We start from the raw sequence: 115,343 nt of genomic DNA, 5'->3' as shown, positions 1-115,343 counted from the left end.
GCAGATTTTTAAGTGAAAACAAACTTACATGCGTTGTTACACCTAGCTTTAATAGGAACAATGATGCGAGAGATGAGGTGTTTGAATATTTAAATTCTGTAGATGAATTATTATTCGTATTGAATGCGGATTCACCTTTTACTGACAAAGAACGTGACATTCTATTGAGTATCCAAGAACATACACCAAATCTACAAGTTCATTTTTTATTAAATAAAATTGATAACATTTACAATGAAGCAGAAGCAAAAAGAGTTATACAAGATACGCAAGTGAGAATTAACACATATTTCCCTAATGCAAGAGTTTTCCCTTATTCTTCGTTATATACAAATAGTAAACAACTAAACGATTTAACTGAGTTTATTCATTTTAACTTTAACCATAAAAATATTGATGCAGAACGTACTGAAAGGCTATTGTTTTTCATTCGAAAAACAATTACATATCTTTTGGATAAACGCGTCGAGAGGGAAAAAGATTTAGTGGATTCTATTAATTGGAATGAAGATATGTTAGTTAAACTTAATGGTTGTATTAATAACCTTACTGCTTTTGAGAAGGAAAAAATTCATTTAATTACAGAATCATATCGTACGATGAAAAGCGAAATTACTAATGATCTTAAAGAACATATTCCGAAACTATTGCAGAGTTGTTCCGATTTAATTAGTGAAGAAAGCGATTTTAGTCACATTGATATTGAACTAAACACAGCGATGAATGGAAGAGTGCAACAATATCTAGAACAAACTGTATTACCTAATCTTGCTCGCTCTATGCAGAATTGGATTGCGACTTCTAATAACGAGCTCCTTCAAAGTCAATTGTACTTAGCAGAAACCAGTGAAGGACTTAATTCTTTATTTGGAGAAAATCGAATACAGTTAGAATGTGACTTTAAAGTAATTGATGATTGGCGCAGAGATACTGATAGAATGACAACTAGAATACAAATGGAAGAAGTAAATATTTTACGCCGATTTACACCGGCGCAATTTTTACTGAAAAGTGCCGGTAAATTATTTGGAGTTCTTCCTAAAAATAAAGCTATGCTATATAACAAATACAAACAGTATTTAGAAAATGAAGATTATACCGATGTAACGACTTCTATTATGAAGAAGTTTTTCTTGCAATTTGAGCTGTTTGAAAACACACAAGAGCGGGATATTAATATGTTCTTTAGAAATCCATTTGGTGCGTTGGAACAAGCTATAGAAAACACTCATTTAGAAATAAAAGAAAAACAAGATAAATTGCATAAAATGAAATCAAACCCTGAAGTTTACCATGATCCTATAAAGCTCTTTGAATTGAGATTACGTCAATGTGAAGTAATCTTGAATATAGGTGAGGTTAATTCCTATACAGATGTAACTTTAGAAACAAGCGTAGAATAAAAGTAAAATATATCAGGTTTTTTATATAAAATTGCACCATGTGTTATAAGAAAGTAAAAAGGGAGCAACTTTTAATAAGTTGCTCCTTTGCCATATAGATTATTTTTCAGTTTCTTTAATTTTAGTTTTTACTTCTCCAGTTTTAATTTTATTACTTTCTGAGAAACGTAATAAATCGCCTTCAATAATTTTGTCAGACATTCGTAATTCATTTTGTGCACGGTTAATCATTTCTTGAGCTTCTTTTTTTGGTAAATCTACAACCTCACCTGTTTCTCGATTATAAAAAGTATGATTTGTATATGCATACTTGTCTGTAATAAAGCTACCATCACGTAAAACAACAAAACCGGTATATTCATCTGAAAACATATCATGGCCAAAACGGATATCGTTAGTAGTATCAATCCCTAATAAATTTAGAATAGTAGGTTTCATATCGATTTGTCCCGTAGGCTTTGAAATAGTTTGACCTTCTGTTTGGCCAGGGATATGAATATATAAAGGTGTGCGTTGTAAATTTAAAGTATCAAATTCTGTTATTTGATCTTTTTCTAAAAACTGTGCCATTGCGCGATTATGTTTTTCAGAAATGCCGTAATGATCACCGTATAACACAATAATAGAATCATCATACATTCCCTCGGCTTTCAAACGCTCAATAAATTTTTTAATTGATTCGTCTAAGTAACGTGCTGTTACGATGTAACGATCAAATACGCCATTACCAGAGTTGTATGGTTCAATGAATTTTGTATCTTCATCATACGTAAATGGATAATGGTTTGTTAAAGTAAGGAAACGAGCGTAAAATGGTTGATCAACAGTTTTTAATATATCTACTGATTGATCAAAGTATTCGATATCTTTTAATCCCCAATTTAAATTTGTTTCGGGCGTAATTTTGTAATCAAGTTCATTATAGTAACGATCATAACCAAGAGCGGAGTACATAATATTACGATTCCAGAATGTTGCGTTATTCGCATGGAATACAGAAGTGAAATAGCCTTGCTGACGTAAAATTTCTGGAGTCGCAGTATAATCGTTGTTACCGTGCGTGAAGAATACAGCACCTCGATTTAATGGATACAACGATGTATCTATTAGAAATTCAGAATCCGATGTTTTTCCTTGACCAGTTTGGTGGAAAAAGTTATCGAAATAATAGCTTTCATTTATGAATTCATTTAAGAATGGCGTAACTTCTTGACCGTTAACTGATGCACCTATTAAAAAGGTTTGCAAAGATTCAAGAGTAACGACAATTACGTTTTTTCCTTTCGCTGCACCAAACATATTAGGATTTGGTTCACTTTGGTTTGATTTTACGTAGTTTTCAGTTTCTTGTAATTTACTACTATCTGCAAGTGCCTTTTGGGATCCAGCTTTTACTTGTAGTGTTAAATCATATACTTGATGAGTGTATAGTCCTAAATTTTTTACAAGCATTACGCGGTCGAAGGATCTCGTTAATAATTCAGGTCGTTCTTTTTCTGCAAGCTGTAGATTTGCAAAAAATACACCAATTGTTAAAAGAAAATATAATAAGCGTGCAGAATGAGTTACACGTTCTGTTTTAAAGACTATTGCTTTCTTTTTTAATAAAATAAAGAAGAAAATAATGTCTACGAATGCGAGTATAATTTTGTAGTTCAATATTTCTATAATACTGCCGCCTAACTGTGTAAAGTTAGATGTTTGTCCAAGTACTGGCAACGTAACAAAATCACTATAAAAATCATAGAACATTACATTTCCAACGAGAACTATAGTTAATAAGACATTAATACATAGCGCTATATAATTTCTCTTTTCACCAGTTGCAAATAATGCTAATCCAACAAATGCTAACGATGCAGCGAGAGGGCTAATAAACAAAATAAGTTCTTGTGTAGAAGACTCAATTTTTAAATCAAAACTGAATCGCGTAATAAGGTATGTTTTTAACCATACTGCTAAAGCAATTATTATAACAAAGCTTATATTTTGCATTTGTAAATTTATTTTATTCTTCATTTTTACACCTTCTTTATATGGATTATTTAACCAATGTTATATATTATATTTTTATAACTATTAGAGTGTGGTGAACCATTTAGATTATATTTTCCTAAAGGTAATAATTTGAAGTATTCATATACATATAATGGAGAATTTTAAAGCGAAGTAACATAAATCCAATTTTTTTAGAAACGGAGCAGAAAAAGTCATAGTTGTAGTAAAAAATACTTATAGACATCCTAACATATTAAACACTACGGCGATGTTACAAAATATCGAACAAATAAAAGTGAAAATGAATAGAGACTTGTAAAACTATTGACATTCAATTTGTTAGAATTGAATGTCAATAGTTTTACATACATGGTTATATTAAATATGTATCTTGTAAAATCCCGATTCTTTGTGGGTTAATCAGTAGCACGGGAAGGATTTCATTCATGCTATTACTACATAATAAAGTACTGGTGAAACTCAAAATGTTTGATTGGTATCTAAATTATAGCAATTAAATGTCAGACAAGTATTTTCCAACATACAGGCCACTTGCAGCTGCTTGAGATAATGAATGAGTGACGCCTGAACAATCTCCAATTAAAAATAGCCCATTCATACTTGTTTCAAAATGGTTATTGATTTTTATTGTAGGAGCGTAGAACTTGCCATCAATTCCATATAATAAAGTATCTTGATCGATAGGTTCTTGGATAAATTGTTCTAAACGTAATAAAAATTTTTTGAGTCCTTCAATATATAGTGAAGGAATTTCTTTATTCAAGTCTCCATAATCTCCGTGTAGTGTAGGCTGTATACGATTATGTTTCATGTTGTTCTCCGCTGTAGGTTGTTTCTTTATTAAGTCCTCTAAACGCTGTATAACAATCCGATCTCGTCCTTGGTTAATGTTTTTAATAATTGAACTTGCGTATACATTTGCTTCTTTGAGAGTTGGAAAATAGCGCGGGATAAATAAAGTGAAATTTAAGTTAGAAGTGCCAGTTTCTTGCTCTCGGAAATTTTGACCGTCAGGCATAATCAAGCCGTCTTCGTACTTTCGAATAATGCGTCCTTTTGGATTCATACAGTAAGTAGTAGCCGTGAAAAGTTCATGCTCATAAGAAAGTTTCGTCTCAAATGTATTTTTTAATATAGAACGTAATTGGTGTTCTTTCATCTCTACTCTAATACCTAAATCTACACGAGTTTGCTCTTGAGAAATATTTAGAGAAGTGCACATTTCTTTTAACCAATCCGCCCCGGAACGTCCTGTTGCAAATACGAGTTGCTTAGATTGAACTATTCCTTGATTGGTATCTATTTTAAAATGATCTTTCTGCCTTATGATATGTTCTACATCTATATGGAATCGGATATTTATTTTCGTAAGTAAAAATTCGTAGAGCTGCTGAAAAATATTACTTGAAAGTGTAGTGCCAAGATGCCTTACTTCTGTTGTGAGCATTTGTAAACCACACGTTTCAGCTCTCTTATTAAGGGTTGGATTTTCTGTAGAATATTTTGAAACAGAATTTCCTCCGAACTGACATAGAATCTCATCTACTTCAGCCATAAGTTGTAAAAAGCCTTCTTTACCGACTTTTTGCTCAAGTTCTCCGCCAAATCCGTTTGTATAATTAAATTTCCCTTCAGATTTTCCTAAACCACCAAACCCGAAATATTTATCACATGTAGTACAATTACACACTTTTCCTTGGTCTAAAGGACAATGGCGATCTTCTAGCGCTTTACCTTTATCAAGAATTAAAACCTTTTTATTATTTTTAGCTAGTGAATAAGCCATAAAAATGCTACTCACTCCAGCTCCGATAATTGTAACATCATACATATTCTTTCACCTGCTAACGAATAGTTTGTTTTTTATTTTCTTAGTGTATAACACTTTTATGAAGTTAAGAAATAGCTTTTATTAATAAAGTCATAGTTGTGGATTTGATACTTTCTCAATTACTCTAAATGATGAATGAGATACAACAGTTTTTTATTTGAAAAGAGAGATACTTTTAAACAATCATTTTATCATATGGTTAATAAAAAGCTTAAATATAAAAAGAACAGACCTTTTAAGTAAAGAGGTCTGTTAATCATTTGAAATAGTTGTTAAGTGTATAAATTTGAAGGGAATTATAGTTTTATTTAGCGAAGACGTGGTTACCGATTACTGCTACTGTTTGACGTGTCGTAATCCATTTGTCTGTTGATGTTTTTGGGTTGTAGAAATAAAGCCAATCAGAATGTATTCCACTTGTGGAGATAGCCTCTTCTACAGCCATTTTTGCTTCAGCGCTTGCAGGCTGATTAATTCTACCATCGGTAACAGGAGTAAATGCATATCCGCGTTTAATAGGTTCATAAATAACACCTGTTATTGTATTTGGAAATCCTTTTGCATTTACTCGATTTAGGATAACTTTTGCTACAGCTACTTTTCCTTTATATGATTCGCCACCTGCCTCCGCGGTAACTAAGCGTGCCATTAAGTCTTTTTCTTTTTCGGAAATACTGGAATTAATTTTCAAATGTTGTCCTGTATAAAGCTTGTTACCGACTGTGTTGTTAATTTGTTTTATAGATTGAACGGTTACGTTGTAGCGCTTTGCTATCGTTTCTAATGAATCTCCCGGTTGTACTTGGTAAATAATTTGTCCAGAAGTGTTCGTAGTTTTTTCGTTTTGATGAACTGTAACCTCATTTGATTTCATAGATTCTGGAATATGTAACTGTTCTCCAATAAAAGCTTGATCGTTTCCTTTATTATTCGCTTGTTTAATGGCCTGTATGGAAACGCCATATTGCTTACTGATGCCCCAAAGTGTATCATTCTTTTTTACTGTATGTATGGTGGAAGCTTCAGCTGTACTTTGATTACATACGAATGTAAGTGCTACTGCAGATAAAGGAATTATATGTTTTATTTTTAATAATTTCATTGTAAATCCTCCTAATAAAAAATTAAGTTTTAGCTATTGAATAATGTAGTTCAGAGTATATAAGGTACGTATTTATATTTTAATATAAGTATATTAGCACGTATGGAATAAATAATCATCATAAGTTTTTTATTTATATCATGTAGGACCCAAATATGAAATATTGCATATGAAAGCCCATTGAAGTTTATGTTGTTGATTACTATAATTTATCTAGTAGAAAGGGACTTTAAATTTTCCTAATACATTGAGAATATGTGAATGTTTTTTTATTAACTACCCTATATTACATTCAATAAGTTTGATATAAAAACAGAAAAAGAGAGGAATAATAATGAGCAATAAGAAATTTTTTTTGAAATTATTCATATGTAGTACTATATTTAGTACATTTGTATTTGCTTTAAATGATAAGCAAGTAGTTGCAGCTAGCTCTATTAATGAACTTGAAAATTGGTCAAAATGGATGCAACCTATACCCGATAACGTACCGTTAGCACGAATTTCAATTCCAGGAACACATGATAGTGGAACGTTCAAGTTGCAAAATCCGATAAAGCAAGTATGGGGAATGACGCAAGAATATAATTTTCGTTACCAAATGGATCACGGATCTAGAATTTTTGATATTAGAGGGCGTTTAACAGATGATAATACGATAGTTCTTCATCATGGGCCATTATATCTTTATGTAACATTGCATGAATTTATAAATGAAGCGAAACAATTTTTAAAAGATAATCCAAGTGAAACGATTATTATGTCTTTAAAAAAAGAGTATGAGGATATGAAAGGGGCGGAAAACTCATTTAGTAGTACATTTGAGAAAAATTATTTTCGTGATCCAATCTTTTTAAAAACAGAAGGGAATATAAAGCTTGGAGATGCTCGTGGGAAAATTGTATTACTAAAAAGATATAGTGGTAGTAATGAATCTGGGGGATATAATAATTTCTATTGGCCAGACAATGAGACGTTTACCTCAACTATAAATCAAAATGTAAATGTAACAGTACAAGATCAATATAAAGTGAGTTATGATGAGAAAGTAAACGCTATTAAAGATACAATAAATGAGACGATTAACAATAGTGAAGATGTTAATCATCTATATATTAATTTTACAAGCTTGTCTTCTGGTGGTACAGCATGGAATAGTCCATATTATTATGCCTCTTATATAAATCCCGAAATTGCGGCATATATTAAACAAGAGGATCCAAAAAGAGTTGGTTGGGTTATCCAAGATTATGTTAGTGATAAGTGGTCCCCGATTCTCTATCAAGAAGTTATAAGAACTAATAAGTCACTTTAATTTTTACCATAATTTCATAAAAACAATGTAACTCTATTAAAAGTCTTGTGGAATTCCTATAAGACTTTTTAGTATTTGATACGATGAGAATCAAAGTTCTTTGAATAGATTTATATAGTTTATATAATAATTTAATGTGTTTATAAGATTGATTTGAAATAAATGTCGATAAATGTCGATAATTATTGTAATATAAAACATATAAACATAATATATAGATGAGATGAATTTATTGTCTTTTATTAAAAATAGTAAAATTGGAACGAAATTAAATGTGTTAGTCATTATATCGAGTTTGGCTTGTATCATGTTATCTTCACTGGGATTTTTAGGGCTTCAAAAAGGTGAAAATACATCTTCTAGTATGTATGACGAAAGGCTATTACCAATTCAATGGATAGGAAGTGTAGAATCAAATTTTTACCATGCTAATATGAATTTTATGGAGATTATGATATCGAAAGATGAAAAAAGAATGAAAGAACTAATATCTGAAATAGATAAGACTAGGAAAGAAAGTGATGAGTTATTAAAACAATTTGAAACTAGAATTAGTTCTCATAAAGAAAAGGACTTGTATAATGCATTTCAAAGTCAATTCAAAGATTTAAGAATACAAATGAAGAAAGCACAGGACTTGGGATTGACTAATAATGAAGAAGCGTATAGCTATTATTTAAAAGAAATTGAACCTAATATGAGAAAAACAATTCAGTCTATTCGTGAACTTATTTTATATAATAATACCGCGGCTGAACAACTACAAAAAGAGAATATTAATAGTGTGAAAAATACAATAATAACATTTGTAATTATTTCATTTGTTGGAATCATAATAATCATTTTTATTGGTTTTATAATAAAAAATGTTATAAAAAAACCAATTGTATTATTACAAAAAGATATGGAACGAGTATCTGCTGGAGATTTAACAATTCGAACTTCTTATAAATCAGAGAACGAATTAGGCCGTATTGTACAATCCTTTAATAGTATGTTAGATAACTTGCAACAATTAGTCGGTCAGGTGAAGGTTACAGCGAAAGAAGTGATTATTTCAACTGAAAATATGCTACAAGAGACAAAAACGGCAGCACATATATCAAACGAGGTTGTTCGAACTACTTCTGAAGTAAATAAAGAAATAGAGGGACAAGTGACTAGTATTCAAGAAAGTTCAACTTCGATGGAAGAAATTGCAACTGGAGTTCAAACAGTAGCTGAATCTTCAGCGATGGTTGCGGAAGTTGCTGTTGCAACAATAGATCAAGCAAATTCTGGTAGTGAAGTTATAAAACAATCTATTCGTCAAATGAATAGTGTGAATGAAGTTGTCGAAGAAACTTCTAAGGTCATTGATAGACTTGTTACGCGTACACAACAAATTGAAGAAGCACTAGATATTATTACTAATATTGCGGAACAAACGAATTTACTTGCCTTAAATGCAGCAATTGAGGCAGCACGCGCCGGAGAAAATGGAAAAGGATTTGCAGTAGTTGCAGCTGAAGTAAGAGGTCTGGCTGAGAAATCTAAAACATCTGTAAATGATATAAATAATTTAATACGTTTTATACATCAAGATACACAGGATACAGTTCATGTAATGAAAAAAGGTCAACAACAGGCTAGCGGTGGTAAAGAAGCAGCACATAAGGCAGAACTCGCATTTTCATCTATTATGCAAGATATTAATAGAATAACGTCCCAAATTCAAGAAGTGTCTGCTGCCACAGAAGAAATGTCTGCTGGGACAGAAGAAGTGAATGCCTCTTTATCAATAGTTTCTGAAACTGCAACACAAGTCGCACAAGAAACGAATCGAACGGTACAATCAATTCAAGCACAAGCCACATTGATTCAAGAAATAACGACGAAATCTAATGAAATGAAAAAGAAAGTCGAAAATTTAGAAATGCTAATTTCACAATTCATTATTGAAGAATAAGTCTGTTAACATTTATCATTAGTATAAACTTTAAGATACTTAATATAGTGCTGCGTTGCACAATGTGAAAAAGGACCTTCATAGGTTCTTTTTTTTTATGGTGTGAATGCTATGTTTAAGTATAGTGAAAAGCAGAAACTTATTATATGATAAATTTTTAGATTTGTACCTATAAATTTTATATGTGATAATGAATTTGATTTATTCTAATGAAATGGAGGTATATACTATGAAGTTTCCACATGATTTTTTATTCGGAGCTGCTTCAGCTTCTTATCAAGTAGAAGGTGCATGGAATGAGGATGGAAAAGGTGTTACGAATTGGGATGAGTTTTCAAAAATTCCTGGCAAAACATACGATGGAACAAATGGTGATGTAGCGGTTGATCATTATCATCGATACAAGGAAGATGTTCGTTTAATGGCTGAGATGGGATTGGAATCGTATCGTTTTTCGATTTCTTGGGCGAGAATATTGCCGACTGGAGATGGAGAGGTAAATGAAAAAGGAATTGAATTTTATAACAATTTAATTGATGAATGTTTAAAGTACGGGATTGTACCGTTTGCCACTTTATATCATTGGGATCTACCATTACCGTTAGAAAAAGATGGTGGGTGGACGAATAAACGAACAGCAGAGGCTTTTGTAAAGTATGCAGAAATTTGCTTTAAGGCATTTGGTGATAGAGTGAAACATTGGATTACTTTCAATGAAACAGTAATGTTTTGTGGATTAGGCTATTTAAAAGGTGCACATCCACCAGGAATACAAAATGATGTTCCAAAGTATTTTCAAGCGACTCATTATGTATTTTATGCGCATGCGAAAACAGTTGCGGTGTACAAGCAGCTGAAACAGTATGGGGAGATTGGGATTACACATGTTTTCTTACCTGCTTATAGCGTGGATGATCAAAAAGAAAATATACTAGCAGCAACTCATGCGAATGAATATGAAACGTATTGGTACTACGATCCAGTTTTAAAAGGTGAGTATCCGTCTTATGTTGTACAACAATTAAAGGAAAATGGGTGGACTCCTAATTGGACGGTTGAAGAATTAGAAATCATTAAACAAAATGCCGAAAAAAATGATTTTATCGGCTTGAATTATTATCAGCCAATACGAGTAAAAAGATATGATATGGATATAAAGAGCGAGGAGCATTCTCGAGAAAACTCAACACTTGCTCCAGGTAATCCTTCTTTTGATGGTTTTTATCGAACAGTAAAAATGGATGATAAAACATATACCAAATGGGGTTGGGAAATATCTCCCGAAGGTTTCTTAGATGGATTGCATATGTTGAAAGCGCGTTACGGTGACATAAAGATGTATGTAACGGAAAATGGACTTGGTGATGAAGATCCAATCATTGACGGAGAAATTGTAGATGTTCCGCGAATTAAATTTATTGAAGAGCATTTAAAAGTAATGAAGCGTGCAATTCAAGAGGGAATTAATTTAAAAGGTTATTATGCATGGTCAGTTATTGATTTGTTAAGTTGGTTAAATGGATATAAAAAGCAATATGGCTTTATTTTTGTCGATCATAATGATAACTTAAAACGTAAGAAGAAACTTTCTTTTCATTGGTATAAACATGTGATCGAAACGAGAGGAGAAGAGTTATAACAGATAAAAGAGTATTTTAGGAGAAAGTGTATGAGTGCAAAGTATAAACAAATTGCAGATGTGTTAGAGCAAAACATTCGAGATGGGCTTTTTAATGAAACGAAAAAATTACCTACAGAAGAAGCGTTGATGAATCGATTTGAAGTAAGCCGTAATACGATACGTAAAGTAATTAGTCAACTTGTGAATAGAGGTTATATTTTTCAAGTGCAAGGTAGTGGTATGTTTTTACGTGAAACTTCTGTAACAGATTACATTAATTTAGGAAGTTTACGTGGATTAACGAAAAATCTCGTTTCACAAAATATTGAAACGAAAGTGCTAGAGATTGAAGTAATAGAGGCAAATGAAGAGATAGTAGAACGGATGCAATGTGAGATTGGAACTAGGCTATATTTTTTGAAGCGCTTAAGAATTGTAGATGGTAAGCCATTCTCTATTGAAGTAAGTTATTTCAAAAAAGATATCATCCCATATTTGAATGAAGAAATAGCATTAAGTTCTGTATACAGTTATTTCATTGAGGATTTACGATTAAATATTGGCTTTGCCGATAAAGTTATTAGTTGTGAAAAAATAAATAAAGAAAATGCAAAGCTTTTAGAACTAAATGAAGGTGATCCAGCGCTTCTTATTGAAAATACAGTTTATCTTGTAAATGGAACAATTTTCGAGCTATCTCAATCAATGTTTCATTATGAAAAGACTAAACTTTTAAATCGGATTAATTTTAATTGAAAATGAATATAAGTAGCCTTGTAAAAAAGCAACTGGTCCTAAGTGAGCAGTTGCTTTTTATTTTTAAAGTGGATGAGCAAAAAAACACAAAAGTGGTTGGTCCGTTTTTTATAAACTTCTATTATGATAAGAGAAGAAAGGTAGTATTTTATTCATGCTTTAAAATAGACTGGCCTTAGCGAGGTGGAAGACAATGAGTTTTGCGATTTCACTAGTTGTTATTATTGTAGTTGTATCACTGTTTGGGACCGTACTAGTCGCACGAAATGCAGAGGAGAATTACGGTAAGTCTACAAAGAGGAATGTGAAAAACTTATCCGCTATCTATATCATTCTTCTTTTAGTGCTTCTTGTAGGAGTTACTTGGTATGCGGTCGTTATTTTATAAAGTTTGTATATGATGAAGGAGTTAATATATTGATGAAAAATGAGCGCCACGTTTTAGTTGTTTTCCCGCATCCGGATGATGAGTCGTATTGCGTGGCTGGAACAATTTTGGCTTATACTGAGCAGAAAGTCCCTCTTACCTATGTTTGCTTAACGTTAGGTGAAATGGGGAGAGCGATGGGAAATCCTCCTTTTGCAACACGTGAATCCTTATATGCTATAAGAGAGAAAGAACTAAAGAGCGCTACTAATATTTTAGGGATTAAAGATTTATGTATGATGGGATATCGTGATAAAACGCTTGAATTTGAAACTCCTGGAGAATTAAGAAGTGTAATACAAAAATATGTGGAAGAATTGAATCCTTCGTTAGTCATTTCTTTTTATCCGGGATATGCAGTGCATCCAGATCATGATGCAACAGGAGAAGCGGTAGCCGGGGCGTTAGCTAATATTCCAGAAAATAAAAGGCCAACATTTTATGCTGTAGCTTTTTCAAATAATCATGAAGCAGAAATAGGACCTCCAAGTTTTAAAAATGAAGTAAAAGAATATGTTCCAAAAAAGCTCGAGGCATTGCAAGCACATGCATCACAATTTGCGACTAAGGTAACGGAACTGAAAAGAGAGTATGAAGATGGTGTTCCAGAAACAGTTGAGTGGTTAGAAAGAGAACCGTTTTGGATATATTCATTCAAAGATAAAAATATGTGATGCTACATCTGAAGGTGATGAATATGTATTTTGAATATAAGAATCGAAAGATTTTTTACAATATAGAAGGATCGGGTCCTGTCATATTGTTTTTACACGGTCTTGGAGGAAATTCGAATAATTGGTTATATCAAAGAAAATACTTCAAGAAGACATGGACCGTAATCTCACTCGATTTACCTGGACATGGGAAATCCGAAGGGATGGAAATTAGTTTTAAAGAATATTCAAATGTTTTATATGAGTTATGTAATCATTTAAAGCTAAAATCAGTAACAATTTGTGGTCTTTCAAAAGGAGCTAGAGTGGGTATCGATTTTGCTATTCAATATCCACGTTTTGTTTCTAGCTTAATTGTTGTAAATGCATTTCCCTATTTAGAACCGGCAGATCGTAAAGAACGACTTGAAGTATATGATCTACTTAGCTTGCAGGATAAAGGGAAAACTTGGGCTGATACGTTATTGAGAGCAATGGGAGTAGAAGATAATGATGCAATTGTCCGAGGATTTCATCAATCCCTACAAACGATTCATCCGATTCATATTCAAAGGTTATTTGCTGAATTAGTTGATTACGATCAAAGACCATACCTCTCTAACATTGCATGTCCTGCATTAATAATACGAGGAGAGAATGATTATTTTGTTCCGGAAAAGTATGTGAGAGAATTTGAAAAACACCTGAGAAACGTGACTTTCGTTGAGTTGAAAAATAGTGGGCACTTGCCTTATTTAGAACAGCCTACTAGCTTTAATGTGACGGTAGAGGCATTTTTAAATTATGCGCTTGATTAATACCATTTTTGCAGTGAATACTGTTATTAATGAGTTCAGGACACCAGCTTGGAGAGGAGGGAACTAAATGGAATGGCAACCGAATCGTGAAGATAAGATACCAGTTTATAAACAAATTGCTGATTACATTGAAAGAGGCATTTCTACCGGTGAATTCCCTTCTGATAGAAAATTACCTTCCGAGCGTATGCTAGCACAGAAGTTACAAGTGAACCGGAGTACAGTAGTAGCTGCTTATGAGGAATTAAAATCACTTGGGGTAGTAGACCGGCAAAAAGGAAGCGGCACCCGCGTGAATACAGACATATGGGGTGTGTCACATAAACGAATACCGAACTGGGGTAGGTACGTTGAGGATGGATCGTTCTTACCTAATGTACCACTTGTTCAACAAATTCGAACGGAAACACAAAAAGATGATTTAATCAATTTAGCGAGTGGTGAATTGTCATCAGATTTAATTCCGAGTGATAGATTTCGAACAATTTTGTCGGAGAAAACATTTATGGGAAATCTCGGTTATGACCATCCGCTTGGAAATGAAATGTTGCGAAAAACCATTGCGGCACATGTCGAGCAATATAAACAAATAGAAGCAGATTCAAGCTCTATTCTTATTACATCTGGAGCTCAGCAAGCACTTAATCTTATCGTTCAATGTTTGTTAAAGCCTGGAGATGCGATTGCAATTGAGGATCCCTCCTATTGTTATTCACTTCCGATGTTTAAATCAGCAGGTTTAAAAATATTCCGTTTACCAGTTGATCAGCATGGTATGAATCCAGATGACTTAATCGATTTGCACAAAAAGCATCGCATTCGTATGGTGTTTTTAAATCCGGATTATCAAAATCCAACTGGAACGGTACTTTCATTGGCAAGACGTAAAAAGGTTTTAGAACTATCTTCTGAATTTGGTATACCGATTGTAGAAGATGATCCGTATAGTTTGACTTCTTTTAATGGAGAAGTGAATCCGACATTGAAATCGATGGATCAAAATGAGAATGTTCTTTATGTGAGCTCATTATCAAAAATTGTTGCATCAGGATTACGTATTGGTTGGGTAATTGGCCCCAAGCGCGTAATTGAGAGATTGGCAGATGCGAAGCAGCAAGTTGATTTCGGTCATAGTGTATTTACACAGTGGGTAGCAAACCAATTTTTAGAATCTGAGGATTTTCATACGCATATTACGATGCTTCGTGGACAACTGAAACAAAGAAGAGATGAGTTAATTGGAAAGCTTGAAGAAATATTAGGGGACCAGATTGAATTTTTCGTTCCTGAGGGCGGAATACATTTATGGTGCAAAGTGCAAGGAACGTTTGATGAATATCATTTACTAGGTGAATCTATACAAAATGGTGTAGCATTTGTCCCAGGAAGCGTCCTAGGTTCGAAAAGTGAATATATCCGATTTACTTTTGGCAGAGCGAATGTAGAACAAATTCAGCTTGGAGTTACAAGGTTTGCGGAAACATTAAATGAGATTTCATAATAGTGAAGCGTAATATGGAAATGAGGGAAAGAAATGAAGTACGTGACGCTTTTACTTCAAGTAGGCGTGCTATATGTGTTTAGCTTAGCTGGTACGTGGATTCAAGGAGTATTCCATCTGTCGATGCCAGGAAGTTTAATAGGGATGTTAATATTGTTTCTACTCCTTTCTACTCGTGTTTTTCCATTAAAGTGGTTTGAGGTAGGGGCAGAAAAGTTAATAGTATTTTTACCGTTATTTCTAATTCCTTCGACAACAGGATTAATGGAATATGGATCTTTTCTTTTAAGTAAGGGGAGTGTTATATTCCTTTTAGTAGTTGCAAGTACGGTAGTAACATTGATTGTTTCAGGGTATGTAAGTCAATTATTAGTAACATCAAAAAAATAAAATCGACAAGGTGCACGATTCAAATGGTCTTAATTATTATTACTGTAGTAATTTATTTATTGGCGACAAAGTTATATAAAAAATTTACGTTTCCATTTACGTTACCGGTATTAACAGTTACAGCAATTATGATTTGCTTATTTTTGATATTTGGTATTTCTCATCATGAGTATAAGGAAAATGGGGGAGACATTCTTTCAGGTTTTTTGAGTCCTGCAATTGTAGCGTTAGCCATACCTCTATTTAAAGAGCGAAAGATACTTATGAAAAACTTTTTAGCGATACTAATCGGCGTAGTGATAGGTATAGTGGCTTTAACGAGTATGAATGTAGTGATTGGTAAAGTTGTTAATATAGATAAGGAACTTATATTAACAACTTTACCACAATTAGCGACAATGCCTATTGCCATTTCATTAGCGGATCAAATTGGTGGCATTCCATCTATGACTTCTAGTTTTGTAGTTGTTGCAGGAATAACAGGTGCTATTATCGGACCGACAGTACTTAAGTTTTTCCGTATAACAAGTACGATTGGAAAAGGAGTGGGGATGGGCTGCGCATCACATATTATTGGTGTGAGCCGTCTAGTGAAAGAAGGAGAGAAAGAGGCAACTATCGGTTCGGTAACGATGATTGTAACAGGGATACTTATTAGTATATTAGTACCTTATGGAGTGAAATTTTTATTTTGAAAATCAATGAATCGTAATAAGGAGCATAACACTACTCATTTTAGAGCGTAATGGAGATGATTAAAATGACAACATGGTTTATAGTTACATTATGTATTTTTGGTGCTCTTAAAGTACTAGTTTCTAGTATGCCAACTTCTGTTGTAGAATCAATTATTAGTAGATTTGAGTTACACCAAAAACTTGATGAGGAAAATACTACTGTAACGGTAGATGGGGAAAGTATAGAAGGAGAAATGAAACTTCAAGTTATTCATGAATTTAACGAGGCTTTATTTTTAGATAAACATTATTTTCCGCCGCAAGGGAATGGTACACCGATAGTCATGGAGACGAAGAAAGGAAAAAGAGAGATTAGATTTTCTATATATAGCTACGAGGAACACGTTGATGTGGTAAAGCAATATAAGAAGAAAGTAGTTGCATATCGTTTGCGATCAAAAAGCCTTCAAAGTCGTTCAGTAGCAGTAACTGAAGATTATGCTTAAGGAGAGGCCATTGTAAAAACGGTCTCTTTATTATAGGTAGGATGTATATAATTAATTATTCATATCGTAGTCCATTGGAAAGTTCTTCAATAGCTTTCCAATGGACTACGATAATTTGTTTGTTATTTTTATGAATTATATCGTTAGCTATTAGTTTTTCAATGACTCGATTAAGATGACGGGTAGTAGTCCCGATTAATGAGGCGATTTCATGATGATCTTTAGTATGAATTTCTCGCCCAAATAAATTAGAAGGATTTCGGGCTGTACATAAATAACTAGCAAAGCGTGTCTCCACAGAAGCCAGTAAATTGATACGTGAAGCTGTTGTGCAAGTTTGGAGTTTATAAGTGACATGATGAATTAGCTCTTGAAGAAAGACTACATCGTGTAATAAGTAACTTGTTACATAATTTTTATCGATAAAAAGAAAATCAGACTGTTGTTCGGAAATTACATGAGATTGTATGTCTACGGATTGAATTAATTCAATATCCCCCATGATAGAAACTGCAGAACAAAATCGTAGTAATAATGCTTTACCTGTAATTACACTTGAAGTTATTTTTGTACGTCCTGACATTTGAATGTAGAGGCCGTCGATAGCTGCACCTTCTTGTAGTATAGTTTCTTTTGCTGCATATCTGCGAATCTCAAATGGATGATTGAATTGTTGGAATAGCTTCTTTATGTACTCATTATTTAAGTAGCTTAATAATAAGGTATTATCTGCAATCTTTTGCATAATGTTTCTCCTTTTGGGACATCTGTCCTATCTATTATAAAATAATTCATATACATTAAAAAGAAAGGAGTGATGTATATGAAATTTATTTTTGATATTGATGGTACTATTTGTTTTAAAGGAAACGCAGTAACGAAAGAGATTATTCAAGCGCTAGACGTTTGTCATAGTATAGGACATGAGATTATATTTGCATCTGCTAGACCAATTAGAGATTTATTACCTGTTCTACCAACTCATATGCATCATTATTCAATGATTGGTGGAAATGGTGCTTTTATCGCAAAGGATAGAGAAATTGTTGAAGTTATACGTTTTGACATTGAAACAGTAAGTGCTATGCGTTCAATCATAGAAAAGTATAGTCTTTCCTATTTGTTAGATAGTCAATGGAACTATGCTTATACAGGAAGTGAGAGTCACCCTATCTACAAAAACATAGACCCTAATCAATTGGCTATTAATATGAATATTGATGAAATTGGTGAAGTAGTAAAAGTGGTTTTATTTCCTGATAATATAAAAAAAGAATTAATCATAAATGCGTTGGAAGAACTTCCTATAAGAATATATGAGCACGATAAAGAGGGGATTATTGATATAAGTCCGCCACATATTGATAAATGGGAAGGTTTAAAACGATTAGGTATAAAAGAGGGAGAATTCGTAGTGTTTGGTAATGATTCGAACGACTTATCAATGTTTATACATGCTAAGGAAAGTATTTGTGTTGGGAGTCATGAAGTATTAATAAATCATGCGTCCGTATGTTTAAAGGTTGACGAGCAAAGTATTGTTGATAAAATTATTGAGTTAGCAGAGTCATATGCATAAAAATGTGTATGTGAAACATAATAAAAACGGGTACTAAAAGGATTGTTAGCCTTTTAGTACCCGTTTTTATTAATGATTGACTGATAGACTTTCCATATGAAAAATAAAAACAACATATATCCAAACAAAGAATAACTATGCTGCCAATCCGTACTATGTACAAATAAGCCTAGCCTCTCAGCAACTTGTTCAAAAATACTAGCACAAAGCCCTATTAAAATAATAAATAGAGTTCTAGAAACTGCAGATAATGTTTTTGAAATTTGTATGAAAATGATTGTTAAAATTGGTAGCACAAACAACGTAAAGCCTATGTTAACTGAAAATATAGATGAGAAAGGTCTAACTGGAAAGGAATATATTTGTGTATGCACAAAGAAAGCATCTAAGCAAGTTCCAATAATAGAAAAAAGTAAGACTGTAACTAATAATGCTAAAAAATCATTCTTCTTCTCGAAGGAGGACATTTTTCTTCGCGAGAATTGCGAGTTCAATTTTTTCGAGTGTTTTGCAGTAGTCTTCTGTAATTTGTCCATTTATATTTTCCTCCTTATCAACTAAATAATTTACAACTTGCCAATCGTTAAACCAATCTTCATTTTCAACTTCTTCATGTTTCATATCCCGCCATGCATAGATGAGTGCAGGGCTGTATATACGATACGCGTCACTACGTAACTGGCATTTCTTTATTCGGCGTTTATAAAACTCACGCGAAAAAGATTCATTTACACTAGAAAATAAATGAGGCCAGTAATCTTTTCTTGAGCCTGTATGTGGATGGTGATCGACCCAGTTTATTATTTGAGATAAAATATGTGTATCCCGAAATAACAATGAATACAAACGTTTTCCAAGTGAAATTCGTTCATGCAAAGAAGTGAAATGTTTCATTGTATCACCAAATAGTAATACTTTTTGCTTTTTATCATTTTCGTAAAATGGGAAAAGGATATGATTGAACTGAAAAAAATCAAAGAGTTTAAATCCAATACTATTTAATACAGTCTTTTTAAAGTGTGCATTTTGAATAACTCTTTTTTCTAAGTAGTTTTGTTCATTAACAATAGTTGCGATCGCTAATGTTTTTTTGTTACCTGTTTTCCAAAAATCGTTCCACATTGTTTCCATAAATGTAGAAACATTTAAGTGAGTGAGAAGGTGAAATAGCTTTTTTGATTTTTTTACACTTTGCTCATATAGTAAAAATTGAGGATATACATCTTGGAAAATGAGCCAATTCCCTCTTTCTAAAAAAGAGAAAAATGTAATTTGATCTTTCTCGGATAAAAGCCTCGTATATAAATCTCCCTTTAAATCTGTCATATTCCAGCCACCGTTACGTGATACGATATGCCCAAGTAGTGCCCAATGTATTTCTGGATATTGAATGTAAAATTGGTAGTATGCACGTGTTCTTGTGACGTTATTTTTATTTAGTTCTTTTGTCTGAGCTTTAATTTTATCGATGATAAGTTGCTCTTCTTTCGTTAATTTATATATGGTAACAGAAGAGATGAGATCGCTTTTTTGTTGTAACTCGTTTTTCACGTCGAATAGGGAGAGAGGGAGTGCTTTTGAGAATTCCTTAGATGTATTGTTTGAATTGCTTTGGTACATTCCATTACCTCCCTTTGCTATGAGTTTAAATGTGGTATTGGTTATGAATCATTCCATTTATCCCGCTATTAACGAGCAGTAAGACTCCCATCTCAAAAGTCGGCTAAAGCAAAGAAGTTAGGTGAGGGTGGGGCTGCTCGTAAAAGCCCGATTGATTCAACTAATAATCAGTGGGGGATGGACAAAATCCCCACTAATTAAAGTTTCACTTTATTTTATTACGAGTATAAGAAATAAATGAGCGGTGTTTTTTAAATCAGTAATATAGTGATCATTCAAACAGTATAAAGAAAATCTAATTGCTAAGAAGTGAAATGAAAAACAGAAACTATTAAAAAATAGTTTCTGTTTTTTTATTTTGTCAATTAAATGTAACAAACGACGATTATGATTTGAATCAATTGAAAATAATTCAATAACCTTAATAAATACAATTTGAATTGAAATGTATGGTAGGAGGAAAAGGAATGCTTAATAAAATAATTTTAATTACTGGTGGTACAGGTTCGTGGGGACATGAACTTATAAAACAACTATTAGAAAAATCACCGAAAGAAATTAGAGTTTTTTCAAGGAATGAAACGGTTCAGTTTGAAATGCAGCAACAGTTTATAAATGAAGAGAGATTAAAATTTATTATTGGAGATATTCGTGATAAAGAGCAACTAGTATATGCTTGCCAAGGTGTACATTATGTATTTCATCTTGCAGCTTTAAAGCATGTTCCAGTATGTGAATATTATCCTTATGAAGCTATAAAAACAAATATACATGGTACGCAAAATGTAATTGAAGCATCTATCCAGAATCAAGTTGAGAAAGTTATATATGTTTCAACTGATAAAGCGGCCGATCCATCAAATACGTATGGGATGACAAAAGCAATTGGTGAAAAATTAATGGTTCATGCGAATGTGCAAACGAAGAAAACAAAATTCATTTGTGTTCGTGGCGGAAATGTTTTAGGAACGAGTGGAAGTGTGGTACCGCTTTTTAAAAAGCAAATTAAGCAATCTTCAAAAGTAGGGATTACCGATGCAAATATGACTAGATTTTTCTTAACCATTGAAGATGCTGTTGGATTGTTATTTAAAGCAGCATCTGAAGGAAGAGGAGGAGAAATCTTTGTTATGAAAATGCCAGCATGTAAAATAACGGATTTAGCGAAAGTATTGATTGAAGATTCAAAAAAAGAAAGCGTGAAGATAAAAGAGGTAGGAATAAGACCTGGTGAAAAATTAAGTGAAATGCTTTTATCTGAGGTAGAGAGTAAAACAAGTATTAGTTTTGATCAAAATTATTTTGTGGTACTACCGACTATTCCTATAGAAGGACTTCAAGAATATTATGCTAGTTATCCGCTTGTGGATGTGAATAGTTTTAGTTCTCAACAAGACTTACTTACAAAATACGAGGTGAAACAAATGTTAGAAAAAGGAGGGTTTTTACGATGAAAAAAAATGCGAGCCTTTTAATAACTGGTGCAAATGGCTTCACAGGACGTCATGCTTACCAATATTTTTTAGAGCAGGGCTTTCATGTAATTCCTATGTTTCAAAATCGTTCACATAGAGAAAAAATCGAAAATGGTATTACTTGTGATTTAACAAATAAGAGTGAAGTAATGAAGGTAATTAAACAAATAAAACCAGACTATGTATTGCATTTAGCAGGAAGAAACTCAGTTAATGAGTCTTGGACAGCTTCTCTGGAATATATAGAGATTAACGTAATAGGGACTTTATATTTATTAGAAGCCATTAAGCAGGAAGCCTCGCATTGTAAAACATTAGTTATAGGATCTGCATTGCAAGCAGATAGTATGAAAAACATAAAAGTTTCAAATCCATATAGTTTAAGTAAAACTATGCAAGTCATTATTGCAGAGGCTTGGGGCGGATTAATGGATTCAAATATTATCATTGCAAAGCCCTCAAATTTAATTGGTCCAGGAGTATCGAATGGCATTTGTTCTATTCTTGCAAAAAAAATGATAGATATACAGTTGGGGAAAAGTGAACCAATTATTGAAATAAACAGTTTGAAAGATAGTAGGGACTTTCTGGATGTACGTGATGCAGTTAAAGCGTATCATGTGTTATTACGTGATGGTATAAATGGAAAACAATATAATATTGGATCAGGAGTAAAACGCTCTTTATTAGATGTATTGGAGCAATTTAAAGGATTAACACAGCTGAATTTTACTATAAAAGAAAAAGAGAATAGTGGGAGCAGCTCAAATGAAAATTTATTATTAGAGGATATAAAAAAATTAGGATGGATCCCAGAAATTCAATTTCAGCAATCATTAAAAGATGTACTTGAATATGCGAAGTGTAGTGAAATCTGCATTCAATAAAAATATAAAAGGATGTAACAAATATATGAATTGTTATGAAGCGATAGATAATCAAAGTACGCTATTTCTTTCGATTGTGGATACGTTGGATTGGAAAGATGAAGAAGAACATGTTTTGCGCATCTATGAGGCGATAAATACATGTCGAGCATATGTGGAAAAGGTTAATCGAAACCCCAAAACAATATATACAGGAACTAGGCCTGTAATCCAAGTCTTTACTCAGTATGAATGTAGTGAGTATGGAAATGATTTTTATGAACTCATTAAAGATCTTTTGCAAGACATAGGTCTGGAGTTAAAGATTTATATAAATCATAGTAAGTTAATGTACATTTGAAAGATTACTATAAAGCTAGACTTTTAATGATAAAGGTGGATATAAGTTATGAATAAAAAGATTCTCTTTACTGGGGGCGGTACAGCCGGACACGTAATGATTAATATGGTATTGATTCCTAAATTTATAGAAAAAGGATGGGGAGTTGAGTATATTGGATCTCAAAATGGAATTGAAAAATTATTAGTTCAGAATGTTAAGTATAATAGTGTTTCAACAGGAAAACTTAGGAGATATTGGGATTGGGAGAACTTTAAAGATCCTTTTAAAATTATAAACGGTTGTTTACAAAGTTATAAATTAATTAAGAAAATGAAGCCTGACGTTATCTTTTCGGCAGGAGGATTTGTTTCAGTTCCTGTAGTTATAGGGGCATGGTTAAATCGTGTACCTATAATAATACGTGAACCAGATAGTACGTTAGGGTTGGCAAATAAAATAGCATTACCTTTTTCTAAAAAACTATGCACAACATTTCCTCAAACAGGGGGTAATGTAAGTACTGAGAAGAAGGTTTATGTAGGGCCAATTGTAAGGGAAGAAATTGAGAGAGGCAACGTATTACGAGGAAGAAGCTATTGTAAATTTCAGCAAGATAAACCGGTATTGTTAATAATGGGTGGGAGTCAAGGTGCTAAGTGGATAAATGATATGGTAAGGAAAAGTTTAGATACATTATTATTAAATTTTAATATTGTTCATATGTGTGGTAAAGGGAAGGTGGATCCTTCTATCGGAATGGAAGGTTATATACAATTTGAATATATAGGGGAAGAGTTGCCACATATACTGAATATGGCAAGTGTTGTAGTTTCCAGGGCTGGTTCTACTGCTATTTCTGAATTGTTATTTTTGAAGAAACCGATGTTGCTTATTCCGTTAACTAATGGTTCCAGTAGAGGGGATCAAGTTTTAAATGCTGACCATTTTGCACGACAAGGATATGCGGAAGTTTTACTTCAAGATAGAGTAAACAGTAGTACATTTACACATGCAGTAAATAAGTTGTATACAAATAAGGAGAGATATATTCAAAACATGAATGGATATAAGAAAACAAATGATGAGGGGATTAATCAATTAATAGATATAATAAATGAAGTGGTGAAGTAATAGAAATTTAAATAGAAATACAAAAGGAAAGAAGGTATCTTCTTTCCTTTTTACTATAGTTGCTCAAATTCATTATTACTTATACCGATTAGCTATGTACTATTGGTGAATACCGATTTCTAATAGCTCAGTAAATGCATTAGTATGAATAGGTTTACTGTAATAGTAACCTTGAATAAACTGACATTTATTTTTTTGAAGGAAATTTACGTGTTCTTTCGTTTCTACGCCTTCAGCAATGACAGACATTCCTAATGTATTTGCTAATGTGATGATTGTTTTAATGATTTCCATTCCATCTTCACACGTTTCAGACATTGTAATAAATTCTCTTGGGATTTTTAACGTATCGATTGGATATAAAGGTAAGTAGGCTAGGGAAGAATAGCCTGTACCAAAGTCGTCGATTGAAATGTGAATCCCTAAACTTTTTAGTGTACGCAGTTTTATCAATGTTTCTCTCTCATCCATCATTGCAATTCGTTCTGTTAATTCTAGATCAAGGGAACTTGCTGGTAAGCCTGTAGTTGCTAAAGTAGAAGAAATAGATTTTACAAAGCCGTCTTGTTCAAATTCTTTAGCAGATAAATTTACCCCTATTTTTAAATGCGAATATCCGAGTGCGTGCCAACGTTTCATTTGCTCACAAGCCTGCTGTAATGTCCATTTTCCTATTGGAATAATTTGTAGTGTTTCTTCTGCAATCGGAATAAACTCGTATGGAGAAATAACACCTAATTCAGGATGATTCCACCTGATTAAAGCTTCTGCACCGATAATTTTATTAGATTCACTATCAACTTGAGGTTGATACAAAAGGAACAATTCTTCATTTTGTATTGCGTTTGGTAAATCTTTTTCTAATCGTAATCGTCTTTCGATTTTTTTAGCGATTACATCGTCATAAATAGAGACAGAGTTGAGCTCTTTTGCCTTTGCATCATACATTGCAACATTAGCGTTTTTCAGAAGTGTAGCGGTATCGATTCCGGAATGTGGATAAATGGAGATACCGATACTCAGTGATAAAGTTAATTTATGCTCATGTATGACAAACGGCTTTTCCATGCTTTCAAATAATTGGTTACATAACTCGAATAAGGAATCTTCGTCAGTATAGTTTTCAATTAAGATTGTAAACTCATCACCACCGATTCTTGACAGATGAGTATGTGATGGAAGACATGATTGGAAACGTTTTGCTACTTCTTCTAATATGTAATCACCTGACGAATGTCCAAGTGTATCGTTAATTACTTTAAAGCGATCTAAATCTAAATATAATAATGCAAACTCACTTTGTGTTGTTTGAGCATTTTTTATAAATTTTCTTAGCTTCCTATGGAAAAAGGATCGATTCCCAATTTTCGTTACAGTATCGTGGAATGCTAAATATTTTATTTCTTCTTGTTGTTTTTTTAGTGCGGTAATATCCTTTACCATAATATAGCTTCCTGAAATTTGTCCATCTATCATAATAGGAACGATGGTAACGTATAAAAAATAAGTAAAGCCATCTTTATATTGAGAACTAAGTTGTAAGGATGCTGATTCTTGTTGTTTAACTTTTTCTAATGCAGATATCAGTTTATGTTTATCTGCATCTAAAATAATAGAAAAACATGTCTCACCAAGTAACTCGTTCGTTGGTGCTCCAAGTAGTATGCTTCCTGCTTTATTTACATTTAAGAATATTCCATTTAAATCAATCGTAAAAATGGGATCAGGATGATATTCATATAATGATTTGAATTTTTGTTGTTTCTGAGATAGGGCCTCTGATTTATGGACTAAATCAGAAGTTCTTAAAGTAACTTTTTCTTCTAGTTGAGCATTAAATACTTGTAAACGTTTTGTTAGGGTGTCGTTTTGCATACGCACAATAGAATGGCGAATAAGTACGAAAACAAAAGCGATACAATTTCCTGTAATGAGAGTTGAAGATGATGTTTGTTCTTTTAACGTAAACCCGATTAGTATTGCAACAGCAAGATAGGGAAATACGACTAAAACTTTCTTTCCTAGTATAGGGTTTACAATGAAATAATTTTTATGGCTATTATCATCTTCTGAAATAGACCCAGCTATTGCGATAAGCAATATAGGTATTCTATATAAAAGACGTAAAAATGTTATAGTGTCAGTTGATAAATGGGTATTTAAGTAAAAATAAATATAGTTAAAAGTTGCAGAACTAATTAATACAAAAATAAAGATATAAATTTTCCGCTTGGACTTAAAAATTGTTGGGCGGAAAAAGAGACTAACACCTAGTAGAAGAAATAATAGATCTGCAATTGGATATAGAAATGAAAGGAAAATATCTGCGAGTGAAAGTGAGAATATATTTAAATTTGGCTGATTAAATAAATACCATTCTAATGTGAATATGGAAGTAAGTACTATACATATATCACAAATAAAGAAAGCTTTTTCCCATTTATTGCATTCTTTTAAGATCTTATAGCAAAAAGCGATAAGGCAGAAGAATAGAAAAAACATGTAAAATACATCAGAAATAGTAAAATGATGTATTGGAAGTTCGAAAAAGGTATCTTGATACGTATATACTACTTTTCCTAATAAAAAACTACCAATTGCAATTGTAATACATATCCAAAAAGGATTTGAACTAACTTTTTTAGAGTATATAGAGTAAATTAGCGATATAAATGTAATGACTTCAACGATGAGTGAAGCGAAGCGTACATTGAAATTTGAAAAATTAGTAGGGAATAGAAAGAAAAACATAAAATAGATTGAATAGCATATTAATGTTGTGATTAATATACATAGCTGTAAATTTTTATTTAATTTCAAAAAAATCACCTTCTTTAAGTATGTACTATATTCGTAATATCTATACATAATAATATTACTTAAGGATTGTATCAGATTTCCTTATAAAAAGCATGCTTATAAGGAAAAAATGAAGAATGTAATACTTCTTAAAATTGAAAAAGTATTGAGTTCAATGATTTTTCAATTTATAAGGAATGCAGATAGAATTTGTATATTTAGTCATCCTTTAGATTTTAAAGGTTTTTTAGTGATTTGCAAGCGGAGATGTAAAATTGCATATAAAGTGATGGGAACTTCTCTCTAGATGAGGGGAGTTTTTCGTTATTAAAGTGTATTAAGTAAGACCTTTGTATGTACCTATTCTCATACTAATGAGGGATTAAAGAAACGTGTTGATTATATACAATAATATGTAATACAGTAATTGATTTTTAATATGGAGGGAAAATCACGATGAAATGGGTGAAGTTTAGAATAGCACGTCCAACTGATAAATTTGAAGAGGTTATTGCATTCTATGAAGAAGGATTAGGTTTAAAACGTATAGGTGAGTTTTATGATCATGATGGTTATGATGGAGTCATGTTTGGTCTACCGGATGAAGAATATCATTTAGAATTTACAAGACATATAGATGGAAGCCCATGTCCTGCTCCAACAAAAGATAATTTACTTGTATTTTACATGCGAGAAGATAGTGAAATGAAAAAAGTGAGTAAAAGGCTGCATGCAATGGGATACGATGAAGTAGAACCAGAAAATCCATATTGGAAAGAAAAGGGGATTACTATAGAGGACCCAGATGGTTGGAGAATTGTATTGATGCAAATAGAAGAATGAGGCTAGAGAAATTTCGAATTTTGATAGAGTATAAGAAAATATAAAAAAGTTTCCTTGGAGGAGATACACTCATAGGGAAGCTTTTTGTATTTGTAATCTGAAAATTAAGATTTGAAATTAACTTCTGAAAAGATGTAAAATGAGAACGTGTATTCTTTTGAGTTTGAGCGGGTTGTTTTTAAAGGTGAATATAAAAATAGGGAGGTTTTTTTATGATATGCCGGATTAGGGATGCAGAAGTATACTATGAAATCATTGGAGAAGGAAAGCCAGTACTTATCATACATGGGTGTTCCCCTGACCATAGATTAATGAAGAAATGTATGGAAACAGTGTTTCAGAAGTCTGTAGGATATCAACGAATTTATATTGATTTACCTGGAATGGGGAAATCGAATGCCCCAGATTGGATAAATAGTTCAGATTGTATATTAGAACTGTTAACTGCATTTATTGAGAAAATCATCCCAACTAAAGATTTTTTACTAGTAGGAGAGTCTTACGGGGGATATTTAGCTAGCGGGATACTTTCAAAGATGTTTGATAGAGTTAATGGATTATTGTTAGTATGTCCTGTTGTTGTAGCGCAACGAGAAAAAAGGCTTCTCCCAGATAAACAGGTAATTGTAAGAGAGGAAGAATTTTTAAATACGCTTACTTCAACCGAAAGGGAAGAATTTTGTGAGTTAGCAGTGGTTGCGAATGAGTATACATATAAGCGTTTCAAAGAAGAAATTAAGCCTGGGCTAGATATTGCTAATGATGGGTTTATTGAAAGATTACAAAAGAATTACTCTCTTACTTTGGACTTCCAGCATAAAAAATATGAGAAACCTGTTCTTTTATTAGCTGGAAGACAAGATATATCGGTAGGTTATCAAGATATTGTAGGAATCATTGAAGATTATCCAAGAGCGACATTAGCGGTATTAGATATGGCGGGACATAATTTACAAATTGAACAGCCTGAATTATTTGAGAATTTAGTTTGGGAGTGGGTTAGACGAACTGCTCAGCAAAGTTCATAAAAAAAGAATAAATTAATATTTTGATTGTATTCAAGTTTTGATACGGAAAAGATTAAAGTAAGTAATTAACTTATAAATATTTTCAAGGAGGAATTATGAATACATATATCTATATGGTTAGGCATGGTGAATCACCAAAATTAGAAGGAGATGAAAGAACACGTGGATTAACTGAGAAGGGAACTTTAGATGCCCATAAAGTAACTGAGATATTAAAAACAGAGGGGATTGATACTTTCATTTCAAGTCCGTATAAGAGGGCAATGTTAACAATAGAAAAGTTAGCTAATTCCCATGAAAAAGAAATAGTAGTATATGAAAATCTCAAAGAGTGTAGATTTTTAAGTGAGGATAAGATTATATCAGATAAGGAAGTGTATCCACTCGTAAAGAAGATGTTCTCTAATCCAGATTTCACACTAACTGGAGGAGAGTCGTATGTGGATTGTCAGAGAAGAGTAGTGAAAATATTAAAAGAAATATTAATAGATTTTCAAGGACATAAAATTGTAGTTGGTACACATGGGCTTGTAATGACATTGATGATGAACTATTTTGATAACCAATATGGGCTTGAATTTTTAATGAATACATCAAAGCCAGACGTATATAAGCTGGAATTTAAAGACGAGCAATTAATAAATGTAGAGAGATTATGGAGAGAAGAATGAAATGGGATATATGGAGTGTGTGTTAAAAGTTACTTTTAACACACACTCTTTTTTTGAAGAGAAAGCATCTTTATCAACTATTTTTAGAATGTTAAATCAATAAATAATTATTCAGTTTTTGAATAGTTTATTGAGAAATTGGTTTAGGGAAACAATTTTAAATGTGACAAAACTCCAAACGCTGGATTTATATTCAATAGGAGAAAAAAATGTAGAATTTTGTCTTACTGTACACGTTTACTTTTCATTTCTTAACATATAGGCTTTGTGGTGTAAGGGGGGACATCGCCTTTACACTAAAATTATAAGGAGGTCATTGTGATGAAAAAAATGAAAAAATTTGCAGGAGTAGCTCTAGCGGGTTCAATTGGATTAAGTGGATTACTTTTTTTAGAACCAAGTGTAAGCGCTGCAGAAACAATGCAAGTGAAAGAGGAGAAGTTCAATACTATTAATGTAGCGATGAATCAAAGTGAATCTTATTTATTGAGTGGTAGAAGTATTGATATTCTTTCAGGAGATAAAGAAGCGGTACAATTAAGTAATTATACAGTTCAGTTCAATAAACCGGGTAAGTATGTTATTAGAGTAAATGGTTGTATTTATAATGATGTATATACTTTTATTGTGAATGAGTAGTATATGCTCTTGATGTTTAATTAAATATATATTATCGGATGAAAAAAGAAACACCCTATTTGCGGTGGGAATCGTAAATAGGGTGAATTATTTGTAAGAAAGTTAATGAAAAGAGTAATTGGTATTAAGTTATGTTTTATATATTTTCATTAATTTGCTCTTTGTTTTTGCTATGTAAAGTATGTAAGAGTGCTTGAAATACCTTAAATGAATGCTGGAATATTGGACTTTGAATAAAAGTGTATAGAAAAGTTACGATAAAAATAGGACCTCCTAGCATGTATCCAATGACTAGTACAAAGCATTCTACAATGATTCGAGCACGACTAATAGATAACCCAGTTTTGTCAGAAATAGTAAGCATGAATCCATCGCGAGGTCCAGCACCAATCCCAGCCGCAACGTACATACCGCCCCCAATTCCTGTAATTGCGATACCAGAAAATAAAATGAGTAAGTTTATCCATAAATAATCACTAGCGTTTGGAAGGATGTTTGATCGTAAGAAAAAGTCCATAATAGGACCGATAAGTAGTGCATTTAAAAATGTACCTACGTTTATATATTTTGGATCTACTAATAAAGAGATAAGAACGAGGCATAACCCACATATGACACTCCAAGTACCAAGTGTCCATCCGAATCGTTCATAGAGAGCCATATTTAATACTTCCCAAGGATGTAAACCGAGGAATTTAACTTTGACTGCGAGAGCATTTCCAAGTCCAAAAAAAATTAATCCTAGGAAAAAAAGAAAATAGCGAAAGAGAGTTAGCCTCATCTTTAAAACCTCCCAATATATAATGATGTATATTACATGTTTGAATTTTAATGTACAAATATTATGTCTTTTTATGATTTATTAAAAATGTAAATGGATATATATTTTCACAGTCAAAAAAGTTAAAATATTTCGTTTTAAGGATTATAATGGAGAAAGAAACAGAAAAGGGAGTGAACGAACTTGAAACAAGAACTTATTGAAAGATTTACGAGATATGTAAAAATTGATACCCAATCAAATGAAGAAAGTCATACAGTACCAACAACACCTGGACAAATTGAATTTGGTAAGTTATTAGTGGAAGAGTTAAAAGAGATTGGATTATCAGAAGTGACGATGGATGATAATGGTTACGTAATGGCAACATTACCTGCAAATACAGATAAAGATGTTCCTGTAATCGGCTTTTTAGCGCATTTAGACACAGCAACAGATTTTACAGGGAAAAACGTAAACCCACAAATTCATGAAAATTTTGATGGTAATGCGATTACGTTAAATGAAGAATTAAATGTTGTGTTAACACCTGAACAGTTCCCGGAATTACCATCATATAAAGGACATACAATTATTACAACTGATGGTACAACACTTCTTGGAGCAGATGATAAAGCTGGTCTTACAGAAATCATGGTAGCAATGAACTATTTAATACATAATCCGCAAATTAAGCATGGGAAAATAAGAGTAGCATTTACACCGGATGAAGAAATTGGTCGTGGACCAGCGCATTTTGATGTAGAAGCGTTTGGTGCATCGTTGGCTTATACGATGGACGGAGGTCCATTAGGTGGTTTAGAATATGAGAGTTTTAACGCCGCAAGCGCTAAATTAACTTTTAAAGGGACAAATACACATCCTGGAACAGCGAAAAACAAAATGCGTAACGCAAGTAAACTCGCTATGGAATTCGATAGACAGTTGCCAGTAGAAGAGGCGCCAGAATATACTGAAGGGTATGAAGGTTTCTATCATTTACTCTCTTTAAATGGTGATGTCGAGCAAAGTAAGGCTTACTATATTATTCGAGATTTTGATCGTACTCATTTTGAAGCGCGTAAAAATAACATTAAAGATATTGTGAAAAACATGCAAGAGAAGTACGGTGAAAATGCGATTGTTTTAGAGATGAATGATCAGTACTATAACATGCTTGAAAAAATTGAACCAGTGCGAGAAATTGTTGATATTGCATATGAAGCGATGAAAAGTTTAAATATCGAACCGAACATCCATCCAATTCGTGGTGGAACAGATGGATCACAATTATCGTATATGGGATTACCAACGCCAAATATTTTCACTGGTGGTGAAAACTATCACGGTAAATTTGAGTATGTTTCGGTAGATACTATGGAAAAAGCTGTTCAAGTAATTGTAGAAATTGCAAGACGATTTGAAGAACAAGCTTAAAAAGAGAACCAAGTAGTAATGAAGTGCTACTTGGTTCTTTTCTATAGTAAAAAATACAAAGTGAAACTTGTTACAAGACGTTTGTAAAAGGGGGAAATGTTATGAGTGAAAATCAGTTTCATGGTTATATAGGGACATATACAAAAGCAGAGAGTAAGGGGATTTATAAATTTATACTTGATACGAACATCGGAGAACTTAAAGGGATTGAATTAGCAGCTCATATAGGAAGTCCGACATATGTAACGATTAGTCATAACAACGAGTACCTTTATTCTGTTGCGAAAGATAATGGGTTAGGTGGAATTGCTAGTTTTTCCATTCATAATAAATCCGGTAATCTAAATTCGATTAACATGCAAGTTTTAGAAGGGGTATCGCCGTGCTATGTAAGTGTGAATCGGGAGAATAGTATAGTAGTAGCAGCGAATTATCATAAAGGAACAGTTGAATCTTATATAGTGAAAAAGGGTAGTGGAAGTATAAATACTGCTACGACAATTGTAGAACATAAAGGTTCAGGACTGAATAAGGAAAGACAAGAAAAGGCGCATGCTCATTATGCGAATTTTACTCCTGATGAAAAATATGTAGTAGCAGTTGATTTAGGAATAGACAAGGTGATTACATATAAAGAAAGTGACGGAGGATTAATGGAAGCTGCTTGTTTATCTGTTAAACCTGGTAGCGGTCCGAGACATCTTGTATTCCATCCCAATAAACATCTTGCATACGTTATGACGGAACTAAGTTCGGAGATTATTGTACTGCAATATGATGCACATAGTGGTAGTTTTAAAGAAAAACAATATATCTCTACATTACCTGAAGATTATAGTGAAGAAAGTTATGGAAGTGCAATTTATATCTCTTCAGATGGCAAATTTGTTTACGCAGCAAATAGAGGGCATAATAGTATCGCAGTTTTTCGAGTAAATGAGCATAATGGAGAGCTAACTTTTATTGAAACAGTATCGACAGAAGGAGATTGGCCACGGGACTTTTCTTTAGATCCGACAGAAAGATTTTTAATTGCTGCGAATGAAAAATCTAATACATTGACTTTATTCTCTAGAAATGAATTAACGGGGAAATTAGTGCTCTTACAGGATGGAATAAGTGCGCCAGAACCGGTATGTGTGAAGTTTTTGCATGTGAAAAAGTAGATAGGAGAACATTTATGAATTTCAAAGATTATAAGGTCTGTCATATATATGGACAACAAATGTGGCATGATCAAGCTATTATTATTGGAAATAAAGAAGGGTTAGAGCAATTAAGGGATATGATTGATTTGGCAATAAATGAAAATCAAAGTGAAGAAGTTTTCTTTCCAGTTGATTTCGAAGGATATACTTTAAAAGTCATGTGTGTAGAAGACGATGAGAAGTTAGAACACTTATCTTTACCATATCATGATGAAAACTATTATACAAAAAGCGATGATGAAATATCACCTGAAAATATATTAAAAAAAAGCACTTAAAAATGCTTTTTTTTAATATAGAACACGCCACAAATAAAAAGTCGCGTAAGACTCCCAATGTATCCAATTTACTTCAAATTCTTTTATTTCATTTTTAGTCGGTTTCTTTTCGGAACCTGTTATAAATTTAATTGCATTATGCAAACCAACATCATCAATTGGAAAAGCTGAAGGGAATCGTAAACAACGCATCAAAACATAGTGAGCTGTCCATGGCCCTATACCGCGAATGCTAGTTAATTGTTTTTCAGCTTGCTTCACATCTTGTATTTGTAATAGAGATTCTTTTGATAATTTACCTTCTGTAATGAGCTGCGCGACGTCAATTAAGTATTCGCACTTTCTTGTAGTCATTTTTAACATTGCGAGATCTTCTACACGTAGATTTGCTATTACTTCAGGTGAGGGGAATATCCAATGTTTTCTATCGTTCCAATCTACATAATCGCCAAAATTTTCGACTAATCTTCTTTTTAGAGTATAGGCATATGTGAGGTTGATTTGTTGACCTAGAATCCCCCAGCATAGTGCTTCAAATAAATCCGGAATTCCCAAAGTACGAAGACCGTAAAATTCTTTAATGGGTTTTTGAAGGAGTGGGTCGTGTTTAGCTAATTTATAGAAGGGAGCTAAATCAGTAGTTAAATCAAACCACTCTTTTACATAGTTAGATACGGCATCGTGTGCCCATTTTTCAGAGACATATGATTCTCCTAAAAAACGTATTTGAATATTACTATCGGCATTCAAACCAATTTCAACTAATGGATTTATGTTTTGAACAGGAATGACTTTATAGATTTTATTGTTTTCAATATGAAACATACATTCATTTTTAGAACGCGATAGATAGCGTAAGTTTTCTTGAAAACTAAATTCTTTTGGAACGACTAAAGACAATATTTCATTACAGCCCTCTGTCATATTTACTCCTCCCGAAGCGCTTCTAATTTGAGCAATTCTTTTTTCATTTCTAAACCACCTCTAAAACCGGTAAGTTTACCATTTTTCCCAATAACGCGGTGACAAGGAATAGTGATAAGCAGAGGATTTGCCCCAACGGCAGTCCCAACTGCACGTACAGCGTTAGGTTTTTGAATTCTTTCCGCAATCTCTGAATAAGAATGTGCCTCCCCATAAGGAATTTCACGTACTGTATTCCAAACAGCTAATTGAAATGCAGTTCCGTAAACATCGATAGGAATTGTAAAGGTTTCTAGTTTGGTTTCCAAATACTCGATAAGTTCTTTTGTATATGTTTGCAGATGATCTGGATTTTGGATGAATGTATGTTGTGGCAGTTTTTTGCTAGCCCACGTATTTAGTTCTTCAAAAGTTTCATTTTGCGATCCGATGAAGCATAATCCATTTGAAGTAGCTGCAATATGCATACGCCAATGTTTATGAATAAGCAATGTCCAATATATAGTTTTATTTTCATATGGTTTCATTATTTCATACCTCTCTTATTCCGTTCTTTTTTCGATATTCAGTAGGGGTAAATCCTGTCTTCTTTTTAAATAAAGTCGCGAAATACTCCGGATTTTCTATCCCGACATCAGTACTAATTTCCATAATGGATTGATTTGTATGTGAAAGGTATTCTGTCGCTTTTTTAATTCTGAATTGCTGTATATATTCTATTGGACTAATCCCTACAATTTTCTTGAAAGTGCGTTGTAGATGATAAGGGCTACCATGGCATATTTCTGCGAGTAAGTCGAGGGTTAACACGTCACAATAATGTTTTTGGATATATTCTTTAATTTGCTCTACCCATTCTTCATTAGGTAAAGTTAGCCCGTTTGGTTTACAACGTTTACACGGACGAAAATTTTCATGTAATGCTTGCTCTGCCTTAAGAAAAATACGTACATTGTTTTTATTCGGCATTCTCGATTTACATGATGGTCGGCAAAAAATACCGGTTGATTTTACAGCGTAAAAGAATTTGTCATCATATGTGGAGTCATTATGAATAATTGCTTGCCAATACTCATTTGTTACTGTGAACTCTTCATTATGCACAGAACATCACCTCTGGCATTAGTATAACCTGAATAAAGTACGTATGTACGTATTTACGAATGTAAGAGCAAGATTACAAAGATGAAACTATGATAGGGTATCTATTTTGTGTTAGCATGAAAATTGAAAATGCACATCAAGAGGAGGAACATAGATGAAGTTGATTTCATGGAATGTAAATGGTTTGCGAGCAGTTATTGCAAAAGGTGGATTTCTAGAATACCTAGAAGAATCTAATGCAGATATATTTTGTTTACAGGAAATTAAATTACAAAGTGGACAAATTGATTTAAATCCCGAGGGATATTATACATATTGGAATTATGCTGTGAAAAAAGGCTACTCAGGAACGGCTATTTTCACGAAAAAAGAACCGATTTCTGTTACATATGGTTTAGGGATTGAAGAGCATGATCAAGAAGGACGAGTTATTACGTTAGAATTTGATGATTTTTATATGATAACGCTGTATACACCAAATTCTAAACGAGGATTAGAACGTTTAGATTACAGAATGGAATGGGAAGATGATTTCAGGGCGTATATTAAGCGGTTAGATGAGAAGAAACCAGTTGTTTTTTGCGGTGATTTAAACGTTTCTCATAAAGAAATCGATTTAAAAAATCCGAAAAGTAATCGGAAAAATCCTGGTTTTTCGGATGAAGAAAGAGAGAAATTCACATGTGTTTTAGAGGCGGGATTCATTGATACGTATCGCTATCTTTATCCTGATCAAGAAGGAGCGTACTCATGGTGGTCATATCGTATGGGTGCAAGAGCGAAAAATATCGGTTGGCGTTTAGACTACTTTGTGATTTCTGAAAGGCTAAAACATAAAATTACCGATGCGAAAATTAATAGTGAAGTGATGGGATCGGACCATTGTCCAGTTGAATTACATATAGATTTCTAAAAAAAGAAGTATCTTCCTGAAAAAAGGAGATACTTCTTTTTTGTTCAATTTGTTAAAATTTTTCAAATCATTCTTGAAATAATCTGATATTAAATATATACTTAATAACGATAATCATTATCACTGTTAGTGATTATCGTGGGATGAGGGTTGTAAAGAATTTAATACTAGGGGAAGTGAACGAGAATGGCTCTCCATTTTACGTAGATTTATTAATGATGTGAAATATAGATGAGGATTATGTTTCATATAATTAAGTTTCATTGTTGAAATAATATATTTGAAGATTTCGAGAGGAGATATATAAAGATGAACAAGAAGTTATTTACATTAGGGATGGTTACAGTTTTAAGTGTTGGTTTAGCAGCATGTAATAGTGCAGACAAAACTTCTGGGGAACAAAAACAACAGACAAAGGCTACGGAAACGAAAAAAGACGAAAAGCGAAAGATTACATATTTAGGTAAAGAATATACAGTACCAGCAAAAGTAGATAAAATTGCGACAGCTAGTTTAGAGTCAATGGAAGATGCGGCAGTACTTGGAATTAAACCGGTAGGTGCAATTACGGTTGGTGGGAAATTACCAGGGAACGTTGCAAAAGATTTAGAAGGTGCGAAATCTGTCGGTGAGAAAATGGAACCCAACTTTGAAACATTACTTCAATTAAAACCTGATGTTATTACATCAAGTACGAAATTCCCAGCAGAAGCGGCTGAGAAATTTATGAAGGTAGCTCCAACAATCCCAATATCACATGTTTCTACAGATTGGGAAGAAAACTTAAAATTAATGGGAGAACTATCTGGTAAAAAAGACAAAGCAGAAAAAATTATTAAGGATTATAAAGCAGACGCTGAAAAAGCGAAAGCAAAAATTGGAGATAAGTTAAAAGATAAAAAGGTACTTGTAATAAGATTAAGAGCGAATACATTATTCGTTTATCCAGAAGGAGTATACTTCAACCCTGTAATTTATAAAGACCTTGGATTAACTGCTCCAGAACAACTTAAAAATGTAAAAGCGCAAGAGAAACTCTCTTTAGAACAACTGGCTCAAATAAATCCAGATTACGTATTTTTACAATATGAAGCAAGTGAAAATAATAAACCGAAAGTGCTAGAAGAAATAGAAAGTAATCCAATTTGGCAAAGTGTAAATGCTGTAAAAGAGAAGAAAGTATTTGTAAATACTGTAGATCCTATTGCACAAGGTGGTACTGCTTGGAGTAAAACAGTATTTTTAAAAGAAGCAGTGAAAAATTTGACTAAATAATAAAATTAGTAAGGTGCGTTGAATGATATGCGGAAAATAAATTCACTTCCAATGATAATTTTATGCTTAGCACCCATATGTATTTTACTTACTGTTATTTTATCTATCTTATATGGGACAAAAAATATCGATTTTGAAACGACGTGGAATGCATTGTTTCATTTTGATTCGAGTAATGTAAATCATAATATTATTGTTACATCTCGTTTACCAAGGGTAATTGGAGCTCTTTTAGTTGGAGCTTTTCTAGCCATATCAGGAGCACTTATGCAGGGGATGACAAGGAATTATCTTGCATCCCCTTCTATTATGGGTGTGACGGATGGTTCTGCTTTTGTTATTACAATGTGTATGGTATTCCTTCCGGGAATGTCTTCAGTCAACATGATTTTATGTTCTATGCTGGGTTCAGCATTAGGTGCGGGAATTGTTTTTGGATTTGGTTCACTGCTTAGAAACGGATTGTCACCTGTAAGATTAGCAATTATAGGAACCGTGATAGGGACATTCTTAAGTAGTCTTTCTGCCGCAATTGCTTCTTATTTTCAAGTCTCTCAAAATATTAGTTTTTGGTACAACGCGAAATTAGATCAAGTAGATCCCAATATACTTAAATTAGCAATTCCTTTTGGTATAGTTGGTATTATTTTAGCACTTCTCATTTCAAAATCTATTACAATCCTTTCACTGGGAGAAGAAGTGTCTATTAATTTAGGGCAGCGTACGAAAATTATAAAAGTGACTGCAATTTTATCTGTTGTATTTCTGACTGGTACAGCAGTTGCTTTAGTAGGGAAAATAGGTTTTGTAGGACTAATTATTCCTCATATTACCCGCTTTTTAATCGGTGTAGATTATAAATGGATTGTGCCTTGTGCTGGAGTAATTGGTGGTGTGTTTCTTGCTTTATGTGATGTGTTAAGCAGATTTGTAAACTATCCATTTGAAACACCAATAGGCGTTGTTACGTCTCTAATTGGAATTCCTTTCTTCCTTTATTTAATTCGTACAAGAGGGGGAGAGAGACATGCTTAAAGGCTCAAATCAGCGTTTTGTAATGACTATGGGGACTATTATACTTTTAATTTTATGTACCATTTATATTAGCTTAACGAATGGTACATTTGATATTACAATTATGGACGTCTTTCGAACAATTTTTCGGATTGATCCAGTCCCAGAACATGATTTAGTTATATTTGATTTTAGACTGCCGCGAATCATAATTGCTGGCCTAGTAGGATTAGGTCTAGGGATAGCTGGCGCTGTTATTCAAGGGATTACGAGAAATGGTTTAGCAGATCCGGGTATTTTAGGAGTAAATGCTGGTGCAGGAACTGCAATTGTAATTTTTATGTTCTTTTTCCAAGGACAAATAAAGAGTACGGATTGGATTTCTATAATGATGATGCCGATGTTTGGCTTAGTTGGAGGGTTAGGCGCGGCTATATTAATTTATATATTTTCTTGGCGAAATGGAAAGTTAGATTCACAGCGTCTGTTACTAACAGGGATCGCAATAGGGTCAGGTTTCGGAGCGCTTTCTATGTATTTATCATTGAAAATGAAAGCAACTGACTTTGAAATGGCAGCTGTCTGGGTTTCAGGTAGCATATATAATGCAAACTGGAAATACATTATTGCAATGTTGCCATGGCTTATTATATTAATTCCAATTATAAAAAAGAAAGCTTATTTGCTAGATTTATTTCAATTGGAAGAAACGAGTATTACAAGTCTAGGTGTTTCAGTAGAAAGAGAGAAGTCTATTCTATTATTAAGCAGTATTGGACTTGTAAGTGCATGTGTTGCTGTTTCAGGAAGTATTGGATTTATTGGTCTAATGGCGCCACATATAGCCAAAAGACTTGTTGGCATTCAACATAAATATGTAATTCCTACATGCGGAGTAATTGGGATGCTACTTGTAATTGCTTCAGATTTTATCGCAAAAACAATTTTTATGCCTGCAGAACTGCCTGTAGGGATTGTTATTGCTATTGTCGGTGTACCGTATTTCTTATATTTACTTTATAAGGCGAAAGCGTAAGAGGAGGAAACATAAGTGAATATTTTAAGTGCAAAAAACTTGGAAGCAAATTATGAAAAACTTACAGTGTTTCGCGATTTAAATGTGGAAATACAAAAGGGAAAAGTAACGACAATTATAGGTCCAAATGGATGCGGAAAATCGACATTATTAAAAACGATGGGAAGAATTTTAAAACAAAAAAGCGGTAAAGTATATTTACAAGGACAAGATTTAAATACGATTTCAACGAAAGAAATCGCGAAACAGTTAGCTTTGCTTCCGCAAAATCCGATTGCCCCAGGAGAGATTAAGGTAGAAGAGTTGGTTTCTTATGGGCGTTATCCACATCGTAATAACGTGAATAAGTTAACTTCAAAAGATAAAGAAATGATTGATTGGGCATTAGATATTACCAAAACATCAGCGTTTCGAACGAGACAAATTGCGAATTTATCAGGTGGACAAAGACAAAAAGTATGGCTAGCAATGGCCTTAGCGCAAGAGACGGAAGTTTTATTATTAGATGAGCCAACGACATACCTTGATATGTCACACCAATTAGATGTACTGCAAATCGTTGAGAAACTGAATAAAGAACATAATTGTACGGTCGTAATGGTATTACATGATATTAACCACGCAGCTAGATTTTCAGATAAAATTATCGCAATGAAAGAAGGAAACATTATTACAACTGGTAGTCCTATAGAAATTATTACAAACGAGGTGCTAAAAGAGGTATTTCATATCGATGCGCGTGTCATGATAGATCCATATAACGGAGCTCCCGTTTGCTTCGGTTATGATAGTGTATTTCAAGAGGAAAAAGTAGAGATGTATGTAACGAGTTAAGGGGGGATGTGCATAATGAATACTGCTATTGAAAAACAACAAATTATTGTATCTAATACCGAACAGTGGAAAATGTATTCGACATTAGAGAATCGTGAGTATCAAATTCATATTTCAAAACCGAAGCAGCCAGCACCGGATTCTGGTTATCCTATTATATATGTATTAGATGGGAACGCCTTTTTCCAAACGTTCCATGAAGCTATTAAAATACAATCGGTAAGAGCAGAAAAAACAGGTGTGTCACCAGCAATTATAGTAGGTATTGGTTATCCAATTGAAGGCGCATTTTCAGGAGAAGAAAGATGTTATGATCTTACACCTGTCGTAATTTCAAAAGATGCCCCGTTAAAACCGGACGGTAAACCGTGGCCTAAAACAGGGGGAGCACATAACTTCTTTACTTTTATTGAAGAAGAATTGAAACCACAAATTGAAAAGGAATTTGAGATTGATAAAGGAAAGCAAACGTTATTTGGACATTCTTTAGGTGGTCTATTTGCTTTACATATACTATTCACAAGCGTAAATGCCTTTCAAAATTATTTTATAAGTAGTCCATCTATTTGGTGGAATAACCAATCCGTGCTTGAAAAAGAAAAGAATCTTATAAATGAATTAAACAATGCTAAGGTTGAAACGGGAGTATTCCTTACAGTTGGGTCATTGGAACGAGAGCATATGGTTGTAGGTGCAAACGAATTATCAGAGCGCCTTCTCCAAGTAAAACACGATCAGTTTAGATTTATGTTTTATGAAGCTGAAGGGGAGAATCATGCATCTGTTGTGCCGACTTCTTTAAGTAAAGGATTGAGATTTATTAGTCAAGTGTAGAAGATGTATATGAAAAAAGGTAAGCAATTGCTTACCTTTTTTCATTATTGTTTTATTGCTACGTATCCATCAATTAAAAGGCTTGTGAAAAAGCGATTGATTTGAGTAAATCCACATTCCTCCATGATAGCTAGTAGATTCGTTTCGGAAATAGGAAATATTTCTGTTTCAAAAGAATTTTCAAATCGGTTCCAATCTTCTAATGGAATTTGATTTTGCATCATGTGGTTGCGCCAAGCATTCAATTGTGCAGAAAACATACTTGTATGGGGTACACCATTTATTGTAGAGAGAAAGAATGGAGCACCAGGTTTTAAGCGACTACTGATTTCATTAAGAAGCTCTTTTTTCTCCTTAATAGTTGGTATGAAATGAAGAACAAGCATACAAGTAGCAGAGTCAAATAATGGATTGGTTAATAATGAATGGACAGTTCCATGTACAAAGTGAATTTGATTTTGTATGCCTTCGCTTTCAATTCTTTTTTTAGCTAGCTGTAGCATGCTTTCAGATGGATCAACACCTGTAAAAGATAAGTTGCCATTTTGTTTGCCTATTGAAAGAATTTCTTGTCCGCCACCAGCACCTATAACTAGTAAATTTGGATTCATATTTTCTTTAGGGAGTGTAGTAAACAAGAAATGATTCATCATTTCATATAGGTTGTAGTAGCCTGGGATTTTACATGGAATTCTTTGTTCATATGAATTTACGGTAGTATCATTCCAATTCATTTTTAACCTCCTAAGTATGTGTATTATAGGTTTATTATGGAATGAAATTATGAAGGGAAACAATCCCGTAAATCTGGGGGGAAGAGGATGTATGAAAAAATAACGAAAGAAATTACAATGGTAGCGAATCGTATAAGTTCTATAAGGACATTTCAAGAGTCATTTCTCCACTTAATACGTAAAGTCATTGATTTTGACGCCGCTTGTTTTACAGCTATAGACCCAATTTCTTTTTTATCTACTGGGGCATTTACGGATGAAAGTGTTGAAAAGATTCATCCACAATTGTTTATGAATGAATTTCTAGAAGATGATTTTAATAAATTTAAATATTTATCAGAACACTATCCTCATGTTGCTTCTCTTAGTATGGTGACAAATGGTGAACAAAAGAAAAGCTCTAGATACCGAAATATTTTAAAACCAGTAAGTTTTGGAGATGAATTAAGAGGCGTTTGTATGAGTAAAGGGAACTGTTTTGGGCATCTTAGTTTATTTCGAGGGAGTACAAGTCCCGCTTTTCATATAGATGATTGTAAGTATTTGGAAATGATAGTCCCGATTGCTGGAGAGGCTTTAAAAAAGGCATTTCCTAAACCTTTTTCAGAAGATAAGGTAATAGGGACAGGCACGATTATATTAAATGAGGATTTTAATTTATTATATTGGAATCAAGATGGCAGCGATTGGCTTTCAAATCTTAGAAAGTATGAACAGTTAAATATAAAAGAAATACCAAGGCCAATACGTGCGGTTTGTTCGAAAGTAAAGGCTAACGAATATAATGTAGGTTGTATGAATAGAGAAGAAAAAGTTTGTATACCTTTAGCCTATGGACATTTTTTAATCATTCGGGCCAGTAAGTTAGAACGTACAAGTAGTTTTCAGGGTGGTTATGTTGTTCTATTCGAAAGAGCAAGACCGGAAGAAATCTTTCCGCTTATTACGGAAGTGTATAGTTTTACAACACGTGAGAAGCAAGTAATACGTAAAATTCTTACAGGTATGTCGACAAAGGAATTAGCCCATGAACTTTGTATATCTATATACACGGTACAAGATCATTTAAAATCCATTTTTGAAAAGACTGGGGTAAGTAGTAGAAATGAACTCGTGTGGGAAGTTTTTTCAAGATTTTGTTTTGATGTCGATGAATAAAAATAAAATAACTCTACAAAAATCACATGAAGTACGGTGGATGAGTTGTAGAATAGGGCTGAAAAAAGGTTATGGATGAAACATTCCATAACCTTTTTTTTATAAGTAGAATTGTCCTTTTTGAAAGTTTTGTTTCAACTTTTCGTCTAAATAGACAAAAAGTTGTCACAATTCGGTCACAATTAGCATAAACATAAAATAGACGAAATGAACTTATTTCCAAAAAGGCTTGATTCATTCCATTCATGATTAATAGAGCTGAAAAAGCATGGATTAAAAGTTCACTATATTCTCAAGGAGGTAGATCGTATGAAAACTATTCTTGCTATCGCTGGGCTTATTTGGGTTTTATCACATGGTATTCCAATTTATGAAGGAGAACAAATTCGCAGTGCTCTGAATAAAAATTTTAATGACTATCATATCATTGATCGGCAAGATAATGTTGTGACAGTTCGTGTAAATGACTGTTTTCATACGGTAACCGTTGAAGGAACTTCAGTAGTGAATGATACAAAAGTATGTGATCAGCAATAATTATATATAGGAAGAAAAAAGTCTCAATTTACACGTGTGAAAATTGAGACTTTTATATTTGTGGATGAATAATAAGCGGGGATGGACAATCCCTGCTTATTATTGTTTTTTTGAAAAAAAGAAAGGGTATCATATTAATTGAGACTGAGAAGCTAATGATGTGTTAAGAATAATCATAAAGCGAAAATATACTCATATGGGGTATCCTACATAGATATTTGATGATATAATTGGTATACTCATAAAAGCAATTGTTTTATTGGATGAAGAGAAACTTTAAGAAGGTGATAATATGGATCATAAGGACCATGAATCAGTAACACATAGATCAGAAAAAGAAAAAGAACAAATTATAAATAGATTAAAGAGAATTGAAGGCCAAGTCCGTGGTATTCAAAATATGATTGAAAATGATCGTTATTGCGTGGATATTTTAGTTCAAATTTCTGCGATTAATGCAGCGATGAAAAAAGTAGGAATGGGTGTCTTAAAAAATCATACGAGTCATTGTGTTTCAGGAGCTATTAAAAATGGTAATGGTGACGAAGCAATTGAAGAATTAATGACAGTATTTGAACGTTTTTCAAAAGCATAAAAGCCAAGCTAGTATTTGACTAGCTTGGCTTTTGTTTATATAGGAGAGGGTATATAAATTCATAATTGGAGCAAAAAAATAAAGATTTTAGAAAAGAATTAAAATCATGATACAAAACCATTGATTACCTTAGGGGGGTATGGCAAAATGTAGTTGTGATTAACAAACAATGAAGAAACAAGAGGAGGATTTTAAATGGAACAGTTAACATTACAAGTTGAAGGTATGTCTTGTGGACATTGTGTAAATTCTATCGAAGGCAGCGTGAAAGAACTAAACGGTGTTGAACAAGTGAAAGTTCAATTATCAGAAGGAACTGTTGAAGTTACTATCGACTCATCAGTTGTAACGTTAAAAGATATTGTTGCTGTAATTGAAGATCAAGGATACGATGTTCAATAATTATTTTTAGATACGGAAATAAATCGTACTTTAAACGAAGTACGATTTATTTTGCTAATAATTATACCTTATAAGGGTATATAGAGGTGAGAGACATGAATGAACAAAAAGAGGCCAATCTTCAAATATCAGGAATGACATGTGCAGCATGTGCAAATAGAATTGAAAAAGGCCTGAAAAAAGTAGAAGGTGTTCAAGATGCAAATGTAAATTTTGCACTTGAAAAAACAAAAATTATATACGATCCAACTAAAACTAATCCGCAACAATTTAAAGAAAAAGTTGAATCGTTAGGATATGGAATTGTAAGTGATAAAGCTGAGTTTACTGTTTCGGGAATGACATGTGCAGCATGTGCGAATAGAGTAGAAAAACGTTTGAATAAGCTAGAAGGTGTGAATAAAGCAACAGTAAATTTTGCTTTAGAATCGGCTACAGTTGACTTTAATCCTGATGAAATTAATGTGAATGAAATGAAGAGCGCGATTACAAAGTTAGGATATAAATTAGAAGTAAAATCAGATGAGCAAGATTCATCAACAGATCACCGCTTAAAAGAAATTGAGCGACAAAAGAAGAAGTTTATTTTTTCGTTTATTTTATCATTTCCGTTATTGTGGGCAATGGTGAGTCATTTTTCATTTACATCTTTTATTTATTTACCTGATATGCTTATGAACCCTTGGGTGCAGCTAGCTCTTGCAACTCCAGTTCAGTTTATCATTGGTGGGCAGTTTTATGTTGGAGCTTATAAAGCGTTACGTAATAAAAGCGCCAATATGGATGTTCTCGTGGCACTTGGAACGTCTGCAGCATATTTCTACAGTGTGTATTTAAGTATTAGGTCGATTGGTTCTTCGGAACATATGACAGACTTGTATTTTGAAACGAGCGCAGTACTTATTACATTAATTATTTTAGGTAAATTATTTGAGGCGAAAGCAAAAGGACGCTCGTCAGAAGCAATTAAAAAATTAATGGGACTACAGGCGAAAACCGCTACTGTTGTACGAGATGGAACAGAAATAAAAATTTTAATCGAAGAAGTGGTAGCCGGTGATATCGTTTATGTGAAACCAGGGGAAAAAATCCCGGTAGACGGGGAAATTGTAGAAGGAAAGTCAGCAATAGATGAATCGATGTTAACAGGCGAGAGTATTCCGGTTGATAAAACAATTGGGGATGTAGTAATCGGTTCTACAATAAATAAAAATGGCTTTTTAAAAGTGAAAGCAACTAAGGTAGGAAGAGATACTGCATTAGCTCAAATTATTAAAGTAGTAGAAGAGGCTCAAGGTTCAAAAGCTCCTATTCAAAGGGTAGCAGATCAAATTTCAGGTATTTTCGTACCGGTTGTAGTTGTGATTGCTATTATCACATTTGCAGTGTGGATGCTATTTGTTACACCTGGTGATTTTGGCGGAGCACTTGAGAAAATGATAGCAGTACTTGTTATCGCTTGTCCGTGTGCTTTAGGTCTTGCGACACCTACATCTATTATGGCTGGATCAGGAAGATCAGCTGAATACGGTATTTTATTTAAAGGTGGAGAGCATTTAGAAGCAACGCATCGATTAGATACGATTATTTTAGATAAAACGGGTACAGTGACAAATGGAAAGCCGGTATTAACGGATATAATTGTAGCAGATGGATTTGAAGAGAAGGAAATATTAAAATTAGTCGGTGCAGCAGAAAAAAATTCTGAACACCCACTTGCAGAAGCGATTGTAGAAGGAATTAAAGAAAAGAAAATTGTTATCCCAAGTTCAGAAACATTTGAAGCGATTCCGGGATTCGGCATCGAATCAGTTGTAGAAGGGAAACAATTATTAATTGGTACACGTCGATTAATGAAGAAATTCGATATTGATATTGAAGAAGTTTCTAAATCGATGGAAGCGCTAGAACGAGAAGGAAAAACAGCAATGCTTATTGCGATTAATAAAGAATATGCTGGTATAGTGGCTGTTGCGGATACTGTAAAAGATACTTCAAAAGCAGCTATCGCAAGACTTAAGAAAATGGGTCTAGACGTTGTTATGATTACAGGAGATAATACACAAACTGCTCAGGCAATCGCTAAGCAAGTTGGTATTGATCACGTAATTGCAGAAGTATTACCAGAAGGAAAAGCAGAAGAAGTGAAAAAACTGCAAGCGCAAGGTAAGAAAGTAGCAATGGTTGGAGATGGAATAAATGATGCTCCTGCACTGGCTACGGCGGATATCGGTATGGCAATTGGAACCGGAACGGATGTAGCAATGGAAGCGGCAGATATTACGTTAATCCGTGGCGATTTAAATAGTATTGCAGATGCAATTTTTATGAGTAAAATGACGATTAGAAATATTAAGCAAAATCTATTCTGGGCGTTAGCTTATAACGGCCTAGGAATTCCAATTGCGGCGCTCGGTTTCTTAGCTCCTTGGGTTGCAGGTGCAGCAATGGCATTTAGCTCTGTATCAGTCGTATTAAATGCATTAAGATTACAAAGAGTTAAATTGAAATCTTAAACACTTCCAGCTATAAAGCGAATTTAATATGCTTTTTACAATAAACAATACTTTGTATAAGTATTGTTTATTGTTCGTTTAGAAAGAAAAGTCGATATAATATAGAAAGAGCAGAAGTAGAATCATATATAGTGGTAGAAACTGTTTCGAAAATAAACACGAAATAATTATCGGAATAACCGAAATAAAAGAGTTAGTTTGATAAGGAGTTTTACATATGTTTAAAGATATTAAAATTAGAACATTCCAGAAAGAGGATTTAGAGCAAGTATTACAATTGTTCTATGAAACGGTTCATACGGTGAATGCAAAAGATTATAACGAGTTACAGCTACAGGCGTGGGCCCCAGAGCGATTAGATAGAGAGAGATGGCTACAGTCTTTAGAAAAGAATATTTGTTACGTTGCTGATTATAAAGGTGTGATAGTGGGATTTGGGGATTATAATGATGATCATTACGTAGATCGCTTATTTACGCATAAAGATTATCAAGGAAAAAGGATAGCATCATACATACTACAGAAGTTAGAAAAAGAAGCAGTGAACTTGCAGCATAGGGATATATATACAGAGGCGAGTATTACAGCAAAACCTTTCTTTGAAAGCAAAGGTTTTATTTGCATAAAGGAACAAAATAAGCAGCATAATGGTCAAATTTTTATTAATTATGTCATGAAAAAAATAGCCTTCTCATAAATGAGAAGGCTATTTTTCATTATTTTACAGCTTCTTTTAGTTCTTTACCAGCTTTAAAAGCAGGTACTTTAGAAGCTGCGATTTGCATTTCTTCACCCGTTTGTGGGTTACGGCCTGTACGAGCAGCTCTTTCACGAACTTCGAATGTACCGAATCCGATAAGTTGTACTTTTTCGCCAGCAGCTAAAGAGTTAGTGATTGATTCTACTACAGTTTGTAAAACTACAGTAGCTTCTTTTTGAGAAATCTCAGCGTTTTGTGCTACGTTTTTGATTAATTCTGTTTTATTCATGTTTTCACCTCATATGTAAATAATGCTATTTAAGTTGTTATTATAACGTATAAAACATTCGAGAACAAGTGTACGCACATATATTCGTAAAAAAAATGAAATTTGTAATATTTTTTAGGACCAATTTATAGACATTCAATTTAAGCGGATACAGATTTTTTCTTTAATGCAGTTTGCTCTTTATTGGAAGGTAGTTTCTTATTATAAGATATGAAATAAGGTAATGCTACAAATAACATACCCCCTACTAAGTTTCCGAAGAAAACAAAAATGAAGTTTGGAAAATATTTAACCCAAGTTAAATGACCAGAAAAAATTGCAGCTGGGATGACAAACATATTGGCTACAACGTGTTGAAATCCAATCGTAACAAAAGTCATAACAGGGAACCAAATACCGACAATCTTTCCGATAAATTCTTTACTTCCCATACTGAGCCAAACAGCTAAACAAACGAGCCAATTACACCCGATTGCAGAAATGAAGGCTTGCAGTGGTGTATCTTGTAGTTTAGCTTGTGCAATAGAAACTGTTTTTGCTAAAAAAGCTCCCTCCGTTAAGCCGACGATATGACCAAAAAAATAAGCGACGAATATAGCACCTATGAAGTTGCTAAACGTAACAATAACTAAATTTCGTATGAAGTGAAATAAGTCGATTTTTTTGTGAAGCCATGCCATTGAAACGGTCATCATGTTGCCAGTTACTAATTCACCGCCTGCAAGGATAACGAGTATAAGACCGATAGGGAATACGGCAGCACCTAAAAAGCTAGTAAATGATCCCCAAGATTTTGGCATTGTTCCGATAACATGGATATCAAGTAAATATCCTAATGCTATGAAAGCACCACCAAAAAAACCGAGAATTAGCATAGGGAGCAATGATAAATGAGCTTTTTTTCTTCCAGAATTAGCAGCAAGTTCCGTAATTTCTTCTGGTGTAAATACAGACATGAATAACCTCTCCTCAATAGAATGATGGAATGAATAGAAGAAACATTTTAAAGAATCTATGTATGATAAAAATATGATATGACTTCTGTATAAATTTGTCAAAGTGAGTGGGGATGAAATTGGATATAACGAACATTGTTCATGTTGTCACATTAATGTAACAATAAGGATTTAAAGTGATTTTAGAGGTGAAAACATGAATACGCATCATGTAAAAAAAGAACGAAAAAAATCAATCGTAAAGATATTTATTATTAGTTTCATAAGTATATTAATGATACCAGTAAGTTTGTATTTCTATGCGACTGAAATAGAAAGAAGACTAGTAACAGTTACGTGGAATGAAATAGAAGCTCCTACAATTCCTAAAGAGTTTAATAATAAAAAAATATTGCAGTTCTCAGATGTACATTTAGGACCAGATTTTACATTGAAACAACTAGAAAATTTGGTGGAGAAGATGAATGAATTACATCCAGATATAGTAGTTTTTACAGGAGATTTAATAGATAAGTTTGGATCCTATAGTGCGGAAAGAGAAGAAGCAAAGGTTATTTTGCAGAAAATTAAAGCTCCCCTAGGAAAATATGCTGTGTTTGGGAATCATGATAGAGGTGGGGGCGGTAGTTTATTTTACAAAAAGTATATGGAGGAAGCTGGTTTTTCTGTGTTAGTAAATGAAGTGCAGAAAATTAAAGCGGAAAACGGCAAGTATATTACAATATCAGGTTTGGATGATTTTTTATTAGGGAAGCCACAAATAGACTCGACTTTAAAAAACTTAAGACAGCAAGATTTCAATATGCTATTAATACATGAGCCGGATGTTGTAGATAAAGTATCTCGTTATCCAGTCGATTTTCAAATGTCAGGACATAGTCACGGAGGACAAGTTCAAATTCCTTTTGTAGGTCCTTTAATTACTACAAAACTAGCTGAGATTCATGTTGAAGGTATGTATGAATTAGAAGGAACGAGTAAGCCGTTACATTTATATGTAAATCGAGGTATTGGAACGACTCGAATGCCTGTTAGATTTTTGAGTGTACCGGAACTTTCACTATTTGTATTGAAGCAAAGTAGTGACTGAAGTAGAACGTTTAATATTTTGAAGAATTAAGAGTACTTTTAAAGAAAGTTCTCTTTTTTTATTGATTAAATACAGAATATTATGTATTTTTTATTTAAACTGTTAAAAAGAAAGGGGAATTTCTATGATAGAAACATGGCATAAAGAATTGGAAAGTTTATATAATCAAATGGTTTCGTGGCGAAGAGATTTTCATCAATACCCAGAGCTATCATTTCAAGAAATAGAAACACCGAAAAAAATAGCTGGAATTTTAAAAAGTTTTCATATTGATGTGAAAACAGATGTCGGGGGAAGAGGGGTAATCGGCGTAATTGAAGGTGGAATACCTGGGAAGACGATGGCGCTACGTGCTGATTTTGATGCACTACCTATTCAAGATGAAAAGAAAGTTTCATATAAATCAAAGGTTCCTGGTGTAATGCACGCTTGTGGCCATGATGGACATACAGCAACACTTTTAGGAGTTGCAAAAATATTAAGTGATAACAGAGACCAACTTTCAGGGAAAATAGTCCTTATTCATCAACATGCAGAAGAGAAAGAGCCTGGCGGAGCAATTGCCATGATTGAGGATGGTTGTTTAGAAGGAGTAGATGTTGTTTTTGGTACACATTTATCTTCTCAGATGCCTTTAGGAATTGTTGGAACGAAAGCTGGAGCAATGATGGCGGCAGCTGATACTTTTGAAGTGAAGATTCAAGGGCGAGGCGGTCACGGCGGTATGCCACATCATACTGTAGATGCTATTATCGTTGCAACACAAGTTATTAATCAGTTGCAACTTTTAGTGAGTAGAAAAGTCGATCCACTTCAATCAGCAGTTTTAACAGTTGGTACATTCCATGCCGGGCAAGCCGATAATATTATTGCGGATACTGCTACGTTTACAGGAACCATTCGAACGTTAGATCCTGAAGTGAGAGAATATATGGAGAAGGAATTTAGACGAGTTGTTGAGGGGATTTGTCAGTCCCTTCATGCTGAAGTTAATATTCAATATAAACGAGGCTATCCAATATTAATAAATCATGTAGCTGAAACACGTCATTTTATGACGGTCGCGGAACACGATCTTGGCAAAGAAAGGGTCATGGAAGTACCACCTATTATGGGCGGAGAAGATTTTGCATACTACTTAGAACATGTTCCAGGAGCATTTTTCTTCACAGGTGCCGGTAATGAAGAAATAGGGGCAACATATCCACACCATCATCCTCAATTCGATTTTGATGAACGTGCGATGTTGGTTGGTGGGAAGTTGCTTTTAAGTCTTGTGAATAGTTATTCAAGAGATGGAAAAGAATTTCTTCATCATGTAGAAGTGAAAAAGTAATTTACATAAATAAAAAACAACAATAGGTCATATAAAACCTATTGTTGTTTTTTATTATTTTTGCAAGGAAAGACTATCAAAATATGTTCTATAGTTATTAGAGAATTCAAAGTTGTTTTTTGCATCCCAATTAATAGACCAAGACATTAGGCCACGGAATGCAGGATAGCCACTCTGACTTGAAAGTTTATACTTTCCTCCGAAAGGAATTCCTTTAATGATATAATCTAAAGCTTTTTTCATTTCAGTTGGAGAAATATATCCGCCACTTGGAGCGGCCGCTGGTGCTGCAGGAAGTCCTATCATGACTTGATCCGAACGAAGAGGCGGGAAAATGTTATTTGCATTACCACCTACAGGAAAACCATGTAAGAGCATATCTGCCATAGCGACTTCGTAGTCTGCAGTACCTTGATTGTAGTTATTACCGTCCATTCCAATCCCGCTACCAGCGTTGTAGTGTTGAACGTGAATGTATGTTAATTTGTCTTTCACTCCGTAAATAATCGGTAAATATGCACCCCAGATGCTTCCATATGCGCTATAGCCGCCTTGAACATAAGCTGTTTCAGGAGCCATGCTTAATAGAAAATTTGGACCATAATGATCTGAGATTGTCCGAATAGCCGAAATAAGATTTACGATTTGAGGAGTCGTTGGGTTTTTGAAATTAGTGTCATTACCGTTTAAGTAAATTCCTGATTCAAGGTCAATATCTATTCCATCAAAACCGTATTTATCAATTAGAGATTGTATAGAATTAATAAAACGTTGCTTAGCGGCATTATCAGGAAGTAAAACGACCCCATTTTGTCCACCTATTGAAAGAACTACTTTCTTTCCTTTACTTTTTAAATAAGCAATATCTGATTTGAATTCTGCATCTGTACCATACACAGGAGAAAATTCAACAGTGGAACGATCACCACCAGTTTCACCGAAAGATACATTGAGTACATCCCATTTTGGTGAAACGTCTCTTAATTTAATAATGCCAGTACCGTTATCAAAGTTATGCCAGTATCCAACGAGTAATTTTGATCCTAAATTGTTTGCTGCTTGTGCTTGAAAGGGAGCTAGCGGTAGCAGTAAGAAAATTACTAAAGTACAACAAATGAATTTGAACTTGTTTAACATATCAACACTCCTATACAAAAAGTTGTCTAGATGTATAATCTTGTTTATTTAATGATATCTGAAAATTCATTCTCTTGTAAGGTGACTATAATTTTCTCAACAATTGTGTATGGGAAATTATTAAACCTAATGAAATAATTTTTGAAGGAGGTCGAATTGCGATTGTTAAATTCAGAATATTTTGATATATTTTAAAGTATAGGATAAGATTTTTCACATAATACTCTTACATAAATTTCAAAATTAAGTTTGGAAGGGGATGTACAAGAGTTGGATAAAAATCTTAAGAAAGACCTCAAAATACGCCACATTACAATGATTTCCATTGGTGGCGTAATAGGAGCTGGTTTGTTTGTTGGAAGTGGTGCGGTTGTGCATTCAGCGGGTCCAGGTTCTATCGTTTCATATGCATTAGCAGGACTTCTAGTTATTTTCGTTATGAGAATGCTAGGAGAAATGGCAGCTATTAATCCGACAAGTGGTTCATTTGCAACATATGCAAGAGAGGCAATTGGTCCATGGGCAGGTTATACAATTGGGTGGCTATATTGGTTTTTCTGGGTAATTGTTATTGCAATAGAAGCTACAGCAGGTGCTGGTATTATTCAATACTGGATTCCAGAAATCCCACTCTGGTTATTAAGCTTAATATTAACGATTTTATTAACGTTGACGAATGTTTTCTCGGTGAAATCATTTGGAGAATTTGAATATTGGTTTTCATTTATTAAAGTAATAAGTATTGTTTTGTTCCTTTGTCTTGGACTAGCTGTTATTTTAGGATTTGTACCAGGAACGGAAGCACCTGGCACTTCGAATTTGGTAGGTCAAGGAGGATTTATGCCAAATGGTATAAGTTCGGTGTTACTTGGAATCACCGTCGTTATATTTTCATTTATGGGATCTGAGATTGTTGCAGTGGCCGCTGGAGAGTCTGCCGAACCTGTAAAGGCAGTCAAAACAGCAACAAATAGTGTAATTTGGCGTATTCTCGTATTTTTCATTGGATCGATTGCTGTAGTTGTTACACTCCTTCCGTGGAATTCGGCGAACATACTAAAAAGCCCATTTGTGGCGGTACTGGAACATATAGGGATACCAGCGGCAGCGCAAATTATGAATTTTATCGTTTTAACAGCTGTACTTTCTTGTTTAAATTCGGGTTTATATACGAACTCAAGAATGCTTTTTTCAATGGCAGAAAGAGGAGATGCGCCAAAGGCATTTTTGAAATTGAATAGTAGTGGTGTTCCAGTTCGGGCGGTTTTATTTGGAACCTTCTTTGCTTACATTGGAGTTGTTTTTAGTTACATATCTCCAGATAAAGTATTTTTATTTTTAGTGAATGCATCTGGCGGGATTGCGTTACTCGTTTATCTCGTTATAGCAGTTTCACATTTCAAGATACGTAAAAAAATGGGGAATGCGGAACAACAAAATTTGAAAGTGAAAATGTGGCTTTTTCCATATGTAACATATGTTACAATTGCTGCGATTATAGCAGTTTTAGTTGCCATGCTCGCAATTGAATCTTTACGTTCACAAGCGCTTTTAACAATGCTTGTTACTGTTCTTATAATAATTTCTTATTTTATTTTTAATAGAAATAAAAATAGTACATTGTTGAATCCTAAAAGTAAGAATGAGGAAGCTGTTCGATTCTAATTTCTTGTTTTAGAAGAGAGTTACACCCAATCATTGCTATAAAAGAATCATATATAATCATAGAAACAAGTAGTTACTATTGTCATAGTGAATATAAACTTTTTTCTTGACTTTTTATATGAAGGCGAGCAAAATGGTAAAAAAGGAAGGGGGGATGACGATGGAAGAGTACGTATTAGAGCTGTATAACTTTTTATATACGACAGAATGGCAAGATATTGTTTCATTTCTAGGAATAATGTTTTGTATGAAAATTGTAATTGTATATATGGAAGAGCAAGGTATGTTCTATTCCTTCTCATCTCCGTTCGATGTGCAGCGCGAGCCGTTGCCAAACTATGCCAAGGTAAATTACGAACAATTTCCTTTTGTGATTTTCTTTATGATTCGATTTATAACAGCAATTGTAAAGAAAAAGGAAAGTGACGATGAAGAGTGCCACCCAACTTGTAATATAGCGACTGCTTTTTAAGCTAAATACAAGGAGGAGATTTATATGTGGTTTCGATTTCTTATGATTGGTTTCTTTTCATTAACGGCAATTTCATTAATGGGATATCAAGTGTCTGAAATATATCAAGCGTATAGCAGTACGTTTTTTAACAAAAACTAATCGCATTGCTATTTGAATAATAAAGCGATAAAATCCTTCTTAAGAAGTATTGTTAAGAAGGATTTTTTCTTTGCCCTGTCTTACTGTGTCAAACTATTGTCACATTTACACCGTGAATAATATGTTAAAATAGTGAGGTTAATTATACATATTTGAAAGAAGAGGAGTGACCAATTTGGTGGATCAATCAACGAATCAGAAAAGCTATGCTCCTATTGTGATAACGCTTTCTGTAATTGTAAATGCGATTATTTTGTTTTTGTTCTTTGGACCTGTTGGCTATGAAGGGGAAGTACATTTTGATGTAACTATCTTACCAATGTTAAACGCAATTTTTAATAGTTTTACGTTTGTATTTTTATTAGCAGCTTTATACTCTATTATTAAAAAGAATGTAAAGATGCACCGTGGTTTTATTCTTGCAGCATTTACAACGACTTTATTATTTTGTGTGTCATATTTATCGTACCATTACTTGGCACCGGCAACACATTTCGGTGGAGAAGGATTCATTAAATATGTGTATTTCATCATTTTAATTACACATATTATCCTTGCGGCGATTATTGTACCCCTTGCATTGTTCGCACTTGTATTTGGTTTTACGAATCAATTAACACGTCACCGTAAAATTGTACGTTGGACGATGCCGATTTGGTTATATGTAAGTTTATCTGGTGTTATTGTTTACTTAATGATCTCACCTTATTATCAATAAAAAAATCTCAGCCTGTAGGCTGAGATTTTTTATTAGGCAAATATTTTTGTGAAATGAAAAAATTGTGGTATACCAAAGTATAGTTGCTTTTTATATAGAAGGGATGGTAAAGGTATATGCAAAATTTTGTATTTCGTAATCCGACAAAACTTATTTTTGGTAAAGGACAGTTAGAGCAGTTAAAAACGGAAATTCCACAGTTCGGTAAAAAAGTTCTTCTCGTGTATGGAGGAGGCAGCATTAAAAGAAATGGTATTTATGATAATGTAATTTCTATTTTAAAGGATATAAATGCGGAAGTATTTGAATTGACAGGTGTTGAACCAAATCCACGTGTATCAACTGTAAAGAAAGGGATTCAAATTTGTAAAGATAATGGTATTGAATTTATTTTAGCAGTTGGTGGGGGAAGTGTAATTGACTGTACGAAAGCAATTGCAGCTGGTAGTAAGTACGATGGAGATGTGTGGGATATTGTAACGAAAAAAGCATTTGCTAGCGAGGCGTTACCATTTGGTACTGTGCTTACGCTTGCAGCAACAGGATCTGAAATGAATGCAGGATCTGTAATTACAAACTGGGAAACGAATGAAAAGTACGGCTGGGGCAGTCCAGTTACATTCCCTCAGTTTTCAATTTTAGATCCACTACATACTTCGTCTGTGCCGAGAGATCAAACGATTTATGGTATGGTCGATATTATGTCGCACGTATTAGAGCAATATTTCCATCACGGCATGAATACAGAATTACAAGATCGTTATTGTGAATCTGTTTTAAGAACAGTAATTGAAACAGCTCCTAAGCTTTTAAGTGATCTAGAAAATTATGAGCATAGGGAAACAATTTTATATTGCGGTACTATGGCGTTAAACGGCATTTTAGCGATGGGAGTAAAAGGAGACTGGGCAACTCATAATATTGAGCATGCAGTTTCTGCTGTTCATGACATACCGCATGGGGGCGGACTCGCGATTCTATTCCCGAATTGGATGAAGCATGTTATAGATGAAAACGTGAGTCGCTTTAAACAGTTCGCTATTCGTGTATTCGATGTAGAAACAGATGGGAAGACAGATAAAGAGGTTGCATTAGAGGGAATTGAGGTGTTACGTCAATTTTGGACTTCAATTGAAGCTCCAGTAACATTAGCTGATTACGCTATTAGAGAAAGTGAAATTGACTTAATGGCGGATAAAGCGATGGCTTATGGTGAATTCGGTAACTTTAAAAAATTAAATAAAGACGATGTTTTAAGTATATATAAAGCTTCTTTATAAGTGAATCGAAAAAAGAAACCCATTTGATATAACAATCAAATGGGTTTCTTTTTTGTTGTCTATAACCGTTTGTGCCTGGTTTTGATTATTTATGAATGTTTATGGTTGATTTTTGTGATCGTTTTCATTATACTGTAATCAAAGAAGAGGTGAATAAAATGTTAACTCCTGAACGTCATCAAATGATATTGCAACTTGTAAAAGAGCAGAAGGTTGTTAAATTACAGCAATTAGTGGAAAGAACAGAAAGCTCTGAATCAACAATTCGTCGTGATTTAGCGCAATTGGAAAAGCAAAGGTTATTAAAAAGAGTTCATGGTGGTGCCTCTGTTTTAACAGGAAAAGGACAAGAGCCAACGATGGTTGAAAAATCATCCAAAAACATTCAAATAAAACAACAAATTGCCAAGTATGCGGCTAGTATTGTTGAACAAGGGGATTGCGTTTATTTAGATGCAGGAAGTACAACATTTGAAATGATTCCATTTTTAATAAACAAAGATGTTACTGTCGTAACGAATGGACTTATGCATATTGAAGCTTTAGTTGAAAATAATATTCGTGCGTATTTACTAGGCGGGATGATGAAGAGTAGGACGAAAGCTTTAATTGGTGCTATGGCACAGGAAAGTATGCAGAAGTATCGCTTCGATAAATCTTTTTTAGGAGCGAATGGTGTACACGAACAGCTTGGTTTTACAACACCAGATCCAGAAGAAGCGCTCTTGAAGCAACTGGCATTAACATTAGCAAATGAAGGATATTTCTTAATTGATGAAAGTAAGTTTTCAGAAGTTGCATTTGCAAAAATTGCAAATGTTGAAGATGCAAGTATTATTACAAACCATTTAGAAATTGATTTAGAAAAATATAGAAGACAAACAAATGTGATTGAGGCTGATAAACAATGATCTATACAGTTACTTTAAACCCATCTATTGATTATGTAGTACAAGTTAATTCTTTCGATTTAGGAACAGTAAATCGAGCAGAGAAAGATATGAAGTTTCCTGGAGGGAAAGGGATTAATGTTTCTCGCGTTCTTCATCGTTTAGGTGTCGAAAATGTAGCGCTTGGATTTACGGGTGGATTTACCGGTCAATTTATTAAAGGTGTATTACATGATGAAGGTGTAACAACAAACTTCGTCCAAGTAGGTGGAGATTCTCGAATTAATGTGAAAATAAAAGGGCAAGAAGAAACGGAGTTAAATGGACAGGGTCCTATTGTGACAAATGAGCAATTTGAACAATTGATGAAAAAAATCGAAAGTATGCAATCTGGAGATTGTGTTGTACTAGCTGGAAGTGTACCAGCTTCTATTCCAAATACCTTTTATGAATCAATCGCAGCGTTTGGAGCCGAAAAAGGTATTCGTGTAGTAGTAGATGCAAGTGGAAGTGCACTGCAGCATGTAACTAAAAATAAGCCATTTTTAATAAAGCCAAATCATCATGAACTTGGTGAGTTATTCGGAGTGGAGCTTTCAACAGTAGAAGACATTTTACCGTATGGAAGAAAATTAATCGAACAAGGTGTAGAGCACGTTATCGTATCAATGGCAGGAGATGGAGCTTTATTATTTACGGCAGAAGGTATATATGAAGCAACTGTTCCAAAAGGTGTTGTTATTAATTCGGTTGGGGCAGGAGATTCTCTCGTTGCTGGATTTGTAGGTAAATATGAACAGACAAAAGATATTGAAAAAGCATTTCAATATGGTGTTGCAACAGGAAGTGCAACAGCATTCTCGGCGGATTTATGTACAAAGGAAAAAGTAGAAGAATTATTGTCGCAAGTAATTGTAGCTAAGCGATAGGGGGAAGCAACATATGAAAATTACAGAACTATTAAAAAGGGATACAGTCATTATGAATTTGACAGCTTCAAATAAAGAAGCTGTCATAGATGAATTAGTTGAAAAGTTAAGCGGGGCAAATCGTTTAAATAGTAAAGCTGAATTTAAAGAAGCTATTTTAAAGCGAGAGTCACAAAGTACAACAGGCATTGGTGAAGGTATTGCTATACCTCATGCGAAGACGAATGCCGTTAAGCAACCGGCGATTTGTTTTGGTAGAAGTGTAAGCGGTATCAACTATGAATCACTTGACGGACAGCCTGCACATTTATTCTTTATGATTGCTGCAAGTGAAGGGGCGAATAATACTCATTTAGAAACGTTGTCTCGTCTATCTACATTATTAATGGATGAAGGTTTTCGTAAACAATTATTAGAAGCAAAGGATGAAGAGGAACTTCTTCGTTTATTTGATGAAAAAGAGAGTGAAAAAGAAGAAGAAGTTGAAGTAGTAAAGCCGGAAGGGAATGAGCCATACGTATTAGCTGTTACAGCTTGTCCAACTGGTATCGCTCACACATATATGGCTGCGGATAGTTTAAAAGCAAAAGCAGCAGAGTTAGGAATAGCGATTAAAGTTGAAACGAATGGATCAACAGGTGTTAAAAACGATTTAACGAAAGAGGACATTGAACGCGCAACGGCTATTATTGTAGCTGCAGATAAACAAGTAGAAATGAATCGTTTTGCTGGGAAGCATGTCATTCAAGTACCAGTCGCCGACGGGATTAGAAAAACTGAAATCCTTCTTAATCGAGCTATAAAACAAGATGCACCAATCTTTAAAGGTGTAAAAGAGGATGGGAAGGCAGAAAATGTAGAGAAAGAAAAAGGGCTAGGAATTTATAAGCATTTAATGAGCGGTGTAAGTAATATGCTTCCGTTCGTTGTTGGTGGTGGAATTTTAATTGCACTAGCATTTATGTTCGGTGGAATTAAGGCGGAAGGTCCTATTGCTGAAATGTTAATGAATATTGGCGGTGGAGAAAAAGGAGCCTTTTTATTCCTTGTACCTATTTTAGCTGGATTTATTGCAAGTTCTATTGCTGATCGTCCTGGTTTTATGCCTGGTGTTGTCGGTGGATTTTTAGCAGCACATGCGAATGCTGGATTTTTAGGTGGATTAATTGCTGGTTTCTTAGCTGGATATGTTGTTTTAGGATTGAAAAGATTATTTTCAGGATTACCAGTACAGTTAGAAGGAATTAAACCTGTTTTGTTATATCCAGTCTTTGGATTATTGATTACAGGAGTTGTAATGCAAAAAGTAGTAAACCCGCCTGTAGTAGCATTAAATGAAATGTTAACAGGATGGTTAAATGGTTTGAGTGGTACGAATGCTATATTATTAGGACTTATTTTAGGCGGTATGATGGCAATTGATATGGGTGGTCCAATTAATAAAGCGGCATTTACATTTGGTATTGCTGCAATAGAAGCACAGAATTTTGGAGTGCACTCAGCAGTTATGGCTGGTGGTATGGTACCGCCACTTGCGATTGCATTCGCAACCACATTCTTTAAAACAAAATTTACAGAAGCAGAACGTAAATCTGGTTTAACAAATTATATTATGGGAGCATCGTTTATTACAGAAGGTGCGATTCCATTTGCAGCTGCCGATCCGGTTCGAGTAATAGTAAGTTGTGTTGTTGGTTCAAGTATCGCGGGTGCCTTATCTATGTTATTCCAAATTACGTTGCCGGCACCGCATGGTGGATTGTTTGTTATCGCATTAGTGAATAAACCGTTGCTATACATTTTCTCTATATTAATTGGGACGATTGTTTCAGCTATTATGATAGGTGTTTGGAAGAAGAAAGTTAAATAAAAGATAAAAAGGGACAGCTAATAGGAGTTGTTCCTTTTTTGTTACAAAAAGTAATTTAATAATTGGATTATGATGGATTTTGGTAAAAGATGTAATGGAAAGTGGTTTTTTTGTAACAAAAAAGTAATACTGTAATTTTTTCTGGAAAAAAATTCTTATACTAATTTGTGAGAAATATATGAAAACTATTGCTAATTTTGGTAGAAATACAATTCTTTAATATGGAAATTTATGTTACAAATCATTAATCGTTTATTACGAATGCTTTGTAATTGTGTGATTTTCGAAATTCTACAAAAAACTGTTGCTATAATGAGAACACGAAAACAAAGCAAATGGAGGCTATTCATGAAAAAATTATTAGGTATAGCAACAGCAGCAGTTTTTGGTCTTGGGATTTTTGCAGGTTCTGCTAAAGCGGAAACGATTGTAACAACAGATGTATTAAACGTTAGAGAAAACCCAACTGTAGAATCAAAACTTGTAGGTAAAATGTTAAGTGGAAATAAATTAGATGTTATAAATACAGAAAACGGATGGTCCAAAATTAAATTAGATGGTAAAGAAGCTTTTGTAAGTGCCGAGTTTACGAAAAGTTCTTATTATGTAACAGCAAACGTATTAAACATTCGTGCTGGAGCGAATACTGATTCAGAAATTCTTGGCACGCTTAAAAAAGATGACTTGATTGAAACGACAAATCAAGTACAAAACGAATGGTTACAATTCGAATATGGCGGGAAAGCGGCGTATGTTCACATACCATTTTTAACAGGTACAGCACCTGTTATTGAAAGAAAAGAAGTTCCAGCTCAAGATGAAGCGCCAACTAAGGTGAAAACGGCGGTTAAAAATGATACATCAGTTAAGGAGAAAGCGCCGGCTAAAAATGATACGGCAGTTAATGGAAAAGAATCAGTTAAAAGTGGAGCATCAAGTAAACCAGTAGCGCAAGCGAATCCGGCAACTAAGCCAGTGGCGAAATCTACTGAAACAAGTGAACCTGCTGGTCGTGAAATAACAGTAGAAGCGACAGCTTACACAGCTCACGCGAGTGAAAATGGCACATATGGTGGTCGTGTGTTAACAGCGATGGGGCATGATTTAACAGCGAATCCAAATATGAAAGTTATTGCTGTTGATCCGAAAGTAATTCCTCTCGGATCAAAAGTGTGGGTGGAAGGATATGGAGAAGCGATTGCTGGAGATACTGGTGGCGCGATTAAAGGAAACCGTATTGATGTTTTAGTTGGTTCAGATAGCACTGCTGATAGTTGGGGTCGTAAATCCGTTAAAGTGAAAGTTATAAAATAATTTATTAAAATAAAAAACGGCTGCTTGAAAATGTCTAAGCGGCCGCTTTTTTTTATAAGAATTATTGAAAAGGGTAAATTGTTTTACCTGTAATAATTTTATACGCGGTGCAAAATTGAGTTTGCATATACTCTGTATTTTTATTTTCTGGATGTAACGTTGTTTCTTGAATAGTAGAATGAAAGGAACGTAGTAAACAATTTAGTGCGAAGTATAATTCTTCTTGTGAACAATTTTGTTCTTTTATAGCAGTAGCTAAAATAAGGTCTTTTATTAATAATGGAAAATCGATAGTCGCTTGTTTCATAGTCATTGCACCCTCTCCGAGCTATTTTTTATCATGTATATGCAGAATTGGACAAGCTATGCTCTTTTTTTGTGTAATTTCATGTACTAGATTCAAAGAACTTGCAATCATGCCGTTAAAATTGGTAAGATTGGTTATAATCAATAGATGGAGTATATTACATAAAGAGAGTTGAATGATATGGGAGAAGTGCAACGTGAAAAAGTTGCTGTCATCATTGGGCCAACTGCTGTCGGAAAGACGAAGTTAAGTATCGATCTTGCAAAAGCGTTGAATGGTGAGATTATTAGTGGTGATTCCATGCAAATTTATCGTACGATGGATATCGGGACTGCAAAGGTGACGATAGATGAGATGGACGGAATTCCGCATTATATGATTGATATAAAAGATCCGGAAGATTCATTTTCTGTGGCGGAATTTCAAGAACGTGTCCGTAAGTGCATTCGAGAAATTACAGAGCGCGGGAAATTACCAATTATTGTTGGTGGAACCGGTCTCTATATACAATCTGTTTTATTCGATTACCAGTTTACAGATGAGGCTGGGGATGCTACATACCGAGAACAGATGGAAAAGTTAGCATTAGAACACGGTGTGGAATATGTACATAAAAAGTTACAAGAAGTAGATCCAGAAAGTGCGGAGCGTATTCATGCCAATAATGTAAGGCGTGTTATTCGGGCGTTAGAAATTTTTCACACGACGGGTGAAAAAATGAGTAACCAGCTCGAAAAACAAGAAAATGAGTTACTGTACGATGTTTCATTAATTGGCTTGACAATGGATCGAGAAATGCTATACGATCGCATTAACTTACGTGTTAACCTAATGATTGAACAAGGTTTATTAGAAGAAGTAAAAGGTTTACATGAAAGAGGAGTGCGAGATTGTCAATCTATTCAAGCGATTGGTTATAAAGAGATATATGATTATTTTGAGAATCGTGTATCTTTAGAAGAAGCGGTATCACAATTAAAGACGAATTCACGCCGTTATGCAAAACGTCAATTAACGTGGTTCCGTAATAAGATGGATGTCGCGTGGTTCGATGTTACTGATGGTGAAAAAACGTCAGAAATTTTACGATACATAGAAGGAAAGCTACAACTAAAGTCGAATAATAGTAAGTAGAGAAAAAGAGGAGGATTCGACATGAAGCAATCAATCAATATTCAAGATCAGTTTTTAAATCAACTCCGTAAAGAGAATACGTTCGTCACGCTGTACTTATTAAATGGTTTCCAGCTTCGTGGATTAATTAAAGGATTTGATAATTTTACAGTCCTGCTGGAAACAGAAGGTAAGCAACAGCTTATTTATAAACATGCAATTTCTACATTTGTACCACAAAAAAATGTTTCAATTGAATTAGAGTAGTAATGAATTATTGTACATAATAAAAAAGAGCGAGTTTCTCGCTCTTTTTTTTATTTTCCATAAACGATAAATAGTGAAATTTAAGCGATTCTAAATACAGTAAGACGAATGTTAGTGTTTCCTGTTGCAGGGATCGTAATCTCGCTAAGCGTAGATTGGACAGAAATGTTTGCTCCAGCAGCTAATGTTTCGATTGTAGTAAATGAAAGTGAGTCGCCTATTAGATTTGAAGAGAAGTTGTCAGTAGCAACTGCTCCATTAATTGAAATTCCTACTCCAAGTGGAGCGCATCCTGGCGCAGTTGTAGAAATAGATACGCTAATTACATAAATACCAGCGTTAATAACAGTAACTGTATTTGTGCCGTTAAAGATAATATTGTTTACGTTAATTGCAGTACTAAAAATAAAGTTATTAAATTGGAGTACTGTTTGTTGGATGTTGTTTGTTACAACGATTGTTGCTACTGGGAAGCTAGGTCCAGTAGGTCCGGTAACTCCTATACCAGTAGCACCCGTTGGTCCTTGAACACCTTGAGGTCCGGTAGCACCCGTGTTACCTTGAGCGCCTTGAGGTCCGGTAGCACCCGTGTTACCTTGAGCGCCTTGAGGTCCGGTAGCACCCGTGTTACCTTGCGCGCCTTGAGGTCCGGTAGCACCCGTGTTACCTTGCGCGCCTTGAGGTCCAGTAGCACCCGTGTTACCTTGCGCGCCTTGAGGTCCGGTAGCACCCGTGTTACCTTGAGCGCCTTGAGGTCCAGTAGCACCCGTGTTACCTTGAGCACCTTGAGGTCCGGTAGCACCCGTGTTACCTTGAGCACCTTGAGGTCCGGTAGCACCCGTGTTACCTTGAACACCTTGAGGTCCGGTAGCACCCGTGTTACCTTGCGCACCTTGAGGTCCAGTGGAACCAGTAGCACCAGTAGCACCCGTGTTACCTTGAACACCTTGAGGTCCAGTAGCACCCGTGTTACCTTGCGCACCTTGAGGTCCAGTAGCACCCGTGTTACCTTGCGCACCTTGAGGTCCAGTGGAACCAGTAGCGCCTGTGTTACCTTGCGCACCTTGAGGACCAGTGGAACCGGTAGCACCTTGCGTACCTTGAGGTCCAGTAGCACCCGTGTTACCTTGAGGTCCAGGAGGCCCAGGAGGCCCACCAGAAGGTCCAGTAGGTCCGGTAACTCCTATACCAGTAGCACCCGTGTTACCTTGAACACCTTGAGGTCCAGTAGCACCCGTGTTACCTTGCGCACCTTGAGGTCCAGTAGCACCCGTGTTACCTTGCGCACCTTGAGGACCAGTGGAACCAGTAGCACCTGTGTTACCTTGAACGCCTTGAGGTCCAGTGGAACCAGTAGCGCCTGTGTTACCTTGCGCACCTTGAGGTCCAGTGGAACCGGTAGCACCTTGCGTACCTTGAGGTCCAGTAGCACCCGTGTTACCTTGCGCACCTTGAGGTCCAGTAGCACCCGTGTTACCTTGCGCACCTTGAGGTCCAGTGGAACCGGTAGCACCTGTGTTACCTTGAACGCCTTGAGGTCCAGTAGCACCCGTGTTACCTTGCGCACCTTGAGGTCCAGTAGCACCCGTGTTACCTTGCGCACCTTGAGGTCCAGTGGAACCGGTAGCACCTGTGTTACCTTGAACGCCTTGAGGTCCGGTAGCACCCGTGTTACCTCTAGGACCAGTGGAACCAGTAGCACCCGTGTTACCTTGAACGCCTTGAGGTCCAGTAGCACCCGTGTTACCTTGCGCACCTTGAGGTCCAGTGGAACCAGTAGCACCAGTAGCACCCGTGTTACCTTGCGCACCTTGAGGTCCGGTAGCACCCGTGTTACCTTGAATACCTTGAGGTCCAGTGGAACCAGTAGCACCCGTGTTACCTTGAATACCTTGAGGTCCAGTGGCACCTGTATTACCTTGCGCACCTTGAGGTCCAGTGGTACCGGTAGCGCCCGTGTTACCTTGAACGCCTTGAGGACCAGTGGAACCAGTAGCACCTGTGTTACCTTGAACGCCTTGAGGTCCGGTAGCACCCGTGTTACCTTGAATACCTTGAATACCTTGAGGTCCAGTAGCACCCGTGTTACCTTGCGTACCTTGAGGTCCAGTGGAACCAGTAGCACCTGTGTTACCTTGAACGCCTTGAGGTCCGGTAGCACCCGTGTTACCTCTAGGACCAGTGGAACCAGTAGCGCCCGTGTTACCTTGAATACCTTGAGGTCCAGTAGCACCCGTGTTACCTTGCGTACCTTGAGGTCCAGTGGAACCAGTAGCACCCGTGTTACCTTGAACGCCTTGAGGTCCAGTAGCACCCGTGTTACCTTGCGTACCTTGAGGTCCAGTAGCACCTGTGTTACCTTGCGTACCTTGAGGCCCAGTAGCACCTGTGTTACCTTGCGTACCTTGAGGTCCAGTAGCACCCGTGTTACCTTGAACGCCTTGAGGTCCAGTAGCACCCGTGTTACCTTGCGCACCTTGAGGTCCAGTGGAACCGGTAGCACCTGTGTTACCTTGAATACCTTGAGGACCAGTGGAACCAGTAGCACCCGTGTTACCTTGAATACCTTGAGGTCCAGTGGCACCTGTATTACCTTGAGGTCCTTGAGGTCCAGTAGCACCCGTGTTGCCTTGCGCACCTTGAGGTCCAGTGGAACCGGTAGCACCTGTGATACCTTGAACGCCTTGAGGACCAGTGGAACCGGTAGCACCTGTGTTACCTTGAACGCCTTGAGGACCAGTGGAACCAGTAGCACCCGTGTTACCTTGAATACCTTGAGGTCCTTGAGGTCCAGTAGCACCCGTGTTACCTTGCGCACCTTGAGGACCAGTGGAACCGGTAGCACCCGTGTTACCTTGAACGCCTTGAGGTCCAGTGGAACCGGTAGCGCCCGTGTTACCTTGCGTACCTTGAGGTCCAGTAGCACCTGTGTTACCTTGCGTACCTTGAGGCCCAGTAGCACCTGTGTTACCTTGCGTACCTTGAGGTCCAGTGGCACCTGTATTACCTTGAGGTCCTTGAGGTCCAGTAGCACCTGTATTACCTTGAGGTCCTTGAGGTCCAGTAGCACCCGTGTTGCCTTGCGCACCTTGAGGTCCAGTGGAACCAGTAGCACCTGTGTTACCTTGAACGCCTTGAACGCCTTGAGGTCCGGTAGCACCCGTGTTACCTTGAATACCTTGAGGTCCAGTGGCACCTGTATTACCTTGAGCGCCTTGAGGTCCAGTGGAACCGGTAGCGCCCGTGTTACCTTGAATACCTTGAGGTCCAGTAGCACCCGTGTTACCTTGAACGCCTTGAGGTCCAGTGGAACCGGTAGCGCCCGTGTTACCTTGAATACCTTGAGGTCCAGTAGCACCCGTGTTACCTTGAGGTCCAGTAGGTCCTCTGCCGAACGAAGCTGAATTAACTAGAGTAGTTTGTAACTCTGCAATTAATTTAAGGAGTTCTTGGAGTGTACAAGGATCAATTCGGAATAACTTTGTAATGTAAAGTAAATAATTAATTAAAATTTGAAGTTCAACAAATACAGCACTTGCTACGAAGGTTGGATTTTTTAATATAGTTATTAAGTTTTTAATGATGGCTAATCCTTGTGCTTTCAGAGCGGAAGTAGTGTCTAGTGAACAGATGAATTTACTTAGTAGGTGCAATGTATCTATTAGATCCTCTATGTTTTTGGAAGATGGATTGGCGAAAAGTTTAGGGATTATTTTTATTAAATCGTTAATGATTGCGCGGAATGTTCTAATTTGCGCTTTAGTAATTGGAATCGTTGGGGTAGTTGGAATTCGTCCAGCGCTAGTTGGAAAGCATGGATTGGAGTATTTATTTTGATTGTCATTAAAGCGAGACATTAAATCTCTCCTTTCTAATAAGAATGTGAACGAAACTCATCATAGTAGATGCAGAGAGTAGTTAAATGGTCATAGTGAAATGGGTTCTTTCGAGAAAAAATAAAAAAAAACGCCTTATTATAGGGCGTTTTTTTTATTTTCAGCATACTGATAATACCGTTTTAGTGAAATTTTTGATTTGAAGCCAACTAATTTTATGATCTCTGGCTCTGGGGTTTGTTTTTTTATTAGGCGTAAAATAAATGTGTTCCGGAAATGTTGTCCAGAAATGCCTTTACGTAAATTCGCTCTTGCTACTTCAAGTCGGATCATTTTTTGAATAGCGATTTCTGTTAGTGCTTTTGGTGCGTCGTTTTCATATACCCATCTGTATGTTCCGCGGTTAAAATCGAATGCAACAAACAACGGGTCATTACTATGGTATTTAGGGCGAACTGGTTCTGGAATACTTTTATAATATGTGTACAGTTGTTTTTTGTCTTCGATTGCTAATGTGATTGTTCTTTCTACTCCTGCGGTTGCTGGAATAGAAAGTGTATTAGTTTCAAAATGAACGTGATGCATAGTTAATGCTGTAAGCTCTTGTAAGGATAGTCCGTAGTCGATTAATATACTTAAAATCGTGATATTACGATCCATTAATAACGGACGAACGGGACGTTGTTTTTCTGAAAGTCCTTCTAATGAAGTGACTATATGCTTTAATCTTTTTTCCTCATCGTATGAAATGAAATCTTCATTGCGCAATGCACGGTTTGGCTGAATAGTAATTTCCATATCCTTTAATGGATTCGGAATGTTAAGAAAATGATGCATTCTATTTAATACAATAAATACACGATGCATTGTTTTCTCAGAGTAGTGTCGATTCTTTTTTAAGTCTGAAAAGTAATCTTCATAGTCTTTTGTACAAAGTGTTGCCCATATATTACTGGAAGGGAGCTTTTTGTTTTTTTCTAACCAATGTCCAAAATCTTCAATGTCATAAACATAACGTTTAATGGTTGAAGACTTTCGGCCTTTATTCAATAAAAAAATAGAAAAGGCTTGTATTGTATCATGGAATTCCGTTGTTTCCATAGTCCCACCACCTTGATTATTTCTTATATTATAGCAAACTTTTCTGAAAATAGGCATTTGCAAGAGGGACTGGAATAATAATATTTGGTGAGTGGATAAAATGAGGTGATTGTATGGAACAATCGATGCGTAAGAAAAATAACAATCAAATTAATATTGTATTAAACCATCGAAAGAAAATTTCGTTACCGGCATCAGAAAATAAAACGGTAATTTCAAGTGAAACCACTACTAAACATGAGATGTTGCAGAGAATTGAAGAAGAGATGGGAAAGCTTGTTGGGATGGATGAAATAAAAAAGATAATAAAAGAAATTTATGCTTGGATTTATGTAAATAAAAAAAGACAAGAGATGGGGTTGAAATCTGAGAAGCAAGTGCTTCACATGTTATTTAGGGGGAATCCCGGTACTGGGAAGACAACCGTTGCTAGAATGATAGGGAAATTATTGTTTGAGATGAATATTTTATCGAAGGGGCATTTAGTTGAAGCAGAACGTGCTGATCTTGTGGGGGAGTATATCGGTCATACAGCGCAAAAGACGAGAGATTTAATAAAAAAGGCCATGGGAGGTATTTTGTTTATTGATGAGGCGTATTCTTTAGCGCGGGGGGGAGAGAAGGATTTTGGGAAGGAAGCTATTGATACACTTGTGAAGCATATGGAAGATAAGCAGCACGGTTTTGTATTAATTTTAGCTGGATATTCAAGAGAGATGAATCATTTTCTTTCATTAAATCCAGGGTTACAATCTCGTTTTCCATTTATTATTGAATTTGCGGATTACTCCGTAAATCAGCTGTTGGAAATTGGAAAGAGAATGTATGAGGAGCGTGAATATCAGTTATCTAAAGAAGCGGAGTGGAAATTTCGAGATCATTTACATGCGGTAAAGTATTCGTCGCAAATTACATCGTTTAGTAATGGGCGATACGTACGGAATATTGTTGAAAAATCGATTCGTACACAAGCTATGCGATTGTTACAAGAGGATACGTATGATAAATATGATTTAATTGGGATATCAAGTATGGATTTAATGCTTGAAGAGGAGACGCACAGTACGTAAACTGTGCGTCTGTTTTTATGCATAAGTTCGTTTACTCTTTTTTTGCTTTTTCTTGGTGAGTTTTATGAAGACGTTCCATTTTAGCGCTCTTTTCGTGCGCTGAATTTGGATCATGTCCAAATTGGTTTACTGAGCTTTTTTGAGCTCCTTTATTAACATGGTTTGTCATTTGCATTCACCTCGCTTTAAAAATTAGTATAAACATTATGTAAAGAAAAACTCGTTAGAAAAGAAAAACCTCTTTACGATATGTAAAGAGGTTAGATTGTTATTTATGCATTGAGCGCTCCTTTGTATCGATGCGTCTATGCGGTAAATGCCATTTGTAATGAATAGAAACCATGCGGAAGCAAACAATTAAAATGAATAAGGTGTATAGAGCCCAATCGCTAACGATGACTTTAGCGCCAATCAAAAAACCGGCTAAGATCGTCCAAAACGCATATACATCAGCTCGAAGGACGAGAGGTTTTCTACGTGCTAAAAGATCACGAATAATACCGCCGCCAATGCCAGTTAAAACAGCAGCTACAATTGTAGCGCTAATGGGTAAATTTAATTTTTGGGCGTATAGAGCTCCTTGTACGGCGAACGCTGATAAGCCGATGGCATCTGTGATGTTTTCCCACTTTTTCCAATGCTTAATTAATTTATTAGGAAAAAGAAAAATGATCGTCATTGATAATAGTGCGATTTGGAATAACATGTCTTGTTGCCAAAACGCGACGATTGGATAACCGATTAATAAATTACGAAGGGCACCTCCCCCAAATGCGGTTGCCATTCCTAAAATATATACCCCGAAAATATCATAATCCTCTTCCATTGCAACAATGGCTCCGCTTAGTGCGAAAGCGATTGTGCCTATGATGCTAAAAATCTCCCATGCCATGAATTTTCTCCCCCGCTAACTAGATGAAATGTGCTTCCTCTGCTATTATATTAGAAGGTTTAAATTTCGAAAAGGATGAGTGAACATATTTGATGGAAGAAAAAGAAAAAATCATATTAGTTGGCTGTCAATTGCCACAAGATGATGATGAAAAATTTATGCATTCCATGAAAGAGCTTGCATCGCTAGCGAAAACTGCGCGAGCGGAAGTGTTAGTATCAACGACGCAAAAGCGCCCGAAGTTTCATCCGGCGACTTATATAGGAAAAGGTAAACTAGAAGAGCTTGCAGCGTTGACGGAAGAATTAGAACCAGCTGTTATTGTTTTTAATAATGAGTTAACACCAAGTCAAATTCGGAATTTATCTTCAGTATTAGATGCGAGAGTGATTGACCGAACGCAGTTAATACTAGATATTTTTGCGCAACGTGCGAAATCGAGAGAGGGTAAGCTTCAAGTAGAATTAGCTCAATTGCAATATACAATGCCGCGCCTTATGGGACAAGGTCTTGCTTTATCACGTCTTGGTGGTGGAATTGGTACAAGGGGACCAGGAGAGACGAAGCTTGAGACAGATCGTCGTCATATTCGATCTCGTATTGATGAAATAAAGAGACAACTTGCGGTTGTTGTGGAGCATCGAAAAAGATATCGTGAGAGAAGAAAAGATAATAAAGTGTTTCAAGTTGCGTTAATTGGGTATACAAATGCAGGGAAATCTACGTTGTTTAATAGATTAACGGAAGCTGATACGTTTGAAGAAAACTTATTGTTTGCAACGCTAGATCCGACGACAAGAAAGATGCCGTTACCTTCTGGTTATACAGTGCTTTTGACTGATACGGTTGGTTTTATACAAGATTTACCTACGTCACTAATTGCTGCTTTTCGATCTACGTTAGAAGAAGCTGGGGAAGCGGATGTTATTTTACATGTTGTTGATTCAGCAGATCCTAATTATGTAGGGCATGAGCAGACAGTAAAACAATTATTGTCGGACCTTGAAATTAATCATATTCCTATTATTACGTTATATAATAAAAAAGATAAATTGCATCAAAACTTCATTCCATTTCCGAAAAGTGATTTCTTAATGACTAGTGCTTTTGAAGAAAGTGATTTACTGCGTATAAAAGAAGCGATAGAAACGAAGATGAAGGAAGAAATGGATGATTATAAAGTGGAAATTCCTCCGAGTGAAGGTAGGTTGTTAACACTTTTAAAGACGGAAACGTTATTAACTAAAATGGATTTTCTAGAAGATAAATTTGTATATGATTGTACAGGGTATATATTTGCTCATTCATCGCTTAAGGGGCAATTAAAGAGATTTTTAGTGGAAGAAGGAGAAAATAATGTTTGATCGTTTGAAAAATGGAGAAAAAATTGCTCCAATCGTAAAAGAAGTAGAAAGTCAAATTACAGAAGTACATAAACATGTGGATGAAGTGATTGAGAGTAACCAATTTCGTGTATTAGAAAGTTTTCGTAAACATAAAATTAGCGATTCGCATTTTATTCCGACGACAGGTTATGGGTATGATGATATTGGTCGTGACACGTTAGAAAAAGTGTATGCTGATGTATTTGGGGCAGAAGCGGGTCTTGTTCGTCCGCAAATTATTTCAGGTACTCACGCAATTTCGACAGCTCTATTCGGTATTTTACGTCCAGGAGATGAACTACTATACATAACAGGAAAACCATATGATACGTTAGAAGAAATCGTTGGTGTACGCGGAAAAGGTGTAGGCTCATTTAAAGAATATAATATTGGTTATAACGCAGTTCCGTTAACTGAAGAGGGATTTGTGGACTTTGAATATGTTGCAGCTGCGATCCGTAGTAATACGAAGATGATTGGTATTCAGCGTTCAAAAGGATATGCTACTCGTCCGTCGTTTACTGTTTCACAAATTAAAGAGATGATTGCGTTTGTGAAAGAGATTAAACCTGATGTTGTTGTATTTGTAGATAACTGCTATGGCGAATTTATTGAAGAAGAAGAGCCATGTCATGTTGGTGCGGACTTAATGGCAGGCTCTCTTATTAAGAATCCTGGCGGTGGAATTGTTAAAACTGGTGGTTACATTGTTGGTAAAGAGCAGTATGTTGAAGCGTGTGCATATCGTCTAACATCTCCAGGGATTGGTGCGGAAGCAGGGGCATCTTTATACAGTTTGCAAGAAATGTATCAAGGTTTCTTCTTAGCGCCGCATGTAGCGGGACAAGCGCTAAAAGGTGCGATTTTTACAGCTGCATTTTTAGAAAAGTTAGGGATGAATACATCACCAGCTTGGAATGCACCAAGAACGGATTTAATTCAGTCTGTTCAATTTGATGATAAAGATCGTATGATTGCGTTCTGTCAAGCGATTCAATATGCATCTCCAATTAATTCTCATTTCACTCCATATGCAAACTATATGCCGGGTTATGAAGATGATGTAATTATGGCTGCGGGGACGTTTATTCAAGGTGCAAGTATTGAGCTGTCGGCTGATGGTCCGATTCGTCCGCCTTATGTTGCTTACGTGCAAGGTGGGTTAACTTATTCGCATGTAAAGATTGCGATTTGTTCTGCGATTGATGCGTTAATTGAAAAAAAACTATTAACAATTTCTTAAAGGAAAGCTGTCGATTTCGGCAGCTTTTTTCGTGTGAAAGTAATGATTTGTGCCATTAGAAAAAAAATGAAAAAATTTACAAAAAAATCATGTAAGAAAAGCTAACATCTATTGACACTAAACATAACATGGTATAAAATGAGAAACAGTTAAGGCGAAGGAGGAACTGAAACAATGAAAGAAGATAGACGTTCTGCTCCGCTGTTTCCAATTGGTATTGTAATGGATTTAACACAATTATCTGCACGTCAAATTCGCTACTATGAAGAGCATAATCTTATTTTTCCAACCCGTACAAAAGGGAATCGTAGATTATTTTCATTTAACGATGTAGATAAATTGTTGGAAATTAAAGATTTGTTAGATCAAGGCTTAAATATGGCCGGAATTAAACAAGTATTGCAAATGAAAGAAAATCAAACAGAAGCAGTGAAAGTAAAAGAAGAAACGAAAGAAATTTCAAAATCCGAGCTTCGCAAAATTCTTCGAGATGAACTACAACATACAGGTAGATTTAATCGGACCTCATTGCGACAAGGTGACATTTCAAGGTTTTTTCACTAAAGATAACTGATTCTGAAGGTGTTTAGAGGGACTAAGGAGGAATTTATAATGGCTAGGTACACAAAAGAAGATATTTTCCGTTTGGCGAAAGAAGAGAATGTAAAGTATATCCGTCTGCAATTTACGGACCTTTTAGGGGTAATTAAAAACGTAGAAATTCCAGTGAGCCAATTAACAAAAGCTCTTGATAACAAAATGATGTTTGATGGATCTTCTATTGAAGGTTTCGTACGTATTGAAGAATCTGATATGTATTTATATCCGGATTTAGATACTTGGGTAATTTTCCCTTGGACAGCTGAAAAAGGTAAAGTAGCTCGTTTAATCTGTGATATTTACAATGCTGATGGTACTCCATTTGATGGCGACCCACGTAACAACTTAAAGCGTGTGTTAAAAGAAATGGAAGCATTAGGATTCTCAGATTTCAATCTTGGACCAGAGCCAGAATTCTTCCTATTTAAAGTTGATGAAAAAGGAAATCCAACATTAGAATTAAACGATAACGGTGGATACTTCGACCTTGCGCCGATGGATCTAGGGGAAAACTGTCGTCGTGATATCGTTCTTGAACTTGAAGAAATGGGCTTTGAAATTGAAGCATCTCACCATGAGGTTGCGCCAGGTCAACATGAAATTGACTTTAAATATGCAAATGCAATTCGCTCATGTGATGACATTCAAACATTCAAGCTTGTTGTAAGAACGATTGCTCGTAAACATGGTTTACACGCAACATTTATGCCGAAGCCATTATACGGTGTGAACGGTTCAGGTATGCACTGTAACTTATCGCTATTTAAAAATGGTGAGAACGTATTCTTCGATCAAAACGGTGATTTACAATTAAGTGATGATGCTCGTCACTTCATTGCAGGTATTTTAAAACATGCGCCAGCATTTACAGCGGTAGCAAACCCAACTGTAAACTCTTACAAGCGTTTAGTACCTGGATATGAAGCTCCATGTTACGTAGCATGGTCTGCACAAAACCGTAGTCCATTAGTGCGTATCCCTGCATCTCGTGGTATTAGTACACGCGTAGAAGTACGTAGTGTTGACCCAGCTGCGAACCCGTATTTAGTAATGGCTACATTATTAGCAGCAGGTCTTGATGGAATTAAAAATAAATTAACTCCACCAGCTGCAGTAGACCGTAACATCTACGTAATGACAAAAGAAGAGCGTGAAGAAGCAGGTATCGTTGACTTACCAGCAACATTAGCGCAAGCGTTAGTTACTTTACAAGCTAATGAAATCGTATGTGGTGCATTAGGTGATCATTTACTTGAGCACTTCATTGAAGCAAAAGAAATTGAGTGGGATATTTTTAGAACGCAAGTTCACCAATGGGAACGCGATCAATATATGTCTCTATACTAAGAGAGAAAAAAGCCCTAATACTACGGTATTAGGGCTTTTTCGTCATTTATCTACAGTGAAAAAACACGAATATTGTCGCATTTTTTTAGTGTCATCAGGAAGTAATTTATTGAAAATAATTTGTGTTGACTCGTTCTGTATAAAGAACTAAAATGGCATTAACTAGAAATGTTTGTATATTAAAAAGAATAAAAATATTGTTTTTTTCTTAAGTTTTTGATGCCAATTTCAAGTTGAAGCTCATTGGTTTTAAATGAGGAGGGAAGTTATGGATAAGGAAATAAATTTGAAAAATCTATTTACTATTATACGGAAAAGAATTTGGATCATTCTATTATTTACAACTCTCACAACAGTAGCAGGAGCGATGTATACTATATATGTAAAAACACCATTATATGCCTCTTCAGCAAGGGTTATTGTTCAAGCTAATGCTGAAACGATGAATACATTGAAAGAGATGGTAAATGAGCCTGTAATATTAGAAAAAGTGGCTGCTGAATTGAATATTAACAGATCTGCAGGTGCATTAAGTGGACAAATAAGTACAGAAAGTGTACAAGGGTCCCAGATTATGAGAATAAATGTAGTGGATATAGATCCTGTGCTTGCTCATAAAATTGCAAATACTACAGCCGTTGTTTATAAGAAAGAAGTAGCGAATATACTGAATTTTAATAATGTGAGTATATTACCAGAAGACCCAGTTCAAAAAAAATCTATGCCTATAAATATAAATCACTTTAAGACGATACTAATTGCATTCTCTATAGGTATGGTGCTCAGTATTGGATTCATTTTTTTATTGGATTCACTTGATGAGAGAATCAAATCGGAACGGCGAATTGAACAATTGTTAGATGTCCCTGTTTTGGGCGGAATATCTAAAATGAATAGAAAAAATGTGAAAGACAAATTCAGTAAAAAAAATACGGTATTATTGGGGGAGGGAACGGAGTGGCTTACAAAAATAGACGAAAAACAAATAAAGTTAAAGGAGAAAGTATAATTGTACATACCGCTCCAAGATCGAAAATTTCGGAGCAGTATCGTTCGCTTCGAACAAACCTTCAATTATCTTCATCTATTCATAAAAGCAGAACTATAGTTATTACTTCTCCGAGGTATGGTGAAGGAAAATCAACGATTACAGTTAATTTAGCAGTCTCAATAGCACAAAAAGGTGAAAAAGTATTGGTAATAGATGCAAATTTACGAACACCAACGATTCATGAAATGTTTGGAGTAGAAAATACAATTGGATTAATTGATATATTGAACGGAAAAACAACTTTAGAGGGCGCCGTGAAAAAAACAGAGATGGAAAGTCTGGATGTATTAACTAGCGGACCGGTACCATTCAATCCATCCGAAGTACTTAGTTCGAGTGCAATGGATATGTTAGTTCAAAAGGCAATGGAACGATATGATATTATATTATTTGATTCTTCTCCTGTACTAGAAGTAACAGATACAAGTGTATTGGCTGATAAGTGTGAAGGTGTATTATTGGTGATACGTTATAATCGTACTGTGAATGAAGATGCGCTTGAAACGAAAAGGGCGTTAAGTTTTACGAAAAGTAGGATATTAGGTGCGATTTTGAATGGAAAAGTATAAATAACATAAATGGACTTTTAAAAAAAGAATTTAATATCCTTATATTAAGATGTTCTTTATAAAGAATTTTTTAAAGAGCTACGATGTGGTGATGTCTCCTTACCGCTATCAACGGAGGCACTCGATTATGCTGTGGGTTGTGAAAACAACCTTAGATGCGAGTCATCAAGAGTGTAATGTGAGGCCGGGTTAGATGCCCATGTTTTATTAAAGTTTCTAACTATGTGCTTTTAATAAAGAGAATATAGTTAGAAACTTTAAATTTGAAAGAGTTAAGTATGGAATTGATTAAAGGAGGAAGTTACATGACGTATCGGCGGAGGATATCGTTATTGCTTTTAATGGATTCAATGATTGTGTTAAGTGCTATTTTCTTTAGTTATTTCTTTGTAAATGCTAGCTTTAGTGTTATCACTTTATCATCAATTATTAGCTCTATCACTCTATTAGTCAGTCATCATTTATTTGCTTTAATGTATAAGTTGTATAATAAAGCTTGGGAATATGCAAGTATAGGAGAATTACTCATTATATGCAAAGTTGTTACATTTTCTATAATTGCTACAGCAGTTGTGCAGCAACTAATCATGCAAAAAATGTATTTTCGGCTGTTAGTTGTAACTTGGATGATTCATATTTTATTAATTGGTGGTTCACGTTTTATATGGAGAATGTACAGAGATATTTATTATGTAAAAAAGGGTGATAAAAAAAGAACGTTAATTGTTGGTGCGGGATCTGCTGGGACAATGGTTGCAAGGCAGTTGTTAAAGAATAGTGCTGCCGAATTAATGCCAGTCGCATTTATTGATGATAATGTAAAAAAACATAACCTTGATATTTGGGGTATTCCAGTAATTGGTGGTAAGAATCAAATTGAGTATGTTGTTAAAAAACTGAATATTGAAATAATAATTTTGGCAATTCCTTCATTAAACAAAAGAGAGCAAAATGTTATTTTGAAAAGATGTTTAAAAACAGAAGTGAAAACTCAAATTCTTCCGATGTTAGAAGACTTAGTAACGGGTAAAGTATCGGTGAACGAATTCAGAGATGTTCAAGTAGAAGATTTATTAGGGCGCGATCTTGTAGAACTTGATGTGGATGTTATTTCAGATTATATAACTAACAAAGTTATTTTAGTTACTGGTGCAGGAGGTTCAATTGGTTCGGAAATTTGTAGACAAATTGCAAAATTTAGGCCGAAAAGGTTGATTTTACTAGGGCATGGGGAGAACAGTATTTATTCTATAGAAATGGAATTAAACAGAAAATATGGAGATATGAAAGGCACGTTTATTCCTGAAATCGCAGATATACAAGATGAAAAAAAGATGAATTTAATAATGAATAAACATCTTCCAAATGTTGTATATCATGCAGCTGCACATAAACATGTACCACTAATGGAGAATAATCCTGAAGAGGCTGTTAAAAATAATTTGATTGGAACTATGAATGTATCAGAGGCAGCGAGAGCACATGGAGTAGGAACGTTTGTTATGATTTCCTCTGATAAAGCTGTGAACCCGACGAGTGTTATGGGAGCAACAAAGAAATTAGCTGAGATGGTAATTCAACATAAAGATAAAATAAGTCATACAAAGTTTGTTACTGTACGCTTTGGGAATGTCTTAGGAAGTAGAGGGAGTGTTATACCTTTATTTAAGAAGCAAATTCAAAATGGTGGCCCAGTTACAGTTACCCATCCTGAGATGGTTCGGTATTTTATGACAATACCAGAAGCATCTAGGCTTGTAGTGCAAGCTGGTTCTTTAGCTAAAGGTGGGGAGATTTTTGTGTTGGACATGGGAGAACCAGTAAAAATAGTCGATCTTGCCAAAAATCTCATTCGGTTATCAGGAAACTCTGTGGATGAAATAGGAATAGAATTTACTGGTATACGCCCAGGAGAGAAACTTTTTGAAGAATTACTAAAAGAAGATGAAATGAATGAGAAGCAAGTTCATCCGAGAATTTATGTAGGGCAAGAAATGAATGTTCGTATAGAAGAGGTAGAAGAATTCGTCTCTATATATGAAGATTTGAATGAAGCGGAATTGCGAGATAGATTATTATATTTAGTTAATCATCGCAAGCCTTTGAAAATATTAATTCCAGTATCAGGATAATGGTGTGTGAGCTTAATAAGAATAAAATAAGATGGGTGCGTGGGAATGATGTCTAAAAAAGTTCTGTTTTGTGCAACTGTGGATTATCATTTTAAGGCGTTCCATTTACCGTATATGAAATGGTTCGCAGAGCAGGGATGGGAAGTGCATGTTGCAGCAAATGGTAACATGCAACTTCCATATGTCAATCAAAAATACAATATCCCTTTTCAAAGATCACCTATTAGATCACAAAATTTTCATGCATACAAAAAGTTAATGTCAATTATTGATAAAAATAAATATAACATTATTCATTGTCATACGCCCATGGGAGGAGTAATAGCGCGTTTAGCTGCTCGGAAATCAAGGAAGAAAGGAACGAAAGTCGTATATACAGCACATGGATTTCACTTTTGTAAAGGATCACCGCATATGAATTGGTTGCTTTATTATCCGATTGAAAGAATTCTAGCTTCTCATACGGATTGTCTAATAACAATTAACCAAGAAGATTATGATTTAGCAGTTAAACATCGCTTTCCAGTGAAAGATATTAAGCTAGTTCACGGTGTAGGAATAGATGTACAACGGTTTACTCCTGTAACTGAAATTGAGAAACGAGAATTAAAGTTACAATGTGGCTATAAACCACAAGATTTTTTAATGTTTTATGCTGCTGAATTTAATAAGAATAAAAATCAAAGTTTTTTAATCCATGTATTAGCGCAATTGAAAAATGAAATGCCACATGCAAAGCTTTTGCTTGCTGGTGAAGGGCCATTAATAGAAGAGTGTAAAAAAATAGCGATGCAACTAGGCGTGAGTAGTATGGTGCACTTTCTTGGTTATAGAAATGATATAGCCTCTTTGCTGCAGATGTGTGACCTAGCTGTTGCATCGAGTTACCGGGAAGGTTTACCAGTTAATATTATGGAAGCTATGGCTTGTGGACTTCCGGTTATCGCTACGGACAATCGGGGACATAGGGAGCTAATTATTAGTAATAAAAATGGTTGGATTATAGATCGTGATGATATAAAGACAATGTCTGAAAGAATAAATTTTATTTCTAAAAATACTAAATTACAAGCTCAGTTTGGGCAGTGTGGACGTACTATTATTACAAGTAAATATTCAGTTAATGAAGTATTGAAAGAGAAACAAGAAATTTATACAACATATATGGATGAAATGGAGGATTTAAATTGGGCACTCCATTAAGAGTATTACATGTAGTCGTAAATATGAATAGAGGCGGCGCCGAAACACTAATTATGAATTTATATCGCAATATAGATCGTTCCAAAGTTCAATTTGATTTTTTAACATGTAAAGAAGGAGTGTTTGATGAAGAAATAGTAAAGTTAGGCGGGGAAATTCATAGAATTCCATATGTTACAGACGTTGGTCATAGAGGCTATATAAAGACGCTAGATACCTTCTTTAGCTCTCATACGCAATATAAAATCGTTCATTCACATAAGGACAAAATGAGTGGATTTGTCCTTCGTTCAGCTAAAAAAGCAAGGGTACCAGTTAGGATTGCGCATAGTCACAATACTAGTAGTGAAGGTGGTGCTACTGCAAAAATCTATAAATGGTATGCAGGAAAATCTATAGGTACATGTGCAACGCATTTGTTAGCATGCTCAAATGCAGCTGCGAGATGGTTATTTGCAGATAAAGCTGATACAGCTAGAATCTTAAAAAATGGAATTGATTGTGATAGGTTTTTGTTCATTCCAGAAATGAGAAAACATGTAAGAGAAGAATTACAGCTTGAGCAAGACTCTCTTGTTATTGGCCATGTTGGAAGATTTGCTCATCAAAAAAATCATGCTTACCTTATAGAATTATTCGCGCAGTTAACTCGATTTAGGCCGAATTCAATTCTTTTATTAGCTGGCGAAGGGCCACTTCGTATGGAAATTGAAAATCAAGTGAGGGAATTAAATTTGGAGAAGCATATAATGTTTCTTGGGATACGAGCTGATATAGAAAGGATACTTCAAGCATTTGATGTATTTGTTTTTCCATCCATACATGAGGGATTGCCACTTACTCTCATAGAGGCGCAAGGAGTTGGTTTGCCTTGTATTATATCGGATGCTATTACGAAAGAAGTGGATTTGGGAATGAATCTAGTTGAACATGTTCCTCTAGCAGATAAAATGGCTTGGATAGAAAAAATGAAAAATATAGAAACTAGTAATTTTCCGAGGGAAATACCAGCTCAAGTATTTTTGGAGAAAGGCTACGATATAAAACATACGGCAGAATTAACTCAAGACTATTATTCCGTACTTTCGAGGTGAGTAATTTGGAGAATTTAACGATTTTCACCCCTACTTATAATAGAGCATATTGTCTTACAAATTGTTATGAGAGTTTAAAACGTCAAACATGTAAGAATTTTATTTGGTTAATAATAGATGATGGATCTAGTGATAACACAAAAGAATTGGTGGATAGCTGGATTACTGAAAAATATATAAAAATTATGTATCATTGGCAACAAAATCAAGGGATGCATGGTGCTCATAATACAGCATACGAAATGATTGATACGGAGTTAAATGTTTGTATTGATTCTGATGATTATATGCCAGACGATGCTGTAGAAAAAATCCTTTCTTTTTGGAGTAGATATGGGAATGAAGAAGTTAGTGGGATAATTGGATTGGATTTGTATACAAATGGGCAAATAATTGGTTCAAAGTTACCAGAAAACCTTAAATATTCCACGTTGTTTAATCTTTACAACAAACATGGTGTCACAGGTGATAAAAAATTGGTCTATCGCACAGAATTGACTAAGAAATATCCATACCCTATTTTTAAAAATGAAAAATATGTAGGATTAGCATATAAATACTATATGTTAGATCAAAAATATGAAATGTTATTAATGAACGAAGCACTTTGTTATGTGGAATACATGGCTGATGGATCATCAATGAATATGCTAAATCAATATCGTAAAAATCCAAAAGGTTTTGCTTTTTATCGCAAGGAACTTATGAAATTGCCATTTACTAATCGACTATTTAAATATAGGCAAGCTATACATTATGTATCTAGTAGTTTTATAGCGAAAAATAAAAGATTTATGCAAGAGTCGCCATGCAAAGGTCTTACGATTTGTGCATTACCATTTGGAGTTATTCTTTATAGTTACATTACAATGAAAACAAGAATGGAAGTAAATATATAGGGATTTACTTAGTAAGTAAATGAGAGGACATAATAATGACTATACTTTGGATGAATCTTTTTATCGTATTCATACTCGCATTTTTTGCAAGGTACTTTGCTATTCCTGTGACTAATAGTCTTACATCGATAAAGCCAAATCAGGTTCTAATTTTGATGGCCGCTCTATCCCTTGTACTAGTAGCGGGTCTTCGGAATAATATTGGGGATACTTATTTTTATATGCATGCATATAAAATTACTGAATTTAATTGGGAACATATTCAGAACAATAAAGATAAGGGGTTCTATATTTTTCAAATGATTTTAAAGGGGTACACGGACGATCCTCAAGCGATGGTTTTTATTACAGCGTTGATAACAAATGTGTTAATTGTACTTACTCTATATAAATATTCAAGGTTAATTGAGATAAGTCTTTATGTATATATAACATCCGGAATGTATTTAGTCTCTATGAATGGAATAAGGCAATATTTAGCCGCTGCGATTATCTTCGCTGCGACTAAATATATTTTCGATGGTAACTGGAAAATGTATATTTTAATAGTTCTTATTGCTTCAACTTTTCATCAAAGTGCGTTAGTACTTATTCCTTTATATTTTTTAATAAGAAGGAGAGCATGGTCAGGGGTAACATTCCTACTTCTTTTTTTAGCCGTACTTATAGTTATAGGGTTCAATCAATTTACAGAGGTTTTATTTAAAGCCATCGAAGATACTCAATATAGCCAATATAAAGAATTTCATGAAGGTGGAGCTAATATACTGAGGGTTGCTGTAGATTCGGTACCGCTTATTCTTGCGTACATTGGTAGAGATAGACTGAGAGAGATTTTTCCTGAGAGTGATTATATCGTAAATATGGCTTTACTTGGTACGGTATTTATGTTTATTTCGACACAAAACTGGATTTTTGCAAGATTCTCTATTTATTTTGGATTATACCAACTAATTTTAATTGCATGGGTTGTAAAATTATTTACAAAAAATGATCGGAAATTAATTTATTATAGCATCCTAGTATGCTATTTTATTTATTTTGTTTATGAACACCTCATTACTTTAGGGATAGTTTATAGAAGTAGTTATTTATGAGTGATAGGGAAATATAAAAAGTGAGTGGGGGAATTAAGGTGGGAAAGGCCGAGAAAATTCCGCGCAAAATACATTATTGTTGGTTTGGTGGGAAAGAGAAGCCTAGTATAGTTGAAAAGTGTATTACGAGCTGGAGGGAGAATCTACCCGGATATGAAATCATAGAATGGAATGAAAAAAATTTTGATATAAATTGTAATTTATATGTAAAAGAAGCGTATGAAAATGAGAAGTATGCATTTGTAAGTGATTATGCAAGAGTTCATGTTTTGTATGATTTTGGTGGAATTTATTTAGATACTGATGTTGAGGTATTTAAATCCTTTGATGATTTATTGCATCACCATTCTTTTTGGGGTTTTGAACAGGCAGATTATATAGCTACAAGTACAATCGGAGCAAGAAAAGGGAATCAGCTTATTAAGGTGTTTTTAGATTCTTATAAAGAGAAAAAATTTATAAAAAAAGATGGAAGTTATGATGATTTGACGAACGTTGCTATTGTATCAAAAATTTTACAGAATCAAGGATTAAAGCCAAATGGAGAGTACCAAGAAATAGAGGATGTAGGAGTTTTTTATCCACAAACATATTTTTCTCCATATGATTATATAAATTGTAGAAAATTTATAACTAAAGATACGTATGCAATGCATTATTTCTATAAAAGTTGGTTGCCATTTCGTATTAGGTTGAAGGTAAAACTAAAAGTAATGTTGTCTAAAATAATAGGTGGAGATAATATTTTAAAATTAAGAAAAATATTATCTAAATAATGGGGGTTTGAATTTGAATTTAAGTGTTGTGTATTCAAGTGATGATACCTATGCCCAACATGTAGGGGTATCATTGATATCGTTGTTGCAGAATAATAATCATTTTAATACCATTAATATTTATCTTATTGAAAATAACCTTTCATCATATAGTAAAAAAAATTTAAATTCCATATGTAAGAAATATAACAGAACTATTCAATATATAAATTTTAATGTTTTGTCAGATAGGTTAGAACTTAATATTGGTGACTCAATTGCAATAAATTCATATGCTAGATTATTTTTAGCAAGCGTCATTCCAGAAGATTTGGATAAAATTATTTATTTAGACTGTGATTCAATAATCAATAGTAGTTTAAGTGATTTATGGAATACTGATATTACAGAATATTTCGTGGCAGGTGTTTGTGATACGGTTAGTAATCAAACTAAATTTAGGATAAATATGGATAAAAACGATAGATATATAAACGCTGGTATGCTCTTAGTGAATCTTAAGAGATGGAGAACAGAGGGGATTGAAAAACAGTTTATAGAGTTTATTAATAAATATAATGGTCAAGTGTTCCATCATGATCAAGGGGTTATAAATGGGGTATTAAAAGGAAAGGTGTTATATCTTCATCCTAAATATAATGCTATGACCCCTTTTTTTACTATGGGTAGATATGAAATTATGCAATACTATGGTCTGCAAAATTATTATAGTGAGAGTGAATTAAGAGAAGCAATAGAGGCTCCAGTGTTTATACATTATACTCCAGCATTTGTAAACAGACCTTGGGTTAAAGGATGCCGGCATCCACTAACTGCATTGTATGAGGAGTATTTAGCAATGACACCATGGAAAGAGACTAAGCCATGGAAAGATAGGAGAGGAAAAGGAGAGCGGGTTATGTCTTTACTATATAATAACTTGCCATTTCGTGTAGCAAATCGCATATGTAACTTTATATTTAATTAGATGCTAAATCCGAGGAGATATTTATGAAGAAAAAAATATTAATAAGTATGTACTCTTTAAACATAGGTGGTGCTGAACGAAGTTTAATAGGGCTATTAGAATCCTTCAATTATAAAAAATATGACGTAGATCTATTTTTGTATAGGCAAGAAGGAGATTTTTTGGACCTTGTTCCTGAAGAAGTTAATTTATTGCCAGTAATTAAGCAGTATACAACTTTTGAAAGATCAATCAAAAACATTGTGAAAGAGGGACATATTTATTTAGGAGTGATGAGGATATTAGCTAAGCTGAAAGCTAATATGAAGAATAGAGAACAAGAGAAAGAAAAACGGACATATCGACAAATGCAATATACATGGCATTATTCTATCTCTCTGCTCCCTAAGTTGGTTAAAAAATATGATGTGGCAATTAGTTTCCTCGGTCCTCATAATTTTATATTGGATAAGGTAACAGCGAATATAAAATTAGGTTGGAATCACACAGATTACTTCACAGTCGTTAATCCGGACGAATCATTAGATGAAAAGATGTGGAACAGATTAAATTATATAGTTAATGTATCTCAAGACTGTCAAGAATCTTTTTTGAAGGTATTTCCTAATTTAAAGGAAAAGTCAATCGTTATAGAAAATATTTTGTCACCTGCGTTTGTAAAGGATCAAGCGAAAAAAGACATAAAAAATGAGATGGAGAGTGACAATTCGATAAAAATCTGTTCTGTAGGAAGATTGAGTAGTGCGAAAGGATTTGATCAAGCAGTATACGCATGTAAGAAATTAGTGGAATTAGGATATGACATAAAATGGTATGTTGTAGGATATGGAAGTGAGGAATCTCGAATTAAGCAATTAATAAAAGAAAATAATATAACTGATAGGTTCATTTTGTTAGGAAAAAAGGTGAATCCGTATCCGTATGTTAATAAATGTGATATTTATTGTCAGCCATCGAGATATGAAGGAAAAGCGGTAACGGTGAGGGAAGCGCAGATTTTAGAGAAACCCGTTATAATAACCAATTTTCCTACGTCCAAAAGTCAGCTGTGTCATAATTTTGACGGGTGGATAACTCCGAATGGGATAGATGGAATAGTGAAAGGTATAAGGGAAATGATTGAGGATATGGAACTAAGGAAGCGATTAATGATGAATACGATGAAAGTGGATTATGGAAACAGCAATGAGATTGAAAAGTTATATAAGATTATTGATGAAGAGAGTTAAGTTTGTTTATAATTTTTTCTACAAGTATGAAAATTTAATTGAGAAAGGAAAGAGAAAGTGAATCCAAAGGTAAGTGTTATCGTACCTGTTTATAATGGTGAAAAATATATTTCAAGATGTTTAGATAGTATAATTAGACAGAGTTATCTTAATATTGAAATAATAATTATTAATGATGGGTCCAATGATGAAAGTGAAAGTATAATAAGGTTGTATAAAAAGAGAGATAGTAGAATAGTTTATTATTCTCAGCAAAACAAAGGGCCATCTGAGGCACGTAATAAGGGTATTTTAAATGCAACAGGAAAATATTTAGTTTTTATTGATGCAGATGATACAGTAGATAAATATTATGTTGAATTTTTGTTGAACAAAATGATTGATTCAAATTCTGATTTAGTTTGTTGTGGATATCGAGATATTTCTAAGTATGGAATATTAAATTATACAGATTTTGATTTTGAAAAGAATATATCTAGACAGAACTTTATGGAAATGATTTGTCAGGGAACAGGTGGTGTTTTGTGGGGGAAAATATACAAAAAAGAGATTATCACTAAGTATGATTTTAAGATGGACAAAGAGATATTTATGTGTGAGGACTTAATTTTTGTTTTACAATATGCCTCAAGATGTAAAACGGTTAGTGCCATAAAGGACTATTTATATTATTATAATAGATTAAATGAAAACAGTATAAGCTCTAATATTTCCATACATTATATTGAAAACTATATAAATGTATGGAAACGAATCGAGAGGATTTTTCATTCTGTTCCTTTAGAGAAGAATAAGATAAATGAAATACTTACAAAGAGAATTCAAGATTTTGTATTAGGTTTAATAGAGCAAGAAAGTGTGAGAATGAGAGCAATTGGAATAAGAAATGCGACATCAAATATAAAAGAAATCTTATCTATTTACGAAATTAGTAATTCGGTGCATTTATTTTCATCTAGCAATGTAGTCTATAAGGTATATATTTTTCTGGTGAAAAAGGACTTTATAAGATTGAGCATTTTTTATGGTGTATTTTTAAATATGCTAAGAGATTTTAAAAGAAGAATAAAAACAGGGGGCCAGATTGATTCATGAAAAAGAAATTGCTCTTTGTTATTGATTCATTAAATATAGGTGGGGCGGAAAAGAGTATAGTTTCGTTGTTAAATTTAATTGATTATTCGAAGTATGAAATTGATTTTTTATTATTTAAAAAAGATGGTGATCTTAGAAAATATGTACCGAATCAAGTGAATATGTTACCGATACCAGAGTATTTTCAATACATAAGTAATGAAAATATTCCAGTAAATAAAAGCATTCTGTATTTCTATTATAGAATAAAAACTACTGTTCACTTAAGGATAAATGAATATAAAAATCATGTTTTACATAGCGAGCAAGTAGTATTCCGAAGCCTTGAAAAAATAATTGCTCCAGCTCAAAAGAAATATGATGTAGCAATCGCATATAGCCAAGGAATGCCGACATATTTTGTTGCCAACAAGGTATATGCATCAAAAAAAATGGCGTGGATAAATACTGACTATGTCCATACATTATACGATAAAGAGCTTGACTATGAATCGTATAAAAAAATCAATAAAATAATTACTGTTTCGAGGAATACTCAAGATTCAGTATCTAAAATTAGGAAAGAATATAAGGATAAGGTAGACCTTCTTTTTGATATAGTAGACCCCGATATAATTAATCAAATGGCTAATGAACATGAAGTTAATGAATTTGATCAATCGTTTATTAATATTGTGACGGTTGGTAGATTAGTAACAGCGAAAGGGTATAGTACTGCCATAGAAACAGCGAGGTTATTACAACAATCAGGCTACAAATTTAAATGGTTTGGAATTGGAGAAGGTCCAGAACGCAAAAAACTTCAGGAATTAATAAATAAATATAAATTGAACGATTGTTTTATGCTACTTGGGAAAAAATTGAACCCATATCCCTATATAAAAAATTGTGATATATATGTACAAACATCTATAAAAGAAGGATTCGGTCTCACGGTAAGTGAAGCGAAAATTTTAAGGAAGCCTATTGTATGTACAAACTTTCCTACAGCGAAGGAAATAATAAATCATAATGTTGATGGTTTACTAGTTGAGAAAAATATAAATGGAATATACAAAGGGATTAAAAAATATTTGGATGATGTTAAATTTAGACAACAAATAATAAAAAAATTGAATACTACAGAACCGTATAGTTCGATAAAACAATTAAGGGAATTTTATGCATTGATAGAAAAATAATGTGTGGTGATAATGAAATGAAAAAAGTTTTTGTAGATATATATTTGATGTTTAACTTAGGAGATGACTTATTTTTAGATATATTACTGAAAAAATATCCAAATAGCATGTTTACCGTTAATTATCTGGGGAAAAGTTATGATCAACTTATTTCAAAATATAGTAATGTAAAGAGAAGAAAGTACACATTTTTTGATAAAATTGGGCAAAGGCTTAAATTATCTGATTCTATAACAAACTATGATCAAGTTGCGGAAGAGCATGATGTCTTGTTATTTATAGGAGGTTCAATTTTTAGAGAAGAGGAGTATCATAAGTCGTTATATGAAGATAGGATGAGGATGGTAAAAGAGTTTAAGAAAAGAGACAAGCAAGTTTATATACTAGGAGCAAATTTTGGACCGTTTACAACTGATGAATTTTTAGAAGATTATAAAAGGTTTTTTATGTTATGTGATGATGTATGTTTTAGAGATATGAACTCATTTCAATTATTTGAAAACTTATCACAAGTTAGGTATGCGCCAGATATTATTTTTAGTATGAATGTAGATGGATATCGTAAAGAAAAAAAATCAAATAAAATCGGATTTTCAATTATTGATGTGCGGCATAAAAAAGGATTATCAACTTATTATAATCAGTATGTACGAAATACTGTAGAAGCATTGGAGTTATTAATAAGTAAAGGGTATAAATGTTATTTAATGTCATTTTGTGAACGAGAGGGAGATTTGGAAGTAATAAATGTAATAAAATCCCGCCTCTCGTCTAGAGCGTTACAAAATATTATAATCTACAGTTATAATGGGAATTTAGAAGAAGCTATCGAATTGATAGCTTCTTTTAAATTGTTAATTGCAGCGAGATTTCATGCAAATATACTAGGGTTATTATTAGATGTTGGGGTTGTACCTGTAATATATAGTCAAAAAACTAGTAATATGCTTAATGATATAAAGTTTAAGGGTACTTTAATAAATATGGATAATTTGCATATGCAATACGATGAAAATATTATAAATAAGTCATTATCTTATAAATTAGAACGGAATATTATAAGTGGTAGAGCTGATAATCATTTTGAAAAACTAAGTAGATTTTTAGGAACATAAAAATCTATATTGGAGGAAATATGAAAAAAAAAATCATTTTTATGGTTATAAATATGAATGTGGGCGGAACTGAAAAGGCATTACTTAATATGATAGCAGAGATGCCGAAAGATCAGTATGATGTAACGATTTTAATGTTGGAAAAATACGGAGGGTTTTTAGGTTCAATTCCTAGAGAAGTTCAAGTTAAATCTTTGGAAGGATATCAAAATATAAAAGATACACTAAATAATTCACCGTATATAGTTTTTATAGATTTACTAAAAAAAGGAAAGGTTATAAAAGCTTTTAATGTTATTTTTTTTCACTTAATATGTAAGTTAATGAAAGATAGAAGTCTTTTTTTTAAGTATGTATTAAGGGATTATCCGGTAATTGATAATGAATATGATAGTGTAGTTGCCTATGCTGGACCTATGGACTTTATAAGTTATTTTGTCGTAAAGAAGATAGTGGCCAAAAAGAAAATTCAATGGATTCATTTTGATGTAACAAAGGTTTCTTTTAATAAAGTGTTTTCAGCGAATATATATAAGGAATTTGATCAAATTTTTACAGTATCAAATGAAGCGAAAAACAAGTTGATTAGCATTATACCTTCTATAAAAAAGAAAACAGACGTATTTCCAAATGTGATTTCCTCAAATTTGATTCAAAAACAAGCAAAAGGTGGAAAGGGATTTAGTGATAATTTTACTGGGTTGAGGATATTGACAGTTGGTAGATTAGCAAACGAGAAAGGACAAGATTTAGCTATACGAGTATTATCTAGATTAATTGGTGAGGGTTTCAAAGTTAAATGGTATTGTGTAGGTGATGGGAGTTCAAGAAAGCAGTATGAAGAACTTATAGAGCATTATTCGCTTAAAGATACATTTATTTTACTAGGAGAAAAAAGAAATCCATATGTTTATATGGATGAATGTGATATATATGTACAGCCGTCTAGGCATGAAGGGTATTGTATAACACTTGCTGAAGCAAGATACTTAAATAAAGCTATTGTGACAACGAATTTTACTGGTGCTAAAGAACAAATAAGACATGAGGAAACAGGACTAATTGTAGATGTAGATGAGGATGATATTTATGAAGCTGTAAAGAAATTGGTAATTAATCAAAATTTATGTGAATATTTTTCTCGGAATTTAGCGATAGAAAATTATGATCAAGGCATCAAAAAAAAGAAAGGGATTTTAAAATCAGAAACTTCTAATTGTTTATAAAGGGACATAAAATTAAATTTTTAAAAGTAGGTTAGGGATTAGTAAAATAATAATACTGCTGAAGATGAGGGCTCAATTTGGAGGGGAACCATCAATAATATGTTAGATAGTGTTGATTAATTAAACTATTAATTATGTTAGATGAAAGGTAATTTGTTAAGATGAAAAATCAACTTAAAGCCGGTGCATTACTATCATATGTGGCGTTATTTATTAATAGTGTTATGTCAATAATATATACTCCAGTTATGTTGAATTTTCTAGGTCAATCAGAATATGGTGTATATAGTTTAGCATCTTCGGTGGCAGGTTATGTGGGGATATTGAACTTTGGATTAGGAAATGCAGTAATCAGATATACAGCAAAATATAGAGCTTTAAAGGATGATGAAGGAATCTCGAATTTATATGGAATGTTTTGTGTGATGTATGGAGTATTAGGAATATTAGCATTAATAGCTGGCACAATATTAACTATAAATGCTGATAGCATGTTTTCACACTCTTTAAGCATGGATGAAGTTCATACGTTAACAATTTTAATGTGGATAATGATAGTGAACATATCTACAGGAATAGGATTTGGTTTTTTCAGTGTTGTCATGTTAGCTTACGAACGGTTTGTTTTTCAGAAAGTGATAGGTATAGTGTATGCCATTATAAATCCCCTTATAATGGTACCCTTTCTTATTAAGGGTTATGGTTCTATTACAATGGTGATAGTGACAACACTGTTAAACTTGATGGTAATTTTGATTAACATATACTATTGCTTCAGAGTGCTTAAAATTAAAATTTTATTTAAAAAGGTTGAAAGAGGGTTACTAAAAGAAATAATAGTATTCTCATCATTTATTTTTCTGAATTTAATGATTGATAAAATATATTGGTCTACGGATCAAGTTATATTAGGGATATTTAGCGGAGCAGCGGCAATTTCAGTATATTCAATTGGAGCATCTTTTACAGGATACTTTTCGGGTTTTTCAACAGCAATATCCAATGTGTTTTTAAGTAGGGTGACAAGTATGGTAACAAAAGATGTAACAGACAAAGAAATCTCGAATTTATTTATTAGAATCGGTAGAATTCAATATATTATATTAGCATTTGTTTTTAGTGGATTTATTGTTTTTGGGCGAGAGTTTATTCATTTATGGGTTGGTAAAGAATATAATGATGCTTTTATTATAGCTATTATTATTTTGGCACCCATGATCGTATCGTTAATGCAAAGTATAGGGGGGATTATACTTCAAGCGAAAAATATTCAAACATTCAAATCGATAGTCTATGCTATTACAGCTGTAATTAATGTACTGATAAGTATTGTATTTGTAAAATGGTGGGGAGCTATAGGTGGTGCTGTAGGAACTGCAGTGGCATTCACTTTAGGTAATATAGTGATAATGAATATATATTATTGGAAAAAAGTTAATATAGATATACCTAGGTTTTGGAACAATATTATGAGGATGAGTTCTACTGTTGTAATAAGTGTGGTATTTGGGGCGATAATGAATCATTTTTTTCTTGAATATAGTTGGGGGTTATTAATTATTAAGATTAGTATATTTTCTGTAGTATATATTTACTTACTATGGTTGTTTGGGACGAATGAATATGAAAAAGATTTATTTATGAAGCCAGCAAAAAATATAATATCTAAATGTAGAAAGCGAATGTATAGGGTACATTAGGGATAATGTACAGGATTGGAGATCAGGGGGGATTTATTTTTAAATACAAATAAAAATGGTTAATCCCCTTTAATCGTTCTTAATATCGAATGTAATGGTTCATTATGTTGATTTTGTGGGGGCTAATTATGAACAAAGATATGAGAGAGAACTCGAAAATACTATTGGAATACGATAAGAGTTTTAGAAGTAAACCACGAATAGCATATATTTTGCAAGGAAATTTGATCGAAGTGTAGATGAAGAGGTAATAGGATACTTTGCGAATAAATACAAGACATAGTTTGTAATATCCCCATTTGTCCAGCGTTAGAGAGGTTTAGTCAAGGAAGTAGCACATCTATCCATACAATAGATCCACTAAATGAATATGATAGTTATTAGAAGATTATATACAATATAAGCGGATATTAATGGGGGTAGATGAATTAAATGGTTATATATATGGTTGAACTCAATCGCTGGGGAATAAAAAATGATGCAACTTCTCCTTTGCAAACTACACAGGGCATAAATAATGCTTTTGTATGGGCAAGGGATAATGGCTTTCAAACTGTTCAGTTACCTGAGGGGAAATATTTAATAGATAAAAATAATGCAATAAACTTTTTTGATAATACAACATATAGACTTTATAAGTGTATATTTATCAAGGAATCTAATAATCTTCCGAAATACAACATATTATTATGTGATGGAATAAAAAATGTGAACATAGAGGGAGCAATAATAAAAGGTGATAGAGAAACTCATGACTATTCAAGTGGTGGTACACATGAATGGGGGCATGGGATTGAATGTAGAAATTCATGTTATAACATAATAATTAAGGATTGTGAGATAAGTGAATGTACAGGGGATGGAGTTATAACATCTATGGATTTTTCAGCACTAGGTGGTATGCAACACCCTGCGCATTTTGCACAAGGAGATTTAAATAGTAAAGGTGAATTAGACAGTACAAAGTCTGATTATACAACAGTAACCAAATTTTTTGATGTTACAGGAAGCCTAGTAAAATCTGTTGGATATTTTTATTATTCTGGAGATGGATACGGTGGGTATGGAACAGGGAGTAATTTAAACAAAACTATTATTAAGGTACATTTTTATGCGGAAGATGGATCATATTTAGGGTATAGAAATACAAGAACGTATGAATTTGTGTATTTGAATTCACTTCCTGCTAATACAAAAAAAGTAAGATTTTCATTTTTACAAAATTATGCATTGATGAATGGGAATTTACATTATGTATTGTGTGCCAAAATACCACAATATATTAATATAAGTAATAGTAAGCTTTATGAAAATCGCAGGCTCGGGGCTTCAGTTAATGGAGGAAGGTTTGTGACGTTTGACAGTTGTGAAATTTTTAATAATAGCAATCCAATGAGCCGTTCTGTTGGGTGTAATCCAGGCTACGGTATAGATGTCGAAGATGGATATATGACAAATCAAAAAATTACGGTTAGAAATACTCACGTTTATGATAATCGAGCAGGTGCATTTATATGTATAAGTACACGGGGTGTTTTTTTAGAGAATAATAAATTTAAAGGAATTGTTAGTTTCGGGGGGAGTGGGGATGATTACGCATCTTTAAATAATGTTTATTATGGACCAATATCAGGAAGGTCTATAACAAGTGGATTAGAAGCTGATGGAACTTTTTGCTCGTTCACAAATGATTCTATATTTGGACAAATGTGTAATATAGCAGGAGGAAATACGACTTTGGATGGTTGTGTTTTTTCAAAAAGTACAATTTCTTTAAGTGGAGAAACTATAAAAATTAACAACTGTAAATTTACTTTTGACGATCCGGATGTAAATGGAGTGTTAGATTTTAGAAGTAAAAATATAGAAATATATAATTCCTTATTTGATATTAGGAGAGCGAAAGGAATTGCAACAACTGGTTATGCTCAAACAGAAAATGCTATATTCTCTAATGTGAAATTTTTAACTACTGAATCAAGCGGTGGTCATTATGTTGGTGCTAAAAGATTAATTCTTGAAAAGTGTGAGTTTATTCATAAAGGAGAAACACCTAATTATAGTCGTATGATGGCGGCCGAATTTATGAGAGTTGAGAATAATATCTTTATAAACCAATCTTTTAGATTTGATGGTGGAGATATATATGGTAATGAGAATTTAGCGAAAGATACGGGGTATCCAACGCATAGTTTTAGAAATAATCGGATTGTTTGGGAAAAACCTTATAGTTTAGCAGTTCATGAAGCAAGAGGACCAGGCGTATCGTTTATTTATATACCAAGATTAGAGGTTATGAATAATAATATAGAGGTAAATGGCAAAGTTACTTCGCTTGGTTCACAATATACGCTAAGGGTGTTCACGGAAAATTATTTGAATGTTTCAAACAACAATATTGTTACGAATAATGAAATTGGAATTAATACGATGGGAACAATAGTGATCGAAGGAGCTTACAGAAAAAAAGATTCAGTGTTGCCGACACCAAGAACAACTATAATATCTCAAGGTAATAATTCAGTTAATTCAAATATAATCTTTACGAATAATGTTAATTCACAATTAGAAAAGAATATAATAGGAAATATACCGCTTTCATCTACAGCAGCAGTAGAACCTAATTATGGAAAGTACATTCGTGGAGAAGTAGTATTTAATGCTACTCCAATTATTGGTGGATATATTGGGTGGGTTTGTATAAGTGCTGGTACAGCGAATGGAAACAAGTGGACGGCGGGTAAAGAGTATTCAGTAAATAGTTTAGTAAATGCCAGTGGAAAAGTGTATAAAGCTATAACAGCAGGTATTAGTGGTGCGAATGCTCCTTCGCATAATAGTGGTATAGGCACAGATGGAAAGCTAGAGTGGCAATATGTTGATATGTTAGCAGTATTTAAACGTTTTGGTTTGATAGAAGGTTAGAATAATTTTATTCTAACCTTTTTTATGTTTTTTATGTAGATAATATGAATTGATTAATAGGTGAAACTTTCGAGGAAAAGATTGAAAACAAATAAAGGGTTAGGAGAGTGATAATAAATGAAACGGTGTTTTGATATGTTTATTTCTCTATTTTTATTATTGTGTTTTTCTTTTGTTATAGCTTTAATAGCCATTTTTGTTAAGTTTAAATTGGGGTCTCCAATATTCTTTAAACAAGAGCGTCCAGGTTTATATGGAAAGCCATTTAATCTTTATAAATTTCGTACAATGACTAATGAAAAAGATAAAGATGGAAATTTACTGTCAGATGAAATTAGATTAACTTCTTTCGGGAATTTTTTAAGGAAGTATAGTTTAGACGAATTACCACAACTCATAAATGTTGTAAAAGGTCACTTAAGTTTAGTGGGGCCTCGACCATTATTAATGGCATATATACCTTTATATTCACAGGAACAGGCAAAAAGACATAATGTAAGACCGGGTATTACTGGATGGGCTCAAATCAATGGTAGAAATAGTATTTCATGGGATGAGAAATTTAAACTAGATATTTGGTATGTTGAGAATAAGAGTTGGTATTTAGATTTGAAAATTTTATTTTTAACTTTTGTGAAAGTCTTAAAATCAGATGGGATACAGAATAGTAATCATGCAACTATGCCGGTTTTTAAGGGGAGTATAAACCATGGGGGGGAATAACATGAATATTTTGTTTACTAGCTCAGGTAGGAGAGTAGCTTTAATTGAAAAATTTAAGGAAGCACTTAAACAAGAAGGAATCAAAGGGAAAATCTTTACTGCAGACTTAAAAGAAACTGCTCCTACTATTTACTTTAGCGATAAGCATTTTGTTGTTCCACGTGTAAATGAAGAAGGGTATATAGATGAGTTATTAAAGATATGTAGATTTGAAGAAATAAAACTAATAATTCCGTTAATTGATACAGAATTAATCCTTTTGGCTAATAATGCGAAGGTTTTTGAAAGTATCGGTGTAAAAATACTAGTTTCTAGTTTGGAATTAAATAAAATAGCTAATAACAAAAAATACACGTATAACTTCTTTGTTTCTAATAATATACCAACGCCCAGAGTATATAGTGATGAAGAAATTGAAAGAAAAGAATATCAATTTCCATTATTGATTAAGCCTTATGATGGAAGTTCTAGTAAAGGTGTAACAAAAATAATGAATGAAAAGGAATTGGAATTCTTTAAGGAGTATATACCTAACGCGATGATACAAGAGTATGTTTCAGGGGAAGAATATACTATAGATATAATGGTAGATTTTTATGGGAATATAAAAACGATTGTTCCTAGGTTACGTATAGAGACACGAGCAGGTGAGGTAAGTAAAGGGATGACCAAGAAGGATAATGAAATTATCAAAGCTGCCGAAAGTGTAATAAAAGCTCTTCCTAATCCTGTTGGATGTATTACTTTACAATGTTTTAAAAAGGAAGATGGGCAAATTACGTTTATTGAAATAAATCCTCGTTTTGGTGGAGGGATTCCGTTATCGATCGAAGCGGGAGCAAATTTTCCACTATGGACAATTGAAATGTGTCAAGGGGAAATGTTTACGGAGCGAGATTTCAATTGGAGAGAAAACTTAACGATGCTTAGATATGATGAAGCGGTTTTTACGGAGAGTACTTAACATGGTGATTAAAGCAATTGTCTTTGATATGGATGATACTTTATATAAAGAAAAGGATTATATCGTAAGTGGTTTTAAAGCAGTGGATGAGTGGATTGAAGAGAACTACAAGAAAACTGGATTTTATAATGCTGCAATTCAATTATTTGATTTTGGGGAAAGAGGGTTTGTGTTTAATAAAACGCTTGAAAAGTTAAACATTCCTTACGATGAAAATTTGATTAGTAATTTGATAGAACAGTATAGGTTTCATAAACCAGATATTCAATTGTTGGATGAAGCGGAGTGGGTACTAAATAATTTAGTTAATACCGTTAAAATAGGACTTATTTCAGACGGATATTTAGTTACCCAAGAAAAGAAGATTAATGCATTAAAGTTAAAAGGGAGATTTCATTCGATAATTCTCACTGATAAGCTTGGAAAAGAATATTGGAAACCGAGCCAAATTCCTTATGAAAAAATAAGTAAGGAACTACAGGTTCCTCATCAGCAGTGTGTTTATATAGGAGATAATTTAAGTAAGGATTTTATAACTGCCAAGAAACTAAATTGGATAACAATTCATATTAATAGAGAAGATGGGATTTACCGTAATCTTATAGTTGAGCAAGATTATAAAGCGCATTATACAATAAATGATTTAAGAAGACTTCCTGATATACCTGTATTAAAGCATATGTTTTTAGATACATAATTTTAAAAATATGTATAAAGGATGTGTTCACATGCAAACCATTCAGCATAAAAAACGAATCTATCTCTCTTCACCGCACATGGGCGGAAATGAACAAAAATATATTCAAGATGCATTTGACTCAAACTGGATTGCCCCTCTTGGCCCAAATGTAGATGAATTTGAAAGAGAACTTGCATCTTTTGTAGGAGTTAAAGGTGGGACTGCAGTTAGTTCAGGTACGGCAGCCATTCATTTAGCTTTACGGTTATTAGATGTTCAAGAGGGAGATACAGTGTTTTGTTCAAGTTTCACCTTTGTAGCGAGTGCGAATCCGATTGTTTATTTAGGGGCTGAACCGGTATTTGTTGACTCAGAACCGGAAACATGGAATATGTCACCACAAGCGCTAGCGCATGCCTTATATGATGCTAATAAAGCAGGGGAATTACCGAAGGCTGTTATTCTTGTTCATTTATATGGTCAAAGTGCTAAGTTAGATGAAATTCTTTCGCTTTGTAATCAATATGATATTCCTATAATCGAGGATGCAGCAGAATCTCTAGGTTCTACATATAAAGGGAAAGCAAGCGGTACATTCGGGAGGTTTGGGGTTTATTCATTTAACGGAAATAAAATCATTACGACTTCGGGTGGTGGAATGCTTGTATCTGATGATGCGGAAGCATTAGTGAAAGCAAAATTTTTAGCGACGCAAGCAAAGGATCCAGCACCACATTATGAACATAGTGAGATAGGATATAATTATCGAATGAGTAATATTTTAGCAGGTGTTGGGAGAGGGCAATTAGAAGTGTTAGAAGATAGAGTGAGGGCGAGAAGGCGTATATTTAATCGGTATTATGAAGAATTATCTCACATACCTGGATTTTATTTTATGCCGGAATTAGAAAATACTCGCTCGAATCGTTGGCTTACAACTATGATGATTGATGAAAAGGAATCTGGTATCTCTATTGAAACATTATTGACAACTTTAGCAGATGAGAATATTGAAGCACGTCCTACGTGGAAGCCACTACATATGCAGCCACTTTTTAAAGAAAGTAAGTATTATTCTCATCAGAAAGATAATGATGTATCAGCAAGGTTATTTGAAAAGGGGATTTGTCTTCCTTCTGGATCCAATATGATGGATGAGGATCAGTGGAGAGTTATTCAGGCGATTATAAACATTATATAACATGGAATAATTCACAGAGAAACAAGTACATTAAGGTTCATTATAATGAACCTTAATGTTGTATATTTGGTTTATATTCCCATTTATATATTGACGAAAAATTAATATAATGATAATTTAAATGTATATATAACTAGGTTTATGGGTGATTTAGAGTGTGTGATTGATTGGGAGTTGAAATGTGTAATTTTGTTCTTTAAAAAGAATTAAATCAAGGGCGAAGTTGTATTAAATAAAAAAGAACCTTTGCGGTAACTTGTTGTATAAGGGGTGGGGAAAATGAGTGCTATAACAGGTATTATTCATTTTAATGAAGAAACTATATCGATTCAGCATGGCACGCAGTTAATGAGTTATTTACAAAAGTACCCTGCTGATGATATTCAAATATGGCATAAAGAAAATGTTTTTCTAGGATGTCACGCACAGTGGATCACACCAGAATCTGTTGGTGAACAATTACCCTTTTATAATTACGAAAAGCAACTGGCAATTACAGCAGATGCTATTATTGATAATCGTAATGAGTTATTTGAAAAATTACAAGTGGATTATGCAGATAGAAAAAACATGACAGATAGTGAGTTGATTTTACTCTCTTATCAGAAATGGGGGGAAGCGACTCCAAAATATTTGGTAGGCGATTTTGCCTTTATGATTTGGGATGAGAAAAAACAAACCCTTTTTGGAGCCAGAGATTTTTCGGGAAGCCGAACCCTTTATTTTTATCGTGGTGAGGAAAAGTTTGCTTTTTGCACTATTATAAATCCATTATTTACTCTACCATATGTTGAGAAAAAATTGAATGAGCAGTGGATTGCTGAATTTTTAGCTATACCTGTAAATTTCGAATCAGTAGATTCACAGCAAACAGTTTATAAATATATAGAACAGGTGCCTCCATCACACACTATTTCGGTAAAGAATGGCAAAGTTAATTTTTCGCGATACTATACACCAACTACTGGGAAAATGCTTAATTTAAAATCAAATGAAGAGTATGAAGAGGCATTTCGAGATGTGTATCAAAGTGCAGTGAAGGCACGTTTAAGAACACATCACAAAGTAGGAGCTCATTTGAGCGGAGGGCTAGACTCTGGTTCTGTCGTTAGCTTTGCTGCAAAAGATTTACGTGCTGAAAATAAAAAATTACATACGTTTAGTTATGTCCCAGTAGAAGGATTTGTAGATTGGACACACAAAGGTAGGATAGCCGACGAAAGACCATTTATTCAATCAACTGTAAAGCATGTAGGGAATATACAGGATTATTATTTAGAACTGCCGGAGAGAAGCCCACTATCGGAAATTGATGATTGGCTGGAAACAATGGAGATGCCATATAAATTTTTTGAGAATACTTTTTGGTTGAGCGGAGTTTATGAAAAAGCATCTCAGCATGGAATAGGGGTACTCCTTAGTGGTCAAAGAGGTAATTGGACAGTATCGTGGGGGCCTATTTTAGATTACCAGGCAATGTTGTTAAAAAAGCTACATTGGATGCGTTTTTATCGTGAACTATATTTATATAGTAGAAATCTAGGAGTGAAAAAATCACGTGTTTTTGAAGTGGTAAGAAGAAAGGCATTTCCATTTTTGCATCAGTTACTTTCTTCAGAGGAACAAGATGTTTTTCCTAGGATAATCAATCCGGAATTTGCAAAAAAAATGAATGTTTTTGATGTTCTCAAAGAACAGGATATTGATATAACAGGTACCTCTATCTCAAATGCATATGACATGAAAAGAGAACAGTTTGAAAAAACATATTATTGGAGCATAAATGGAACGTATGAAACGAAATTATCGTTACGTTATGCTTTATGGGATCGTGATCCTACAAATGACTTACGGATTATTCAATTTTGTTTGTCAGTCCCGGAAGAACAGTATGTTCAAAATGGTTTAGATCGATCTCTTATCCGGAGAGCCACAAAAAATTTACTTCCTGATAAAGTACGATTAAATCAACGCGTTCGGGGTGTTCAAGGTGCAGATGGTGTGTACCGTATGGCTCCTTTTTGGAATGAATTCATTGAGGAAGTTGAAGAACTTAGTGTAGATCCAATAATCTCTGAATTTCTAAATGTAGAGGTAATTAAGAAAGCTATCTCGAAAATCTGTAAAGAACCTCGACCAGAGTATGCATTTGATCTAGATTTTAGAGTTTTAATGCGCAGCCTAATCTTCTATAGATTTATAAAAAAATCAATATGAAAGGAGGTGATACGTATGAAAAAGGAATGGAAACAACCTGTATTAGAAGTACTTAATATTAATATGACTATGGCGGGGCCTGGACATAAATATCCTGATGCTGCTCAACCTGATCCAGATGATCCGGTGAAGTATAGTTAAGTCACTGGAAAATAAAGCTCTTATATAACTTTGTTATATAAGAGCTTTCAAAAAATTGACAATGTGGGGTGAATAGGATGTTCAATTCGATGGGAAATGTGTTATACAAAGCCTTCGGGTTAAAAATAGTAAGTGAAATCCCATTACCCGAATTGTCTCAGCTGAATGAAAAGAAAGAAATGGCGGATGTTCAAATTGAAATAACGGATTTATCTGAACAATGGGGTAAATATAGCGAAGAACAGCAAAAAACAATTGTAGTGGAAGATGATGTAGTGATGTTTCATGTTCCTCAGACTGCAATATTTTCTGTCCAATCGGGCGAGAAAATTACGTTTTCACCTATGCCAGGGGCGGAAGAAAATAAAATCCGACTATATATTCTTGGGACTTGTATGGGGGCACTTTTAATGCAACGCAAAGTACTTCCGTTGCATGGAAGTGTAATTGCTATAGATGGGAAAGCATATGCTTTAATTGGTGATTCAGGGGCTGGAAAATCAACTTTAGCCTCGGCTTTTTTGAGTAAAGGATATCAAATTTTAAGTGATGATATAGTTGCTGTGTCTCTTTTATGTAAGAATACCCCGATAGTTGATCCGTCTTACCCACAACAGAAATTATGGAAAGAAAGTTTAGATGAGTTTGGAATGGAAAAAGAGCAATTTAGCCCTTTGTTCGAAAGGGAAACGAAGTATGCTGTTCCTGTTAATTCTCAATTTTTTCCCGATCCATTACCTCTTGCTGGTGTTATTGAATTAGTAAAAACGCAGGGAGAAGATATTGAGATGACCCGTATTGAAGGTCTCGCACGCTTGTGCAAATTATACCAACATACTTTTAGGAATTCTTTGATTTCTAAATTAGGATTGATGGAATGGCATTTTGAAACTTCATCTAATATTGCAAGTGGAATGGAAATGTTTCAATTAAGACGCCCGGCTTCGAGATTTACAGCTCATGAGCTTGTGCAAGTTATTTTAAATACTATACAGAAAGGGAGTATGGCTGATGGTTGTTCATTCGAGAAAAATATCATTAGAACATAATGTTGTACAGAGTGAAGGTAATATAGTAAGCGATATGGATGGAGAAAAAGTTATGTTAAATGTCCAAAAAGGAAATTACTATAACTTAGGAGAAATAGGCGGAGAAATATGGGAGCTTATTGAAAAGCCGATAATAATTAATCAGCTTGTTACTATGTTAGTATCTAAATATGATATTGAACGAAAAGGTTGTGAAGAGCAAGTTCTTTCCTTTTTAGAGTGTTTGTTTCAAGAAGGTTTAATTCAAATAAAAGACCATCCTAATAAGTAGATTCATAACTTTAAGAGAATTGTTAGGGAGGGATTAATGAATATTGTGAAAAGGTTAAGGGTATTTTTATCATTGAACACACAAACAAAGCTTTTATTTTTAGAGGCTTTTATTTTTTTAGGGTGGGCGCGTGTATTAAAAAGTATTACCTTTTCCAAAGTTGCACCTTCTTTAGGGGATTACATGAACGAAACACCAGTTGCTCAAGTTCCGCCACACGGGGATACACTAAAGAAGGTGTCTGAAGCTATTTCTATTATGAGTCGTTATACTTTTTGGGAAAGTCAATGCCTTGTTAAAGCTATAGCTGGGATGAAAATGCTCGAAAAACGTCATATTGAGAGTACTATTTATTTAGGAACCGCTAAGGATAATAATGGGGAATTAATTGCGCATGCATGGTTACGGAGCGGTTCTTTTTATGTTACTGGATTAGAAGGAATGGAGAAATTTACTGTCGTTGGATCATTTGCAAAGAGGTTAAGTGAGGACACTATTAAAGGAGAATAAAATGAGGAATGATTTTGATCTTGATGTAGAGTTCATGTCTAAGGAATTGAAATTTCTTTTTGCAATTTTGAAGTTACAAGATGACGAAACACTGCAAACTTACAGTAGTGAATGGTTTGCAGATATTGATTGGGAGGTTTTTCTTGAGCAAGCTATGCATCATCGTGTTTATCCGGTGATTTATAAAAAACTTAAACAGGTAGATGAGGAACGAATTCCTTCACATGTTGTACAAACTTTAAATAGAAAATATAAAAATAATACATTTCAAATGCTTTATTTAAGTGCTGAAATGGAACGAATAAATAAACTTTTTAATGAAAAAGAGATTCGTACGATGTTTCTAAAAGGACCTGTATTATCCCAGGATTTATATGGAGATATTTCTTTGCGAACATCCTGCGATTTGGACGTTCTCATTCCTATTCAAAATTTAGAAAAAGTAGAAAAACTACTTTTAGAGCAAGGATATGTGAAAGATGATTATATTCAAACGATATTAAGTGATTGGAAATGGAGGCATCACCATACAACATTTTTCCATCCAACAAGGCGGATCAAACTTGAAATTCATTGGAGGTTAAATCCCGGACCGGGTAAGGAACCTGGGTTTGAAGAGCTTTGGAAGCGAAAGAGAAAAAGTACACTTACGAGTAATTCGGTATATATGTTAGGAAAGGAAGACTTATTTTTATTTCTTGTATCTCATGGTGCCAGACATGGTTGGTCCAGGTTACGTTGGTTAGTAGACATAAAAAAAATTGTCGATCAAGATCTTAACTGGAATGAGATTCATAAATTAATGAGAAAATACCAAATGCTTCATTTGGGAGGACAAGCATTAATTTTGGCATCACAGTTGCTAGGTACACGACTAAATGAAAGAATGACGGAATTAGTAGCTAAAAAACATTCGAAGCAGCTAGCACAAGAAGCACTGTTTTATTTCAAGAAAATGATAAACTTGCATTCTGAACCTGTTCCTGAAGAAGTACTTGCTTATCATAGTAGACATTTATTTTCACTGATGTCTAATCAGCAAAAAATTATATTTATTTTGAGCCAACTTTATCCTTATCCAATTGATGCAAAAACATTACCGTTACCTAAATCTCTTCATTTTTTATATTTTCCTTTACGTCCGTTTCTATGTCTTTGGAGGAAAACAAAGGAGCTTGCTTTGTCATAGGAGGAACATCGATGAATCATATTATATATTTTATGAAGAAATTATATTCTTCTGCAGGGAAAATTCTGTATGTGAATTTGTTTGGTATGGTTTTAATAAGTTTACTTGAAGGGATAGGTATTATTTTATTAATTCCTATGATAAGTATGACTGGAATAATCAATGTAGGTGAGGAGACTGCTTTTATTGCACCTGTCTATAGATTTTTACAGGATTTCCCTAAAACAACAAGTCTAATGTCTATTTTAGGTATATATATACTAATAGTGTTAGGTCAAAATCTACTACAAAGAAACATAACGCTAAGGGATGCGAGAACGCAACAAGCTTTTGTACGAGAATTAAGAATAGAAACATATAGTATGATTCTAAAAGCGAAGTGGAGTTTTTTTTTAGAGAAAAGGAAAACAAATCTAATAAATATATTAACTACAGAATTAGCTCGCGTAAGTTATGGGGTTAATTTAATTTTACAATTGTTAGCTGCTATTCTGTTTACATTCATACAGGTGGGGATTGCGTTTTTATTATCACCCCAAATAACTATATTTGTTTTGGTCTTTGGCTTATTATTCTTGGTAGCTTCTCGTGTTTTTATAAAAAAAGCACGAATACTAGGCGGTAAGACCTCAAAATTGGCACAAGGCTATCTTTCGGGTATAACAGATCATTTTAATGGAATTAAAGATATAAAGAGTAATACTTTGGAAGCATCACGTTTAGATTGGTTACAATCTATAACAGGAAAGATGAGTAACGAACAAATGGAGTATATGAGAATAAGATCGAACTCTCAATTGTTTTATAAAGTTTCAATGGCTATTTTAATTGCATTTTTTATATTATTATCAGTAAGTATATTTAAAGCTCAACCGGCCCAATTACTATTAATCATACTCATCTTTTCGAGGATATGGCCAAGATTTATGACGATTCAATCAAATTTAGAACAACTAGCTGCAAGTATTCCTGCTTTTAAGTCATTATGGGAGTTGCAAGAGGAATGTAAGGAAGCGATTGAAATACAGGATATACATCAGCACAAACAAATAAAGCCGATTTGTATTGAACAAGGTATTGAGTGTAAGGATGTTCACTTTCGTTATAATAAGCAAGAATCTTTATACGCACTTCAAAATATTAATGTACAAATTCCAATAAATAGTATGACGGCCATTGTGGGGCATTCTGGTGCAGGAAAAAGTACATTAATTGATGTATTAATGGGATTAATCCAGCCAGAAAAAGGTCAAGTGTTAATAGATGGTACTCCCCTTACAACTGATAATTTATTGTCATTAAGGCGGGCTATTAGTTATGTACCACAAGATCCTTTCTTATTTAATGCGAGCATAAGAGATAATTTATTGATGATTGAACCGAATGCAAATGAGGAAGAAATTTGGGATGCATTAAGTTTTGCAGCCGCCGCTGAATTTGTACAAACGCTACCAAATGGGCTTGAAACACTGATTGGAGATCGTGGGGTGAGGCTTTCAGGTGGTGAACGTCAGCGACTTGTACTAGCTCGGGCTATTTTAAGAAGGCCATCGATTTTAGTATTAGATGAAGCTACGAGTGCATTAGATACTGAAAATGAAGTGAAAATCCAATCAGCAATAGAAAGGTTGAAAGGAACAATGACAATTATTGTGATTGCGCATCGTTTATCTACTATACGCAATGCAGATCAAGTCATTGTCTTAGGAAAAGGTGAAATTGTCCAAAAAGGTGAATTTAATCAATTGGCTAAAGAGAGAAAAGGTGTATTTCGAAGTTTGTTAGGGTCACAAATGGAAGTTGGTTCTTAGAAGGGAAAGGGTGAATGAATTTTTGTATTCATACAGTTCGAATCGAATAAAAGCCCGAGTAATGGTCAGTTATAACAGGATCTTATTCGTGTTTTTATTTGTGCGTTTTCTAAATTTAGGGAATAAATATAATTCAGTACCTTGCAATAAACAATACTAAGTGGTATATTATGGATAAAATAGGTGTCGTGTACTGAACAGTACTAAAATGAGAAAGGGGGATTGTCCTTGAACGTTCAGTTTAAAAAAGGTGTGTTAGAACTATGTGTTTTGGCACTAGTGAAACGTAAAGATAGTTACGGTTATGAACTTGTTCAGCAAATCTCTAATAAATTTTTAATATCGGAAGGTTCTGTATATCCGTTATTACGTCGTTTAACGAAAGAGGGATATTTTCAAACATATTTAAAAGAATCGACGGAAGGACCGCCCCGTAAATATTATCAACTAACAGAGCAAGGGGAGATGCAACTTACGTTATTAGTAACAGAGTGGCGTGATTTTGCTAAAGGTGTTCAAGAAATTATTGAAGGGGTGGAATGGGATGAGTAAAGAACGGTTTCTTAAAGAATTATCAAGTCATCTTAGAAAGTTACCAGAAGAAGAGCGACAAGATATTTTATTTGATTATGAAGAGCACTTTCAGTTTGGGATGGAAGAGGGGAAAACTGAATCAGAAATAATAAAGGGACTTGGCTCTCCGAAAGTAATTGCGAAAGACTTACTTGCTTTGTATCGCTTTGATGAGATGAAAAAGGATCCATCGACTTCGAATATAACAAGAGCTGTCATGGCAGCGGTTGGACTTAGTTTGTTTAATTTTATTATTGTGTTAGGCCCGTTAGTTGCAATTATCGGTTTTATATTTTCTTTTTGGGTCGGTGGGATTGCTAGTGTAGTGACACCATTTTTCGTTATTGTAAAAGTATTTATGGGCACTTTTATATGGTTGGATCTTTTCGTTAGTATAACGTTTGTCGGAGTAGGTTTGTTGTTATGTATTGTAGCTTATTATAGTACGAAGTGGTTTAAAAGATTATGTGTACGCTATGTAGTCTGGAACTTCAAAATGATAAAAGGGGAGTAGATGATGAAAAAGATATTATTAGTAGCTATCGCTTGTATCATTATTGGAGTAATAGGGATTTCACAAACATATGAAAAAGCAGTGCAAACTGCAGAAAAAGGAGATAAAGAGGACGTAATTAAAAACGAAACGCTAAAAAATGTAGAAGTTAAGTTAGATGCTGGAGATATTGTTGTCCAAAAATCTCCTGATTCCTCTTTTTATGTAAAGCAAAAAGGAGACGTAAGTAAACAGGAGATTCGTATTGCTGAAGATGGTGATACATTAAAAATCATAGGGGAAATAGAAAAAGGTGTTTCATTTGATTTTTCATTTTACAATTTCGGATTTCAAACGCCTACATTGACTATATTAGTACCTGAACGTTCTTATCAAGAGATAAAAGTAAATTCATCCGCTGGACAAATAGAAATAAGTAATGTGAAAAGTGACCGCGTAAGTGTTGAAACACTCGCCGGAGAAGTGGATTTGAAACATGTAACAGCAAAGAGTGTGGAGGGGTCTACAAAAGCTGGTGAGGTGAATTTTAAAAAAGTAATAGGGAAAGTAACAGCAAAAACGGCTAGTGGGGATATAGATATTATTGATCATGATTCTAAATATGATTTAGAGGTAAGTTCAACTGCTGGAGATGTAGATATTACTTTATTGGAAAAACCACAAGATGCAGTTATAACTGGGCAAACTGCTGCTGGAGACGTGACAATTTTTAATGAAGACAATAAAAATATAACGATTGGTAATGGTAGTAAAAAGATTAGCGGTAAAACCGCTGCTGGAGATGTTACTATTGAAACGCGTTAATAATTAATGAAACGCATTCTTTTGAATGAACGGAAATCTATCAAAATATAAAAAGAAGATAATTACCTATATAAATAAGGGAATTATCTTCTTTTTATTATTTTTAATGTAAATCACGATATACGCCAATTACTTTTCCAATAACTGACACTTGTTTTAAAATAATAGGTTCTAGTGAAGAGTTTTCCGGTTGTAGACGGAAATGATCTTTTTCTTTATAGAAACGTTTAACAGTTGCTTCGTTATCTTCTGTTAAAGCAACTACAATTTCACCGTTGTATGCAGACTGTTGTTGGCGAACAACAACTAAATCACCATCAAAGATACCGGCTTCAATCATGCTATCTCCAGAAATGCGTAACATAAACACTTGATCTGCTCCAGCAACGATACTAGCTGGAAGTGGGAAGTGATCTTCTACACTTTCGACTGCTGTAATCGGTAAACCGGCAGTAACTTTTCCGATGATTGGAACTTGAATAACAGATTGTGTTTCCGTTCGGTTGTCACCTAAAATTTCAATTGCGCGTGGTTTTGTTGGATCGCGTCGAATATATCCCTTTTCTTCTAGTCGTGATAAATGTCCGTGCACTGTAGAACTAGAAGCAAGGCCGACTGCTTGACCGATTTCACGTACGGAAGGTGGATATCCTTTTTCTTGTACTTTTAGCTTAATAAAGTCGAGAATGTCTTGCTGGCGTTTCGTTAACTTTTCCATGTTTTCTAACACCTCGTTTTCTTTCATTTTTCTTATTATTAAGTATAACATGCGAAAAAACATTCTACAAACATAAGTTCGAACGAAAGGCAAATTTATGATACACTATAAGGAAAATATAGTGAGAAAGAAGGGTTCAAAATGAATGCAATTATTTATGCACGTGTGAGCACAACAAAAGAAGAACAGGAAACATCATTATTGCGTCAAAAAGATGAATTATTGCATTTAGCTGAGCGCTATCAAATGGATGTTACAAAGGTAATTGAGGAGCAGGCTAGCGGTTATACAATTGAACGTGATGGCATATTAGAAGTGCTAGATACAATTCGAGATGAACAAGTTGATGTACTACTTATACAAGATGAAACGCGTCTTGGTAGAGGAAATGCAAAGATTGCATTAATGCATTGTTTACATAAAGAGGGGATAAAAGTTTATACGCACACGCATAGTGGTGAATTACAGCTTTCAGATTCTGATTCGATGGTGCTAAATATAATTGGGATCGTTGAAGAGTATCAAAGAAAGATCCACAATTTAAAAATTAAACGTGGCATGCAAAGAGCAGTGGAGAAAGGATTTCGTCCAGAAAATAATTTGAAAAATCGTCATTTAAGCGTAGGACGTGAGAAAAAAGAAGTGCCAATTGAGGAAATTGTACGTTTGCGCCGGAATGAATTAACTTTTGAAGAAATTGCAGCAACACTTCGTGGTTTTGGTCATGATGTTTCAAAAGCAACTGTACATCGAAGGTATGTAGAATATACAAAGCAATTGCTTGATAAAGAGGAATAACTATTGTATGATAATAATCAGTTTTGAGTAGAAGGGGGATTCGAGATGCCAAGTCAAGAACTCATTGAACGCATTAACTTCTTAGCGAAAAAAGCAAAAGCTGAAGGCTTAACTGAAGAAGAACAACGTGAGCGCAAATCGCTTCGTGAACAATATTTAAAAGGATTTCGTCAAAATATGTTAAACGAATTAAAAGGAATTAAAGTCGTTAACGAAGAAGGCACGGACGTTACACCGGCGAAATTAAAAGCTTTAAAGAAGCAGGATAATGCAAAATTAAATTAAAAGATGGGCATAGCCCATCTTTTTTTATTTGTTAAAATTGTTATTTAATAACTTTCCAGTTTTCATTTTTCGTTGCTTCTATCCTTTTATGCTTCAATATATAGTTAGCGATAAGTTCAGACATATCTGTTGGTATGTCTTTTACTACTGGTTTATTTTGAAACATAAAGAAGTTCCCGCCACCGCTTGCACGATAATTATTCATAACAACGTCATATTCTTCATTCATATTAAGAGGAGCGCCTTTATACTGCAAAGACTCTACTCTCTCTCCAATTGGTTTTGAAATGTTTAATACATACGAAATCCCTTCCCACATATCGTAATTAAAGTGTTGTGGTTTTGGCTCTATATAGGCAGGGTTTACGATGATGGTTCCATCTGCTTTTAATGTGAAATAAGAAGCAGAGAGTTCGAGAGCATCTTTTATATCCGCTCCGGTTATTCTAATTACTTTTAATGTATTTGGATAAATATAATTAGAAACGATGTCACGCATTGTTACATGTTTCGGGAAACCAGGAGATGTATTATGAAACAAACTTGTACAAGAAATTGAAACATTAGCTATATCCATCTGTATTTTATTTATGAATTCAATAAAAGGATGGTCTTGCAAACGTGTTTGCATAGCATCGGAAATTTGCATATCCCCATAAATTATTCCAATAGGTTTATCAAGCCAATTTTGTGTTTTCTCTTCATAATTGGCAACCAAGGAAAGAACATCTTGGTCTGCCGCAATTCCTTGTACGGACAATAACTCTGAATAACTCTCTTTTTTCACCCATTTTTGTTCTGCTTTTTCGAATGTTACTGTTACTTTTCCAACTGAGTGTCCATTGCATCCAGTCTGTAAAATTGTTACACCATTAATCACGGTGTGAGCGATTTCTCGGTGTTGATGGCCTGTTAGTAAAATATCTATGCCTTCAATTTCATGGCACATTGCATATCCTTGGTTTTCACCTGTTAAAACTTCAGTCGGTACTCCGGTTTGTAAATCACGTTCAAATCCCCCGTGATAGGCTACGACTAGTAAATCTGGTTTTTCATGTTTACGGATGTAAGAAACCCATTTTTTTGTTGTTTCAAATGCATCTTCAAATTGTAAATCTTTAATATGATGTGCTTGTTCCCAATGGGGGATGTAATGCGTTGTCACCCCTAAAATAGCAATTTTTATATTTGATTCAATATGTTTTATTATATATGGTTTCCCGAAATAAGGTTCTTTTCTGTTTTTATCTAAAATGTTTGCTGATAGATAAGGGGAATTTGCAGTAGCCACAGCATTATTTAATATATCCATTCCATAATTAAATTCATGATTTCCGATAATTGCAATGTCATACTCTAAGTAGTTGGCTAATAAGGACATTGGGTTTTCCATATCTTTTTCGTATGTAGCGTAATGATAAGTAAATGGTGTTCCTTGAATGAAGTCCCCGTTATCAATCAGAAGAACGTTTGCATTTTGAGAACGTTCTTTTTTTATGAGAGTAGAAATTTTAGCTAAACCAATTTCTGCTTTGGAGTTATCTTGGTAGTGAATTGGATACACAGTACCATGTACATCGCTTGTTAATAAAATATTTAAAGTTACAATTTGATTTTGATTCAACACCATTCACCTTTTCTATAGTTATCTTTCAATTAATCATATCAAATATATGAAAAGAATTTTAATGTGAATGTATAGAATGTGTAAAGATTCTGTAAATAAGCAATTATTTGTAAAAATATGTGATATATTTCTTCATGTTTATGGAAGGTTATTTTATAACAACGAAAAATGGAGGCATTAACATGTTGAAAAAAGTTTTTGCAATGAGCACAACAGTTGTACTAGCAGCGGGATTATTAAGTGGATGTGGAACGAAGGAATCAAGTGCAAGTAAAAATGAAGATACGAAAAAAGGTTATGTACCGAAGACGCTAAATGTTCAATTTGTTCCTTCTCAAAATGCAGATACGTTAGAGGCGAAGGCAAAACCATTGGAAAAGCTATTAAGTGATAAATTAAACATTCCGGTAAAAGTTAGTATTTCAACGAATTACAATACAATTGTAGAAGCGATGGCATCTAAGCAAGTAGATGTAGGCTTTTTACCTCCAACAGCGTATGTGTTAGCGCATGAGAAAAAGGCTGCAAACGTAATTTTACAGGCGCAACGTTTTGGGGTAGATGATGAAACTGGAGCTCCCACAAAGGATTTAGTAGATGTTTATAAATCAGAGTTTGTTGTTAAGAAAGATTCTAATATTAATAGTGTAAAAGATTTAAAAGGTAAAAAAATTGGCTATCAAGATGTAACATCATCAGCGGGTTATGTATGGCCTGCGGCTGTATTGTTAAAAGAGGGAATCGATCCGCTAAAGGATGTGAAACCTGTTACATTAAAAGGTCATGATCAGTCACTTATTGCTCTTTTAAATGGTGATGTAGATGCAGCTGTTGTATTCCAAGATGCTCGCAATATTGTAAAAAAAGATTATCCGAATATATTCGATCAAACGAAAATAGTAAAATTTACGGAGAAAATTCCAAACGATACGATTTCTGTACGTTCTGATTTAGATGCAGAGTGGAGCAAGAAATTACAGGATGCTTTCATTGAAATAGGAAAGAATGAGGAAGGGCACAAAATCATTAAAGAAGTATACTCACATGAAGGATACGTTAAATCTGATGATAGTAAATTTGATATCGTTCGTGAATATGGAAAGAAAGTGAAAACGCAATAATACATATGGAAATGGCGACTAACTGGAAAGTGTGTGATTTCAGTTAGTTTGCCGCTTTTCAGTTATTGATAATACATAGAAGGTAGGTAAGATGTGTGATAGAGTTTCGAAATGTTTCTAAAGTGTATCCGAATGGTACAAAAGGATTGAATAATATAAACTTGGAAATTCAAAAAGGTGAGTTTGTTGTAATGGTCGGGCTATCCGGGGCTGGAAAATCTACACTTCTCAGATCGGTAAATCGCCTTCATGAGATCACAGAAGGAGAAATCATTATTGAAGGGGAGTCTATTACTGCTGCAAAAGGAAAAGGATTACGACGCATGCGCCGAGATATTGGTATGATTTTTCAAAGCTTTAACCTTGTGAAGCGATCAACGGTACTGAAGAATGTATTAGCTGGGCGGGTTGGATATCATTCTACATTGCGTACAACGTTAGGTCTGTTTCCGAAAGAGGATGTGGAGCTTGCATTCCAGGCGCTGAATAGAGTGAATATCTCAGAAAAAGCATATGCACGAGCTGATGAATTATCAGGGGGACAACAGCAACGTGTATCAATTGCTAGAGCATTGGCACAAGAAGCGAAAATCATATTGGCAGATGAGCCTGTTGCTTCGTTAGATCCTCTGACAACAAAGCAAGTAATGGATGATTTGAAGAAAATTAATGAAGATTTTGGAATTACGACAATTGTAAACTTACATTCTATTGATTTAGCGAGGCAATATGCTACTCGTATTATTGGATTACATGCTGGTGAAATTGTTTTTGATGGGTTAGTAGAAGAGGCAACGGATGAAAAATTCGCTGAAATTTATGGGGACGTAGCTCAGAAAAGCGCATTATTAGAGGTGGCAGCTAAATGAATGAAGTGACGATATATTCGAAATCGATACCGAAGCCGCCGAGTAAACTGAAACATATGTTAACTGTTATTTTAGTTATTTTACTGTTGTGGGGTAGTAGTGTACAGGTCGACGCATCATTTTCAAAACTAGTAGTTGGTTTTCCAAATATGATGGATTTATTGAAGGAAATGGTGCCACCAGATTGGAGTTATTTTCAAATTATTACAACAGCAATGTTAGATACAATACGTATGGCGATTATTGGAACGACTTTAGGGGCGATTTTAGCCATTCCACTTGCACTATTTGCGGCAAGTAATGTATTTACTAGTGTATTTTTGTACAGTCCAGCTCGATTGATTTTAAATTTTATACGAACAATACCAGATTTATTATTAGCGGCTATTTTTGTAGCGATTTTTGGAATAGGACCACTTCCAGGTATTTTGGCTCTTACTTGTTTCTCCGTTGGACTCGTAGCGAAATTATTGTATGAGTCAATTGAATCAATTGATCCAGGTCCATTAGAAGCGATGACAGCTGTAGGAGCGAATAAGGTGCAATGGATAGTTTATGGGGTCATTCCGCAAGTGAAAGCGCACTTCGTCTCCTATGTACTTTATACATTTGAGGTGAATGTACGTGCAGCAGCTGTTCTAGGTTTAGTAGGAGCAGGTGGGATTGGATTATATTATGATCGCACACTTGGATTTTTACAATATCAACAAACTGCTTCTATTATTATTTATACCCTTGTTGTTGTATTGCTAATTGATTATATAAGTACAGTGTTGCGGGGGAAATTATAATGAGTAAAACGACAATAATCGTACCAAAACCGAAGAAACCGAGTATATATCGCTGGATTATTTTTATAGCACTTACAGTTATATATGTATGGGCCTTTTCAGGAGTCCCACTAGAGGGAATAAAGAATACGGCGGGAGAAATTACAAAAGCAATTATGACAGGCGTATTGAACCCAGATTGGTCGTATGTATCTTTGCCAGATGGTGAAGATTTATTACACGGTTTAATTGATACGTTGGCAATTGCGATATTAGGTACATTTATTTCAGCTTTTTTATCTGTTCCATTTGCTTTTTGGGCGGCAACGAATATGAGTAGTGGAAAATTAACTTCAGGAACTGGGAAATTTGTACTTAGTTTTGTTCGTACATTTCCTGAATTAGTTATGGCTCTTTTATTTATAAAAGCTGTTGGTCCAGGCTCTTTTGCCGGAGTTCTAGCTTTAGGGTTACACTCTATCGGAATGTTAGGGAAACTATATTCGGAAGGAATTGAAAATATAGATAAGGGACCGACGGAAGCGTTAATAGCAACGGGTGCAAATCGGTTTCAAATACTTTGGTATGCCGTATTACCACAAGTGTTACCGGATTTTCTATCGTATACGTTATACAGGTTTGAAATTAATGTACGATCCGCTGCGATTTTAGGTGTTATTGGAGCAGGTGGTATTGGTACGCCATTAATTTTTGCACTTAGTTCACGTAATTGGTCTCGTGTGGGAATTATTTTATTAGGTATCATTTTAATGGTAATTATA

111 protein-coding genes (2 of these 111 cut by a window edge) are annotated in these 115,343 nt (G+C 34.2%); 89 read left to right on the top strand and 22 right to left on the bottom strand.

Annotated features, from left to right (window positions below; genetic code table 11):
• A protein-coding gene (locus tag I6L50_RS24630) for a dynamin family protein (RefSeq protein ID WP_219303397.1) crosses the window boundary here: on the top strand, nt 1-1,403 show its 3' portion. It extends 1,381 nt beyond the left edge of the window; 1,403 of the gene's 2,784 nt are visible here — the last part of the coding sequence; its start codon lies off the left edge, out of view; its stop codon occupies nt 1,401-1,403.
• A gap of 99 nt (nt 1,404-1,502) precedes the next feature.
• On the opposite strand, the gene I6L50_RS24625 is transcribed toward I6L50_RS24630, so the two are convergent.
• The 3 genes from I6L50_RS24625 to I6L50_RS24615 all read right to left on the bottom strand — a co-directional run bounded on the left by I6L50_RS24625 (nt 1,503) and on the right by I6L50_RS24615 (nt 6,355).
• On the bottom strand, nt 1,503-3,422 hold the full coding sequence (locus I6L50_RS24625; protein ID WP_219303396.1) for an LTA synthase family protein: 1,920 nt from the start codon (nt 3,420-3,422) through the stop codon (nt 1,503-1,505).
• Between the two features lie 493 nt (nt 3,423-3,915).
• Nucleotides 3,916-5,253, bottom strand: coding sequence for an NAD(P)/FAD-dependent oxidoreductase (locus I6L50_RS24620; RefSeq protein WP_219303395.1), 1,338 nt, complete (start codon nt 5,251-5,253; stop codon nt 3,916-3,918).
• A 304-nt stretch (nt 5,254-5,557) separates the two neighbouring features.
• Nucleotides 5,558-6,355, bottom strand: a complete 798-nt coding sequence (locus I6L50_RS24615) for a cell wall hydrolase (protein ID WP_219303394.1) — start codon at nt 6,353-6,355, stop codon at nt 5,558-5,560.
• A 334-nt stretch (nt 6,356-6,689) separates the two neighbouring features.
• On the opposite strand from I6L50_RS24615, the gene I6L50_RS24610 reads away from it, so the two are divergent.
• The 11 genes from I6L50_RS24610 (at nt 6,690) to I6L50_RS24560 (ending at nt 16,967) form a co-directional block, all read left to right on the top strand.
• Nucleotides 6,690-7,670, top strand: a complete 981-nt coding sequence (locus I6L50_RS24610) for a phosphatidylinositol-specific phospholipase C (protein WP_219303393.1) — start codon at nt 6,690-6,692, stop codon at nt 7,668-7,670.
• A 223-nt stretch (nt 7,671-7,893) separates the two neighbouring features.
• On the top strand, nt 7,894-9,618 hold the full coding sequence (locus I6L50_RS24605; RefSeq protein ID WP_374108408.1) for a methyl-accepting chemotaxis protein: 1,725 nt from the start codon (nt 7,894-7,896) through the stop codon (nt 9,616-9,618).
• 229 nt (nt 9,619-9,847) lie between these two features.
• On the top strand, nt 9,848-11,257 hold the full coding sequence (locus I6L50_RS24600; protein WP_219303391.1) for a glycoside hydrolase family 1 protein: 1,410 nt from the start codon (nt 9,848-9,850) through the stop codon (nt 11,255-11,257).
• Between the two features lie 30 nt (nt 11,258-11,287).
• Nucleotides 11,288-11,995: a GntR family transcriptional regulator gene (locus tag I6L50_RS24595; protein WP_002033710.1), complete on the top strand. Its 708-nt coding sequence runs from the start codon at nt 11,288-11,290 to the stop codon at nt 11,993-11,995.
• 193 nt (nt 11,996-12,188) lie between these two features.
• Entirely contained in the window at nt 12,189-12,383 is a 195-nt protein-coding gene (locus I6L50_RS24590) for a hypothetical protein (RefSeq protein WP_219303390.1), read from the top strand.
• Nucleotides 12,384-12,415: 32 nt separating this feature from the next.
• Nucleotides 12,416-13,096, top strand: a complete 681-nt coding sequence (bshB2, locus tag I6L50_RS24585; protein WP_219303746.1) for a bacillithiol biosynthesis deacetylase BshB2 — start codon at nt 12,416-12,418, stop codon at nt 13,094-13,096.
• Nucleotides 13,096-13,893 (top strand): alpha/beta fold hydrolase, encoded by a 798-nt coding sequence (locus tag I6L50_RS24580; RefSeq protein ID WP_219303745.1) that lies wholly within the window; start codon nt 13,096-13,098, stop codon nt 13,891-13,893. Before bshB2 ends, I6L50_RS24580 begins: the two co-directional genes overlap by 1 nt.
• 67 nt (nt 13,894-13,960) lie before the next feature.
• Nucleotides 13,961-15,394 carry a MocR-like pyridoxine biosynthesis transcription factor PdxR gene (pdxR, locus tag I6L50_RS24575; RefSeq protein ID WP_219303389.1) on the top strand — a complete coding sequence of 478 codons (1,434 nt, stop codon included), beginning with the start codon at nt 13,961-13,963 and terminating at the stop codon, nt 15,392-15,394.
• A 33-nt stretch (nt 15,395-15,427) separates the two neighbouring features.
• Nucleotides 15,428-15,784, top strand: coding sequence for a CidA/LrgA family holin-like protein (locus tag I6L50_RS24570; RefSeq protein WP_113936857.1), 357 nt, complete (start codon nt 15,428-15,430; stop codon nt 15,782-15,784).
• A 23-nt stretch (nt 15,785-15,807) separates the two neighbouring features.
• Nucleotides 15,808-16,479, top strand: a complete 672-nt coding sequence (locus tag I6L50_RS24565; protein ID WP_219303388.1) for an LrgB family protein — start codon at nt 15,808-15,810, stop codon at nt 16,477-16,479.
• Between the two features lie 65 nt (nt 16,480-16,544).
• Complete coding sequence (locus I6L50_RS24560; protein ID WP_113936858.1) at nt 16,545-16,967, top strand: YfmQ family protein; 423 nt, start codon at nt 16,545-16,547, stop codon at nt 16,965-16,967.
• Between the two features lie 55 nt (nt 16,968-17,022).
• Here the strand turns inward: I6L50_RS24560 and I6L50_RS24555 are convergent, their stop codons facing one another.
• Nucleotides 17,023-17,712 carry a Crp/Fnr family transcriptional regulator gene (locus I6L50_RS24555; RefSeq protein WP_113936859.1) on the bottom strand — a complete coding sequence of 230 codons (690 nt, stop codon included), beginning with the start codon at nt 17,710-17,712 and terminating at the stop codon, nt 17,023-17,025.
• 78 nt (nt 17,713-17,790) lie between these two features.
• Here I6L50_RS24555 and I6L50_RS24550 point away from each other — a divergent pair, with 78 nt between their 5' ends.
• Complete coding sequence (locus tag I6L50_RS24550) at nt 17,791-18,546, top strand: HAD-IIB family hydrolase (protein WP_219303387.1); 756 nt, start codon at nt 17,791-17,793, stop codon at nt 18,544-18,546.
• A 53-nt stretch (nt 18,547-18,599) separates the two neighbouring features.
• Here I6L50_RS24550 and I6L50_RS24545 read toward each other — a convergent pair whose 3' ends face one another.
• A complete protein-coding gene (locus I6L50_RS24545) occupies nt 18,600-19,013 on the bottom strand; it encodes a CBO0543 family protein (protein ID WP_219303386.1) in 414 nt (137 codons plus the stop codon).
• On the bottom strand, nt 18,988-20,166 hold the full coding sequence (locus I6L50_RS24540; RefSeq protein ID WP_219303385.1) for a DUF2515 domain-containing protein: 1,179 nt from the start codon (nt 20,164-20,166) through the stop codon (nt 18,988-18,990). Before I6L50_RS24540 ends, I6L50_RS24545 begins: the two co-directional genes overlap by 26 nt.
• A gap of 467 nt (nt 20,167-20,633) precedes the next feature.
• On the opposite strand from I6L50_RS24540, the gene I6L50_RS24535 reads away from it, so the two are divergent.
• Genes I6L50_RS24535 through I6L50_RS24520 form a run of 4 tightly spaced genes read left to right on the top strand, consistent with a single transcriptional unit; the run spans nt 20,634 to nt 23,981 of the window.
• Nucleotides 20,634-21,620 (top strand): UDP-N-acetylglucosamine 4,6-dehydratase family protein, encoded by a 987-nt coding sequence (locus I6L50_RS24535; RefSeq protein ID WP_219303384.1) that lies wholly within the window; start codon nt 20,634-20,636, stop codon nt 21,618-21,620.
• Nucleotides 21,617-22,528 (top strand): SDR family oxidoreductase, encoded by a 912-nt coding sequence (locus I6L50_RS24530; protein ID WP_113936864.1) that lies wholly within the window; start codon nt 21,617-21,619, stop codon nt 22,526-22,528. Before I6L50_RS24535 ends, I6L50_RS24530 begins: the two co-directional genes overlap by 4 nt.
• 25 nt (nt 22,529-22,553) lie before the next feature.
• The gene (locus I6L50_RS24525; RefSeq protein ID WP_219303383.1) at nt 22,554-22,868 is read left to right on the top strand and encodes a DUF6572 domain-containing protein; all 315 of its coding nucleotides are present in this window, start codon (nt 22,554-22,556) and stop codon (nt 22,866-22,868) included.
• Nucleotides 22,869-22,916: 48 nt separating this feature from the next.
• Nucleotides 22,917-23,981, top strand: a complete 1,065-nt coding sequence (locus I6L50_RS24520) for an undecaprenyldiphospho-muramoylpentapeptide beta-N-acetylglucosaminyltransferase (RefSeq protein ID WP_219303382.1) — start codon at nt 22,917-22,919, stop codon at nt 23,979-23,981.
• A 99-nt stretch (nt 23,982-24,080) separates the two neighbouring features.
• On the opposite strand, the gene I6L50_RS24515 is transcribed toward I6L50_RS24520, so the two are convergent.
• Nucleotides 24,081-26,801, bottom strand: coding sequence for a putative bifunctional diguanylate cyclase/phosphodiesterase (locus I6L50_RS24515; RefSeq protein WP_219303381.1), 2,721 nt, complete (start codon nt 26,799-26,801; stop codon nt 24,081-24,083).
• A gap of 435 nt (nt 26,802-27,236) precedes the next feature.
• Between I6L50_RS24515 and I6L50_RS24510 the strand changes: the two genes are divergently transcribed.
• The 4 genes from I6L50_RS24510 to I6L50_RS24495 all read left to right on the top strand — a co-directional run bounded on the left by I6L50_RS24510 (nt 27,237) and on the right by I6L50_RS24495 (nt 29,961).
• Nucleotides 27,237-27,623, top strand: a complete 387-nt coding sequence (locus tag I6L50_RS24510) for a VOC family protein (RefSeq protein WP_219303380.1) — start codon at nt 27,237-27,239, stop codon at nt 27,621-27,623.
• A gap of 212 nt (nt 27,624-27,835) precedes the next feature.
• Complete coding sequence (locus I6L50_RS24505; protein ID WP_219303379.1) at nt 27,836-28,651, top strand: alpha/beta fold hydrolase; 816 nt, start codon at nt 27,836-27,838, stop codon at nt 28,649-28,651.
• A 95-nt stretch (nt 28,652-28,746) separates the two neighbouring features.
• Nucleotides 28,747-29,322, top strand: coding sequence for a histidine phosphatase family protein (locus tag I6L50_RS24500; protein ID WP_219303378.1), 576 nt, complete (start codon nt 28,747-28,749; stop codon nt 29,320-29,322).
• A gap of 321 nt (nt 29,323-29,643) precedes the next feature.
• Nucleotides 29,644-29,961, top strand: coding sequence for a hypothetical protein (locus I6L50_RS24495; RefSeq protein ID WP_219303377.1), 318 nt, complete (start codon nt 29,644-29,646; stop codon nt 29,959-29,961).
• A gap of 136 nt (nt 29,962-30,097) precedes the next feature.
• Here the strand turns inward: I6L50_RS24495 and I6L50_RS24490 are convergent, their stop codons facing one another.
• Nucleotides 30,098-30,742: a YczE/YyaS/YitT family protein gene (locus I6L50_RS24490; protein ID WP_219303376.1), complete on the bottom strand. Its 645-nt coding sequence runs from the start codon at nt 30,740-30,742 to the stop codon at nt 30,098-30,100.
• 183 nt (nt 30,743-30,925) lie between these two features.
• On the opposite strand from I6L50_RS24490, the gene pepT reads away from it, so the two are divergent.
• The 3 genes from pepT to I6L50_RS24475 all read left to right on the top strand — a co-directional run bounded on the left by pepT (nt 30,926) and on the right by I6L50_RS24475 (nt 33,644).
• Nucleotides 30,926-32,158, top strand: coding sequence for a peptidase T (gene pepT / locus I6L50_RS24485; protein WP_219303375.1), 1,233 nt, complete (start codon nt 30,926-30,928; stop codon nt 32,156-32,158).
• 101 nt (nt 32,159-32,259) lie between these two features.
• Nucleotides 32,260-33,324 (top strand): lactonase family protein, encoded by a 1,065-nt coding sequence (locus tag I6L50_RS24480; RefSeq protein ID WP_113936873.1) that lies wholly within the window; start codon nt 32,260-32,262, stop codon nt 33,322-33,324.
• 14 nt (nt 33,325-33,338) lie between these two features.
• The gene (locus I6L50_RS24475; RefSeq protein WP_016362105.1) at nt 33,339-33,644 is read left to right on the top strand and encodes a hypothetical protein; all 306 of its coding nucleotides are present in this window, start codon (nt 33,339-33,341) and stop codon (nt 33,642-33,644) included.
• Between the two features lie 12 nt (nt 33,645-33,656).
• On the opposite strand, the gene I6L50_RS24470 is transcribed toward I6L50_RS24475, so the two are convergent.
• Genes I6L50_RS24470 through I6L50_RS24460 form a run of 3 tightly spaced genes read right to left on the bottom strand, consistent with a single transcriptional unit; the run spans nt 33,657 to nt 35,672 of the window.
• A complete protein-coding gene (locus tag I6L50_RS24470; protein ID WP_219303374.1) occupies nt 33,657-34,568 on the bottom strand; it encodes a DNA-3-methyladenine glycosylase 2 in 912 nt (303 codons plus the stop codon).
• 2 nt (nt 34,569-34,570) lie between these two features.
• Nucleotides 34,571-35,095, bottom strand: a complete 525-nt coding sequence (locus I6L50_RS24465) for a methylated-DNA--[protein]-cysteine S-methyltransferase (protein WP_113936875.1) — start codon at nt 35,093-35,095, stop codon at nt 34,571-34,573.
• Nucleotides 35,096-35,099: 4 nt separating this feature from the next.
• A complete protein-coding gene (locus tag I6L50_RS24460) occupies nt 35,100-35,672 on the bottom strand; it encodes a bifunctional transcriptional activator/DNA repair enzyme AdaA (RefSeq protein WP_219303373.1) in 573 nt (190 codons plus the stop codon).
• Between the two features lie 154 nt (nt 35,673-35,826).
• Between I6L50_RS24460 and I6L50_RS24455 the strand changes: the two genes are divergently transcribed.
• The 6 genes from I6L50_RS24455 (at nt 35,827) to I6L50_RS24430 (ending at nt 41,578) form a co-directional block, all read left to right on the top strand.
• Nucleotides 35,827-36,585 carry an exodeoxyribonuclease III gene (locus I6L50_RS24455; RefSeq protein WP_113936877.1) on the top strand — a complete coding sequence of 253 codons (759 nt, stop codon included), beginning with the start codon at nt 35,827-35,829 and terminating at the stop codon, nt 36,583-36,585.
• A gap of 309 nt (nt 36,586-36,894) precedes the next feature.
• Nucleotides 36,895-37,860: an iron-hydroxamate ABC transporter substrate-binding protein gene (locus I6L50_RS24450; protein ID WP_219303372.1), complete on the top strand. Its 966-nt coding sequence runs from the start codon at nt 36,895-36,897 to the stop codon at nt 37,858-37,860.
• 27 nt (nt 37,861-37,887) lie between these two features.
• Nucleotides 37,888-38,895 carry a FecCD family ABC transporter permease gene (locus I6L50_RS24445; protein ID WP_002087983.1) on the top strand — a complete coding sequence of 336 codons (1,008 nt, stop codon included), beginning with the start codon at nt 37,888-37,890 and terminating at the stop codon, nt 38,893-38,895.
• Nucleotides 38,888-39,910, top strand: coding sequence for a FecCD family ABC transporter permease (locus I6L50_RS24440; RefSeq protein WP_219303371.1), 1,023 nt, complete (start codon nt 38,888-38,890; stop codon nt 39,908-39,910). Before I6L50_RS24445 ends, I6L50_RS24440 begins: the two co-directional genes overlap by 8 nt.
• A gap of 15 nt (nt 39,911-39,925) precedes the next feature.
• Entirely contained in the window at nt 39,926-40,744 is an 819-nt protein-coding gene (locus tag I6L50_RS24435) for an ABC transporter ATP-binding protein (RefSeq protein WP_219303370.1), read from the top strand.
• A gap of 15 nt (nt 40,745-40,759) precedes the next feature.
• Nucleotides 40,760-41,578: an alpha/beta hydrolase gene (locus I6L50_RS24430; RefSeq protein ID WP_113936879.1), complete on the top strand. Its 819-nt coding sequence runs from the start codon at nt 40,760-40,762 to the stop codon at nt 41,576-41,578.
• Nucleotides 41,579-41,622: 44 nt separating this feature from the next.
• On the opposite strand, the gene I6L50_RS24425 is transcribed toward I6L50_RS24430, so the two are convergent.
• Nucleotides 41,623-42,312: a class I SAM-dependent methyltransferase gene (locus I6L50_RS24425; RefSeq protein ID WP_219303369.1), complete on the bottom strand. Its 690-nt coding sequence runs from the start codon at nt 42,310-42,312 to the stop codon at nt 41,623-41,625.
• An 87-nt stretch (nt 42,313-42,399) separates the two neighbouring features.
• Here I6L50_RS24425 and I6L50_RS24420 point away from each other — a divergent pair, with 87 nt between their 5' ends.
• The 6 genes from I6L50_RS24420 to I6L50_RS24395 all read left to right on the top strand — a co-directional run bounded on the left by I6L50_RS24420 (nt 42,400) and on the right by I6L50_RS24395 (nt 48,217).
• Nucleotides 42,400-43,470, top strand: coding sequence for a helix-turn-helix transcriptional regulator (locus I6L50_RS24420; protein WP_219303368.1), 1,071 nt, complete (start codon nt 42,400-42,402; stop codon nt 43,468-43,470).
• Nucleotides 43,471-43,779: 309 nt separating this feature from the next.
• The gene (locus I6L50_RS24415; protein ID WP_002190443.1) at nt 43,780-44,007 is read left to right on the top strand and encodes a hypothetical protein; all 228 of its coding nucleotides are present in this window, start codon (nt 43,780-43,782) and stop codon (nt 44,005-44,007) included.
• 292 nt (nt 44,008-44,299) lie between these two features.
• Nucleotides 44,300-44,602, top strand: a complete 303-nt coding sequence (locus I6L50_RS24410) for a metal-sensing transcriptional repressor (RefSeq protein ID WP_002014668.1) — start codon at nt 44,300-44,302, stop codon at nt 44,600-44,602.
• A gap of 195 nt (nt 44,603-44,797) precedes the next feature.
• Nucleotides 44,798-45,004: a copper chaperone CopZ gene (gene copZ / locus I6L50_RS24405; protein ID WP_002066751.1), complete on the top strand. Its 207-nt coding sequence runs from the start codon at nt 44,798-44,800 to the stop codon at nt 45,002-45,004.
• Nucleotides 45,005-45,099: 95 nt separating this feature from the next.
• Nucleotides 45,100-47,520 carry a heavy metal translocating P-type ATPase gene (locus tag I6L50_RS24400; protein ID WP_113936885.1) on the top strand — a complete coding sequence of 807 codons (2,421 nt, stop codon included), beginning with the start codon at nt 45,100-45,102 and terminating at the stop codon, nt 47,518-47,520.
• A 217-nt stretch (nt 47,521-47,737) separates the two neighbouring features.
• On the top strand, nt 47,738-48,217 hold the full coding sequence (locus I6L50_RS24395; protein ID WP_002033656.1) for a GNAT family N-acetyltransferase: 480 nt from the start codon (nt 47,738-47,740) through the stop codon (nt 48,215-48,217).
• A 19-nt stretch (nt 48,218-48,236) separates the two neighbouring features.
• On the opposite strand, the gene I6L50_RS24390 is transcribed toward I6L50_RS24395, so the two are convergent.
• Nucleotides 48,237-48,509 (bottom strand): HU family DNA-binding protein, encoded by a 273-nt coding sequence (locus tag I6L50_RS24390; RefSeq protein ID WP_002033657.1) that lies wholly within the window; start codon nt 48,507-48,509, stop codon nt 48,237-48,239.
• Between the two features lie 140 nt (nt 48,510-48,649).
• On the bottom strand, nt 48,650-49,465 hold the full coding sequence (locus tag I6L50_RS24385) for a formate/nitrite transporter family protein (protein WP_219303367.1): 816 nt from the start codon (nt 49,463-49,465) through the stop codon (nt 48,650-48,652).
• Between the two features lie 196 nt (nt 49,466-49,661).
• On the opposite strand from I6L50_RS24385, the gene I6L50_RS24380 reads away from it, so the two are divergent.
• Both I6L50_RS24380 and I6L50_RS24375 read left to right on the top strand, forming a co-directional pair.
• Complete coding sequence (locus I6L50_RS24380) at nt 49,662-50,555, top strand: metallophosphoesterase (protein WP_113936887.1); 894 nt, start codon at nt 49,662-49,664, stop codon at nt 50,553-50,555.
• Between the two features lie 124 nt (nt 50,556-50,679).
• Entirely contained in the window at nt 50,680-51,891 is a 1,212-nt protein-coding gene (locus tag I6L50_RS24375) for a M20 metallopeptidase family protein (RefSeq protein WP_002033660.1), read from the top strand.
• A 54-nt stretch (nt 51,892-51,945) separates the two neighbouring features.
• Here I6L50_RS24375 and I6L50_RS24370 read toward each other — a convergent pair whose 3' ends face one another.
• Nucleotides 51,946-53,028: a chitinase gene (locus tag I6L50_RS24370; protein WP_002128633.1), complete on the bottom strand. Its 1,083-nt coding sequence runs from the start codon at nt 53,026-53,028 to the stop codon at nt 51,946-51,948.
• A gap of 270 nt (nt 53,029-53,298) precedes the next feature.
• Here I6L50_RS24370 and gabP point away from each other — a divergent pair, with 270 nt between their 5' ends.
• The 8 genes from gabP to I6L50_RS24330 all read left to right on the top strand — a co-directional run bounded on the left by gabP (nt 53,299) and on the right by I6L50_RS24330 (nt 62,307).
• Complete coding sequence (gene gabP / locus I6L50_RS24365) at nt 53,299-54,693, top strand: GABA permease (RefSeq protein ID WP_219303366.1); 1,395 nt, start codon at nt 53,299-53,301, stop codon at nt 54,691-54,693.
• 133 nt (nt 54,694-54,826) lie between these two features.
• Nucleotides 54,827-55,165 (top strand): hypothetical protein, encoded by a 339-nt coding sequence (locus tag I6L50_RS24360; protein ID WP_219303365.1) that lies wholly within the window; start codon nt 54,827-54,829, stop codon nt 55,163-55,165.
• A gap of 316 nt (nt 55,166-55,481) precedes the next feature.
• The gene (locus I6L50_RS24355) at nt 55,482-56,024 is read left to right on the top strand and encodes a DUF420 domain-containing protein (RefSeq protein WP_000228316.1); all 543 of its coding nucleotides are present in this window, start codon (nt 55,482-55,484) and stop codon (nt 56,022-56,024) included.
• A gap of 116 nt (nt 56,025-56,140) precedes the next feature.
• Nucleotides 56,141-57,304, top strand: a complete 1,164-nt coding sequence (locus tag I6L50_RS24350) for an iron-containing alcohol dehydrogenase (RefSeq protein WP_219303364.1) — start codon at nt 56,141-56,143, stop codon at nt 57,302-57,304.
• A 158-nt stretch (nt 57,305-57,462) separates the two neighbouring features.
• A complete protein-coding gene (locus I6L50_RS24345; protein ID WP_219303363.1) occupies nt 57,463-58,215 on the top strand; it encodes a DeoR/GlpR family DNA-binding transcription regulator in 753 nt (250 codons plus the stop codon).
• Nucleotides 58,212-59,123: a 1-phosphofructokinase gene (gene pfkB, locus I6L50_RS24340; RefSeq protein ID WP_219303362.1), complete on the top strand. Its 912-nt coding sequence runs from the start codon at nt 58,212-58,214 to the stop codon at nt 59,121-59,123. The genes I6L50_RS24345 and pfkB overlap by 4 nt, the downstream gene beginning before the upstream one ends.
• Before the next feature lie 13 nt (nt 59,124-59,136).
• On the top strand, nt 59,137-60,993 hold the full coding sequence (locus tag I6L50_RS24335; RefSeq protein WP_219303361.1) for a PTS fructose transporter subunit IIABC: 1,857 nt from the start codon (nt 59,137-59,139) through the stop codon (nt 60,991-60,993).
• 348 nt (nt 60,994-61,341) lie between these two features.
• Nucleotides 61,342-62,307 carry a 3D domain-containing protein gene (locus tag I6L50_RS24330; protein WP_219303360.1) on the top strand — a complete coding sequence of 322 codons (966 nt, stop codon included), beginning with the start codon at nt 61,342-61,344 and terminating at the stop codon, nt 62,305-62,307.
• 61 nt (nt 62,308-62,368) lie between these two features.
• Here I6L50_RS24330 and I6L50_RS24325 read toward each other — a convergent pair whose 3' ends face one another.
• Entirely contained in the window at nt 62,369-62,614 is a 246-nt protein-coding gene (locus I6L50_RS24325; protein WP_219303744.1) for a hypothetical protein, read from the bottom strand.
• A 180-nt stretch (nt 62,615-62,794) separates the two neighbouring features.
• Here I6L50_RS24325 and miaA point away from each other — a divergent pair, with 180 nt between their 5' ends.
• Nucleotides 62,795-63,748, top strand: coding sequence for a tRNA (adenosine(37)-N6)-dimethylallyltransferase MiaA (gene miaA / locus I6L50_RS24320; protein ID WP_002014696.1), 954 nt, complete (start codon nt 62,795-62,797; stop codon nt 63,746-63,748).
• A 21-nt stretch (nt 63,749-63,769) separates the two neighbouring features.
• Nucleotides 63,770-63,994 (top strand): RNA chaperone Hfq, encoded by a 225-nt coding sequence (gene hfq / locus I6L50_RS24315; RefSeq protein ID WP_000813896.1) that lies wholly within the window; start codon nt 63,770-63,772, stop codon nt 63,992-63,994.
• Nucleotides 63,995-64,074: 80 nt separating this feature from the next.
• On the opposite strand, the gene I6L50_RS24310 is transcribed toward hfq, so the two are convergent.
• On the bottom strand, nt 64,075-67,851 hold the full coding sequence (locus tag I6L50_RS24310) for a Gly-Xaa-Xaa repeat protein (RefSeq protein WP_219303359.1): 3,777 nt from the start codon (nt 67,849-67,851) through the stop codon (nt 64,075-64,077).
• Between the two features lie 117 nt (nt 67,852-67,968).
• Entirely contained in the window at nt 67,969-68,931 is a 963-nt protein-coding gene (locus tag I6L50_RS24305) for a tyrosine-type recombinase/integrase (protein WP_219303358.1), read from the bottom strand.
• A gap of 113 nt (nt 68,932-69,044) precedes the next feature.
• Between I6L50_RS24305 and spoVK the strand changes: the two genes are divergently transcribed.
• A complete protein-coding gene (gene spoVK / locus I6L50_RS24300; RefSeq protein WP_002014481.1) occupies nt 69,045-70,001 on the top strand; it encodes a stage V sporulation protein K in 957 nt (318 codons plus the stop codon).
• Nucleotides 70,002-70,032: 31 nt separating this feature from the next.
• Here the strand turns inward: spoVK and I6L50_RS24295 are convergent, their stop codons facing one another.
• Nucleotides 70,033-70,170, bottom strand: a complete 138-nt coding sequence (locus I6L50_RS24295) for a hypothetical protein (protein ID WP_002087943.1) — start codon at nt 70,168-70,170, stop codon at nt 70,033-70,035.
• A gap of 99 nt (nt 70,171-70,269) precedes the next feature.
• Nucleotides 70,270-70,893 (bottom strand): trimeric intracellular cation channel family protein, encoded by a 624-nt coding sequence (locus I6L50_RS24290; RefSeq protein ID WP_002014478.1) that lies wholly within the window; start codon nt 70,891-70,893, stop codon nt 70,270-70,272.
• A gap of 92 nt (nt 70,894-70,985) precedes the next feature.
• Between I6L50_RS24290 and hflX the strand changes: the two genes are divergently transcribed.
• The 34 genes from hflX (at nt 70,986) to I6L50_RS24120 (ending at nt 108,373) form a co-directional block, all read left to right on the top strand.
• Complete coding sequence (hflX, locus tag I6L50_RS24285; RefSeq protein WP_113936896.1) at nt 70,986-72,257, top strand: GTPase HflX; 1,272 nt, start codon at nt 70,986-70,988, stop codon at nt 72,255-72,257.
• Nucleotides 72,250-73,521, top strand: a complete 1,272-nt coding sequence (locus I6L50_RS24280) for a methionine gamma-lyase family protein (RefSeq protein ID WP_219303357.1) — start codon at nt 72,250-72,252, stop codon at nt 73,519-73,521. The genes hflX and I6L50_RS24280 overlap by 8 nt, the downstream gene beginning before the upstream one ends.
• Before the next feature lie 174 nt (nt 73,522-73,695).
• Entirely contained in the window at nt 73,696-74,085 is a 390-nt protein-coding gene (glnR, locus tag I6L50_RS24275; protein WP_002014475.1) for a transcriptional repressor GlnR, read from the top strand.
• Nucleotides 74,086-74,133: 48 nt separating this feature from the next.
• On the top strand, nt 74,134-75,468 hold the full coding sequence (glnA, locus tag I6L50_RS24270; protein WP_219303356.1) for a type I glutamate--ammonia ligase: 1,335 nt from the start codon (nt 74,134-74,136) through the stop codon (nt 75,466-75,468).
• Between the two features lie 268 nt (nt 75,469-75,736).
• Nucleotides 75,737-76,477 (top strand): YveK family protein, encoded by a 741-nt coding sequence (locus tag I6L50_RS24265; RefSeq protein WP_219303355.1) that lies wholly within the window; start codon nt 75,737-75,739, stop codon nt 76,475-76,477.
• Nucleotides 76,426-77,088: a CpsD/CapB family tyrosine-protein kinase gene (locus tag I6L50_RS24260; RefSeq protein ID WP_113936898.1), complete on the top strand. Its 663-nt coding sequence runs from the start codon at nt 76,426-76,428 to the stop codon at nt 77,086-77,088. Before I6L50_RS24265 ends, I6L50_RS24260 begins: the two co-directional genes overlap by 52 nt.
• Before the next feature lie 305 nt (nt 77,089-77,393).
• Entirely contained in the window at nt 77,394-79,220 is a 1,827-nt protein-coding gene (locus tag I6L50_RS24255; RefSeq protein WP_219303354.1) for a polysaccharide biosynthesis protein, read from the top strand.
• 45 nt (nt 79,221-79,265) lie between these two features.
• Complete coding sequence (locus I6L50_RS24250) at nt 79,266-80,423, top strand: glycosyltransferase family 4 protein (protein WP_219303353.1); 1,158 nt, start codon at nt 79,266-79,268, stop codon at nt 80,421-80,423.
• Nucleotides 80,408-81,517, top strand: a complete 1,110-nt coding sequence (locus I6L50_RS24245; RefSeq protein ID WP_219303352.1) for a glycosyltransferase family 1 protein — start codon at nt 80,408-80,410, stop codon at nt 81,515-81,517. The genes I6L50_RS24250 and I6L50_RS24245 overlap by 16 nt, the downstream gene beginning before the upstream one ends.
• Before the next feature lie 5 nt (nt 81,518-81,522).
• The gene (locus I6L50_RS24240) at nt 81,523-82,416 is read left to right on the top strand and encodes a glycosyltransferase family 2 protein (RefSeq protein WP_219303351.1); all 894 of its coding nucleotides are present in this window, start codon (nt 81,523-81,525) and stop codon (nt 82,414-82,416) included.
• A 35-nt stretch (nt 82,417-82,451) separates the two neighbouring features.
• Nucleotides 82,452-83,513 (top strand): EpsG family protein, encoded by a 1,062-nt coding sequence (locus tag I6L50_RS24235; RefSeq protein WP_219303350.1) that lies wholly within the window; start codon nt 82,452-82,454, stop codon nt 83,511-83,513.
• 38 nt (nt 83,514-83,551) lie between these two features.
• On the top strand, nt 83,552-84,289 hold the full coding sequence (locus I6L50_RS24230; protein WP_219303349.1) for a glycosyltransferase family 32 protein: 738 nt from the start codon (nt 83,552-83,554) through the stop codon (nt 84,287-84,289).
• A 13-nt stretch (nt 84,290-84,302) separates the two neighbouring features.
• Complete coding sequence (locus I6L50_RS24225) at nt 84,303-85,256, top strand: glycosyltransferase family 8 protein (RefSeq protein WP_219303348.1); 954 nt, start codon at nt 84,303-84,305, stop codon at nt 85,254-85,256.
• Nucleotides 85,257-85,279: 23 nt separating this feature from the next.
• Nucleotides 85,280-86,485, top strand: a complete 1,206-nt coding sequence (locus I6L50_RS24220; protein ID WP_219303347.1) for a glycosyltransferase — start codon at nt 85,280-85,282, stop codon at nt 86,483-86,485.
• A 57-nt stretch (nt 86,486-86,542) separates the two neighbouring features.
• Nucleotides 86,543-87,580 carry a glycosyltransferase family 2 protein gene (locus tag I6L50_RS24215; RefSeq protein ID WP_219303346.1) on the top strand — a complete coding sequence of 346 codons (1,038 nt, stop codon included), beginning with the start codon at nt 86,543-86,545 and terminating at the stop codon, nt 87,578-87,580.
• Nucleotides 87,577-88,761 (top strand): glycosyltransferase, encoded by a 1,185-nt coding sequence (locus I6L50_RS24210; protein WP_219303345.1) that lies wholly within the window; start codon nt 87,577-87,579, stop codon nt 88,759-88,761. Before I6L50_RS24215 ends, I6L50_RS24210 begins: the two co-directional genes overlap by 4 nt.
• Before the next feature lie 17 nt (nt 88,762-88,778).
• Nucleotides 88,779-89,876, top strand: coding sequence for a polysaccharide pyruvyl transferase family protein (locus tag I6L50_RS24205; protein ID WP_242310496.1), 1,098 nt, complete (start codon nt 88,779-88,781; stop codon nt 89,874-89,876).
• Between the two features lie 20 nt (nt 89,877-89,896).
• Nucleotides 89,897-91,102, top strand: a complete 1,206-nt coding sequence (locus I6L50_RS24200; protein ID WP_219303343.1) for a glycosyltransferase — start codon at nt 89,897-89,899, stop codon at nt 91,100-91,102.
• Between the two features lie 161 nt (nt 91,103-91,263).
• Entirely contained in the window at nt 91,264-92,802 is a 1,539-nt protein-coding gene (locus I6L50_RS24195; RefSeq protein WP_219303342.1) for an oligosaccharide flippase family protein, read from the top strand.
• Nucleotides 92,803-93,234: 432 nt separating this feature from the next.
• A complete protein-coding gene (locus tag I6L50_RS24190; protein ID WP_219303341.1) occupies nt 93,235-95,727 on the top strand; it encodes a right-handed parallel beta-helix repeat-containing protein in 2,493 nt (830 codons plus the stop codon).
• A 117-nt stretch (nt 95,728-95,844) separates the two neighbouring features.
• A complete protein-coding gene (locus I6L50_RS24185) occupies nt 95,845-96,450 on the top strand; it encodes a sugar transferase (RefSeq protein ID WP_219303340.1) in 606 nt (201 codons plus the stop codon).
• Nucleotides 96,437-97,414: an ATP-grasp domain-containing protein gene (locus I6L50_RS24180; RefSeq protein ID WP_219303339.1), complete on the top strand. Its 978-nt coding sequence runs from the start codon at nt 96,437-96,439 to the stop codon at nt 97,412-97,414. The genes I6L50_RS24185 and I6L50_RS24180 overlap by 14 nt, the downstream gene beginning before the upstream one ends.
• A gap of 1 nt (nt 97,415) precedes the next feature.
• Nucleotides 97,416-98,111, top strand: a complete 696-nt coding sequence (locus I6L50_RS24175; RefSeq protein ID WP_219303338.1) for an HAD family hydrolase — start codon at nt 97,416-97,418, stop codon at nt 98,109-98,111.
• A gap of 31 nt (nt 98,112-98,142) precedes the next feature.
• Complete coding sequence (locus tag I6L50_RS24170) at nt 98,143-99,294, top strand: aminotransferase class I/II-fold pyridoxal phosphate-dependent enzyme (RefSeq protein ID WP_219303337.1); 1,152 nt, start codon at nt 98,143-98,145, stop codon at nt 99,292-99,294.
• Nucleotides 99,295-99,573: 279 nt separating this feature from the next.
• Nucleotides 99,574-101,511, top strand: coding sequence for a lasso peptide isopeptide bond-forming cyclase (locus I6L50_RS24165; RefSeq protein ID WP_219303336.1), 1,938 nt, complete (start codon nt 99,574-99,576; stop codon nt 101,509-101,511).
• Between the two features lie 15 nt (nt 101,512-101,526).
• Nucleotides 101,527-101,652, top strand: coding sequence for a paeninodin family lasso peptide (locus I6L50_RS24160; RefSeq protein WP_002146236.1), 126 nt, complete (start codon nt 101,527-101,529; stop codon nt 101,650-101,652).
• A gap of 77 nt (nt 101,653-101,729) precedes the next feature.
• Nucleotides 101,730-102,701: a phosphoenolpyruvate carboxykinase (ATP) gene (locus I6L50_RS24155; protein WP_219303335.1), complete on the top strand. Its 972-nt coding sequence runs from the start codon at nt 101,730-101,732 to the stop codon at nt 102,699-102,701.
• Nucleotides 102,664-102,972 (top strand): lasso peptide biosynthesis PqqD family chaperone, encoded by a 309-nt coding sequence (locus I6L50_RS24150; protein ID WP_219303334.1) that lies wholly within the window; start codon nt 102,664-102,666, stop codon nt 102,970-102,972. The genes I6L50_RS24155 and I6L50_RS24150 overlap by 38 nt, the downstream gene beginning before the upstream one ends.
• Nucleotides 102,973-103,008: 36 nt before the next feature.
• Complete coding sequence (locus tag I6L50_RS24145; protein ID WP_219303333.1) at nt 103,009-103,482, top strand: lasso peptide biosynthesis B2 protein; 474 nt, start codon at nt 103,009-103,011, stop codon at nt 103,480-103,482.
• Nucleotide 103,483: 1 nt separating this feature from the next.
• Nucleotides 103,484-104,671, top strand: coding sequence for a nucleotidyltransferase domain-containing protein (locus I6L50_RS24140; RefSeq protein ID WP_219303332.1), 1,188 nt, complete (start codon nt 103,484-103,486; stop codon nt 104,669-104,671).
• Between the two features lie 11 nt (nt 104,672-104,682).
• Nucleotides 104,683-106,482, top strand: a complete 1,800-nt coding sequence (locus tag I6L50_RS24135) for an ABC transporter ATP-binding protein (RefSeq protein ID WP_219303331.1) — start codon at nt 104,683-104,685, stop codon at nt 106,480-106,482.
• 228 nt (nt 106,483-106,710) lie between these two features.
• The gene (locus I6L50_RS24130; protein WP_002185126.1) at nt 106,711-107,034 is read left to right on the top strand and encodes a PadR family transcriptional regulator; all 324 of its coding nucleotides are present in this window, start codon (nt 106,711-106,713) and stop codon (nt 107,032-107,034) included.
• Nucleotides 107,027-107,569: a DUF1700 domain-containing protein gene (locus I6L50_RS24125; RefSeq protein ID WP_219303330.1), complete on the top strand. Its 543-nt coding sequence runs from the start codon at nt 107,027-107,029 to the stop codon at nt 107,567-107,569. The genes I6L50_RS24130 and I6L50_RS24125 overlap by 8 nt, the downstream gene beginning before the upstream one ends.
• The gene (locus I6L50_RS24120) at nt 107,570-108,373 is read left to right on the top strand and encodes a DUF4097 family beta strand repeat-containing protein (RefSeq protein ID WP_002014437.1); all 804 of its coding nucleotides are present in this window, start codon (nt 107,570-107,572) and stop codon (nt 108,371-108,373) included.
• Nucleotides 108,374-108,476: 103 nt separating this feature from the next.
• Here the strand turns inward: I6L50_RS24120 and lexA are convergent, their stop codons facing one another.
• Nucleotides 108,477-109,091, bottom strand: a complete 615-nt coding sequence (gene lexA / locus I6L50_RS24115; protein WP_002087894.1) for a transcriptional repressor LexA — start codon at nt 109,089-109,091, stop codon at nt 108,477-108,479.
• 141 nt (nt 109,092-109,232) lie between these two features.
• Here lexA and I6L50_RS24110 point away from each other — a divergent pair, with 141 nt between their 5' ends.
• Complete coding sequence (locus tag I6L50_RS24110; RefSeq protein ID WP_002014433.1) at nt 109,233-109,889, top strand: YneB family resolvase-like protein; 657 nt, start codon at nt 109,233-109,235, stop codon at nt 109,887-109,889.
• Between the two features lie 45 nt (nt 109,890-109,934).
• On the top strand, nt 109,935-110,174 hold the full coding sequence (locus I6L50_RS24105) for a DUF896 domain-containing protein (RefSeq protein WP_113936922.1): 240 nt from the start codon (nt 109,935-109,937) through the stop codon (nt 110,172-110,174).
• A gap of 40 nt (nt 110,175-110,214) precedes the next feature.
• On the opposite strand, the gene I6L50_RS24100 is transcribed toward I6L50_RS24105, so the two are convergent.
• Entirely contained in the window at nt 110,215-111,798 is a 1,584-nt protein-coding gene (locus I6L50_RS24100; protein WP_113936923.1) for a bifunctional metallophosphatase/5'-nucleotidase, read from the bottom strand.
• 185 nt (nt 111,799-111,983) lie between these two features.
• Here I6L50_RS24100 and I6L50_RS24095 point away from each other — a divergent pair, with 185 nt between their 5' ends.
• From I6L50_RS24095 to phnE (I6L50_RS24080), 4 genes are all read left to right on the top strand, one after another.
• Nucleotides 111,984-112,922 carry a phosphate/phosphite/phosphonate ABC transporter substrate-binding protein gene (locus I6L50_RS24095; protein WP_002137777.1) on the top strand — a complete coding sequence of 313 codons (939 nt, stop codon included), beginning with the start codon at nt 111,984-111,986 and terminating at the stop codon, nt 112,920-112,922.
• A 95-nt stretch (nt 112,923-113,017) separates the two neighbouring features.
• Nucleotides 113,018-113,791 (top strand): phosphonate ABC transporter ATP-binding protein, encoded by a 774-nt coding sequence (phnC, locus tag I6L50_RS24090; RefSeq protein ID WP_002137774.1) that lies wholly within the window; start codon nt 113,018-113,020, stop codon nt 113,789-113,791.
• Nucleotides 113,788-114,582, top strand: a complete 795-nt coding sequence (gene phnE, locus I6L50_RS24085; protein WP_002087885.1) for a phosphonate ABC transporter, permease protein PhnE — start codon at nt 113,788-113,790, stop codon at nt 114,580-114,582. The genes phnC and phnE (I6L50_RS24085) overlap by 4 nt, the downstream gene beginning before the upstream one ends.
• Nucleotides 114,582-115,343 carry the 5' portion of a phosphonate ABC transporter, permease protein PhnE gene (gene phnE, locus I6L50_RS24080; protein WP_002066554.1) on the top strand. It continues 42 nt past the right edge of the window, so the window shows 762 of its 804 coding nt (coding positions 1-762); its start codon is at nt 114,582-114,584; its stop codon lies off the right edge, out of view. Before phnE (I6L50_RS24085) ends, phnE (I6L50_RS24080) begins: the two co-directional genes overlap by 1 nt.

It is taken from the genome of Bacillus sp. FDAARGOS_1420 (genome assembly GCF_019344915.1).
In the GTDB taxonomy this organism is placed as follows: Bacteria; Bacillota; Bacilli; order Bacillales; family Bacillaceae_G; genus Bacillus_A; species Bacillus_A mycoides.
This window is presented reverse-complemented; position numbering and strand designations above follow the sequence as displayed.

What these genes read in the sequence shown, in the direction of transcription:
- I6L50_RS24625 (WP_219303396.1), bottom strand. Translation starts at nt 3,422, where the DNA reads ATGAAGAATAAAATAAATTTACAAATGCAAAATATAAGCTTTGTTATA.
- I6L50_RS24620 (WP_219303395.1), bottom strand. Translation starts at nt 5,253, where the DNA reads ATGTATGATGTTACAATTATCGGAGCTGGAGTGAGTAGCATTTTTATG.
- I6L50_RS24615 (WP_219303394.1), bottom strand. Translation starts at nt 6,355, where the DNA reads ATGAAATTATTAAAAATAAAACATATAATTCCTTTATCTGCAGTAGCA.
- I6L50_RS24610 (WP_219303393.1), top strand. Translation starts at nt 6,690, where the DNA reads ATGAGCAATAAGAAATTTTTTTTGAAATTATTCATATGTAGTACTATA.
- I6L50_RS24605 (WP_374108408.1), top strand. Translation starts at nt 7,894, where the DNA reads ATGAATTTATTGTCTTTTATTAAAAATAGTAAAATTGGAACGAAATTA.
- I6L50_RS24600 (WP_219303391.1), top strand. Translation starts at nt 9,848, where the DNA reads ATGAAGTTTCCACATGATTTTTTATTCGGAGCTGCTTCAGCTTCTTAT.
- I6L50_RS24595 (WP_002033710.1), top strand. Translation starts at nt 11,288, where the DNA reads ATGAGTGCAAAGTATAAACAAATTGCAGATGTGTTAGAGCAAAACATT.
- I6L50_RS24590 (WP_219303390.1), top strand. Translation starts at nt 12,189, where the DNA reads ATGAGTTTTGCGATTTCACTAGTTGTTATTATTGTAGTTGTATCACTG.
- bshB2 (WP_219303746.1), top strand. Translation starts at nt 12,416, where the DNA reads ATGAAAAATGAGCGCCACGTTTTAGTTGTTTTCCCGCATCCGGATGAT.
- I6L50_RS24580 (WP_219303745.1), top strand. Translation starts at nt 13,096, where the DNA reads ATGCTACATCTGAAGGTGATGAATATGTATTTTGAATATAAGAATCGA.
- pdxR (WP_219303389.1), top strand. Translation starts at nt 13,961, where the DNA reads ATGGAATGGCAACCGAATCGTGAAGATAAGATACCAGTTTATAAACAA.
- I6L50_RS24570 (WP_113936857.1), top strand. Translation starts at nt 15,428, where the DNA reads ATGAAGTACGTGACGCTTTTACTTCAAGTAGGCGTGCTATATGTGTTT.
- I6L50_RS24565 (WP_219303388.1), top strand. Translation starts at nt 15,808, where the DNA reads ATGGTCTTAATTATTATTACTGTAGTAATTTATTTATTGGCGACAAAG.
- I6L50_RS24560 (WP_113936858.1), top strand. Translation starts at nt 16,545, where the DNA reads ATGACAACATGGTTTATAGTTACATTATGTATTTTTGGTGCTCTTAAA.
- I6L50_RS24555 (WP_113936859.1), bottom strand. Translation starts at nt 17,712, where the DNA reads ATGCAAAAGATTGCAGATAATACCTTATTATTAAGCTACTTAAATAAT.
- I6L50_RS24550 (WP_219303387.1), top strand. Translation starts at nt 17,791, where the DNA reads ATGAAATTTATTTTTGATATTGATGGTACTATTTGTTTTAAAGGAAAC.
- I6L50_RS24545 (WP_219303386.1), bottom strand. Translation starts at nt 19,013, where the DNA reads ATGTCCTCCTTCGAGAAGAAGAATGATTTTTTAGCATTATTAGTTACA.
- I6L50_RS24540 (WP_219303385.1), bottom strand. Translation starts at nt 20,166, where the DNA reads ATGTACCAAAGCAATTCAAACAATACATCTAAGGAATTCTCAAAAGCA.
- I6L50_RS24535 (WP_219303384.1), top strand. Translation starts at nt 20,634, where the DNA reads ATGCTTAATAAAATAATTTTAATTACTGGTGGTACAGGTTCGTGGGGA.
- I6L50_RS24530 (WP_113936864.1), top strand. Translation starts at nt 21,617, where the DNA reads ATGAAAAAAAATGCGAGCCTTTTAATAACTGGTGCAAATGGCTTCACA.
- I6L50_RS24525 (WP_219303383.1), top strand. Translation starts at nt 22,554, where the DNA reads ATGAATTGTTATGAAGCGATAGATAATCAAAGTACGCTATTTCTTTCG.
- I6L50_RS24520 (WP_219303382.1), top strand. Translation starts at nt 22,917, where the DNA reads ATGAATAAAAAGATTCTCTTTACTGGGGGCGGTACAGCCGGACACGTA.
- I6L50_RS24510 (WP_219303380.1), top strand. Translation starts at nt 27,237, where the DNA reads ATGAAATGGGTGAAGTTTAGAATAGCACGTCCAACTGATAAATTTGAA.
- I6L50_RS24505 (WP_219303379.1), top strand. Translation starts at nt 27,836, where the DNA reads ATGATATGCCGGATTAGGGATGCAGAAGTATACTATGAAATCATTGGA.
- I6L50_RS24500 (WP_219303378.1), top strand. Translation starts at nt 28,747, where the DNA reads ATGAATACATATATCTATATGGTTAGGCATGGTGAATCACCAAAATTA.
- I6L50_RS24495 (WP_219303377.1), top strand. Translation starts at nt 29,644, where the DNA reads ATGAAAAAAATGAAAAAATTTGCAGGAGTAGCTCTAGCGGGTTCAATT.
- I6L50_RS24490 (WP_219303376.1), bottom strand. Translation starts at nt 30,742, where the DNA reads ATGAGGCTAACTCTCTTTCGCTATTTTCTTTTTTTCCTAGGATTAATT.
- I6L50_RS24480 (WP_113936873.1), top strand. Translation starts at nt 32,260, where the DNA reads ATGAGTGAAAATCAGTTTCATGGTTATATAGGGACATATACAAAAGCA.
- I6L50_RS24475 (WP_016362105.1), top strand. Translation starts at nt 33,339, where the DNA reads ATGAATTTCAAAGATTATAAGGTCTGTCATATATATGGACAACAAATG.
- I6L50_RS24470 (WP_219303374.1), bottom strand. Translation starts at nt 34,568, where the DNA reads ATGACAGAGGGCTGTAATGAAATATTGTCTTTAGTCGTTCCAAAAGAA.
- I6L50_RS24465 (WP_113936875.1), bottom strand. Translation starts at nt 35,095, where the DNA reads ATGAAACCATATGAAAATAAAACTATATATTGGACATTGCTTATTCAT.
- I6L50_RS24455 (WP_113936877.1), top strand. Translation starts at nt 35,827, where the DNA reads ATGAAGTTGATTTCATGGAATGTAAATGGTTTGCGAGCAGTTATTGCA.
- I6L50_RS24450 (WP_219303372.1), top strand. Translation starts at nt 36,895, where the DNA reads ATGAACAAGAAGTTATTTACATTAGGGATGGTTACAGTTTTAAGTGTT.
- I6L50_RS24445 (WP_002087983.1), top strand. Translation starts at nt 37,888, where the DNA reads ATGCGGAAAATAAATTCACTTCCAATGATAATTTTATGCTTAGCACCC.
- I6L50_RS24440 (WP_219303371.1), top strand. Translation starts at nt 38,888, where the DNA reads ATGCTTAAAGGCTCAAATCAGCGTTTTGTAATGACTATGGGGACTATT.
- I6L50_RS24430 (WP_113936879.1), top strand. Translation starts at nt 40,760, where the DNA reads ATGAATACTGCTATTGAAAAACAACAAATTATTGTATCTAATACCGAA.
- I6L50_RS24425 (WP_219303369.1), bottom strand. Translation starts at nt 42,312, where the DNA reads ATGAATTGGAATGATACTACCGTAAATTCATATGAACAAAGAATTCCA.
- I6L50_RS24420 (WP_219303368.1), top strand. Translation starts at nt 42,400, where the DNA reads ATGTATGAAAAAATAACGAAAGAAATTACAATGGTAGCGAATCGTATA.
- I6L50_RS24415 (WP_002190443.1), top strand. Translation starts at nt 43,780, where the DNA reads ATGAAAACTATTCTTGCTATCGCTGGGCTTATTTGGGTTTTATCACAT.
- I6L50_RS24410 (WP_002014668.1), top strand. Translation starts at nt 44,300, where the DNA reads ATGGATCATAAGGACCATGAATCAGTAACACATAGATCAGAAAAAGAA.
- copZ (WP_002066751.1), top strand. Translation starts at nt 44,798, where the DNA reads ATGGAACAGTTAACATTACAAGTTGAAGGTATGTCTTGTGGACATTGT.
- I6L50_RS24400 (WP_113936885.1), top strand. Translation starts at nt 45,100, where the DNA reads ATGAATGAACAAAAAGAGGCCAATCTTCAAATATCAGGAATGACATGT.
- I6L50_RS24395 (WP_002033656.1), top strand. Translation starts at nt 47,738, where the DNA reads ATGTTTAAAGATATTAAAATTAGAACATTCCAGAAAGAGGATTTAGAG.
- I6L50_RS24390 (WP_002033657.1), bottom strand. Translation starts at nt 48,509, where the DNA reads ATGAATAAAACAGAATTAATCAAAAACGTAGCACAAAACGCTGAGATT.
- I6L50_RS24385 (WP_219303367.1), bottom strand. Translation starts at nt 49,465, where the DNA reads ATGTCTGTATTTACACCAGAAGAAATTACGGAACTTGCTGCTAATTCT.
- I6L50_RS24380 (WP_113936887.1), top strand. Translation starts at nt 49,662, where the DNA reads ATGAATACGCATCATGTAAAAAAAGAACGAAAAAAATCAATCGTAAAG.
- I6L50_RS24375 (WP_002033660.1), top strand. Translation starts at nt 50,680, where the DNA reads ATGATAGAAACATGGCATAAAGAATTGGAAAGTTTATATAATCAAATG.
- I6L50_RS24370 (WP_002128633.1), bottom strand. Translation starts at nt 53,028, where the DNA reads ATGTTAAACAAGTTCAAATTCATTTGTTGTACTTTAGTAATTTTCTTA.
- I6L50_RS24360 (WP_219303365.1), top strand. Translation starts at nt 54,827, where the DNA reads ATGGTAAAAAAGGAAGGGGGGATGACGATGGAAGAGTACGTATTAGAG.
- I6L50_RS24350 (WP_219303364.1), top strand. Translation starts at nt 56,141, where the DNA reads ATGCAAAATTTTGTATTTCGTAATCCGACAAAACTTATTTTTGGTAAA.
- I6L50_RS24345 (WP_219303363.1), top strand. Translation starts at nt 57,463, where the DNA reads ATGTTAACTCCTGAACGTCATCAAATGATATTGCAACTTGTAAAAGAG.
- pfkB (WP_219303362.1), top strand. Translation starts at nt 58,212, where the DNA reads ATGATCTATACAGTTACTTTAAACCCATCTATTGATTATGTAGTACAA.
- I6L50_RS24335 (WP_219303361.1), top strand. Translation starts at nt 59,137, where the DNA reads ATGAAAATTACAGAACTATTAAAAAGGGATACAGTCATTATGAATTTG.
- I6L50_RS24330 (WP_219303360.1), top strand. Translation starts at nt 61,342, where the DNA reads ATGAAAAAATTATTAGGTATAGCAACAGCAGCAGTTTTTGGTCTTGGG.
- I6L50_RS24325 (WP_219303744.1), bottom strand. Translation starts at nt 62,614, where the DNA reads ATGAAACAAGCGACTATCGATTTTCCATTATTAATAAAAGACCTTATT.
- miaA (WP_002014696.1), top strand. Translation starts at nt 62,795, where the DNA reads ATGGGAGAAGTGCAACGTGAAAAAGTTGCTGTCATCATTGGGCCAACT.
- hfq (WP_000813896.1), top strand. Translation starts at nt 63,770, where the DNA reads ATGAAGCAATCAATCAATATTCAAGATCAGTTTTTAAATCAACTCCGT.
- I6L50_RS24310 (WP_219303359.1), bottom strand. Translation starts at nt 67,851, where the DNA reads ATGTCTCGCTTTAATGACAATCAAAATAAATACTCCAATCCATGCTTT.
- I6L50_RS24305 (WP_219303358.1), bottom strand. Translation starts at nt 68,931, where the DNA reads ATGGAAACAACGGAATTCCATGATACAATACAAGCCTTTTCTATTTTT.
- spoVK (WP_002014481.1), top strand. Translation starts at nt 69,045, where the DNA reads ATGGAACAATCGATGCGTAAGAAAAATAACAATCAAATTAATATTGTA.
- I6L50_RS24295 (WP_002087943.1), bottom strand. Translation starts at nt 70,170, where the DNA reads ATGACAAACCATGTTAATAAAGGAGCTCAAAAAAGCTCAGTAAACCAA.
- I6L50_RS24290 (WP_002014478.1), bottom strand. Translation starts at nt 70,893, where the DNA reads ATGGCATGGGAGATTTTTAGCATCATAGGCACAATCGCTTTCGCACTA.
- hflX (WP_113936896.1), top strand. Translation starts at nt 70,986, where the DNA reads ATGGAAGAAAAAGAAAAAATCATATTAGTTGGCTGTCAATTGCCACAA.
- I6L50_RS24280 (WP_219303357.1), top strand. Translation starts at nt 72,250, where the DNA reads ATGTTTGATCGTTTGAAAAATGGAGAAAAAATTGCTCCAATCGTAAAA.
- glnR (WP_002014475.1), top strand. Translation starts at nt 73,696, where the DNA reads ATGAAAGAAGATAGACGTTCTGCTCCGCTGTTTCCAATTGGTATTGTA.
- glnA (WP_219303356.1), top strand. Translation starts at nt 74,134, where the DNA reads ATGGCTAGGTACACAAAAGAAGATATTTTCCGTTTGGCGAAAGAAGAG.
- I6L50_RS24265 (WP_219303355.1), top strand. Translation starts at nt 75,737, where the DNA reads ATGGATAAGGAAATAAATTTGAAAAATCTATTTACTATTATACGGAAA.
- I6L50_RS24255 (WP_219303354.1), top strand. Translation starts at nt 77,394, where the DNA reads ATGACGTATCGGCGGAGGATATCGTTATTGCTTTTAATGGATTCAATG.
- I6L50_RS24250 (WP_219303353.1), top strand. Translation starts at nt 79,266, where the DNA reads ATGATGTCTAAAAAAGTTCTGTTTTGTGCAACTGTGGATTATCATTTT.
- I6L50_RS24235 (WP_219303350.1), top strand. Translation starts at nt 82,452, where the DNA reads ATGACTATACTTTGGATGAATCTTTTTATCGTATTCATACTCGCATTT.
- I6L50_RS24220 (WP_219303347.1), top strand. Translation starts at nt 85,280, where the DNA reads ATGAAGAAAAAAATATTAATAAGTATGTACTCTTTAAACATAGGTGGT.
- I6L50_RS24210 (WP_219303345.1), top strand. Translation starts at nt 87,577, where the DNA reads ATGAAAAAGAAATTGCTCTTTGTTATTGATTCATTAAATATAGGTGGG.
- I6L50_RS24205 (WP_242310496.1), top strand. Translation starts at nt 88,779, where the DNA reads ATGAAAAAAGTTTTTGTAGATATATATTTGATGTTTAACTTAGGAGAT.
- I6L50_RS24200 (WP_219303343.1), top strand. Translation starts at nt 89,897, where the DNA reads ATGAAAAAAAAAATCATTTTTATGGTTATAAATATGAATGTGGGCGGA.
- I6L50_RS24195 (WP_219303342.1), top strand. Translation starts at nt 91,264, where the DNA reads ATGAAAAATCAACTTAAAGCCGGTGCATTACTATCATATGTGGCGTTA.
- I6L50_RS24190 (WP_219303341.1), top strand. Translation starts at nt 93,235, where the DNA reads ATGGTTATATATATGGTTGAACTCAATCGCTGGGGAATAAAAAATGAT.
- I6L50_RS24185 (WP_219303340.1), top strand. Translation starts at nt 95,845, where the DNA reads ATGAAACGGTGTTTTGATATGTTTATTTCTCTATTTTTATTATTGTGT.
- I6L50_RS24180 (WP_219303339.1), top strand. Translation starts at nt 96,437, where the DNA reads ATGGGGGGGAATAACATGAATATTTTGTTTACTAGCTCAGGTAGGAGA.
- I6L50_RS24175 (WP_219303338.1), top strand. Translation starts at nt 97,416, where the DNA reads ATGGTGATTAAAGCAATTGTCTTTGATATGGATGATACTTTATATAAA.
- I6L50_RS24170 (WP_219303337.1), top strand. Translation starts at nt 98,143, where the DNA reads ATGCAAACCATTCAGCATAAAAAACGAATCTATCTCTCTTCACCGCAC.
- I6L50_RS24165 (WP_219303336.1), top strand. Translation starts at nt 99,574, where the DNA reads ATGAGTGCTATAACAGGTATTATTCATTTTAATGAAGAAACTATATCG.
- I6L50_RS24160 (WP_002146236.1), top strand. Translation starts at nt 101,527, where the DNA reads ATGAAAAAGGAATGGAAACAACCTGTATTAGAAGTACTTAATATTAAT.
- I6L50_RS24155 (WP_219303335.1), top strand. Translation starts at nt 101,730, where the DNA reads ATGTTCAATTCGATGGGAAATGTGTTATACAAAGCCTTCGGGTTAAAA.
- I6L50_RS24150 (WP_219303334.1), top strand. Translation starts at nt 102,664, where the DNA reads ATGGTTGTTCATTCGAGAAAAATATCATTAGAACATAATGTTGTACAG.
- I6L50_RS24145 (WP_219303333.1), top strand. Translation starts at nt 103,009, where the DNA reads ATGAATATTGTGAAAAGGTTAAGGGTATTTTTATCATTGAACACACAA.
- I6L50_RS24140 (WP_219303332.1), top strand. Translation starts at nt 103,484, where the DNA reads ATGAGGAATGATTTTGATCTTGATGTAGAGTTCATGTCTAAGGAATTG.
- I6L50_RS24135 (WP_219303331.1), top strand. Translation starts at nt 104,683, where the DNA reads ATGAATCATATTATATATTTTATGAAGAAATTATATTCTTCTGCAGGG.
- I6L50_RS24125 (WP_219303330.1), top strand. Translation starts at nt 107,027, where the DNA reads ATGAGTAAAGAACGGTTTCTTAAAGAATTATCAAGTCATCTTAGAAAG.
- I6L50_RS24120 (WP_002014437.1), top strand. Translation starts at nt 107,570, where the DNA reads ATGATGAAAAAGATATTATTAGTAGCTATCGCTTGTATCATTATTGGA.
- lexA (WP_002087894.1), bottom strand. Translation starts at nt 109,091, where the DNA reads ATGGAAAAGTTAACGAAACGCCAGCAAGACATTCTCGACTTTATTAAG.
- I6L50_RS24110 (WP_002014433.1), top strand. Translation starts at nt 109,233, where the DNA reads ATGAATGCAATTATTTATGCACGTGTGAGCACAACAAAAGAAGAACAG.
- I6L50_RS24105 (WP_113936922.1), top strand. Translation starts at nt 109,935, where the DNA reads ATGCCAAGTCAAGAACTCATTGAACGCATTAACTTCTTAGCGAAAAAA.
- I6L50_RS24095 (WP_002137777.1), top strand. Translation starts at nt 111,984, where the DNA reads ATGTTGAAAAAAGTTTTTGCAATGAGCACAACAGTTGTACTAGCAGCG.
- phnE (WP_002087885.1), top strand. Translation starts at nt 113,788, where the DNA reads ATGAATGAAGTGACGATATATTCGAAATCGATACCGAAGCCGCCGAGT.